Consider the following 115,343-nt stretch of genomic DNA (forward strand, 5'->3'; position numbering starts at 1 on the left):
AAGGTTTGCCTGTTAATGACCAAACTTTAGCTTTAGCAAAAGGTCAAGTTTTAGCAAGTCCTCAATTTAAACAACTTGCTGGCGCTCTTGCTGCGGCAAATAATTATTTAGGTAATGGCGGAACTAAAGTTAAAGTTGATACACAAAACTTATCTTTTGTATTTGGTTATCAACCAACTAAAAACTTTAACTTCTATGCAGGCCCTGTATTACAAACCGTTAAAGGTAATGTAAGTTTACGAGGTCAAGCTTATAGCCTTTATAATGGTTATGATGCAAGTATTAAAGAAACTACAGGTGCTGGATGGTTAGCAGGGGCAGCTTATCAGATTCCTGAAATCGCACTTAGAGCATCTGTAACTTATCGTTCTGAAATTGACCATAAAGTGGATATTAATGAAAATCTATCTTTATTGAATTTCCCTGGTCTTACTTCAGTATTGGCTGGTTTAGACGTTCCAGCATCTAAACTTCAAGCAATTAATTCATCTGGTAAAACTACAATCACAACACCACAGTCTGTTAACCTTGATTTTCAAACAGGTATCATGGCTGATACAGTTGCGTTTGCCAATGTACGCTGGGTGAACTGGAAAGATTTCTCAATTCAGCCATATAAATTTGGCAAAGTCTCAGAAGCTGTAGGTGGTCTTGTTGGACGTCCAAATGGCTTCAACCTAGTTGAATATTCTGATGACCAATGGTCTGTAAACGCTGGTGTAGGCCGTAAGCTTAATGATAAATGGGCTGGTAATGTCTCTGTAGGTTGGGACTCTGGTGCAGGTAATCCTGTAACAACATTAGGACCAACAGAAGGTTACTGGAACGTAGGTTTAGGTGTTCAATATAGCCCTACTCCTCAAACTTTCATTGCTGGTGGTGTAAAATACTTCTGGTTGGGTGATGCTAAAGCACAAACAGGTGCGCAAGCAGGTAGTGATCAATATGTTGCAGATTTCTCTGATAACGATGCTATCGCTTACGGTTTAAAACTTGGTTATAAATTCTAAGTTTCAAAAACCAATCTAAATAAAAAAGGCGCTATAAGCGCCTTTTTTATTGCCTATTTTTTCTTGCTTAAGCAGGAATATTGCGCTGTGAAACAGAACGGATTGCTTCTTTTAATGCATCATAACCATTGATTGCAGGAAACTGCGGAAACTCCGCAATAACATTTGCAGGCGCATCAAACAAGAAACCATGGTCGGCTTCACCAAGCATCGTTGTATCATTATATGAATCACCTGCTGCAATCACACGGAAATTCAAACCATGTAGTGCTTTAACCGACTCACGTTTTTGGTCAGGTTGGCGAAGTTTATAAGCTGTAATCATACCATTTTCATCTGTCTCTAATTTATGACAGAAAATTGTTGGCCAGCCTAATTGCTTCATTAAAGGATGAGCAAACTCATAGAAAGTATCCGACAAAATGACCAATTGGAAATGATTGCTTACCCATTCAACAAACTCTTTTGCACCTGGTAGTGGCCCCATCTCGGCAATAACTTCTTGGATGTCTTTTAAGCCTAAACCGTGTTGTTTTAGGATATTCAGACGCTGAGTCATTAAAACATCATAATCCGGAATATCACGAGTTGTTGCTTCTAGTTCTTTAATCCCTGTTTTTTTTGCGAAATTGATCCAAATTTCAGGAACTAAAACTCCCTCAAGATCTAGGCATACGATTTCCATGAATGCTTCCAACGTTGGTTAAAAATTGCTGTATCATACCATTAAGATTTTCAGTTTTGCGTTGTTATTGATCAAATCAATTTTATTCATAAGGATCGAAATTAAAGTGCTAAGCAATTTATTCACTATCCTTTAGAATATTTTTCATAACTCAATGCGCCCAAGCCTTTTGCCAGGAACACCCATGACCGTTATTCCGACTATTGATATCGTTGATGCTCTCGCGGCTGAATATGCAGCTAAAAGTCCGCGCGAGATTCTAGAACTTGCATTAAGCCAACAAGGTGAAATCGCAATTTCGTTCTCTGGAGCAGAAGATGTAGTCTTAATTGATATGGCTTCACGTTTAGGTAAACCTTTCCGTGTTTTTAGTCTTGATACAGGCCGTCTACACCCTGAAACTTATCAATTTATTGAAACTGTTCGTAAGCACTACAATATTAATATCGAGATTTGCTTCCCTGATGCGGAAGCTGTGCAAAGCATGGTGAATGAAAAAGGCTTATTTAGCTTCTTTAAAGATGGACATCAAGAATGCTGTGGCATACGAAAAGTTCAACCTTTACGTAAGAAACTGGCGACCTTAGATGGCTGGATTACAGGTCAGCGTAAAGATCAAAGCCCTGGTACACGTACGGAAATTCCAGTGGTACAAGCTGATGCAGGCTTCTCTGGTCCGGGTAAGCAACTCATTAAATATAATCCGCTCGCGAACTGGTCTAGCGCCGATGTGTGGAGTTATATCCGCATGATGGAAATTCCATATAACCCTCTACACGAGCGTGGTTTTGTTTCGATTGGTTGTGAGCCATGTACACGTCCAGTACTTCCAAATCAACATGAACGTGAAGGCCGTTGGTGGTGGGAAGAAGCAACACAAAAAGAATGTGGCTTACATGCAGGTAACTTGAAAAAATAGTTCGGTATAAAAAAACCACTGATGAATCAGTGGTTTTTTTTACAGTTATATCTCGTACACAAAGTCATATTTAATCTGTAATAAACGCTATATACTAAATTTACGGTTCTATAATTCTAATAAGAGCTCAGTTAAGGGCTTCTTAGAAAAAAGCATGAGGCACAACGAGTTATGCGTCCATTACACCCTATTGATTTTATTTTTCTATCACTAGAAAAAAGACAACAACCGATGCATGTTGGCGGATTGTTTTTATTTGAAATACCTGAAAATGCCCCTGAAACTTTCGTTCATGATTTAGTAGAAGAAATTCGCCAATCTAAAAGTATTCCTGTCCCACCCTTTAATAACCGTTTAAATGGTCTATTTTGGGATGAAGATGAAGAGTTCGATATCGACCACCATTTTCGCCATATTGCCTTGCCTCATCCTGGCCGAATTCGTGAATTACTGGTTTATATTTCCCAGCAGCACAGCTCTTTAATTGATCGTGCAAAACCACTTTGGACGTGTGACATTATTGAAGGGATCGAAGGTAATCGTTTCGCGATGTACTTTAAGATTCATCATGCCATGGTTGATGGTGTTGCAGGCATGCGCTTAATTGAGAAGTCGCTGTCAAAAACACCACAAGAAAAACATGTGGTTCCACTTTGGTGTGTAGAAAGTAAAAGAACAAAACGCTTAAAAGTACCAAAACCAAGTACAAGTAAGATCAAAAGTATTTTAGGTGGTATCAAATCACAGCTTGAAGTAACCCCTAAAGTCATGCAGGAATTATCGCAAACCATTTTTAAAGAAATGGGTAAAAATCCTGATTATGTCTCCACCTTTCAGGCTCCGGTTTCAATTTTAAATCAACGTGTAAGTGCTTCACGTCGCTTTGCAGCTCAATCTTTTGAATTAAGCCGTCTTAGAAAAATTTCTAAAGCACTTGGTGTAACGATCAATGACGTCGTACTTGCTGTGTGTTCTGGGGCATTACGTGAATATCTGATTAGTCACAACAGCCTGCCTAGAAAGCCTCTTATTGCCATGGTTCCTGCTTCCCTACGCACAGATGACTCTGACGTGAGCAATCGTATTACCATGATTTTGGCAAATTTAGGAACCCATAAAGATCAGCCACTAGAGCGGCTCGAGATCATTCGTCGTAGTATGCAAAATTCAAAGCAACGCTTTAGCCGCATGACCGCGAATGAGATTTTAAACTATAGCGCTGTTGTTTATGGTCCAGCTGGACTTAACATCATGTCGGGGATGCTTCCTAAGCGTCAGGCATTCAATTTAGTGATTTCCAATGTACCTGGCCCACGTGAGCCGCTTTATTGGAATGGTGCGAAATTAGATGCACTCTACCCTGCTTCTATTGTCATGGACGGGCAAGCGCTCAATATTACAATGACAAGCTATCTGGATAAGCTTGAAGTAGGTTTAACAGCATGTCGAAATGCTTTACCTAAAATGCAAAACCTTTTAACGCATCTTGAAGATGAGATTCAACGGTTCGAAGAAATTATTGAAGAGAAACAGCTGAAACATCATTCAGCGAGTTAGGAAAAATTAAGGGGCTTTAAAATGGCCCCTTATTTTTTAATTGCGCGGCACTGGTTAAGTAACTGATGACATACTGAACGAATCATTGCAGTTGTGATTGGTACTTCTTTACCTTGGTCATTCAACATATAGCAGCTATTGACTGGCGTGCTTTCTAAAACATGTTTAAGACCGTTGCTAATTAAGTTTTCACTTACATTCATGGGTTATACCTCTTATTGTTTGCTAAGACGTTTAATAGGGAGAACGTCTAGGGCTACTGTATGTAAGTAGTATTTAAAATTCATGAATGAAAGTAAAATTTCAGTTGTAACAAGGATTAAGCGATATCTTGTTACAACTTTAACTTAAAATGATATCGTATTGCTCTTGCGTATATAAATTTTCGACCTGAAATTTAATAACTCTGTTGATAAAATGCTCTAAATCCGCGACTGCAGGCGCTTCTGCTGTTAATAATCGGTCAATCACGGATGGATGAGCAACGACAGTAAAGCCACTCGTAGACTCAAATGCACGGGTGTAGCGTAATATCTCTCGAAATATTTCGTAACACACTGTCTCTGCAGTTTTGACAAAACCACGTCCCTGACATGTTGGACACGATTCACATAACAAGTGTTCTAATGATTCTCTTGTACGTTTACGTGTCATTTCTACCAGACCAAGTTCAGAAACCTGTGTGATTTTGGTCTTGGCATGATCACGTTCAAGCATTTTTTCAAATTGACGCATCACTTCTTCACGATGAATCGCTTCTTGCATATCAATAAAATCAATAATGATAATGCCGCCTAGATTTCGCAGTCTAAGCTGACGCGCAATCACCTGAGTCGCTTCCATGTTGGTCTTAAAGACAGTGTCTTCAAGGCTACGGCCACCAACATAAGAGCCTGTATTGACATCTATTGTGGTCATCGCCTCAGTCTGGTCAATCATTAAATAACCGCCAGACTTTAAAGCAACACGTGTTTGCAATGCTTTTTGGATATCTTCTTCAACGTTGTAAAGATCAAATAATGGACGCTCACCCGGGTAATGAATCAGGCGACTTTGCATATTCGGAACAAACTCATCTACAAACTCACGCAGTTTTCCATGAATCTCTCTCGAATCGACATAAATCTTTGCGGTTTCTTCACTTGCCAGATCACGGATAATTCGTTGCGGTAGCGGTAGTTCTTCAAAAATTAAGGAAGGTACTGCTACATCAACTTGCTTACGCTGAATATATTCCCATAACTTACTGAGGTAGCACATATCTTGTGCAATTTCGGCTTCATCTACCCCTTCAGCAGCAGTACGAACAATTACGCTACCGGGTAAATTATGCTCCGCCTGAATGCTCTCAATAATATTACGTAGCCGATCACGCTCTTCTTCAGACTCAATGCGCTGAGAAACACCAATATGGTTACCATATGGCATAAGAACTAAATAGCGAGAAGGAATTGAAAGATCTGTGCTCAGGCGAGCGCCTTTAGTACCGAGCATATCCTTCATCACCTGAACGGTAAGAATCTGCCCTGGATGAAGTAGTTCAAACACATTTGGAGTTGGCTGTGAACGTGGCCAAACCATATCATTAATATGCAAAAAGGCCGTTCTGGATAAACCGATATCAACAAAGGCCGCTTGCATACCCGGAAGCACACGTACAACTTTACCTTTGTAGATATTGCCGACAAGTCCACGTTTAACTGTACGTTCAACATACAGCTCATTAACAGTTCCATTTTCGATTAATGCCACCCGACACTCCATAGGTGTGACATTAATAAGTAGTTCTTCTGACATACATAAACTCAAAGCATTATAAAATTTTTATTAAAGAGTCAGAGGGACTGTTAATGTAGCTTTGTCCATTGTTCATCGACAATGCAATTCAATCAAGAATTATCAACAACCCCTTATGTCTTCACTCTTTTGAATAACTGTGAAAATTCGTACAAAGGAAGCCCTACCACATTACTATAACTTCCTTGAATTTTGGGAATATATTGTGAAGCAATTCCTTGAATTGCATATGCACCGGCCTTCCCTACAGGTTCTCCTGTGGCCCAGTAATCTTCCATATCTTGCGTAGTTAGAGATGCAAACTCAACTTGGGTCTGCACCACCTGACTTAAGATTTGTTGCTGTGTTGCAATACAAATTCCGGAAAATACATCATGCCAACGACCAGATAATTGTTTCCAGATGTCAAAGGCATGCTGCTTTGAGTCAGGTTTACTAATAATCTGACCATCCAGACCAAGGCTCGTATCTGCTGCAATAATCACTGAATCTGGAAAAATGTTTAATACAGCTTGCGCTTTTTCTCTCGCTAACCGCTCTACATATTGGTGAACCAGCTCACCTTCATGAACAGATTCATCAATATCAGGGCTATAGATTTCAAAATTTAAGCCCAGTTGTTGCAACAACTCTCTCCGACGCGGAGAACTAGAAGCTAAAACTAAATGCGCCATTTTGCTAAACAATAATAGACAACAGGCCACGTTAAGATACTTGTCATCAATGGTTGCCAATGTCGAGCAATCGAAAAATGAATGCCCCCCATCGTTTGAGTCACCCACATAAACGCTAAGTGAGCAATAATCACCAATGTAGCAATCGTCCATAAATTACCAAAAGTCAAAATACGGCGTTCGCGTATTAAAAATCGGGTAATAAACGTGACAATAACAAAACTCAGTGCATTTAATCCTAAAGGTGCGTCAAGCAATAGATCTGTAAAAATCCCCATTCCAAAAGCGAACCACACCCCACACCATGTTGGCTGGCACACAACCCAAAACAACATGATCATAAGCATGAACAATGGTCGCCAGCCCGAGATGTCGTAAGATAGTGGATAGATCATGAGGACAGACCCCACGATTATAGAGAGAATAATTCCCCATAATGGATCTTTACGCTTCTCACGTTTCAACTTAGCGATCGGCATATGGTTGCTCCTTCGCTAATGAGTCAGAGAAAAGTACAACAACATGATGACCAGTTGCTAATTGTGCTGCTGGTGTAACATCAATTTCAGCAAACTCACCTGAATTATGGCGACGGATTTTAGCCACCGTACCCACGGCATAACCTGCTGGAAAATGCTCACCTAAGCCTGAACTTAATACTTTATCGCCGACCTGAATATTTGCACTCGTTGGCACATATTCCATTTTTAAACGGCCTAAATCACCAGTACCCGAGACAATTGCACGCATACCTGTACGCTCTAAACGAACAGATAGAGAATGCTCTTTGTCAGAAAGCAGCATCACACGTGAACTATGAGGATATACATTGATAATTTGCCCCATAATCCCTTTATCATCCAGAACCGTTTGACCAACTTTAAGATGATCCATTGCACCACGGTTGATAATGATAATGTGACGAAGCGGATCGGCATCTGTCCCAATCACTTCCGCAATTTCCATACGACCATCAATAATTAATGGTGTATCGAGTAAACCACGTAAGCGGGTATTTTCAGCAGATAATTCAGACAGCTTCTGCAAGCGGACCTGAGCCTGTAATAGCTCAGCCTGCATTGCAGTGTTTTCACGGCGCAGTTGTGTTTCAGATTTAGTTTGTTGATTCAGCCATTCTCTCGACAGTACCGGATAACTTGCAAGTGCATAAATTGGATTATATGCAGCGTACAAGACATCCCTTGCTGGCTGAATTACATAAGGCATGCGCCAATCAAAGAACAGCACCACCAAGCATGTAATGACCGCAATAATGAACGAGCGGAAAGATGGCGGCTGTCTTGAAAAAATATTCGGTTGCACCGCCTAATCCTTAAACTTAACCGACGAAAAGCATGTCATGGTTCGGGTTGTCGAAGAATTCCAATACTTTACCACCACCACGGGTTACACAAGTAAGAGGGTCTTCAGCAACAACAACTGGCAAACCAGTTTCTTGAGCTAATAATTTATCAAGGTTACGAAGTAACGCCCCACCACCTGTCAATACAATACCGCGCTCAGCAATATCAGAAGAAAGTTCAGGAGGAGTTTGCTCAAGTGCAGATTTCACCGCGCTTACGATACTTTGTAATGGGTCAGAAATTGCTTGAGTAATTTCGTCAGAAGTTACAGTAATCGCACGAGGTACACCTTCTGCGAGGTTACGACCACGTACTTCAATTTCTAATGTCGTACCATCAGAAACAGCCATACCAACTTCTTTTTTAATAATTTCAGCTGTGGTTTCACCAATTACACAACCGTGAGCTTTACGAACATAGTTGATAATTTGCTCATCAAATACATCGCCACCAATACGTAAAGAATCAGCATAGACACAACCTTGCAATGAAATAATTGCAATTTCAGTTGTACCACCGCCAACATCCACAACCATAGAACCACATGCTTGTTCAACTGGCATGCCAGCACCAATTGCAGCAGCCATTGGCTCTTCAATTAGGCGTACATCACGAGCACCCGCATTAAATACGGCTTCGCGAATTGCACGGCGCTCGACCAAAGTTGATTTACATGGTACACATACAACTACACGAGGTGCAGGTGGGAACAAACGTTTTTCGTGAACTTTACCAATAAACTGATTCAACATGGTTTCAGTCACTTCAAAATCTGCAATTACACCGTCTTTCATTGGACGAATTGCAGAAATATTCGCAGGTGTACGGCCTAGCATTTGCTTAGCATCTAGACCTACAGCAGCAACAATTTTTTGTGAACCACTGTGACGAATTGCCACAACTGTTGGTTCATTTAATATAATGCCGCGGCCTGGTGCATAAATAAGTGTATTTGCTGTACCTAAATCAATGGCTAGATCCGGCGAAAACAAGCCAATTAGTCGTTTTAGAATCACGGTTCGTTCTCAGTTAAACTTTCATGTGGATGCAAGGTGGCAACTTTAAACTAAATGTGATGATTTGAACAAGTCAATCGCTTATTATAACGCACGATATTTTGAAAATTTTTAATACTGATTAGGTGATGTTATGTCTACATCGGATGCACAGCATTCAGCAGATTTAAATGCACAAACAGTTTCAGCAATCGCCAATCTTGCTCGATTGTCGCTCAATGATACGCAATCTGCTGAATATGCTCAAAGTCTAAATAAAATTTTAGGCATGATGGAAACCTTAAAAGGCATTGATACGGAAGGCGTAGAACCTTTAAAGAGTCCTTTTGACAATCCTCAACCTTTACGTGCTGATGTGGTAACTGAAAGCAATCATCGGGATGAATACCAAGCAGTTGCACCTGCAACTCAAGATGGTTTGTATCTTGTTCCTCGCGTGATTGAATAACTTTTAATCAATTAACCCATCTTCCCTATTTTGAATGTAAAGAAATTTTACTCATGACTGATTTACATCGCTTATCAATTCGCGAACTTGCTGAAGGCTTAAGCCAAGCGAAGTTTTCATCTCGCGAATTGACTGAACATTATTTAAAACGTATTGCTAAAATCGACCCGCAAGTTAAGAGCTATGTGACGGTTACTCCAGAACAGGCACTTCGCGAAGCCGATGCTGCCGATGCCGCATTAAAAGCTGGCAATGCAACTGCTTTAACGGGTATTCCTCTTGCCCACAAAGACATCTTTTGTACCAAAGGTATTAAAACCACTGCTGGTTCAAAAATGCTCGATAACTTCATTTCACCTTACGATGCAACCGTTGTTGAAAAAACTAAAGCAGCTGGTCTGGTTACTTTAGGTAAAGTGAACATGGATGAGTTTGCGATGGGCTCAACTTCTGAGAGTTCATATGTCGGTGCAACGAGCAACCCTTGGGCACTTGACCATGTTCCTGGCGGTTCATCTGGTGGTTCTGCTGCGGCTGTAGCAGCTGATTTAGCGCCATTTGCTACAGGTACCGATACAGGTGGCTCAATTCGCCAACCTGCTTCTTTCTGTGGTTTAACAGGCTTAAAACCAACTTATGGTCGTGTATCTCGTTTCGGGATCATTGCTTATGCATCATCATTAGACCAAGCAGGTCCAATGGCACGCTCTGCTGAAGACTGTGCTTACCTAATGAATGTAATTGCAGGTCACGATGCTAAAGACTCAACTTCGGTTAAAAAAGAAGTCGATGATTACGTTGCAAACCTAAATAACACATCTGTAAAAGGCTTACGCATTGGTATTCCTAAACAATACTTTAACGTTGCAGGTTTAGATGCTGACGTAAAAGCACGTGTTGAAGAGTCTTTGAAAAAGCTTGAAAAAATGGGCGCAACGCTTGTTGAGATCGACCTCAACATGACTGAAGCTTATGTACCAACGTATTACCTCATCGCGCCAGCGGAAGCATCTTCTAACTTGTCACGTTATGACGGTGTTCGCTACGGTTATCGCTGTGAAAACCCAGCTGACTTGATGGATCTTTACAAACGTTCGCGTTCAGAAGGCTTCGGTCCAGAAGTTCAACGCCGTATTTTAATTGGTACATACGCGCTTTCTGCGGGTTATTACGATGCTTACTATGTAAAAGCACAAAAAGTACGTCGTTTAATTCAACAAGACTTCTTAAAAGCTTTTGAAAATGTAGATGTAATTGCAGCACCTGCTGCACCAACAACTGCCTACAAAATCGGTGCATCTTTAGACCCTGTTGAAATGTACTTAGGCGATATCTATACCATCGCAGTGAACTTAGCGGGCTTGCCAGCGATTAATGCTCCTGTTGGTTTTGATAAAGACAACTTACCAGTAGGTTTACAGTTAATCGGTAATTACTGGTCAGAATCACAATTGTTGTCGATTGTTCACCAATACCAACAAAACACTGACTGGCACACCAAACGTGCGGCAATTGCTGAGGAGAATGCATAATGGCTGAAGCTCAAAAGTTGAAATTGATTGACGGTTGGGAAGTCGTTATTGGTATTGAGATTCATACTCAGCTTGCAACCAATTCTAAAATTTTCTCGGGTTCATCAACTGAATTTGGTCAAGACCCAAATACACAAGCGAGCCTTGTAGACTTGGCGATGCCGGGTGTATTGCCGGTTTTAAATGAAAAAGTGGTTGAACTCGCAATTCGCTTTGGTTTAGGGATTGACGCTTACATCGACCAAGCTTCAGTCTTTGCACGTAAAAACTACTTCTATCCTGACTCTCCAAAAGGCTATCAAATTAGCCAAATGGACAATCCGATTGTGGGCTTGGGCCATATCGACATTCAGCTTGAGGATGGTACGACTAAACGCATTGGCGTAACTCGTGCTCACCTTGAAGAAGATGCGGGTAAGTCGGTACACGACCAATTTGAAGGTATGTCTGGCATTGACTTAAACCGTGCTGGTACGCCTTTGCTTGAAATCGTTTCTGAACCAGACATGCGTTCGGTTGAAGAAGCTGTTGCCTACATCAAAGCAATTCACACACTAGTACGTTGGTTAGGTATTTCTGACGGTAACATGGCTGAAGGTTCATTCCGTGCGGACTGTAACGTGTCTTTACGTCGTCCGGGACAGCCATTCGGTACACGCTGTGAACTTAAAAACCTCAACTCATTCCGTTTCATTGAGCAAGCGATCAATGTTGAAATTGAACGCCAAATGGAAATTTTGGAATGGGGCGGCGAAATTGATCAAGAAACTCGTTTGTTCGATCCAAATAAAATGGAAACGCGTTCTATGCGTTCTAAAGAAGAAGCGAATGACTACCGCTACTTCCCTGATCCAGACTTGTTACCAGTAATTATTCCAGATGAGCAAATTGAGGCCATCAAAGCAACTATGCCTGAGTTGCCAGCAGCACGCCGTGCACGCTTTATTGCAGACTTTGGTGTAACTGAATACGACGCACACGTACTTACGCTCTCACGCGAAATGGCGGACTTCTATGAAGCTGTTGTCGCTGCGGCTGGTGGTGCGAAGCAAGGTAAAATTGCTGCAAACTGGGTAATGGGTGAATTCTCTGGTGCTTTAAACAAAGCGGGCTTAGAGTTAACAGACTCACCTGTTTCTGCTGAACAGCTTGGCGGCATGATTGCGCGTATTATCGACAACACCATTAGCGGTAAAATTGCCAAACAAGTCTTTGGCTTTATGTGGGAATCGGAAGGTAAATCTGCCGATGACATTATTGCGGAAAAAGGCTTAAAGCAAGAAACTGACACGGGTGCAATTGAAGCAATCATTAAAGAAGTACTTGCAGCCAATGAAAAAATGGTTGAAGAATACAAGTCTGGTAAAGAAAAAGCCTTTAACGGTCTTGTTGGTCAAGTCATGAAAGCCTCTAAGGGTAAAGCTAACCCTGCTCAAGTAAATGAATTAATGAAAAAATTGATTGGTTAATTTCATTAACTAACTCAACAAAACGCCTCGATTTATCGGGGCTTTTTTATATGACCTACAAGATACACTTCGACTAAAGAATATTCTTTTTTCTAAAAAATCACATAGCGACTGTGCTAATTTAAATTAAGAATTTAGATAAATTACATTTTAAAAAGAGGGATAAATCATGTCTAAAAAGATTTTAATGTTGGTCGGTGACTATGCTGAAGACTATGAAACCATGGTTCCTTTTCAGTTCTTAACTGGTTTAGGTTATACCGTGCATGCTGTTTGCCCAAATAAAAAGAACGGCGACCATATTGCGACGGCTATTCATGATTTTGAAGGTGAACAAACTTATAGCGAAAAACGTGGCCACAACTTCGCGATTAACTATGATTTCGATGCCGTTAATACCGAAGACTATGTAGGTCTAGTTATTCCGGGTGGTCGTGCACCAGAGTATTTGCGTATGAATGATCGTGTTATCGAAATTGTACATGAGTTCGATAGAGTGAAAAAACCAATTGCAGCTGTATGCCACGGTGCTCAGTTACTCGCTGCGGCAGATGTGTTAAAAGACCGCCTCTGCTCGGCTTATCCAGCATGTGCGGCCGAAGTAAAATTGGCAGGTGGACAATACGCAGATATTGCTGTAACTGATGCCGTTACCGATGGGCATTTGGTGACTGCTCCGGCTTGGCCTGCACATCCAGCTTGGTTAGCACAATTTGTGAAAGTTTTAGGCGCTAAGATTAGTATCTAAATAAGATTCTTCACCCCAAATACAATAAAGCCTGCATTTAGATAGCAGGCTTTATTACTAAAATAGAAAACTAGATTTTTATCTTGTAATTCCCAACTTATTCCAAATTTCTGGTGTTAAAAACGTTGTCACCAATTTATTTAAATCGATGTAGCGTAATGTGCCCTGCAACTGCTGTTTAACGGCTGGGTCTTTAACAATATCTTCACCCGCACTTTGGCCTAACTGCTGGAAAGCCTCCCCAACAGCCTTCACACCTTCAGCCTGAATTACAGCTTTGGTCTGAGCAGAACATTGCTCTACAATTATCCGCTGTAAAACCTGAGCCAGTTTCTGATCTAACTGATCTTTTTGCTCAGGCGTTACATTACTAAATGCTTTTAAATCGGGATGAGCCGCTAAAGCTGTAAATGTCCATTGGAGCACCGTGGTTTTATCTGAAGCTGTTGTTGCTTTAACTAAACAATCACTGAGCTGATCAACTGTTGGACCAGCCATCGCAATTTGTGTTGCGCCCAGTACAGTCGCCGCCACACATATTGAACGGCTCAGATGTGAAAACTTACGGCGAGCAATAGCATAAAGATGACGTGACATAGGTCTAGCTCCAATAAACAATCTGTTCTTTTTATCACACAGTCACTAAAGTTACCTGTTATGACTCTGTAACCGCAAAATACTTACTTTACAACTGATTCAATGCGATCAAGCTCCCACACTCCACCTGCTGCCAAGCCTTTACACATACCCGTCCACATATCCTTAATATGCACAAAACTCTTGCCGTCCCATACCCATTCTTCACTTGCCCAGCAATCTCCAATGCCTCGTCCCTTTTGAGCACTGCTAATAATACCGCTATCAAAATCTGAGGCGGACTCAGTCACAAACGCGGCCTTACCGTTTAAAGACTCATCGAGTACCCATGCCCCATACCCTTCGTTATAAGCCCCTCTCCAGCACAATGTAGTCGCCAGAACTTTCTTATTGGTTAATTTATATAGCTCAATTTTCTGTGGTTCGGCTCCATCACTGTTACCACCATAAATACCTTTACAAAAGCCGTCTTCTTTCGGATTCGGTTTAGCAGCCATCAAACTACGGTGTATTGCTTGGTAATGTTTATTTTTAGGCTGTAAAGTTAAATAAGGTTTGGTTGAAGTCTTAATACGCTTCACAACTAGTTTTGGTTCAGGCATAAGCACTTGATTTTCATTGGCACTGCCCTTTTTAACCAAAGCACCAATAGTCCCTATACGCTTCTGAAAATCATCCATCTTTAATAATACGGCAGTCATCCCAGCATCGGAAACTTTCCATTTATGCTGCGCATTTTTAAATACAATTTCAGTCTTCTGTTTGGACTGCTGTAGTAGAGCATTGACTTGCGAGCTGTTTAGCTTACCCATAATTGGCAGCTCAGTACCGTCCACACCCACTGCACCTAAATCTTTGCCATTTATATAAAAATGGATATTTTTAAGCTGGTTTGCAGGTATGCTTTGTTCATAGTCAGACAAAGCAAATTCAATCTGTACAGGTTGTTTTGGGCCTGCTTTACGTGTTAATAAAATTGAAGCGGGATTATCACCATTTTCTTCGTTTTGATAGCCTGCAGCCTTACAGGTACCCGTATTACTGCAAGAGATTTCCCACTCTTGGTGAGAAAATGAAATACCTTTTATATCTTGAGCAAAACTATAAGAACTTATTACTGCCAAACAACAAATTGAAAGTATATTTTTCATTTTTTCATGTCTCTACACGTCTGTTTTATTATGAAGTTAACAACAGTGTTAAATTTTGAGTTACCGCCTAGTTTAAAAGAATATGTTAGATTTATATAAAATTTAAATTGATTACTTTCTAAAAATGAAAAAACTAAATTTTTTATTATGGGCAACATTAGTCAGCCTAAATTCAACTGCTTATGCAGAAGTAAAAAGCTTTACTCCTCATTTCCCCAAATTTTATAGCTCTGCTACAACCCGCAAAGCAGACAATCAATTCTATGCTCTTGGAGAGGCAAAATTTTTAAACGGCGTTGCAGTCCCTTTTTATGGCATTACGGCACAAAACCCAATAGAAGATGGTTTACTTAAAAGTTTTGAAAAATGCACGCCTAAAAGCTGTAGTTTTAATTTTAAACTTGATGCTCAACATGCCAAGCAATTAAAGCTTCTTGCATTACCTGAAGTAGGTGTAGTACTTGTTCCACGTAACTGGCAAGATATTCAAGCAAATGCAGGCGCAAATGGAACTGGTTTTGCTCTAATCATGAGTCCAGATCAAAAGCAAGTGATAAAGCTTTATGACTCTTCATTTTGCGTTGGATGTGGATTACCCAATGCAACGCTTTATTTTCCTGAACTATTAAAAGAAAGTCTTGAAAATGAATATGGTGGTTTTAAAGACCCTAAAAACCTTATCAATATTGTTCATCCCTCTAAAAAAGTCGCTTTTTTTAGCTACCAAATTCCTCAAGTGAACAATAAAACCCATGGTATTGCCAAGTATGATGATGAAGACACTTTTAACTATAAAGAGATTCAAGTCACCTTAGATAAGTCGCAGCAGTTTCTAGTTGGCCCTATCCTTAATTTTTATAACGCAACCCATTAAATCAATAACCATAAAAAACCCGCTTTCGCGGGCTTTCTTAATTACCAAATAGTTACCCGTTTCTCTGGTGGTAAATACATCTGATCATCTTCGTTTATTTTAAAAGCCTCATAAAATGGTTTTTGATTCATTAAAGCTCCATTACCACGTACTTTATCAGGAGAGTGAGGATCAGTTTTTAAATAGATAATCGCTTGAGCTTCGCGGGTTTTCGCACGCCAAACTTGAGCCCACCCCATATAAAAACGTTGCTCCCCAGTTTGTCCATCAATTACAGGGGCGGGCTTACCGCCTAATGCAATTTGATAGGCCTTATAGGCAATTGCTAACCCAGAGTTATCTGCAATATTTTCACCTAATGTCAATTCACCATTAACATGATAACCAGCAATCGGTTCATAACGGTTATATTGTTCAATCAACGCTTGTGTTTTAGCTTTAAAATGCTGGTGATCTTCAGCATTCCACCAGTTTCTCATATTACCCAATTCATCAAACTGGCTACCCTGATCATCAAAGCCATGACTAATTTCATGGCCAATCACAGCACCTATACCACCATAATTTACTGCATCGTCTGCGTTTATATTAAAAAAAGGTGGTTGTAATATCGCTGCTGGAAATACAATTTCATTCAATGATGGATTGTAATAGGCATTCACCGTTTGTGGTTTCATATACCATTCATCACGATCAACCGGCTTACCCAATTTATTAAGTTCATATTGGTATCTAAATTCACTTGCGCGAATTATATTCCCAACTAAATCATTTTTAGCGATGTGCAGGTCAGAATAATCACGCCATTTTTTTGGATACCCGATTTTTATTGACATGTGAGAAAGCTTTTTACGAGCTTGTATTTTCGTTGCAGGACTCATCCAGTCCAATTCTGTAATGCTTTGGTCATAAGCACGAATTAGATTTTGAACCAATAATTCCATCTGTTGTTTTTTCTCAGCGGGAAAGTATTTTTCAACATAAAGTTTGCCGATACCATCTCCCAGCACCTTATCAACAAGCTGTACACCACGCTTCCAACGCGCTTCTTGTTCAGTAATATCTCGAAGTGTCTTGTTATAAAAATCAAATTTATTATCTACAAAAGCGCTATTTAGTAATGGAGAAAAATTATTGATCAAATGCAATTTAAAATAAGCTTTCCATATATCTAAGGGTGTATTTTGAATAATTGTATTTAAGCCCTGAAAGTAATCTGGCTGATTTACCTGAATAGTATCAATTTTTCCTTTTAATTCAGTTGCAGTTAGATAACCTTGCCAATCAAATGCGGGGGTCAATTTATACAAATCTGCGAGTTTGTATTTATTGTAGCGTTTTGCAAGATCACGGTTTTGTACATTGCTCCACTGTATTCGTGCTAACTGAGTTTCAAGTTTTAAGATTTCCTGAGCATGTTGCGCAGCTTGTGAATCTCCTGCAAGTGATAAAGTTTTTTCAATATACTTTAAATACTGTGCACGAGTTTCGATAAATTTTTTATCATCTTTTAAATAATAATCACGGTCAGGTAGACCCAAACCACTTTGCTCCAAACCAGCCACCATTTCAGTAGATTGTTTCATATCCTGTTCAATGCCTAAGCCAATCGGGCTATTAACATTAATACGAGCAAAATGGGCCATTAAAACTGCTATTTGCTTCTTATTTTTCAAGCTATCAATTTGATGTAGCTCAGTTTGTAGGGGGATAATACCTTGCTTTTCAATGCCTTTTTCATCCATAAAGCTCGCATATAAAGTAGCTATTTTCTGTTCTAAACTACCATCCGCCCATTTTTTTCTAGATAGCTCTTCTACAATCCCATGTACTTGACTGATTGATAACTCACGGAGCTGATTAAAAGCTCCCCAATTTGCTTTATCAGCTGGGATTTCAGTATTTTTTAACCAAATACCATTTACATGAGCATAAAAATCGTTCTTTTCACTAATAGAAGAATCAATATATTGTTGATCTATACCTGATATTTTTTTGATTTGAGAAGTTGTCACTAATTCCGCATGTACCAAATTAGCAGAAGACATAAGTGCAATCGTAAGAGCACTTTTAAGTAAAATAGATTTCAAAGACTTAACCTCGTATTTAAATATTTAATAATCTAAAACAATGATTTAAATTGATTATTTTTTTATTAATTAAGCGAATAGCAAAATTAAAATCAATATAGAAGCAAATTCTATACCGCGAAAATATAATATTTCAAAAAATATATTTTATTATATAAATCAAAATTATAAATAAAGAGCCATACATAACAGGTTATTTTACTAAATACTCAATATTTTAAAGATGCCCTGGCTTGAATCAAGGCACCTTAAAGAATGATGATTACTTTTAATTTAAAGTATCTTCAAATGTTCTCAAACGCTTATAAATTGAAAGTAGTTCAATGATTGTTTTCCATGAAGTAATTAAATACTGGAATGATTCACGGACCTTATCAAAGACATTACTAATTTGCGTAATTAAGCCTAATGTCATTTTACCTGCTGCAATAGACGGAAATAAAACAACCAAGCTATATAAAATATCTAATTGTAGATACCAGATACTAACCAGATTAAAATAAGAATAATGAAGGTATAATCGAAAATAATTAAATCTGACTTTTGAGAATAATTCTTTTAATGTCTTTGGCTGTGCCCGTTCTTCATAGTCTTCGCCATAAACCAACTCTTTACGATAAGCAGCTTCTACCTTCTGGTTATTAAATTGTAGACCGGGTAATTTAATACCAACCACCATGAGTAGAACTGTACCAAAAATAGCCCATACAATTGCTGCCCATACTAATGAATGATCAATTTCTCCTACAATAGGTAATACTTTAACCTGCTTAGAAAGTTCAAATAGAATAGGTAAAAATGCAATCAATACCATAATTGCCTTTATGAAGTTTACGCCTAAATCTTCTAAAACAGATGCAAAACGCATGGTGTCTTCTTGCACACGCTGTGAAGCACCTTCAATATGGCGAAGTTTCGCCCAATGCTCTGTATAATATTCATTCATAGCCGTACGCCAACGAAATACATAATGGCTAGCAAAAAATGCATTAATCACGGCTAAAGTCACGCCAACCATGGCAATTAAAAGAAAAGTAACTGTTCCGCTATATAGCTTATTAATATCACCGCCACCATGATCTAGCATTGCTTGAATAAGATTATAAAAAGGTGCATACCATGCATTAACGGCAACACTGACTTGCACGCCAAACCAGATGTTAAATAAAATAAAAGCAGAGCCCCAAACTGACCAACGTTGCCATGGATGATTAGAAATAATTCTCCAAAACCCTGCAAAAATTGCTGTAGAAACTAGGAACCAAATATAAAACCATATAAAAGTCGGAGACCAGAAGCGGCTAACACCAATTGGTAATTGTTCACTATGGTAACCCTGATGGAATCCAATGAAACTCCCCCATGTACTACCACCAGAATACCAAAGCACCATATTAAGCGCGATCCAAATAACCGCAGATATAAAGAAATACCGTGGTGATGGAAAAAATGATTTGAACATTGAGTGTTGATATCCCTATATTTCTTCAAATTTACAATGAAAGGAATACTAAAACCTAAACCTTAAAATTGTGAAGGCTAAAGTTTAGAGAATTGTCAATTTTTCCCATTTCATTGAAGGATTTGATCGTTTTTTTGTAAATTCATCCCTTTATGCAATTTAATCCGTTTAAATTGCTTTGTATATGGCTCCCCTAAGAGCCATATACAGTTTTTATATCACAGCCATATGTACGTTTAAATCTCTTCTTTACGAACAATATAGCCTTCAAGTTGCATAGCCTGAATTAATGGTTCCAGATCTGGAGCGCTTTTTAGTTCAATATCGACACTCACCGCACTTTCTTTAGCACGGCTTGTTGCGGCAAAGCGTTCATGTCGAAGTTCGTAAATATTACCGCCCTGCTCCGCAATAATTGCTGTTAGACGCGCCAAGGCACCCGGATTATCTGGTAATTCAACGCGAATACGAACCATACGGCCAGTACGCGTTAAGTGACGCTGTAATACTGAAACCATTACGCGTGTATCAATATTGCCACCAGATAACACCACACCAACTTTATGGCCTAAAAATAGATCGGGACGAGACATAATTGCAGCAATTCCAGTCGCGCCAGCCCCTTCACATACTGTTTTTTCAATGTTGAGTAATAGCGCAATCGCTTCTTCAATCATATCTTCAGTGACTACCACAATATCATCTACAAAATGCTTAGCAATTTGTGTGGTCAGCTCGCCCGGAGTTTTAACCGCAATACCTTCAGCTACCGTTGAACCCATTGAAACCGCGAGTTGATAGTTACAAAGCAGTTTCGCCATACTTGGATAAACAACCGACTGAACTCCGATAATCTTGATTTTAGGATTTATCGTTTTTGCAGCAATCGCAATACCAGAAATGAGACCACCACCTCCAATAGGTACGACCAATATATCTAAATCAGGAACAGCTTCCAGCATTTCGAGCGCAATGGTTCCTTGACCCGCAATAATTTCAGCATCATCAAATGGATGAATAATGGTTAAAGATTCTTCTTGTGCCACACGGTGCATTTCAGCAGCAGCTTCCGAAAAGTCTTGGCCATGCAAAATAACACGTGCACCGTATTCACGTACTCGTTGCACCTTCACATTGGGCGTCGATTTTGGCATAACAATAGTTGCCGTGACTCCTGTGTGCTGTGCATGATAAGCGACCCCTTGCGCATGATTACCAGCTGAAGCTGCAATTACACCATGTTGTTTTTCTTGTTCAGATAAGCTCAAAAGTTTATTTAGTGCGCCCCTTTCTTTAAACGAAGCCGTAAACTGTAGATTCTCAAATTTCAGCCACATTTCAGCCCCTAAGGTTTTAGAAATGGTTTCTGAAAAAACAAAAGGTGTTTTAACAACTAAACCATCTAAACGCTCTGCAGCGGCATGTATATCTTCTAATGTTGGAAACTCATTTTTTACCTGTTGCTGAATCATCTAAGTAGCTGGCCTCAATATGTTACAAATCAATTATTTTTTTGAAAAATAGCATGAATATCTCATATGTGTCATGAGTAGTTTTCAGCATAGCTCCACTATACAAAAATTTTTGTCAGCACATACAAATCTTTTATTTTTCAACAAAAAAGCCCTTAGCGGGCTTTTACTTAATTTTTCATATACTTGCTTTCAATTTATTGCGTTTGCGCACTTAAACCGTCAGTAGATAGATTTTGTTCAGCTATTTTTTCATCAATCGCAAACTGAATATCAGACAGTTTTGCATTTGCTGCATCTATGCCTGCCTTCATGGTTGCTTCACGGCCTTTTACATCAAAAATATGTGCTTTTTCTCTTAAATCTGGTTGAATTACTACATCTGCATATTGAAGTTCTTCGGCAGCCAAACGTCCTTGCATAATATTAATATTCTGGTTAAAGAGACCCCATACATTTGAGGTTTCCGTATAAATGGGTTGAGCCAGAATATCGACAGCAATAATGACATCGGCTCCTAAATCACGGGCTACTTCAACAGGTACCGGACTGACTAAACCGCCATCTACATATTCAGATTTACCAATTTTAGTCGGTACAAACATGCTTGGTATTGAGGCTGATGCTCTCACGGCCTGTCCCGTATTGCCATAATTAAATACGGTTTTGGTGCCATGCTTGAGCTCTGTTGCCACTACATACATCGGAATTTTCATTTTTTCGAGCGGCAAGTTATTTACTTGCTGATTTACGTAGTCTTCAACTTTTTTGCCATCAAAAAAACCTTTTAAACCAATACTGATGTCACGAACATCTGCAGCTTTCATTTTCAATGCAGTATCGCGAAGTTCATCAGGCGTTTTTCCACTCGCATAAATTGCCCCAACAATACTTCCTGCACTGGTTCCAACAATGAAATCAGGACGAATACCATGCTGTTCTAAAACTTCAATAACACCAATATGTGCATATCCTCGTGCACCACCACTACCCAGTACTAATGCGACTACTGGTTTCTTATGCTGCTTCTTAAGCTGTGCAAAAGGCTGATCGACGAAACGTGAGTATGCCTCTGCCGTTTGCGGTTTTAAGGCAGATAAGTGTGAGGTGGTTTGGCACCCGGCCAACACCATAGAAAGTCCGAGAACCCACAATTTAAGCTGTTTCATGGCCCATCTTTGCACTATGACGTTAATTTTCGAATTGCAATTTTAGTTGCTCGTTTTGTGAAATGCTGTAGTGAATTTATTTAATTTGTCATGTTTAATTTTTATACTCAAGTATTTTTATTATGCCGAAAAAAAGCCCCTTATTTCTAAGAGGCTTTTCTTACAAAATTACCAAATATCTGAATCGACTTTTTTCTTCAACTCTGGATATTTATTAATTTTAAATACAGGTTCTTTAATACCTTGCTTCAATTGCGCTCGGTAATCTTTCAACAAAGTACGAGCCATTGGTGTTAAGAGTAAAATTGCGACCAAGTTAATGGTAGCCATAATACCCATAAACAAGTCTGCCATTGACCATACTAATGGCACACTACCAATTGCACCGAAATACACCATCACCAATACAAAAATACGGAAGATGAACATGACTTTCGGGTTGTTATTAATAAACTGTACGTTACTTTCTGCATAAGCATAGTTACCTAATACAGCTGAGTAACAGAACAAGAATAATAGAACAGCTAAGAAATCAGCTCCCCAGTGCCCCACTTGAGTCTCTAGTGCACGTTGGGTTAATTCAACACCGACGAAACCAGCATCTTGGTAAACACCAGAAACTAAAATGATGATTGCTGTACTAGTACATACAATGAATGTATCTACGAATACACCAAGCATTTGTACCAAACCTTGGTTTACAGGATGTTTTACATCAGACGCAGCCGCCGCATTTGGTGCAGAACCCATACCCGCTTCGTTTGAGAACAAACCGCGCTTAATCCCTTGCATCATTGCCATTGACACGGCAGCACCGAAGAAACCACCTGCCGCAGCATTAAAGTGGAAAGCTTCAGTCACAATCAGTTTTAAAACATCAGGCAAAATCGCATAGTTGCTTAATGCAATATATAACGCTACAGAGAGATAAAGACCTGCTTTTAAAGGAACAAACATCTCTGCGAATTTAGCGATACGTTTAATACCACCAAAGATTGCTAATGCAACCATCACAACAAGAGCAAGACCAACCCATGAAATTTCTAAATCAACACCACCTAAATGCGCAATAAGATTAGCTTTATCCCAACCCCAAGCATGTGAAGATGCATTAGCAATTGCATTGATTTGAACTGAGTTAAATACAAAACCATAAGTAAAGATCAATGCTAACGCGAAGATCACACCAAAAGTTTTACTACGTAAACCTTGAGTAATATAGTAGGCTGGACCACCGCGGAATTGCTTGCTATTACTGTCTCTCACCTTAAAAAGTTGAGCAAGAGTAGATTCGATAAAAGCAGAGCTCATACCAAGTACAGCGGTTACCCACATCCAGAACACGGCGCCTGGGCCACCAATTGCGATCGCAATTGCCACACCAGCAATGTTACCCACCCCAACACGGCTCGCAAGACCTGTTACAAATGCTTGGAAAGGTGTAAGGCCATGCTCATCTTCGCCTTCTGTACGGCTGCTTTTCATAACACGAATACTTTGCAAGAACATGCGAATTTGCACTGCTCCTGTTAAGACCGTATAAAAAATACCGACGGCCAGCAAGAAAATAACCAGAAAATCCCATAAAGGTTCATTAAAAAATTGTACCCACGACATCAGTGTGGCATTGAGTTGTTCATTCATACTCGGTCCGCTTACGTTCTTGCTAATGTGCTATTAGCACAAGCCAAAATACTGCAATAAACAAAAAAGCCCCTAAAAATAGGGACTTCTTCAGTACATTTAAGGAAAAACTTTTAATGTCACTTGAATAGCAATTACCGTCACAAGTTTAAGCAACATCATGCCCAGCACTAAGCCTTTGAAGGTTACATGAGAGAAAGCACCCTTCAGATAAAATAAATTCATCGCACCACTGAACATATTCCCATTTGGGTGAACAGAATGCATCGACTCGGCTACAAACTTGGAAACTAACAAATGACCACCGCTAAATCAGCTCGTTTAATGATTCCCATCAATTAATCGAGTTATAAAAACTGGATTTAAGCCAATAAGCATATTTACATATACTTTTGGGCGAATGTCTAAACTGGATTTAAATTTCAAAGACTGTAACAAGCCATCGTCATAACACGACTATCTGTGCCCTTTTCTTTTTCATTAAAGAAGAGTGCATTGAGATCTGTACCAAGCTGTTGTATTTCTTGTGGCTCAGTAGTCGCGTGAGTTACGTTCATTTTCATGGTTGCAATGGTAATCGCCAATCCTTGTTTCATGAACTGCTTGTTGATGAGCGGTAAACTCATGTAAAGCTCCTTATACCTCGTGTATTTCTCCATTTCTGCACAAAATCCTTTCTGTAAAAGTATTTTATTTGCAGCCACTACTTTTTTCCTAACGTGAGTATGGAGAAATCATACCTGCGTAAAAAAGTCGGTATTATGCAGAAATTTAAAATTTTGTGTATGTTTTTCATTAAAAGTTTATGCTACTTAAGATTATTTTTTATGCAAAAACATCTGTTTTGTACTGTTTTTAAACATATTATACCTTTTTTCTAATTGAGTAATTTTCACTCAACCCTTATTTTGGCTTTAATCGAATGACTATCAAAGTCACACCACTTTACCATTTTAAGCCTAAAGTGGCATATTCGAATTATCATTGAGCAGACATCATGTCTGACCCAAGTCATTAATCATATATATAAGGATATCTGTTTTCTAATATTTTTGCTTATAAATACAGCAATTTCAGCATATAAAATTGCATCTCAAAAAGTATTAAATATTGAGGAAAAAGATCAGGAGTACTCATGAATTTGGAACAAGTCCGCCTTGTTGACGAAGCAATTACCTCTCGACATTCTGTCCGTGCTTTTTTAAGCACTCCCATTGAGCCAGAAGTCATTAAAGATATATTAAGAGTCGCAAGTCGAGCACCTTCCGGTACCAACACTCAACCATGGAAAGTTTATGTAGTCACAGGTCATAAACGTGATGAAATGGTAGAGCGTGTTTGTGCAGCACAGATTGAGGTTTCCAAAAATCCCGAACTTGCAGAGCAATATAAAGAAACTTTTGCATATTACCCTGAAAAATGGGTCTCTCCTTTTATTGACCGCCGCCGTGAAAATGGTTGGGGACTCTATGGTTTGTTAGATATCAAAAAAGGTGAAAAAGAAAAAATGGCTGCTCAGCAGTTACGTAACTTCAAACTGTTTGATGCTCCAGTCGGAATTTTCTTTACAGTCAATAAAGCAATGGGAATTGGTTCCAAAATGGATATCGCCATGATGATTCAAAATGTCATGGTCGCTGCCAAGGCCCGGGGATTAGACACCTGCCCTCAAGCAGCTTGGAACCATTTCCATCCGCTAGTGTTAGATATTTTAGGCGCAGCAGATGATGAAGAGTTGGTATGTGCAATTGCACTAGGTCATGCCGACCCTGAACATATTGTGAATACCTTTATTACACCTAGAGAGCCTGTTGAGAATTTTGCAGTTTTTCTTGATTAAAGATGCAAGACAATCACTCTCTTAAAATCAAGAGAGTGATTGGCTTTTTGCATGTCGAATCGCTTTTAAAACAACAATAAAACCACTTAATGTAAATAACACCATCATCACTCCCATATTGAGTGATGCAGACCAAATAAGGAAGTTAAGCAGTACTCCACCCAATAGACCGCAAGCAAATTGCATACTTCCCATAATTGCACTGGCTGTTCCTGCACGAGCACCTTGCTTTGACATGGCTAGAGCCATAGCATTTGGTCCAGTTAAACCAATTCCTGAAATTGCTAAGAACAGTCCTAACATTACTAGCCATAAAGGTGCTGCAGAAATTAAGCCAGCAATCAACACAATGCTTGCACCTGTCACTTGTACCATTGAACCTGCTTTTAAGCGCTTAGTGATTTCAACACGTGTGGTTAAGTGCTTATTTAAAGATGACATTAACATAATGCCAAAAGCATTGAGCCCGAATACATAAGCAAACTCTTGCTGATTTAAGCCATATTGATCCATAAAAACGGCTGGAGCTGAACTGATATAACAGAATAATGCTGCACCTGTTAAACATCCTGCAAACATAGGTAAACGGAAGCTTGCATCTTTGAAAATAGCACCATATAAGGTAGCCACTTGATATAGAGATAACTTGAGCCTCTTATCCATTGCCAAAGTTTCTTTAAAAAAGAAATGTACACATAGCCAACAGATTGCTCCTACAATTGAAAGCGCAATAAAAATCGCTTGCCATGGAAACCAGATTAATATCCAGGCCCCAATCATCGGTGCCAAAATAGGTGCCAAGCCCATTACGATCATCATGCTTGAAAAAGCTTGTGCCGAGCCTTGCACATCTAATCTATCGCGTATAGCAGCACGAGCCATAACCACCCCCACACAACCACCTAAGGCTTGTAAAATACGGGCAGCAATTAGGCTCCATTCATTTGTAGCGAGCACACAGAACAAGCTTGCAACTGCATAAAGCGCAAGCCCAAAATAAAGAGGCTTTTTTCGACCAATACGGTCGCTTAAAGGTCCATATACCAGTTGACCAATGGCTAAACCAAAAAAATAAGCTGGCAATGTGTTTGCTACCATTTGCGTACTCACCCCAAAATCATGGGCCATTTGAGGCAACGCAGGTAAGTACATATCAATGGATAATGGCCCTAAAGCCGTGAGTAAAGCGAGCAACATAATCCAGCCAATAGAATATTGACGCTGGGCTGTTTGTTCAGACATAACGATATTTCATTTTTCAATCATTTGCATACAGACAAGCTTACACTGTCTATCGTATGATTTGTGCAACATTGGTGTAGAAATACGCAAATCCTTTATCACTCAGGTTGATCAGCAAGGACTTCATTTGAAATCTTGGTTTAAACGCCTAAAAAGAGCGACTTATAACACATCATTTATGTATAACGTGCGGATGCTGATTGCCTTTTCAGGAACTGCGTTCGTGCCTTATTTTCTAGGACATCAATTAGCAACAATTCCCCTCACTTTAGGTGTGGTCGCAGCTGGTTTAAGTGATATTGATGATCGCTTTTCAGTGCGAATCATGAATTTAATTTACACCTATATTGGTTTCTTCATTACCGCAGCTTCCGTACAATTACTTTTCCCTTATCCAATGCTTTTTGCGCTAGGGCTGATTGCCTCTTGTATTGGCTGGATTTTACTAGGGTCATTAGGCCGCCGTTACGCAACAATTTCTTATGGATGTCTGGTTGTTTCAGTTTATACCATGTTGGGAGTTCATTTATTTGACCAGTGGTATATTCAGCCAGCTCTTTTGGTTGCGGGAGCAGCATGGTACGGACTTATTGCAACCATTAGCTTTTTATTATTTCCGGTTCGCCAGCTCCAAGATAAACTTGCAGCCTCTTATGCTTCATTAGGCGACTTTCTATTTGCTAAATCCAATTTGTTTGATGTCGATATGACGCCTGCGAGTTATCAGCAAAGTATGATTGATCTTTCATTAGAAAATGGCAAATTAATAACGATTTTTAATGATCTTAAAACCGCCCTTTTAACCCGTTTAAAGGGTGACCGTGGACAAAAAGGTACTCGCCGTAGCCTACATTATTACTTTGTCGCACAAGACATTCATGAACGTGCAGACTCTGCCCATATCGACTATCAAAAGTTAGCTAAAATTTTCCAGCACAGTGATATTTTATTTAGATTTCAGCGCATTCTGGCGATTCAGGGTAAAGCTTGCCAAGAGCTAAATGAATGTATTTTACAGCGTAAACCCTATATCCATAACAAACGCTTTAAGCAGAGTTTCGAGAATTTACGCTTATCTTTAGTAAAGTTAAGAGATGATCAGCAGTATGACTTATTGTGGGTAAATGCTCTTTTTGCCTTATACCGAAACTTAAAGTCTATTGACTCACAATTACTCAACTTAGAAACGGAACAGCATATTCAGTCTGACAAAGTAAAGCAGGCTGAAAACCAACTTAAAGATGATGATCTAAAAGGTTGGAATGATATTGTTGTTCGAATAAAACAAAATCTAACACCTGAATCTGTACTGTTCCGTCATGCCATTCGTGTTTCGATTGTTCTTTTTATTGGATATGTATTTATTCAAATGACTCATATCGAATATGGCTACTGGATTATGTTGACAGCTTTATTTGTTAGCCAACCTAACTTTAACGCAACAAAACGTCGCTTACGTTTACGTATTGTGGGTACATTAGTCGGGATTATTGTCGGCCTTAGCATAGTATTTTTAGTACCTTCTGTGGAAGGGCAATTAGTCATGCTAATTTTGAGTGGCGTACTGTTTTTCGAGTTACGTAGTAAGCAATATGCTCAAGCAACCGCTTTTATTACTATTTTGGCATTAATTAACTTTAATCTGGACGGTTCGGCAGTCGCTGCAGCTATTCCTAGGTTTGTTGATACCCTAATTGGTTGTGCTTTAGCATGGTTTGGTGTGACCTTTATTTGGCCTGACTGGAAATTCCGTCGCCTACCGCGCAGCATTCGACGCTCCTTACAAGCACAATGTAATTATTTAGCTGAAGTGGTAAAACAATATCATGAAGGCCATAATCATGCCCTCAACTACCGTATTGTCCGCCGAGCAGCACATAATACTGATGCAGAAGTTGCTTCGCTTATTTCTACTTTAGCAACAGAGCCGGACTTCGACCCTACTCGTAAATCCGATATATTTGAATTTTTATGCCTCAATCATACATTTTTAAGTTATATCGCTGCACTTGGAGCACATCGAGAAAAGATTCAGGATCAAGCAGTTCTTAACGTATTAGATCAAGCATTAGATGATATACAAGGTGCTTTGTTAAGAGATGAAATGCCTGATCTTACGGCACAAAATATGCTACAGACGATACGTCAGCGCTTAAGCCAAAATGATGAAGATGACCAAAAATCGCTCATTATTTTACAGCAGTTATCGTTGATGCTCAGTGTATTAAATCGATTTAGTATGTTAAAACAACGGCTAAGTCATGATCTGGATAATGATGCTAGCGAACTTGCATCATTATAAATTTGAGTCAGAATTTAGTATGAAATTGGCATAATATCCTTTCCTGACTTATGCCAATTAATGCTAAACTTAAAACAGTTTACAATTTATTATTTGCACTATGACCGCGAAAACTTTATATGCTTATACGCTTCAGCCTGTTCCTTACGAGGTATCAGAAGCTGAGCAACGTAATGCACAACTTCTTATCTGGCGCAGCACCAATAAAATCAGCACAAAAATCTGGGCGATTATGGGCGTAATTTTAGCCCTTGCGATTTTAGGTCTTATCTTTATCAAGAACTACTCTACAGTGATTTGCTGGGTTGCTATTGTCTGTGTAGTACTTTATTACCTAGGCCGCAAATATGGTTTGGAATGGTACGTTAAGCGTAAGATGAATGAGTTTCCTGTGCAGGAAATCAAAGGTATTCGCTTAGGTGTACAACCTCACGGTATCGTAATGCGCCAGCAAATGGGCTTACAAGAAGGCGTTGGAACTATCGGATGGAAAAATATCTATGAATGGTACAACACCCCTGACTTTATTTTAGTTAACTTTAAAGTAAAAGATCCTAAAGGTCAGGAACAACAAGGTGCATATATATTGCCTAAACGTATGGACTCTAAAAACTTTTCTTTCAATACAATTCGTAAGCATTTGAAAGAAAGTGTAGGTGAACCGAAAACTTTATAATTTCACCTCTTTAAAAAGCCTCCTTTACAGGAGGTTTTTTATTATGCTAAAAATAAATGATAATGAAAATTAATATTATCTCCAAAATCCATATTATCTACTCAATCTTCGGCTATACTTCGTTACAAGATCTCCATCATATTTACATTATTCGACCATGTTTAAAAAGTTTTTATTTCAAATTCATTGGTTTCTGGGTATTAGTGCTGGCCTCATCTTATCCATTATGGGTGTTACAGGCGCAATTTATTCTTATGATCAGCAAATTTTAAAATGGGTAAATACAGATAGTTATGTTGTGCAAGTACAAAGCTCGCCTAAGCTTACCCCTGCTCAGCTTTACCAGCATTTCACAACAATCCAGCCTGAAATTAAAATTAATAGCATTACAATTGCCAAAGATCCTACCGCCTCATCTGTAGTAAACATTGAAAAAGAAGGCGAACGACGCGGCTACAATATGATGGTCAACCCTTATACAGCTCAGGTATTACCAGAGGTACAAGGTCGTAAGCTACTTTTATTAATACAACAAATTCACCGAAACTTAACTGCTGGTGAGTTCGGTAAACAAATTACCGGTGCTTGTGCCCTAATGCTCATATATTTTGTCTTGAGCGGATTATATTTACGCTGGCCGAAAAAGCACTCTGCACGTCAATGGCTTGCTGTCAAACCCAAACTTAAAGGTCGAAATTTTATTTGGGATTTACACGCTGTTGTAGGTACATGGGTTATTGTTTTTTATCTTCTTTTTGCATGTACAGGTCTATATTGGTCATATGACTGGTGGCGTAGTGGTATGTTCAAAGTATTAGGTGTAGAACAACCTAAAATGCAAGGCCATAGTGGATCTGGGCGAAATAAAGATCAATTGCCTAAAATTCAACTAGATAATGCTCAACTGATTACCGCACTTAACCAAACTTGGAGTGGTTTTAATAATCAGATTGGACGTGATTATTCGACTTTAACAGTTAACTTACCTAAAAAAGATGATGGAAAAATTGAATTAAGTTTTGTAGATGCAACGCCACAACACGAACGTGCACGTAACCAAGCTGTCTATAACTATAAAACTGCCAATATTGAAAAAATGGAGCTTTATGAAGATAAAAAGCTTAATCAAAAAATTATGAGCAGTATGTTACCTGTGCACCGAGGTAGTTTCTTCGGACCAGTTTATCAATTTGTGGCGATGCTTGCTTCTTTAGCTATGCCATTATTCTTTATTACGGGATGGATGCTTTACCTTAAACGCCGTAAGCAGAAAAAACTTACTCAAGCGGCTCGCCAGTCTTTAGCAGGCCATTATATCGATCAAAATGCTAAGCCTTGGTTAATCACTTATGCCACCCAAACTGGAGTTGCAGAACAACTCGCGTGGAGTACTGCAACGAGCTTACAAGAGGCGCATCAACCAGTTCAGGTTAAATCTGTACAACAACTAACCGAAGCTGATTTACAGCAACATGAACAAATATTATTTGTGATTAGTACCTATGGTACTGGAGAAGCACCTGACTTAGCTTCTAATTTTGCTAAAAAGTTATTAAAAACTAATTTAAGACTTCAACATATCAAATATGCAGTATTAGCTTTAGGCTCTAAGGAATATCCGGATACTTATTGTAGTTTTGGCCACACAGTAGATGAATGGCTTAAAAACAATGGAGCCAAAGCCCTCTTCGATACTATAGAAGTAGATAATGCAAATCCGGCAGATATTCAAAACTGGAATCAGGCGCTTGTAAAAGCAACTAAACTAGATTTGCATGCTGTTAATATCGAAAAAGTGTTTGATAATTGGACATTACAACAACGTGATTTACTCAATCCAAATAGTCTAGGTCAGCCTGCCTACAATATTGAACTTACTGCCAATCATGAAGCTATATGGCAAGCTGGAGACATTGCTGAAATACAACCAGGTAACAGCCCTGAACGTATTAATAAGTTTTTACAGCATCATCACATTCTTAAAAATGCGGTGGTAGACTCGCTACAGGTTTCTATTGAAAAGGCACTTTGGAATAAAGATTTAACTGGTGAAATTGAACCGTTTGCTAATCTGGACCATTTACTAGAACAACTTCCTACCCTACCAACGCGAGAATATTCCATTGCTAGCATCCCTTCTCAGCAAGTATTACGTCTAGTTGTTCGTCAACAATATGATGAGTCTGGTGATTTAGGTTTAGGATCAGGTTGGCTGACTCAACATACAGAAATTAATCAAAATGTTGCACTGCGTATCCGTACCAATGAGTCTTTTCATTTGATTGATGATAATCGTCCGATTATTTGTATTGGTAATGGAACGGGAATCGCGGGTTTAATGAGTTTACTTCATACACGAACTCGCCATAACTATACTGAAAACTGGCTAATTTTCGGTGAACGCCAACGTGCTCATGATTTCTTCTATGCATCAACCATTGAAGCTTGGCAAACGATGGGAATGTTAAAACGACTTGATCTTGCATTCTCACGTGATCAAGAACAACGTGTTTATGTTCAAGATATCATCCGACAAAATGCAGCGGAGTTAATCAACTGGATTGAACGCGGTGCAGTACTCTATGTATGCGGCAGTATTGATGGAATGGCAAGTGGAGTCGATCAAGCACTTATTCATATTTTAGGCGAAGAACAAGTCGATGAGTTAAGACAACAAGGCCGTTATCGCCGTGATGTTTATTAAATATCAATAAATAACAAAGCCGAGTAATAGCCAAAATGCTTTACTCGGCTTTTTATTACAATCAGCATTGAATTTGGAATGATTTTGCATACACTGTCTGCAATTTAAATTGCAGCTTTAAACACAATGCAAGTCAGTAAGTGGATTCGGATTTTCTTAGCAGTCATTGGTTCAATTTTATTTTTGGACGGCTTATTTCTAGCTTTTCTAAATAAAATTCATGTAGGCACACTTGTTCCTTTAGTTTTAGGAGCATTCTTCTGTCTTTATGCATTATTTTATTATCATTTAGAACGGTTTTTCTTCTATCACTATCGGCTTCATACTCTTTGGCGTTTTGGGTGGTTGTGTTTCTGGATTTGGTTAATTGGCTTAGGCTATTTTTTTAATTTTATTAAAGAAAATAAAGACGCAAGTCAAAATCTTCCCGCAGTTAAAGCAATTATTGTTTTAGGTAGTGGCGTCGAAAATGGACAGCCTTCAGCTATTCTTGCAAAGCGTCTTGACACAGCAGCTCCAGTTGCCCTTTCACAACCGCAAGCAAAGGTTATTTTAACAGGCGGTTTGGACTTTTCAGAAAAAGAACCTGAAGCATTAGTCATGTCACGCTACTTGAAACAACATTTTCATATAACAAAAGATCGAATGATCCTTGAAGACAAAAGCACAAGTACAGAACTTAATCTTAAAAATAGTAAACCTTTACTTGAACAAGCTCATATTAATGTTAATCAACCTATTGCAATTGTTACAAGTGACTTCCATACACCACGAGCTGGAGCTATTGCAAAGAAACAAGGCTATACACAGGTTTATATGGTCGCTGCAGAAACACCTTTAATTACTCGCTACAACGCTTGGCTACGTGAATATTTTGCGTACGCTAGTGGTTGGCTTCTAAACGAGTATTAATCTTGGTTCAGAAAGCTGCTATTGCTTTCCAGCATGGCAGCTTTAGTTAAACCCGCTAGTAATAATAATTTAAAGTAATAAAATCTGAACTCAAAAATTAAGTATGAAAAATAAAGGATTAACTAAAAAAAGATAAAATAGATAGATAAAAAATAGGAAGAGCAGAAACGCAAAAACACCAAATAAATTAGTGTATTTAATTTTTTAAATTTTAAAAAATTATGGTGGGCGCTGACGGGATCGAACCGCCGACATTCTGCTTGTAAGGCAGACGCTCTACCAACTGAGCTAAGCGCCCTGATTGAAAAAGACAACAATCGCAGTCTTTATACATTACATCCTCTAGATCAGGGAATCAAGAGAATGGCGCAGCGGACGGGGCTCGAACCCGCGACCCCCGGCGTGACAGGCCGGTATTCTAACCAACTGAACTACCGCTGCACTTGCAATACTTTAAAAATAAAGTATGGTCACAAATTATGGTGGGCGCTGACGGGATCGAACCGCCGACATTCTGCTTGTAAGGCAGACGCTCTACCAACTGAGCTAAGCGCCCTGCAAAAGCGTTTTATAAAAGTGGCGCAGCGGACGGGGCTCGAACCCGCGACCCCCGGCGTGACAGGCCGGTATTCTAACCAACTGAACTACCGCTGCACTTACACAATATCGCAATTGTGGGGTAAACGATGTTAAGTCTTAAGTGGCGCAGCGGACGGGGCTCGAACCCGCGACCCCCGGCGTGACAGGCCGGTATTCTAACCAACTGAACTACCGCTGCACTTGAGATCTTAACGTAAAGGCTTGGTGGGCGCTGACGGGATCGAACCGCCGACATTCTGCTTGTAAGGCAGACGCTCTACCAACTGAGCTAAGCGCCCTTAACGTCTTCATCGTTTGTGAGGTGCATTATAGAGAATCTTTAACAGGTGTCAAACGCTTTTCGACAACTTTTCAAAAAAATGCGAATGAATGATTAAAAATAAGTCATTATTAAGTAAAAAACAATTTTTTGTATTTTATTTAAGCACTTATTTTAATATTTTGATCATTCGGCTAATTAAACAATAATCTTTAAAATCCTATTTTAGGTTAAAGATTGTTCAGACAAATAAACTAATGCGTCTTCAGAGACTAAATCAAACAATTCAATGATTTCTTCATTACGCATTCGAATACACCCATGTGACATTGGAACCCCCATCGGTTCTTTATCAGGCGTACCATGAATATAGATATAACGTTGCATCGTGTCATGGCCTTCGCCTTTGTTAAAGCCCTCTTCTAAGCCATCTAACCAAAGAATGCGTGACAATATCCAATCTCGCTCAGGAAATTGTGCGGCTAATTCACTGCTATAGACTTCACCTGTGGGCTGCCGTGCAATAAAAACTGCATTTTTGGGAGATTGCATACCAAATTTCTTAGCAACCCGATGCCATCCACGTGGGGTTTTACCCGTATTATCTTGTTCCCCAATTCCATTTTTGCCAGTAGAGACCACGTAAAACTTATTATGTTTAGGTAGACTTAAAGTTTGATTTGCTAAATCGATAAGAATATCTGCATCTTCAAGTTTAAATTGGGACATCGAATTTCTTCTCTTATATCAACTCAACTATTTTGAGCTTTAATGAAAAATTATGGGAAAGCTTGTCTTGCGCCAAAGTTAAAATATTATCAATCTTCTTTGCTCTACGCGCAGTTTTACTGCTTGTCTTGCGCCAAAATTAAAAGATTATCAATCTTTTAATTTTGGCTCAGGACGTAGCCATAACCAAATTGCAACAACAAGCATGGTAGTATCGGTAAAGACCTTGACCCAAAACGGCGCCGAAGTAAACAGCATCAGAATACCACTTGCGGTCATCATAATGGTTGCAATCCACTTTGCCTTACGCGGTACTGTCCCATTTGCTCGCCAGTCCCGCAGGGTTGGTCCATACTTGGGGTGGTTTAACAACCACGCATCCATCTGAGGCCATCCCTTTGAGGCCGCCCAAGCAGCCAGAATAAGAAACACTGTTGTCGGCATGCCTGGTAAAATTGCTCCAATAATACCAAGCGTGATAAAAATCACGACCAGAGTTCGCCAAAACAATGTTCGCATATATAAACCTTAAGCTATTGTTACTCGTAGTATAAAGTGTTTTTCTGGTATTGTTTTGTTGATTGACCATGAAATTTGGATGAATTATTTCGAGTACTCAACGTATGAATATTGCCTCAATTAAAACATCCTATTTTGAGCCATGGTTACAGTTCAGTCACCCAATGGTAAGACAATTGGCCTTTACAATTGCCAGCCCGAACCTACTTAGCCAACTTCCCTGCAGCCTTACTATTCGACATAGTTTTCAATTACATACAGATAAAAATTGGGAACAACATTTTCAAAATTACTTCCCCCGCTTAAAGCAGCTTGATGAAGCACCAGAACCTTTACTTCAATTTATGTCTCGGCTTAAGAGCACACGCTTAGGTTTACGTTTTGAAAATTTACTTTGGTTTTGGCTACGAGAAGATCAATATCATCCTTATCAGTTATTAGGCCATAGCATTCAAAAAATTGATGGAGCAAAAACTTTAGGTGAACTCGATTTTTTAGTTTTAAATCAAAATACTCAAGAAATTGAACATTGGGAAGTTGCTCTAAAATATTACCTAGGTGAAGGTCAATTAAATTTAGAACAATGGATTGGTTTAAATAGACAAGATACTTTAAGTAAAAAGCTTTACCACTTTACTGACAAACAATTTCAATTTTCAGAAGCTTTGGGCTTTAAAGTTCAACAACGTTTCGCTGTCTTAAAAGGACAACTTTATCTTCCTCTAAATTTACCTCAAGAACAGCCTATTCCTGAATGGGTAAATTTAAAACGTCGCTTAGGTACTTGGGGTACAGAAATCCCTAAATCTGACTTTTACCGCTTAGAAAGACATGAATGGCTTTGCCCTCATCAAAAAGCGAGTTCAAACACTGCTTATTGGTGGACTGATGGCCTATATTGTCAAAATATTAATGAAACCCGATTTTATATGTTCAGGCACCCTGCTTTACTAAGCTTAAAACCTTCTCTCATCAAAAATAATGGAGTTTTACAAGAGACCATGTCCTTATAGAAACAATTTATAACGTTTTTACTATTAAACAATCATGTTTCTTTTTCCGTTTGTTTTTTAATCTAAATTTACTTCATTATTAAATTTATACGGAGAAAATGATGAAAAAAGTTTTAGTCGCATCTGTAATGGTGGCATTTGTTTTAACAGGTTGTAATACGTTCAAGGGTTTTGGTCAAGATGTCTCTAAAGCTGGTGATGCTGTAACTAACACCGCACAAAAAACTGAAAATAAAATGTAAGTTATGCTTAACATTTAAAAACCTTATCGTTTCGATAAGGTTTTTTTATTTTTAAATACCCATCCCTTAGAGATTCGCCTATTATATCGGACTATATTTCACCTCATCAGTACGCAATTTCCGGTATGAACCACTCAGACACTCTCTCGCTTAGCTTAGAACTTCTACAACAGCCTTCTGTTACTCCTATTGATCATACTTGCCAAACTATTATGGCTGAGCGCTTAGCTAAGGTTGGCTTCCATATTGAACCTATGCGCTTTGGAGATGTCGATAATTTATGGGCTCGACGTGGAACCGAAGGCCCTGTATTTTGTTTTGCTGGTCATACCGACGTAGTACCAACAGGACGTTTAGACGCTTGGAATTCAGATCCATTTGCACCAGAAATTCGCGACGGCAAATTATATGGTCGTGGTTCAGCAGATATGAAAACTGCATTAGCTGCAATGGTAGTTGCATCTGAACGTTTTGTAGCAAAACACCCAAACCATAAAGGTTCAATTGCTTTTTTAATTACTTCAGATGAAGAAGGTCCTGCTGTTAACGGTACAGTTAAAGTCATCGAAACACTGGAAAAGCGTAATGAAAAAATTACTTGGTGTTTGGTTGGTGAACCATCAAGTACTCATAAATTAGGTGATATTGTTAAGAATGGCCGTCGTGGTTCTCTTAATGCTGTATTGAAGGTTCAAGGCAAACAAGGTCATGTAGCTTACCCACACTTGGCACGTAATCCAATTCATGAAGCATCGCCAGCTTTAGCTGAGTTATGCCAAACAGTCTGGGACAATGGCAATGAGTATTTCCCTGCAACTTCATTCCAGATTTCAAATATCCATGCAGGTACTGGCGCAACCAATGTGATCCCTGGTGCTTTAGAAGTTACTTTTAATTTCCGTTATTCAACCGAGGTTACAGCAGAACAGCTTAAACAACGTGTTCATGAAATTTTAGACAAGCATGGCTTGCAGTATGAAATTGTCTGGAATTTGTCTGGCTTACCATTCTTAACTCCAGTAGGTGAATTAGTTAACGCAGCTCAAACTGCTATTTTAAATGTGACTGGTACTGAGACTGAGCTTTCAACAAGTGGTGGTACATCTGATGGGCGCTTCATTGCTCCAACAGGTGCACAAGTTTTAGAACTCGGTGTTCTAAACGCTACTATCCATCAAATTAATGAACATGTTGATGTACATGATCTTGATCCATTAACTGATATTTATGAGCAAATTTTAGAAAATTTATTAGCTCAATAAAATAAAGAAGGAACTCAAAAGAGTTCCTTTTTCTTTTATAAACCAAGTAATTTTTCAATATATTCTAAGTTAGGTATATAGTAGCGTTGATCTTGCATACGCACATATTTAAATACTGCTGGATGTTGTTCAGCCTCATGCTCATCCATTTCATCGACAATTTCAGAAATACGCAGACGAGTAGAAACTGGCATTGTTTTACAGATTAATGCAAAACGTTGGCTAATATCTTCCCCTTCAATCACTAATGCTACTGCATGTTGATCAATTGTGTTATGTACTGAGTAGACCGGTAGCTTCACATCATGCCATTCAATATGTTTTATGCCATTTTTTACATCCATGGCAGACAACACGATGTTTTGTGGCAATAGCATAGGTACCTGATCGTTACATTCAATGATATAGGCATCAATAAAACCAGTTGAAACCGTAATAAGATGCTGTAGCTCTTGTTGGTCCATATTAGCGATCAATGATGTATTTACACTACCTTTCATGATTTGACCTCACTTTCAGACGCTACAAGTAAAGCATCGATATTCTCTAGTAACTCTTCTTCTTGGAAAGGTTTACCCATATATTGACTTACACCTAACGAGAATGCTCGTTCACGATGTTTTTCGCCTGTTCTAGATGTAATCATAATAATTGGCATGTATTGATGCATATCATGATGTCGTACAAGATTGAGAACCTCAAAACCATCCATACGTGGCATTTCAATATCAAGTAGCATCAAATCTGGCTTAATATTTTCTAACTGCTCTATGGCGTCAACACCATCTTTAGCCGTAACCACATCATAGCCTTGACGTTCAAGCAATCGGGACGTGACCTTACGTACAGTTACTGAGTCATCTACAATCATGATGAGGCGGCGTTCATCAGACTCTCGTTGTCTATACACTGCTTCACTAAGTTGTTTATGACGCTGAGTTGACTGAATTTGTCGCGCAATATTTTGTCCATCTAAAATTAAGCAGACCTGTCCATCACCTAAAATTGTGGCGCCTGCAATTGCTCCAATGCTAGAGAACTGTTGACCAATTGGTTTCACTACAATTTGTGCTCGAGAGCCAATTAACTGGTCAACAAGTAGTGCCACAGTTTGGCCATTATTGGCTTTAATCATTAACACAGGTAATGAATACATCACACCATTTAAACGTGGTATGGGTTGGTTACCAACAAATTCAGAAAGATAACGTAATGGATAACGTTTATTTTCATACTCAAATAGTTCTTGAGGACTTTCAAAATACTGCTCTAAAGAGGCTGGTGACACTCGAATAATTCGATCGATTTGAGCGAGTGGAATCGCAAATTGTTGATCTGCCACTTTAACCATTAAGGCATCACTTACCGCTACTGTAGTCGGTACGCGAATCGTAAATGTTGTTCCCTGCCCATAGACGGATTCAACGCTGACATGTCCACCCAAAGACTTAATATCACTCTGCACGACATCAAGACCTACACCACGTCCGGAAATCTGAGTGACTTGCTCTGCTGTACTTAAACCCGGATGGAAAATAAGTTGCAGTATGTCTTGCTGTTCTAAGTCTTGTTCTGGCTTGATCAATCCGGCAAGGAGTGCTTTCTGACGTACTTTTTCAACATCAATGCCTTGACCATCATCACTAAAGACAACCACAACATCCGTACCTTGACGCTGAATATTAAGTTCAATACGCCCTGTTTCCGGTTTATTTGCTTGTTGCCGCTGCGCTCGGTCTTCTAAACCATGGTCAATTGCGTTTCTGAGCATATGCTCAAGCGGAGTCACTAACCGTTCTAAAATGTTGCGGTCCAACTCACCTTCCGTATTATTTACGAAAAGCTCAGCAGGTCTATTCAATGCTGTAGACGTCTGACGAACAATTCGTTGTAAACGCGGCAATAAACGCGAAAATGGGACCAAACGTGTCCGCATTAAACCTTCTTGAATTTCCGCTTGAATTCTTGATTGTTGTAAAAGCAAACTTTCGGTATCTCTGATCTTGTCAGATAACGTATTTTTAAAGTCGACCAAGTCCGATGCAGATTCAGCAAGCGATTTCGACAATTGATTTAAAGATGAATATTGGTCCATCTCTAATGGGTCAAAGTCAGTATAACGAGAATGTTCAATTCCATGTTTAGCAATAATCTGTGTTTCTAACTCACCTTCCATTCGTCGCAACTGATCGGCAAGTCGTTGAATCGCCAGCTCCATTTCAACCAGTGTATGGCTAAATTGGCTTAAGTCCATTTCAATTCGTGAACGGTTAATGGAGTTTTCACCAGACAAATCAATCATTTTCTCGATTAAGTCGGCTGAGACACGGATCATTTCATTATTCTGATCCAGACGCTCTGTTTGCTCCCACGCTCCCATCATTGGTGGAGGCTCTGTACCATCACCTTGTATAAAGGTCATCACAGGTTCTGAGCTAAACAAGTCCGCTCTAGTTAACTTAGTCGGAATCTGGATTGTAGTTTCAAAGAATTGAATATTTTCTAAACTTTGCTGTAATCCATCGAAATGCTGATAGTTGTGGTTGAAAATTGCATCTTTTAACCATGCAATCGCACTTTCTAATAAATGATCATAAATATTCGAATTGAAGTGATGTAGCGCAAATTGTTCAAAAGCATTTTCTAGTTGGTAGGCAATTGCTTGTACGGCTTCTAAACCCACCATCCGTGCACCACCTTTTAAACTGTGCACGGCTCTTTGAAGCTGAAGCAAAATACTACGGTTTGTACGCTGTTCAAACCATTGTTTTAATAGCGACTCAGCCATTTCTAACAATTCAGTAGCTTCTTCTAGGAACGTCTGTTCAACAACAGCCTCAATGTCCTGTTCATCAGCTGCAATTTCACTCTCTTGCGATGTAACCGAGGTAATTACTTCAACTGGAGTAGCTAACTCGGTAACCGCTGTATCGAATACCTGATCGTGATGAGTTTCTAGCTTTGCAAGAGCAGGTTCAAGTTCTACTGGTATCTCATCTATTATTATTTCAGATATCACCTCTTGCTCAGAGAATACCTCACTTTCAGCATCAAATGCCTCAACCACTGATACAGGTTGGAAGTTAGGATTTTGACCCGCTCGTTTTAATGCGTTAATTGTGTAAGGAGCTGCATAATCTAGTTGTTGTTCACGCATGATTTGTAAACGATCAGCCAAGTCATCTTGAACCAAACGAATAAAATCAATTAAATCTGAAGTTGCTACTAATTGCTTTTGAATTAAACGCTCATAAATGCTTTCTAATTCATGGGCAATCAAACCAAGATACGTTGCCTGAACCATATTTGCTCCCCCTTTCAAGGTATGCAAATAACGCATTAGGTTGTTCAGAGCTGCAAAGTTTTCTTGCTCACCTACCCAAATATTAAGATCGGTATCAATTCCCTCAAGTAATTCTTCAGCTTCCTCAAGAAAGATATCTAAAAGATCAGCATCAAAATTTCGATTCACTTGTGTAGATGAAATATATTGTCGATCTTGCTGCACACTTTGACCTAATATCGCCCAGTCTGCAGAGTCTGAGAAATTCTCTACAGTAGCTACTACTTCTGGCTCTGGTTCAATATTGGATATTGGTTCAAAAGATGTCGAATCCTGCTGAGGCAGGTCATTTGATAGGTCTGGAATGTATTGCGTATAAAGTTTTAATTCTTCTAAAATACTTTGATGTTGCTTAACAACACCGACTCGTTGACCAGCAGCTAAAGCATCAAATAATTGAATGAGCTGTTGATGTGCTTTTTGATAAATTTCAAATATATAGTCTGATTGTAATAACGCAGGTTTATCAAGCAGTACTTCATAACTTTCTTTAAGTTGGCTGGTATATTCATGTAAACCCAGCATTGCTTGAGAATGTGTATGTTGCAGTAATAAATCAGCCTGTTCACTTAGGCGTTCAAGATAATCAGGAAACTCATTACGAATTCCCTTCTCAAAATCTAATTCTGCATCCAATAATTCAGAAACATCTAATTGTAATAATTGCGATACCAAGCCATGAGAAGGCATTAACGGATCTGTTCGGTCACCATGTTGCTCAACATATGCATCCCAAAATTGATTAAATTGCTGCAATCTCGCTTCGAGCTGTTCACTTGAACTATATCTAGATAGTAGTTCCAAGCTATCTCGAACAAACTCACGATATTCTTGTAATAATAAAATTTCTTCAGAGTGAGAAGATAACTCTTCTTGTAGCAGTATTTTAAATAAATGCTCAACTTTGGTACTGGCCTCGAAAATTGTTTCGACCTGTGCCATTGCAGAGCTACCACGCAAAGTATGTAAAGCACGTATTAAAGCATTGTAACTGTCGTACTGATGTAACTCTTGATCTAAGAATTGATGAATCGTGGCTAAATGTTCTTCCGCCTCTTCCATAAATAAGGTCAAAGTTTCATCTAGATTTATTTCAATTTCAGTATGTGTAGCTTGAATGATTGGCTCAGCTAACGAATCTTGTTCAATATAATCTAGCTCAAGACCAGTCACTGTTTCGGCCATAAGCGTATTTGAAAGTTGTAAAAGCTCTTCTAAAGCTGGCTCTAAACTTTGCTGTTGTTGTAGTTGTTGGCCTAATAAAATAAGAGGTCTGAAATCTAAGGTATGTGCTCGTTTTTGCTTAAAATTATCTACTAATTTAAGGAAATAGAACTTAAATACTAACTGCACATAGCTCTGAATAGTTGGCGTTAATTGTAAGCTTTGGTTGATTACCCGGTTGAGTGTATCTTCGACTGTCCACGCAAGCTCAGCTGAAGATTTAGCGCCAATCATTCTTCCGGAACCTTTTAAGGTATGGAAATGACGACGAATTTCAGTGAGCGTAGCAATATTCTCAGACTGCATCCATTTATTTATCAAAGGTTGCAAATCAACAAAAATCTCTTCAATTTCTTCAATGAAGATCTCAAGAAACTCAGCATCTTGTTCAGAATAGCTATCTTCAGGTAGCGTCATTGCTTCAGTTAAAGTTTTTAATATTTCTTTCATAGCAAAGGCTTCTTTTGCTTACCCCCTGAGTGGGGAAAACTACAGAGTCAACACCAGAAAAATAACTATCTCCCCAATATTTGTCTGGCGCTGCTCATACTTTTAAAAGAATAGCGATATGAGAATAGCTATTCTTATCCCCCAATTTAGTCAGGTAATTTAAAGTCCGTTACTGACTCACGTAATGACTCTGCCATATTCGCCAACTCTGATACGGAGCGAGCAGTGTCAAACGTTGCCGTTGTTGTTTGCGAAGTAATTTCTTGTACAACCGTCATGGTGGTTGCAATGTGACTCGCAGATGCTGACTGAAGTTTTGCTGCGTCGGAAATGCTCGCAATCAATTTTGCCAAGTCACCCGATACTTTTTGGATTTCATCCAGTGCAATACCCGCATCTTTTGCCAAATTCGCACCACGTACAACTTCTGTTGTTGTTTGTTCCATTGAAATAACAGCTTCGTTGGTATCGGTCTGAATTGTTTTAACCAGTGTTTCGATCTGTTTGGTTGCAGATGCTGAGCGCTCAGCAAGGCGTTGAACTTCGTCGGCAACCACGGCGAAACCACGACCAGCCTCACCTGCCATAGATGCTTGAATTGCTGCATTTAATGCAAGGATGTTCGTTTGGTCTGCAATATCGTTAATGAGCGATACGATGTTACCAATTTCTTGAGAAGACTCACCTAAGCGCTTAATACGTTTAGAAGTTTCCTGAATCTGCTCACGAATAGTATCCATACCTTCAATTGAACGATTTACCACTTGTGCACCATTTGATGCAATTTGTACTGAACGCTGTGCTACTTCCGCAGATTCAGAAGCGTTGGCAGATACTTGGTCAATTGACTGTGCCATTTCATTCATGGCAGTAGAAGCACCTGCAATTTCTTGCGCCTGATGTTCTGATGCCTCTGCTAACTGGTTAGTAATACTTTGCGTATCTTGTGTGTAGCGTGCAACTTCCTGAGAGGTTTCATGAATTCGTGAAACCAAATCTCGAAGTTGGTCAATTGCGAAGTTAATCGAGTCGGCAATGGCACCCGTAAAGTCTTCAGATACAGTTGCATATGAACGTAAGTCACCATCCGCCAAATCGGCAATTTCATCAAGTAAACGTAAAATCGCATTCTGGTTACGGTCATATTCTTCCTGTAATCGAGCAACACGTTGCTTATCCATCACACTACGTAGTGTAATTAACTTGAATACAGAGAAAATTAGTCCGCCTAATGAAAGAATAAGAACAGCACCTAAAAATAAGGTGAGCCAGTTCTTTCTTGCAACATCAGATAAATGTCCTAGACTTTCCAACATTACATCCGATTTAGAGAAAATCTGAGAAGAAGCCTGACGAACATTGACAATCTGGCTACCATTTTTTAATACCGTTGCAGCAGCAGATTTTAAGACTTTGTCATATTCAGACTTAATACTTTCTAAAGATTCACGTAAAGCCGGATCAGCAATACGATCAACACCTAACTCGGCATTACCATTCAGTTCAGCATTTAAATAGGTACCAAAAGTCTCAATATCGACACTAAAGTCACTAGTTGATACATTTCCGTCCGTACCACTTAACACCGAGTTAATCGAACGTAAAATACGCTCTGCAATAAATACCTGGTTTTTAGCAATAATTACCTGACTACTTGGCAAACCTTGGCGAGCCATTTGATCGACCATCAAGTTATATTCTGCCTGAATCTCTGGAACCGTTTCACTAATCGAGATGTTGGTATCATATAACTGGTTAAGAACTCGTTGATGTGATGAAATCAAATCAATATTTTTTGAAACCTCACCCCATATTTTCTCAACTTTTTGATATTCATCGGTCGACTTACCGTGAATATTTTCAATTTCAAGTAAGTTCTCATCAAAGTCTTTTTTAGATTGCTGTAGCTTTGTGATCGCCTCTTGAGAACCCGACTCTGTTGCTTCAGTTGCTTGTTTAGAAATGGTTTGAGATAACAGACGTAACTCACCAAGACTTCGAATTAACTGGTTATGACGAGGCACATTATAAAATAGATAAGCTAATGAAATTAACGCACATACTAAACATAACAGCGCTGCATAAAGGATAGGCTTGGACTTTTCACTTTCCCCAAATAAACTGGCAAACTGCTCAATTTTTGACTGGATTTTTGCAATAAAATTGACACTCGATTTTCCGGTAGCACCGCGATTGCCACTTTTCTTTTTAAGTTTAAAGCCCATACAGCTTCTCCCCAGAAAAATACGCTGTTCATTCACAGCATAAAAATTAGTTTATAAATTTTGTCGATGCGTTCATGTAGTGTGGGTTTTGCAATAACCGACTAAATAAAAAGACATGCCAATGTTGATTGTGTTGGTGAAAATACCCTTGGCAATATTCTTTTAGGTTTTCCTCTAAGTCTGAACTCTGAGAAAAAAAACTTTTTTTATTAAAGTGCTGAATCCCCAAAACCTGATCCACAACCAACCCCACATACTGGTCATGATGGCTAATACACAGCACTTTTTGGGTAGACGAAAATGAACTCCGCTGCCCTGAAATAAAATGAGCCAAATCAGATACCGAAAGTAATCTTCCACGAATGTTTGCCAATCCCTTGACCCAACTTTGAGTATTTGGAACTGGTGTATATTTCGGTGGATAGATAACTTCTGACACTTCCCCAAGTGGTGCGACGAAGTATTGCCCTCTCATTTCAAAAGCAATTCCTGACCATCGCTGTGCTTCATTTTGAACTGAAGCGTAATTCTTATTACCCCGTTTAGACAAACGAAGTAACTCGATAAATCCATTCGCTGCCATACTCGATCCTATAAAACGGGCGTATTTATCCCGTTATTTATGTTTTTATGGATGGATGAGTTAATTTAGAAATTGTTTAATTACATCAATTAATTGCTTTTCTTCGATTGGCTTGATTAAGTAATCGATTGCGCCTTGACGTTTACCCCATACTCGGTCAGTTGCCTGATCTTTAGTACTCACAATCACCACTGGAATATGCTTCGTGTCTTCATCACGGGTAATCTGGCGCGTTGCCTGAAAACCATTTACACCTGGCATGACCACATCCATTAATACCAAGTCAGGCTGCTCAGCTTTTGCCAAAGTCACACCATCTGCACCGTTAGATGCTTCAAGTACGTCATAGCCATGCTTAGTTAGGATTTCTTTAAAACGAAAAGTTTCTGTTGGTGAGTCATCAACAATGAGAATACGTGCCATTTCTTTTGCCCTCAAATTACTTATTATGAACTTACATGATTACGAATCGCATTTAGCAATTCATCTTTGCTAAAAGGTTTCGTCAAGTATTCATCTGAACCTACCACACGCCCTTTTGCCTGATCAAATAAACCATCTTTACTAGAGAGCATGATAACGGGAATGTTCTGATAATTTTGAGAATTCTTAATCAGAGCACAAGTTTGATAACCGTCTAAACGAGGCATCATGATATCTACAAAAACAATATCCGGATTCGCTTCAGCAATTTTAGATAAAGCTTCAAATCCATCGACAGCAGTAATCACTTCGCAACCTTCGCGTTGCAATAGAGTTTCTGCGGTACGGCGAATAGTTTTTGAGTCATCAATAACCATTACTTTCAGATTTTGGAATGCATCTTCCATTTAATCTTCCATCCCCATAACATAAAATATAAATGCAATTTAACTTAAATTTGTTTTTACAGATTTATACGCATTTTTAACATATCTATACTTCTATTTTCAATGAAAGCTTTTTGTCTACTTTCTCATTTATAAACAATAACTTTTAACCTCATCACACTTTCAAAAAAATTATCATTTTTTTTATAATGTCGATATTTTTATTCAGTTAAATAATAACTAATATATTTAAGATTAATTATTTAAAAATAAGTGACTTACCTTTCTTTTTTGGGGAATTTTATGAATAAGCGGATGAAATATGCCTTTTATAGGAACTGCTTGTCTGTATCTATAGGCATTGCCTCTTGCGGAGCACTGTTTTTCTCTTCCCCAACGTTGGCTGCCAATGCAGCTCCTAAAGCTGTCTGGTATCGTTATTATGATCAGCATGGTATTGCAAATATTAGTACATCCGTAACGCCGGCTCATATTCGCTATGGATATGAAGCACTCGACCAGAATATGCAGGTCATTAAAAGAAATCATCCTTATAATTCTGAAGCCGATTTAAATCAGTCCTCACAGCGTGCATTATCAGCTCGATATAGAGAAGAAGATAACAAATTAAAAAGAGCATATAGCAATAGTAAAACTGCGACGATTAAAAGAGACCAAGCATTATTGGCAATTAAAAAACAAATAAATTATCAGCAGGACCAACTGAGCCAATTACAACAAGACAAAATTTTATTTAAGCGGCAAGAAATGGAATATTTTCGTAAGGGTGAACAAGTTCCCGAAAGACATAAAACCTTGATTGAAAACAATCTTATGAATATTAATAAGGTTAAACAAACACTTGAAATACTTTCGAAAACCTATAATCGCACCAATAAAGATTATGAAAATATTATCGAACGTTTAAAAAAGCTTGAATAAGGTTACAGCTTTATCAAGAATAGGGGCAAAATAAAATTTGAATTACAGGATGATGCTGTATGCGCACAACGCATCTTACCCCTTCTACTTTTTTTAAATTAAGCTTGATCAGTCTGAGTTTAATCTTAGCTGCATGTAACCAGCAAGAAGTACCAAAAACAACAGCATCTGAACCTAAAAAAATTGAACTCATTCCTCAAGATTTAATTCCTGTAAAAGAAGGCTCACTCGCCGCTCAAACCGCTTTTACAGGAACTATTCGTGCAGTACAACAAAGTTCTATTCAAGCCCAAGTTAGTGCAACAGCGACTGCCGTTACAGCCAATGTAGGTCAAAAGGTACAAAAAGGCCAAGTTTTAGTTAGATTAAATAATCAAGACAACGCTGCACGCTTAGCTCAGGCACAGGCTAATCTTGCTTCTGCTCAGGCACAAGCAGAACTTGCACGTAATTTGATGAACCGAAAACAAAGATTGCTCAATCAAGGCTTTATTGCCCGTGTAGAGTTTGAACAAAGTCAGGTGGATTATAAAGGTCAACTTGAAAGTGTTAGAGCTCAACAAGCCAATGTGGATATTGCTAAAAAAGCTGATCGAGACGGTATTATTACCAGCCCCATTTCAGGTGTGATTACGAAACGACAAGTTGAACCGGGACAAACCGTTTCGGTTGGACAAACATTATTTGAAATCGTTAATCCGGATCAATTAGAAATACAAGCGAAACTACCTATTGAGCAACAATCTGCCTTAAAAGTAGGTAGCTCTATCCAGTATCAGATTCAGGGTAACTCGAAACAATTACATGCCATACTGACCCGTATTTCACCTGTAGCAGATCAAGATAGCCGACAAATTGAATTCTTTGCGAGCCCTAAAGAAGCGATTGATTCATTAAGTATTGGTGCGTTCATTAACGGTATTATTTTGCATAATGATAGCAATCAGGGACAAACCATTCCTTTAGATAGCATTCAAAATCTGCAACATGATCCTTTTGTATGGGTAATACGCAATCAAACGATTCAGAAAGTCAAAATTCGAGTGGTTGAGCAACGATACAACGAAAATATCGCTTTAGTTCAGGGTTTACAAAGTACAGATCAGGTAAGTCGTATCCAGTTTGAAGATTCTGATATCAATAAAAAAGTGACGCTTACAACCGAAAAAAATAAATAAGGTAGCAAATAGCTTATGTGGTTTACCCGAATTAGTGTGAAGTACCCCGTTTTTACCATCATGATGATGCTCAGTCTAATGGTACTCGGGTTAGCATCTTGGAAACGTATGACCGTTGAAGAGTTTCCAAATATTGATTTCCCATTCGTAGTTGTCACTACGCAATATGCGGGTGCTTCACCTGAAGCAGTTGAATCGGACATTACCAAAAAACTCGAAGATCAAATCAATACCATTTCGGGTATTAAACAAATTACTTCACGCTCAAGTGAAGGGCTTTCGATGGTGATTGCAGAGTTTAATCTTGATACGTCTTCGGCAATTGCAGCACAAGATGTTCGCGACAAAATTGCTCCAGTTATTGCCCAATTCCGCGATGAAATTGATACACCGATTGTACAACGCTACGATCCATCATCTAGCCCAATTATGTCAGTCGTGTTTGAATCGAATAGCATGAGCTTGGCTCAATTAAGCTCCTATGTAGACAAAAAAATTGTACCTCAGCTTAAAACTGTTTCTGGTGTGGGTAATGTCAATTTACTAGGTGATGCTAAACGTCAAATTCGGATTAAGGTTCATCCTGAACAATTACAAAGCTATGGTATTGGTATTGATCAGGTCATTAATACCCTAAAAAATGAAAATATAGAAGTACCTGCAGGAACCTTACAACAAAAGAATTCTGAACTGGTTGTTCAGATTCAATCAAAAGTCATCCATCCTCTTGGATTTGGTGATTTAGTTATTGCTAATAAAAATGGTTCCCCTATTTTTCTAAAACAAGTAGCAACCGTTGAAGATACTCAAGCAGAACTGCAATCAAGTGCTTTTTATAATGGAAGAACAGCGGTTTCTGTCGATATTTTAAAAAGTTCCGATGCTAATGTAATTCAGGTTGTTGACAAGACTTATCAAACCTTAGAGAAGCTAAAAGCTCAAATGCCTGCGGGTTTGAATTATAAAGTTGTCGCTGACAGCTCTAAAGGTATTCGTGCTTCAATTAAAGACGTTGTTCGTACCATTATTGAAGGAGCGGTCTTAGCAGTTTTAATTGTTTTACTCTTTTTGGGTTCTTTCCGGTCCACTGTCATTACAGGTTTAACCTTACCGATTACCCTACTTGGCACATTAACATTCATCTGGGCGTTTGGGTTTAGCATTAACATGATGACACTGTTGGCCCTGTCACTGAGTATTGGTCTATTAATTGATGATGCGATTGTGGTTCGGGAAAACATTGTCAGGCATACAGAGCTCGGCAAAGACCATGTCACTGCGGCTTTAGATGGTACTAAAGAAATTGGGTTAGCAGTACTTGCAACCACACTCACCATTGTAGCGGTATTTTTACCAGTTGCCTTTATGGGAGGCTTAATTGGGCGTTTCTTCTATCAATTCGGGGTAACTGTAAGTACGGCTGTTCTTATTTCCATGTTCATCAGCTTTACACTCGACCCAATGCTTTCCGCACACTGGAAAGATCCTGTAAAGAAAAAAGAGAGTCGACTGCAACGTTTCTTTAACTATATTTCTAATTTATTAGATGGTCTGACGCACATCTATGAAAAGCTTTTAAAGCTTGCCTTACGCTTTCGTTTCATCACGGTCATTATTGCAATTGTTTCATTGGTTGTGGCATTAGGCTTATCAAAAATGATCGGAACCGAATTTGTACCTACACCAGATAAAGGTGAAATTCGTATTCAGTTCGAAACCCCTGTTGATTCTTCTTTAGAATATACCCAAGCAAAATTACATCAAGTTGATCAGATTATTAGGCAATTCCCTGATGTCGTTTCTACTTATGGAGTGGTTAACAGTGAAGTCGACTCCGGTAAAAACCATGCAGGTTTAGGAGTCACCCTAAAACCAAAACAAGAACGTAGCGCAGACCTGACAACACTCAACAATGAGTTCCGTGATCGTTTACAAAGTGTAGCTGGCATCCGAGTGACTTCAGTCGCTGCTGCTCAAGACTCAGTGTCTGGTGGTCAAAAGCCAATCATGATTTCTATTAAAGGATCTGATCTAAATGAACTACAAAAAATCTCGGATCGTTTCATGGCTGAAATGGAAAAAATTGATGGTGTGGTCGATTTAGAAAGCTCTTTAAAAGAACCTAAACCGACTTTAGGTGTACATATTAACCGTGTACTGGCCAGTGATTTAGGTTTATCTGTTTCTCAAATTGCGAATGCGATTCGACCACTCATTGCAGGTGACAATGTCACAACATGGGAAGATCGTGACGGCGAAACTTATGATGTGAATATCCGTTTAAATGAAAATAAACGTGTGCTTCCCCAAGATGTACAGAACCTATATCTCAACTCGAATAAAACCAATGCAAATGGGCAAAATATTTTAGTTCCATTAAGCGCCGTAGCCACAACCCAAGAAAAACTTGGAGCTTCGCAAATTAACCGACGTGACCTTGAACGTGAAGTTTTAATTGAAGCAAACACTTCAGGACGTCCAAGTGGGGATATCGGTCAAGATATCGATAAAATGCAAAAAGCATTCAAATTGCCAGCTGGTTATACCTTTGATACTCAAGGGGCAAATGCCGATATGGCTGAATCTGCGGGTTATGCGTTAACGGCAATTACCCTTTCGATTGTATTTATTTATATTGTGTTGGGTTCTCAGTTTAATAGTTTTATTCACCCTGCTGCGATTATGGCATCTTTACCATTGTCCCTGATTGGTGTCTTCCTGGCCTTATTCTTATTTAGGAGTACCCTAAATCTATTTTCAATTATTGGCATTATTATGCTGATGGGGCTGGTAACCAAAAACGCGATTTTGCTTATCGACTTTATTAAAAAAGCGATGGAAGATGGGATAAGTCGTTATGATGCTATTTTACAAGCAGGCAAAACCCGTTTACGCCCAATCTTGATGACAACAAGTGCGATGGTAATGGGTATGGTTCCATTAGCTCTAGGTCTAGGTGAAGGTGGTGAACAAAGTGCACCAATGGCTCATGCTGTAATTGGTGGCGTTATTACCTCTACCTTATTAACTCTTGTGGTTGTCCCCGTCATTTTCACTTATCTGGATGACTTGAAAAACTTTATGCTGCGTCAAACCCGACGATTCATGTCATAATGCAGCGACTATCGTATAATCCGCGTTTTTATAACGCTTAACTTTTAGGACTTTTTCCATGCGCGCAAGCCGCTTTTTATTTGCAACGTTGAGAGAAACCCCAAACGATGCTGAAGTGATTTCACATCAGCTCATGTTACGTGCGGGGATGATTCGTAAATTGGCATCTGGTTTATATACATGGCTGCCGATGGGAACACGTGTGCTTAAAAAAGTTGATGCCATTGTTCGTGAAGAAATGAACCGTTCAGGTGCTATGGAAGTGTTCATGCCCGTAACTCAACCCGCGAGCTTGTGGGAAGAATCAGGTCGTTATGAACAATATGGTCCTGAATTATTACGTTTCAAAGATCGTCACGACAATCCGTTTGTGCTTGGTCCTACACATGAAGAAGTGATTACCGATTTAGCACGTAATGAGCTAAAAAGTTATAAACAGCTTCCTGTAAATTTCTATCAAATTCAAACTAAATTCCGTGATGAGATCCGCCCTCGTTTTGGTGTAATGCGTTCACGCGAGTTCATCATGAAAGATGCTTATTCTTTCCATGCAACTCAAGAATCATTACAAGAAACTTATGATGTGATGTATGACACCTATAGCCGTATTTTCACTCGTTTAGGTTTAGATTTCCGCCCAGTACAAGCAGATACAGGTTCAATTGGTGGTTCAGCTTCACATGAATTCCACGTATTAGCTGCAAGCGGTGAAGATGACATTGCATTTTCAACTGAGTCTGATTATGCAGCAAACGTTGAAATGGCTGAAGCTGTTTTAGTGGGTGAGCGTGCAGCGCCTACACAAGAATTTAAATTGGTTGAAACACCAAATCAAAAAACAATTGCTGATGTTTGCCAGTTCTTAAATGCTGCCCCTAAACAATCTGTAAAAGCCTTATTGGTTCAAGGCGTTGCTGATGAGAAAGGCAATGTACCTGTCGTTGCCCTATTCTTACGTGGTGACCACGAACTTAATGAAATTAAAGCCGAGAAGCATCCTTTAGTGGCCGCTCCTCTTGCGTTTGCCACAGAAGAACAACTTCAAACATTTGGCTTAACTGCTGGCTTCACTGGTCCACAAGGTTTAGTTGAAAAAGGCATCACTGTAATTGTTGACCGTGCTGCATCTGTTCTTTCTGACTTCGTTGCTGGTGCAAATGAGGCAGACAAACATGCTGTAGGCGTAAACTGGGAACGTGATGCACAAATTACTGAAGTTTTCGATTTGCGTAATGTGGTTGAAGGTGACCCATCTCCAGATGGTAAAGGTACCCTACAAATTAAACGCGGTATTGAAGTGGGCCATATTTTCCAACTTGGTACTAAATACTCTGAAGCTTTAGGATGTAAAGTTCTCGGTGAAGATGGTAAACCATTTACAGTAACAATGGGCTGTTATGGTATTGGTGTGACACGCGTAGTTGCAGCTGCAATTGAACAAAACTACGATGACAAAGGGATTATTTGGCCACAAGCGATTGCTCCTTTTGAAATCGCAATTGTTCCAATGAATGCACACAAATCACCACGTACTCTTGAAGCAGCAGAAGCGCTTTATGCAGAACTTCAAGCCCAAGGCTTTGACGTATTACTTGATGACCGTAACGAACGTCCGGGCGTTAAATTCTCTGACCTTGAATTAATGGGTATTCCACACCGTATTGTGATTGGTGAAAAAGGTCTTGATGCGGGTACTTTTGAATATAAAGGTCGCCGTGATGCTGAAGCGAGCAATTTAACTAAAGAAGAACTCTTAGCTAAATTAGCGCGTTAATAAATACATAAATAAAAAAAGCAGCTTTTAGAAGCTGCTTTTTTTAATTTAATTTTACGCCTGAACTGTTAAGTCTTTAATGGTTGTGGAAGATCCATTGTTTTTAACCGATTCAATGCCTTTATCTCGTGAAGCTTCACTGGCATAAAACTGGCTCGAACCAATAATTTGATGATTTGCAGCTTTTAAATTGAAGTAAGGTTTCCCATTTTTTGCAGTTAAACGATCATATCGCGCATCGTCACTACTATTTTTTTGAACTGACTCAATACCATTGACTGCTGATGCTTTTGCTTTATATAGCTCACTATTTAAAATAATTTCGCCATTACCAGCCTTAAGTACAAAGCGATATTGTCCATCATTCGCTTGTGTAATTTCGTACCATCCTGCCATATGAACCTCGTTTTTTTGTTGGTGTGGGTATGACTTTCGTTATTATTCTGGACGAAAGTTAATTCTTCTTAATGACAATATAAATGAGCTATTAAGCTTTGGATAGTCTACTTTTTATACATTATCGTAATAAAATTATAAGGATGTTGAAATGTAAAAAGGTAGAGATCACGCCTGCGATCTCTACCAAAATGTAATTAAAATTAACAAATTAAGCTTTTTTTACAAATTCAGATTTTAACTTCATCTGACCAATACCATCAATTTTACAGTCAATATTGTGACCATCACTTGCGTCTGGAACTAAACGAATACTTTTTACTTTTGTTCCGACTTTAACAACTGAAGAAGAACCTTTAATTTTTAAATCTTTAATTACAGTAACGCTATCGCCATCCGCCAAAACGTTTCCATTAGCATCTTTAATAACTTCTTGCTCTTCAGTTACTAAAGCTTCCCCTTCTTTCCACTCGTGTGAGCATTCTGGACAAATTAATAAATCGCCGTCTTGATATGTATATTCTGATTGGCATTTTGGACAGTTTGGCAAAGACATAAAAAAATCTCAAAAAGTATATTATGCGAGATATGACTCATTTTTTAAAGTTTTAAATAAAAGACTTTTACCAAAAAAAAATTTATATATTTAACTTTTGCTCTTTTCTAATAAGTATTCTTTTAAAATAATCGCATGGTTATGTTCCACATCTTTAGCCGAATACAAAAGTGTAACTTTATGATGTGAAACGATTTCTAATAACTCTTTAACCGCAGAGTTGGTTTCTAGTTCTTTTAAATAACGTTGTTTGAACTCATCCCAATGTTCTACAGACTCTGCATGAAACCACTTACGAAGTTCGGTTGAAGGAGCTATTTCTTTTAACCATAAATCTAAATGAGCATTTTCTTTGCTAATCCCTCGACTCCATAGTCGATCAACTAAAATTCGCTTTCCATCATCACCGCTTACATCGTCATAAATTCTTTTAATTTGTATGTTCATATCTTTATCTTACAAGAAGGTTTAACTGATTGAGCTTCATATGATCATTCAATATTTTGTTCATTTTTGATAGTGTTTAAAAAATAAAAAATGAGTAGTTTTTCTACTCACTTTTTATTTAAATCTCAATTAAAAAAAGACAATTATTGATCTGGAATGTCGGCTTCTACTAACAACTTCAATAAAGATAAAGACTCTTGCCAGCCTAAATAGCATGCTTCCACAGGAATAACTTCAGGTATTCCTTCTTGGGTAATGTGTATTTCTGTGCCGACCAATACTGTTTTTAATGTAATGGTGACCTGCATCGTGCCTGGTAAATTTGCGTCGTCAAATTGGTCGTTATAACGAATTAATTCATTGGGAACGAGCTCAACATAAGTACCTCCAAATGAATGTGTTGACCCGGTTGAGAAATTGGTAAAGCTCATTTTGTATGAGCCCCCTACTTTTGCATCAAAACTATGAACCTTCGCGGTAAAACCGTGAGGTGCCATCCATTTAACTAAAGCATCTGGGTCAAGAAAAGCACGATAAACTCGTTCAGCTGGTGCCTTAAACACTCGATGTAATTTTACTGTACCTGTTGCCATTGTCTTCTCCTTATTTTAAGTCCATTTAAGTTATAAAAATTATGTTGAATAGCTTAAACCGTAGAATTTCTTTTAACGTATATTTTTGGTGTTTTTTTGACCTAAACCTATTGTTTTATACAAAAGTAAATTACGAAAACTATGGCTGATTTTTTAGTAAAAATGGAGCAAAATAGTCAGCAATCATAAAGAAACATATTGAATTTGAGATTAATCATGAGTCTGCTCGCTTTCTCCTCATATGCATTAAACGGTGTAGATGCACAAAAGTTTTTACAAGGCCAAGTGACTGTAGATACTGAACGTTTAGCTGAAAATGAAACACGCTATACAGCCATTTGTGATCTTAAAGGCCGCATCCATTTTGGCTTGTGGCTAAAAAAGAATAATGCAGAAAGTTTTGACATTATTGTCACTCAAGATCAAGCTGAAGAATTCGCGAAGCACATTAAAAAATATGGTGCTTTTTCAAAAATGACCTTAAGTGAACAAGGTGCTGTATTCCCAAAAGTTGTGAATGGCCATACTGAGTTCAGCTCTACAGAAACTGATATTTCCGAATGGCAAAAACAAGCCATCATGACAGGTCAAGCATGGATTGCTCAAGCGACTGAACATGAGTTTCAGCCACAAGAATTACGTTTACATCAACGCGAAGGCGTCAATTACGATAAAGGCTGTTACTTAGGTCAAGAAATTGTGGCGCGCCTTTGGTTTAAAGCAAAACCAAAACACTGGTTACATTTAGTTCAAGGTACGGGTGATGCACCTGCTCCAGCAACTCAACTGCACAATGATGTAGAAGTGGTTAATAGTACCCAAACTACTGACGGTTATATTGCCTTAGTTGTTGCGAAACCCGCCGCCCTTCAAGAATTAGGTCTTCAAGTTTTAGATTTACCAGAAGCTTTAAGTGGTGATGTTGCTAGACCACAATAATTATATTTAATAAATTAAAAGCCCGTGGATAAATCTACGGGCTTTTCTATAGATACAAAATTCTAATGAATTCATTAAATTAGGGCATCAATTTTTTAAGTTTTCTATGCCATCATAATCCATGTTGTAATCTAAGAGAAAAAATATGAAAACTAAACTTGCTACACTCATATTGAGTTTGGCTTTTTTCGGTTCTGCTCATGCTGATGTTAAAACACTTGAACAAAATCTGAAGACAAATTATCCAGACCTCCCTGTAAAAGGTGTCTATCAGTCACCTGTCGCTGGAATTTATGAAGTCTATACAAGTGGTCGTATTGTTTATACCAATCAAGATGCAAAATACTTTTTTGTAGGCAATTTAGTTGATATCAAACAACAAAAAAATATGACAGAAGAGCGAATTGCCGAATTGGGTAAAATTGATGTTAAAAGTCTCCCATTAAATCAAGCAATTAAATACGTCAAAGGTAAAGGAGAACGTACTCTTTATATTTTCAGTGACCCTGATTGCCCTTACTGTCAACGTCTAGAACAAAATATGGTTGGGGTAGATAACGTAACGGTATATGTATTCTTATATCCGCTGACCAGCTTACATCCAAATGCTGAAAAGGTTTCTAATCAAATCTGGTGCTCTAAAAACCCTTCAGAAGCTTGGACAAATTATATGCTTAACCGTAAATTGCCAGCGGCTGGCAAAAGCTGTACAAGTCCAATTCAGAAAAATATTGCTTTAGGCCAGAAATTAAATATAGATGGCACACCAACTCTGTTCTTACAAGATGGTCAAAGAATCTCTGGCGTACCAAGTGATGCAAAACAGATTGAAGCATTATTACAGTCAGTAAAATAATCCAATACGCCACTCTCTTAAGTAGAGTGGCGTATTACTTTTCTCCATAGTTTGCTTTATAGACATCGTTTTATATACAAATCGGCTGTTTACTTTCGGCCATCAATATTTATGATGAGAAATTGAATTGAGCTAATACATCGATGGAATGATGTAGCTACAAAGTAAAAGGTTAAAAAGAAATGAAGAAATTACTTATCGCCAGTCTAATTGCCATTTCAAGTTCATCAATATTTGCAGCAGACACTACGACATCTGCAGCTAAAAACGATGTATTTAAACAGGCTGAGCAGCTATACGCAGCAAAAAATTATCCTGCTGCCTTTCAAGAAGTCCAACGTCTTGCACAAACAGGAAATGCTCAAGCCATCTATAACTTAGGCTATATGACACAAATGGGCCAAGGTACTGCCAAAGATAATGCCAAAGCTCTGAAATATTATGAAGATGCCTCAAATAAAGGTTATGCTCAAGCAAGTTACACGCTTGCACAAATTTATGAGACTGGTGAATTAGGTGTTGCCAAAGATAGCAACAAATTCAGTCAATATATTCAAAAAGCAGCAGCTCAAGGTTCTGATGATGCAACTGTCAAAATAGCGACCATTTTATTTGCACAGAAAAAACCTCAATCTCACCAAATTGCTTTACAAAAGCTAGCGCCTTTGATTAGAAAAGGAAACTACCCTGCTATTCAGGTCAAAGCGCTTTATGATATTAGTCAAGGAGTTGAAAATAAAAATCCTTTAATGAAACGCCAAGGCATTGAGGCTTTGCAAACAATTGCTCAAAAGGGTTATGCACCTGCATCTATGGCTTTAGCAACCATGATGGCGAATGGCAATATCATTCCTCAGAACCTGCCTCAAGCAAAACAGATCTTTACTGAGCTTGCTAAGCAAAATGTTCCTAATGCTAGAGAATCTTTAGCTTCGGTCGAAAAAATTATTGCTGAGAAGAATAAACAAGCTGCCGCCGCTCCTACGCAGCCAGCTCCTAAAAAATAGTAAAGAGACAATAGCCCCACATGGGGCTTTTCTTTTACCACCACAAGGCAATAAGCCCACTCACACCCATAAAGCCAATAATGGTACTAATCATTAAGGGGGTTAATGCTCTTTCATTTAAACCGTAGGCTTGCCCAAAAATACCAAAAGCGATTGGCATTGGCAACGCAGCAAGTAAAGTGCCAGCATATAACATCTCTTGGCTCACGTTTGGCAGTAAAAGGAACAGCCCAAAAATCACAACTGGCATAAGGATGACATTAAATCCAGCCAACAATATACTTTGGAAATTCACGGCGGTAATACCAATACCAACCAAGCTGCCACCAATAGCAAATAATGCTAAAGGCGAAGCTGTTCTTCCTAAAAGTTCTAAGGCTTGCCCAAGTTTTGAAGGCAGATGAATATCTAGCAAAATGCAGCTCATCCCAACTAAAATTGCAATAATTACAGGATTTTTAAGTAAATTAATGAATGTTTTTTTCAGTAAAGGCAAAAGCCGTTGCTGTTGATGCAAACCCGCTTCTGCCAAAATGAGCATTAAAGCAACTATTAATAAATTTTCGATAATTAAGGTTAAAGATATATAGATTGCAGCATGGCTCCCCATTAGCATGGTTAGAATCGCTGTACCCATAAAACCTGTATTTGACATAGAAGCGCCCATCGATATGACTGCACTATGTGTTAGGCTATTTTTAAAATACTTGCGGTAAAGGATAAAAGCCAAAAAAAACAAGATTAAAGAGCCGCCACCATAAGCTATAAAATAAGCTGGGTGCCAAATATCTTGTAAGTTTTTATTGGCTAAAGATTGGATTAAAAAAGCAGGTAAAGAAATTTTAATAACAAATGCACTCAGAGCCTTAATTTGTTCAGGTGTTACCAGTTTAATGAGGACACTACAGTACCCCATCAATAATAAAATCAAAATTGGTAAAATTACCTGAAAAACCACAGACTACTTCCTCACTCATTTCAAAAGAAAAACGGGCAAATCTTAATTTGCCCGAATATTAAAAACTAAAAAGAATCAAAAAGCTGTTTTAAGCCATGTGGTTGGCAACGCAAATATTGAGGAGCAATTTTGACTTTTGCCCCTAATGTAGCTGCAGCATGCCATGGCCAACGTGGGTCATATAACATTGCACGAGCAAGACCAATAGCATCAGCTTGCTGGTTTTCCAGAATTTGTTCAGCATGTTCTGGCTCAGTAATTAGCCCTACAGCAATGACTGGAATAGACACATGCTTTTTAACTTGTTCAGCAAATGGAACTTGGTAACCAGCCCCAATCGTAATAGATTGATGCTCATGCAAACCGCCACTAGACACATGCACATAGGCTGCGCCCAATTGCTCTAAAGCTTTTGATAAACCAACCGTAGATTCAACATCCCAGTGCTCGATACTCTCTAACCAATCGGTTGCAGACAGTCTAACACCAACAGGATAACCTTCTGGTACAGCGAGTTTAATTGCCTGAAGAACCTCAAGAGTCATACGCATACGGTTTTCTAAAGAACCGCCATATTCATCAGTACGCTGATTGGCAATTGGCGATAAGAATTGATGTAGTAAATAACCATGCGCAGCATGAACTTCAATCAACTCAAACCCAGCTTCTACAGCACGTTTTGCAGCCGCTGCAAAGTCTTGTTGAACTTGTTTAATCTCAGCAATGGTCAAAGCATGTGGTGCAGCATCATGCACTGAAAAGGTACTTTCACTTGGAGCAACCGTTTGCCAACCATGAGGCTGATCTTTTGCAATCTGACCTTTACCTAACCACGGCTTTTCAGTAGATGCTTTACGTCCTGCATGTGCTAACTGAATTCCAAATGGCATCGGCGAAAGTGTATGAACCTTAGCTAACAACGTTTTAATTTTGTCACGTTGCTGATCATTCCACAGGCCAAGGTCAGCATAGCTAATCCGACCTTCAGGTTGTACAGCAGTTGCTTCTACAATACAAAGGCCTGCACCAGACAATGCATAATTTGCCCATTGCTGTTCATGCCAATAGGTAATTTCACCATCATCTGTTGCCGAATATTGGCACATCGGAGCAATTACAATTCTATTGACCAGTTGTAGTGAACCAAAGTTAACCGTTTCAAATAATTTTGCCATTTTTAATTCCTAGAATTGCTTAATTACACGTAAACCTGCACTCCAGTTACGTCCATCTGCTGGTTCAAAGTAACGTCCATTACCATCATTTACGATCACTGAACCTGCATAGTTTTTATCAAATAGGTTATCTACATGGGCAAAGCTATTCACTTTCCAGTCGCCCATTACCCATGCATAACCCACATTAGCTGAGGTTACACTGTAGCTTGGCGCTGCGTCACTGTTGGTATCATTCACGTATACTTTATCCATATACTGTACATCTACACCGCCATATAGTCCGTGCGGTGGCTGCCAAGCCAAAGAGGCATAAGCTTGGTTTTTAGCAATTCCAGGGATAGCATTACCCGCAGGAATTGCTGAAGCGAGAACTTTTTCGTCTTGATCAAGTTTTTCAGGAACGTTCGCATCAAAAGTCGCATCTAAATATGTATAGCTTGCAGTCGCAGTTAAATCTCGCCACAACTTTTTATTCCAGGCAAACTCTAAGCCTTCACGTAAGGTTTTATCTGCATTACGGAATGTTGAACGCCCATCTAAGCTTCCAGCTGAAACAATATCATTCTTAGTTTTTGTTTGGAAAACTGCTAACGTAAAATCACCTAAATGGTTTTGTGACTTTAAGCCTGTTTCATAGGTATTGCTTGTGGATGGTTTTAAATCAAAGTTAAAACCTGACTTTGAAGTATCAGTCTGATAAGCCATTTCAGTAAAAGTTGGCGTTTCAAAGCCTTTGGCATAACTCACATAGGCCAGGAGTTTAGGTAAAATTTGCCAGCTTAAAGCAGCAGAAGGTAAAACTTTATCGTAATCTGTTTTGCCACTATCATCACCGTTAACAGTGCCATACTCATCAGGCCCTGAAGTAAAATGATCTTTTGAGTTGTAATGGACATTGCTATAGCGTACACCCGTGTCTAAACGCCATGTTGGTAAAAACTGCCATGACGCTTGTAAATACGGGTCAATATTCCATAAAGTATTATCTTCATCTCGGCGTAAATTACCTTTCACCCCATAAACATCATTTGTATTAAAATTTTCAAAACCTTTACGTTCTTCATCCATTGCATCAAGTGCAACACCGACACTTAGAGTGGTATTTGGAAGTAACTCTTTGCCCGTCCAACGGAAGTCAGCACCATAATAATTACGTTCAAAATCAATGACTCCACCAGCATGCTTAGGACTCTTTTGACCTGTATAAACTGGCTTATCATTTTTTAACGTTACTTCACCTTTTGGAATAGATTGATATTGAGTAACTTGGCGATTACCTAAATATGCCATGGCATAGAGTTCATTTTTATCATTAATCGGTTTAGACCAAGTTATACCTGTTTGAGTTTGCTCAATATCTTTGCGCGCGTTAAACCCCATTTTTTTTACATAAGGAGCAATCTGTTTTGGGTTTGCTTGCCAATCCTTACGCTCCAACCCCATTGGATCGTCTGCATGAATTTTTACATAGTTGGTTACCCAGTTGATTTTACTACCATCATCAAGATTCCAACTGAGTTTTGCATTATTTAGTACTTTTTCTGCACCGCTATGTTCTCGGTAACCATCAGTATCGAAATACGATGAACTAATAACATAGCTTGGTTCATTCGCACCCTTTGCTCCACCTTGTAGCACGAGCCCTGCTCGGCTTTTATCGTGGCTGCCTCCCGAATAACTTAGCTCAATTGAATCTTTGCCTTGTCCTTCTTTAGTAGAAGTTAAAATTGTCCCACCCGATGAGTTTCCATAAAGTGAAGAAAAAGGTCCTGTTAGAACTTCAACATGGTCCAGACTACTTAAATCGATATTAGACGTTTGGCCTTGTCCATCCGGCATTGTTGCAGGAATACCGTCGACATATAAACGAATACCACGGACACCAAACGTAGAACGTGCACCAAAACCACGCATAGATAGCTGTAGATCTTGCGCATAATTTTCACGGTTACGAATCTGTAAACTCGGTATGCCCTTCACAACTTCAGTTAAATTTACTTGTGAAGAACTATCCACTTGAGGTGCCTCGATTCGGAAAACCGAAGCTGGTGTTTGTAAATAACCGGTGTCAGTACGTGTCGCTTCCACATGTAAAGTTGGTAATTTGGCAACGTCTGAATTTAAGTCTTCTGCCCAAACAAGTGGGCTAGAAATACAGCCCATACTCATCAAAATACAGTAATGAAGTCGGTCTAAGCGTAATAAGGACATGCTTATTTCCTTTATTTATATTGTAGTTATGATAACAAAAAGCAGTGTCTTGTCTGGATATAGAATTCGGTCTACATTGTTGTAAATCTGGAACGCTCGTTTTGCCATATAAATTTGTTCGCCATGAGAATTATCGACTTAATGATGGATGATCTTTCCAGCAATACCGTTCAGGCCAGTCTTTTGCCTCCTCGGCATAATCAATTCCAATACGTGGCGTTAAAACCACTTCTGGCTGTGTAGTGGCTGCTTCAATCCATAGTCCAGATTCTTCACCCAAAGTCTGGCCTTTTAAAGTCCGATCAATGCCTAAATAACGCGTCAGTTTGCCGGGTCCAGCCAAAAGCTTATATTCTTTTTTAGTTGAAGCACTATTTAAAAATGCTGATCGAATCATCACTCCTTCAGGTACACCTTCTGTTTGAGTAATAATGTTGAGCATTTCATACATGCCATAAATTAAATAGACATAAATGGTACCACCATGGCGATACATCACCTCTGTTCGTGCGGTACGTTTATCATTGTAGCTATGGCAGGCTTTATCGCGAACGCCCAAATAAGCTTCTGTTTCACTAATTGTACAGCGGATAACTTGTCCATCAGGCTGTCGCTTACATAATACGCACCCGATTAAATCGTATGCTACTTCCGAAGTTTCTCGTTGAAACCAGCTTAATGGTAAAATATCTGACATAGTATTCTCTGAAATATTACATACCACACGTTATACTTGATTAATCCAGTATATCTGTTAATTCTGCGAGTTGGCATGCCTGAGTTACCCGAAGTCGAAACCACCAAAACCAGTTTATTTCCCTTATTGAATCAAAAAGTTCTAAGTGTTGAAGTACGCAATCCTAGCTTACGCTGGCCTATACCAGATAATGTTCAGAAACTTGTTGGACAACGTCTCATCGGGTTAAATCGACGTTCAAAATATATTTTGGCAGAGTTTGAACAAGATCAAATGCTCTGGCATTTAGGAATGTCGGGTAGCTTTCGCCTGTGTCAACCAAATGATGAACTGAGAAAACACGATCATCTCATTATTCAATTTGAAGATCAGCAGTTACGTTACCATGACCCACGTCGTTTTGGCTGTATTCTTTGGCTTAACCCTGAAACTCAAGGCAAACTCATCGATACTTTAGGGCCAGAGCCTTTAAGTACTGACTTTCATGCAGAATATTTAGCTTCTAAACTCAAGAATAAATCTGTCGGCATAAAAATTGCACTCATGGATAATCATGTAGTGGTTGGTGTTGGCAATATCTATGCAACTGAAAGCTTGTTTAATGTTGGCATTCATCCAGCACAGCCCGCTGGTGATTTAACCATGCAACAGATTGAGAAACTGGTTGTTGAGATTAAGCGAATTTTGAAGTCAGCAATTGATTTAGGCGGCTCGACTTTACGAGACTACAGCAATGCCATGGGTGAAAATGGTTATTTTCAACAGACTTTACTCGCTTATGGTCGTGCCGGTGAAATGTGTGTTAACTGTGAAACCACATTAGAAAACTTAAAACTTGGTCAGCGTGCCAGCGTATTTTGTCCACAGTGCCAACCACTTAAAAAGCTGAGAAAGCTTTAATTTTTTGGAGGAAGACAACATGCAAACAGCAATTGTCCGACATATTTTAGTCAAAGATAAAGACTTAGCCGAACAACTGAAAAAGAAGCTACAAAGTGGTGCTGACTTTGCCAAACTTGCCAAACAATACTCCACCTGTAATTCGGCAAAACGTGGTGGTGAACTTGGTGAAGTCAAAAAAGGGCAATTGGTGCCTGTCATTGACAAAGTAGTTTTTACGGCTGCTGAACGTGTATTACAAGGTCCAATCAAAAGCCAGTTTGGCTATCATCTCTTAGAAGTTAAATTCAGAATGACTGGCTTACGTTGATTTCAGCATTTTACTTGTAATTGTGAGAAGCTTTAGCCTGCATATTGATTTGATATGTCCAGGCTTTAACATACTCACCAGATTCTAATTTTATATCTGCTGTCACACGTTGGTATTGAAAGCCTTCAAAATCATCTAACATTTGCCAGTTTTCTGCTAACTTTTCTGTGCTAAACAAATAGCCTTCTACCCAATCTGCTTCTGGATCTAACTCTAAAGCCTTTAAACCTTTGTCTGGTCCCCAATCTAAAATATGAATCACTCCTCGTACACTCGCTTTTGTCCAGTTACCACCAATCTGCTCTAAAATATGAGCATTTGCTTTATTAGGGCATAAAGTTCCATATACAAAAAGCTGATTCATTAATTTATGTTCCTTGTTCTATCTGCTTAGCTAAACTTAACTGTGATTTAGCAAGTTTATCAATATCTCTAGTCCAGTATAAAATGCTATGTAATAAAAAACGGTACTCTAGGTACCGTTTTTTATACTCAAATTCTTTTTATTAAGCTTGTTTTTTCAACTCATCACGAATTTCACGTAATAATTGGATATCTTCTGGAGTTGCAGCTGGAGCTTCTGGCTCATTCTTATCACGGCGAAGTTTGTTTAATAATTTCACCATTAAGAACACAACCCAAGCCAAAATCAGGAAGTTAATTAAAATGGTCAGGAAGTTACCATAAGTTAATACATTAATACCTGCTTTTTGTAGGGCATCTAGAGATTGTAAGTTATTAGGGTTTGCACCTAACACGATAAATTTCTGCGAGAAATCAACGCCACCACCAGTAATTACAGTGATAAGCGGCATGATGATATCTTTTACTAACGAGTCTACGATTTTGCCAAAAGCACCACCAATAATTACACCAATGGCTAAATCCATCATATTGCCTTTAATGGCAAATTCTTTAAATTCTTGAATAATACTCATCTAAACATCTCCAGATGTAGGGGGGAGGAACACATCATATTTTTCTTTTTTCACTGGCCTCTTATCCGTCTAGATAGTACTCGCCATGATATTGATAATTTAATATTTTTTTCAAAAAAAGAAAGCTATTTCACACTTTAACAACATATTTGCTTACAAGAAAAATATGAATTTAAGTTTACTTTCAGCTTTACCAGTAAGCAATAAAAAACCGCTAAACGAATTTAGCGGTTTTTCTTTTCATTTAAGAAAAATTATTTATCACGGTTACGTTTACGTTCGTTTTCAGTCAAGTAACGCTTACGGATACGAATTGATTTTGGAGTAACTTCTACTAACTCGTCATCTTCAATAAATTCAAGAGCTTGTTCAAGCGTGAATTCAATTGCAGGTGTTAAAGTTAAAGCATCATCAGTACCAGACGCACGAACGTTAGTTAACTGTTTCGCTTTAGTTGGGTTTACAACCATATCGTCTGAACGAGAGTTAATACCTACGATCATACCTTCGTAAACTTCTAACTGTGGCTTAGCGAATAAACGACCGCGGTCTTGTAAGCTGAATAATGCATAGCCCAAGCATGTACCTTGAACCATAGAAATCAACACACCGTTTTGACGCTTCGCAACAGTACCTTGTTTAAGAGGACCATAGTGAGAGAAGCTTGAAGTCATAATACCAGTACCAGAGGTCATGGTTAAGAATTCAGAACGGAAACCAATTAAACCACGTGAAGGAACAGTTGCTTCAATACGGATACGGCCCTTACCGTCAACTTCCATATTGGTCATTTCGCCTTTACGGTGACCCATTTGTTCCATTACAGCGCCTTGGTGCTGCTCTTCAACGTCAAACGTTACGTTTTCGTAAGGTTCTTGTTTTTCACCATCAATTTCTTTAATGATTACTTGCGGACGTGATACACCTAATTCGAAGCCTTCACGACGCATGTTTTCAATTAAAACTGAAAGGTGAAGTTCACCACGACCAGATACTTTGAAACGGTCTGGACTGTCAGTATCTTCAACACGTAAAGCTACGTTGTGAATTAATTCGCGATCAAGACGCTCACGAATATTACGTGAAGTTACGAATTTACCTTCTTTACCAGCAAACGGAGAGTTGTTTACTTGGAAAGTCATAGACACTGTAGGTTCATCTACAGATAAAGGTGGTAATGCTTCAACATTTTTCGGATCACAAATCGTGTCAGAAATGTTAAGTGCATCAATACCAGTAATACATACGATATCGCCCGCAGATGCAGAATCAACATCAATACGCTCTAAACCATGGTAACCCATGATTTTTAAGATACGACCGTTACGTGTATTGCCTTCTTTGTCAATTACAGTAACAGGAGTATTTAATTTTACAGAACCACGTTGAATACGACCAACACCGATAACACCTACGAAGCTGTTATAGTCAAGTGATGAAATCTGCATTTGGAATGGACCATCAACATCAACAGCTGGTGGCTCAACAATGTCTACAATCGTTTCGAACAACGGAGTCATGTCTTCTGCAAGCTCTTCAGGAGCAGGACCCGCTACACCACGTAAACCTGATGCATAAACGATTGGGAAATCAAGTTGCTCATCAGTTGCGCCAAGGTTATCAAACAAATCAAATACTTGATCGATTACCCAGTCTGGACGCGCACTTGGCTTGTCAACTTTGTTGATAATCACGATTGGTTTTAAACCACGGGCAAAGGCTTTTTGAGTCACAAAGCGAGTTTGTGGCATTGGGCCTTCTTGTGAGTCAACAAGAAGTAGTACGCAGTCAACCATCGACATTACACGTTCTACTTCACCACCGAAGTCGGCGTGTCCCGGGGTATCCACGATGTTGATACGGTAAGTTGTATCTGTACGTTTGTCTAACCAAGTAATAGCGGTGTTTTTCGCTAAGATGGTAATACCACGTTCACTTTCAAGCGCATTCGAGTCCATGACACGCTCAATCTCGCCTGCTCGGTCACCGAGAGCACCTGATTGCTGAAGTAGTTTATCGACAAGTGTGGTTTTCCCGTGGTCGACGTGCGCAATAATTGCGATATTACGGAGATTTTTGATATCTGACATGAAAATTCGAAACGCCTAAAATTTGAGGGCAAATTATACAGAAAAACACTACTCTTGAGTAGTGACAGTTTATTGACATTGACAAAAAAATTTTCCAATAGTCTGTATTTCGTTTTGTAAAGATAGGTATCTCGATTAGAATAGCGCCAATTTGCGAAATTGCGGCGTATTTACTCCCATGTCCAATCAACCATCACAAGACAGTCTTGACCTCGTTTATGGGCTAGATGACCGACCAAAACCGTTCGTGGCTTTTTTGGCAGCCTTTCAACATTTGCTTGCAATTATTGTCCCGATTGTTACTCCCGGACTTCTAATTTGCTTAGCATTAGGCGTTCCACGAAATGAAACCAATATGATTTTATCAATGTCTTTGGTCATTTCAGGAATCGCGACTTTCTTACAATGTAAAAAAGTTGGTCCGTTTGGTGCAGGCTTACTTATTGTTCAAGGTACAAGTTTTAACTTTATTGGCCCGATTATCGGTATTGGCAGTGCAATGGTTGCTGCAGGTACACCAGTCAATCAAGTTATGGCTGCTATTTTTGGTGTTGTGATTGCAGGTTCATTTATTGAAATGGGCGTATCACAAATTCTCCCATGGGTAAAAAAGCTAATTACTCCCCTTGTGACAGGTATTGTGGTACTCCTGATTGGTCTAACGCTCATTAAAGAAGGTTTGATTAGTATGGGCGGTGGTTATCAAGCCATGCAGGACCATACTTTTGCCAGTGCTGATAACCTTGTAATGTCGTGTACTGTTCTTGCTATTATTATTGTCCTAAACCGTATTCGTATTGTCTGGATTAAAAGTTCAGCTATTTTAATTGCTTTAGTGATTGGCTACATTCTTGCCGGCTTTATGGGGTATCTAGACTTCTCTGGTCTAAAAGATGCGCCCGTGATTCAAATTCCGACACCGATGCATTTTGGCTTAAGCTTCTCATGGGGCTTATTTATTCCAATGGCATTTATTTATTTGGTTACGTCTTTAGAAGCAATTGGTGACGTAACGGCAACCAGTAAACTATCAAACCAACCTGTAGATGGTCCTCAGTGGATGCAACGTATTAAGGGTGGTGTGTTAGTAAATGGTGCAAATTCACTACTTGCTGGCCTATTCAATACTTTCCCAAGCTCCGTGTTTGCCCAAAATAATGGTGTTATCCAATTAACTGGCGTAGCAAGTCGTTATGTAGGAATCTGGATTGCTGCTTTACTCATTTTATTAGGTCTATTCCCTGCTGTAGCTGGTGTAATACAAGCTGTTCCACAAGCCGTATTAGGTGGAGCAGTTATGGTAATGTTCGGCGCTGTTGCTGCCTCAGGTATTAATATACTTTCATCAATTCATTTAGATCGCCGTGCCCTTTTAATTATTGCGATTTCACTTGCATTAGGTTTGGGTGTTGCTCAAGTGCCACAAATTTTGGAGCATCTGCCAGAATTATTTAAAAATATTTTTAGTTCCGGCGTAGCAACAGGCGGTATTGCAGCATTAATTTTAAATGTTGTACTCCCAGAAACACATAAATAACCAATTTTAATTTTGATTACTGCCCAGTTTTCACTGGGCATTCTTCTTCATGAGAGATGTACATGGACCCTAGAAGTGAAGTGATATTAAGACAACAAGACTATTTAAAAGGTAGGGTCTTGTTAATTAATGCACCGAATGACGCCCTAGTCAGTCAATTACCCACTGAGATTGATGCATCAGTCTGGACATGGAATTATGCTGACTATCAGGGTTTTGTGAATACAGGCACACCAGCTCATTTCTCGGTTGAGTTTCCATCACAAGAGTTTGATCAGGCTATAATTTTTGTTCCAAAATCAAAAGAGCTTTTAAACTATATATTGCATGTAGTGATGAGCCATCTGAAAACTGACCAATCAGCTTTTTTAGTAGGTGAAAAAAAAGGTGGTGTTGAGAGAGCTGCCAAACAACTACAAAACTTTGGCACAATACTTAAACTTGATAGTGCCCGACATTGTCAGTTATGGCATTTAAAAATTGAGAAAATTGAAAAGATCAAACCTCTTGAAAGCTGGTTAAAAACCTATACTGTTCAAGTAAATGAGCAAGAACTTATCATTTGTGCCCTACCCGGCGTTTTCAGCCAAACTCATTTAGATGTCGGAACTGCTGTTTTACTCCCTTATCTAAATCAGGTGAAATCAGGTAGAATTGCCGACTTCGGGTGTGGAGCTGGAATTATCAGTTGCTATTTGGCAAAAGCAAATTCAAGTAATATTATCCATGCCCTAGATATTGATGCCTTCGCTTTACAGTCAACGGAAATGACTTTTAGTCGAAATGGAATAGGTTCAGACCAGTTGAGATTGCAGCCTGTTACAGGAATTGCAGACGCCCCAACAGAACTTGATGCCATTGTCAGTAATCCTCCCTTCCATCAGGGTATTCATACCAACTATGATGCAAGTGAAGGACTCTGCCAGAACGCTAAAAAACATTTAAAGGCATCAGGTGAGCTATGGATTGTAGCGAACCGTTTTTTAAACTATCCGATCTTAATTGAGAAGCACTTTGGTCAGTGTGAGATTAAAACTGATCTTCAAGGCTTTAAGGTGTTATATGCCTGTGCATAACAAACTATGTAAGGAATCTCCATGAGCGAAACACATGCTCCTGAAAAACTCCAGCGTAAGCTTGGGGCTCGTCATCTGAATATGATCGCCATTGGTGGTTCCATTGGTACAGGTCTTTTCCTTGCTTCTGGGTCAACCATTGCAAATGCAGGTCCAGGTGGGGCGTTACTCGCCTACTCCCTCATTGGTATTATGATTTACTTCTTAATGACCAGTTTAGGTGAACTTGCGACACACACACCAACATCCGGTGCTTTCTTTACCTATGGAAGTCGCTATGTCGAAGAGGGTTTTGGTTTCGCTCTAGGCTGGAACTACTGGTACAACTGGGCAATTACGGTTGCGTTTGAACTCGTTGCCGTACAGTTTATTATGAAATTCTGGTTCCCAGATGTTCCCGGATTCTATTGGAGCGCCCTCTTTCTCGTCATTATCTTTATGATTAATGCGATGACCGTAAAAGGATTTGGTGAAAGTGAATTCTGGTTCTCCATGGTTAAAGTAATTGCCATTGTTGCCTTTATTATTATTGGTATCGCCATGATTATTAAGATTATGTTGACACCAGGAGTAGCAACTTTTGGCAACTGGACTTATAAAGAGGCACCATTCGTAGGTGGTTTACAAGCCATGATTGGGGTAGCCATGATTGCCGGGTTCTCATTTCAGGGAACCGAGATGGTGGGTGTTGCAGCGGGTGAATCAAAAGATCCGAAGAAGACGATTCCGCTTGCAATTAAACAGATTTTCTGGCGAATTTTATTATTCTATATCTTGTGTATTTTCATTATCGGCACCCTTATTGCCTATGATGATCCAAACTTATTACAAGCAGCAGCAACAGAAAATATTGCTCTTTCTCCTTTCACCTTACTTTATGAAAAAGTAGGTTTTTCTTTTGCTGCAAGTTTAATGAATGCAGTTATTTTGACTGCTATTTTGTCGGCAGGTAACTCGGGCATGTACTCTTCTACCCGTATGTTATTTGATATGGCGCAACAAGGCCGTGCACCAAAATGGTTTGCAAAACTCGATAATCGTGGTGTTCCAATGAATGCGTTATATGCAACTACATTCATTGCTGCATTCTGCTTCTTAACGACTTTTATCGGTGAAAAGCAAGTCTTTAACTGGCTCCTCAATATGTCAGGAATGTGTGGTTTCATTGTCTGGTTAGGTATTGCAATTTCGCATTATCGTTTCCGTAAAGGTTATATTGCTCAAGGTTATAAATTAGAAGATCTTGCATACCGCGCTAAGTTTTTCCCATTCGCACCTTGGTTTGCCTTTATCCTCTGTTCTGTCATTATTTTAGGACAAAACTACCAAGCGGTTTTAGGCGGTAAAATTGACTGGATTGGCTTACTTTCTACTTATATCAGCTTGCCTTTATTCTTAGTAATCTGGCTTGGATATAAATGGAAAAATAAAACTAAATTAATTCCTTACGATCAAATGGATGTAAAACCAGAGCAAGATTAATACTGAGTTCAAGTAATTAATCAGCGCTTATCAAAGGTCAAAAACTTGATCTTTAGTTAAAAACAGGTAAAATGCCGTTCAGATTTTCAACGGCACTTTTTAAAAAAGGAGGACATCATGCCAACACTACAAGGTAAAACACAGTAACGATTTGGCACGATGTCAGCTCACGGACAAGTGTACAAATTTAATTCACTTGTCCGAATGCTCGAATTTAAGACCTAGCATTCGCTAGGTTTTTTTATGCCTATTCGGACAATAAATAAGAGAATAGTTATGGGCATACAAAAGATATTAAACAAAGAGGCACAATATGGTGTCCCCGTTAAAATTTTCACTCAAGACATAGATAGTGAAAGTATTGAACAACTCAAGAAGATGGCACAACTGCAATTTATATATTCTCATATTGCTGTTATGCCTGATGTGCATGTTGGAAAAGGTGCAACTGTAGGCAGCGTCATTCCTACTAAACATGCCATTATTCCAGCTGCAGTGGGAGTAGATATTGGCTGCGGAATGAATGCTATTCGTTTGAGCCTGAAAGCTTCACAACTTCCAGATAACTTAAGCCGCTTGCGGGACGCCATTGAACGGAAAGTGCCGGTTGGATTTGCTTTGCACAAACAAGTCAAAGCGAAAGCTTCTAGCATTATTCCACTTGAAAAACGCTTAGAACCTATTATTAAAAAGCATCCGGGTCTTGTCCGAATGCTTCGTCAGTTTGAGGCAACATGGCAAAAACAGTTGGGCACTTTAGGCGGCGGTAATCACTTTATAGAGTTATGTATTGATGAAAATCAAGATATATGGGTGATGCTCCATTCGGGCAGCCGAGGTCTTGGTAACGTCATAGGTACTTATTTTATTGAGTTAGCCAAGAAAGAGGCACAACATCGCTTTGGGCACGTGCCTGATAAAGATTTAAGTTATTTTGCTGAAGGCTCACAAAGCTTTAATGATTATGTAGAAGCAGTAGAGTGGGCTCAAGAATATGCTTTTGAAAATCGTAAAGAAATGATGCGATTAATATTAGAAGCAATTCGCCCTCTTCTACCTTCTTTTCAAATGACGAAAGAAGCAATCAATTGTCACCATAACTATGTGAGTCAAGAAACACACTTTGGTGAAAACCTTTTTGTTACAAGAAAAGGGGCAATTCGAGCAGGTTTAGATGAGTTAGGAATTATTCCAGGTTCTATGGGAGCACGCTCGTATATTGTTAAAGGTAAAGCAAACCCTGAATCTTTTTGTTCCTGTTCTCATGGAGCTGGCCGCAAAATGAGCCGAAGCAAAGCAAAAGTTCTTTTTAATCAGCAGGACTTGATTGAACAAACACAAGGGATTGAATGCCGTAAAGACAGTGGTGTAGTCGATGAAATTCCAAGTGCCTATAAAGATATTGATGAGGTTATAGCCAATCAAGCAGATCTCATTGAAGTCGTTCATACTCTTAAACAAGTTTTATGTATTAAAGGTTAAGACATGAAAATTAAAGAAATGCCGAAAATTAAGGTCCGTAATCAAGTAGCTCTATCCCCTCTACTTCACAAAGGTGGTATGCACGAAACAGAAAAACCTCGTGCTCAACATCGTAGAAATAGACAAGATACTAAACAGCAATTGAAGAAAGGTGTTTGGTAACTATTTTAAGTAATGATTGGAAGAGATTATGAATCAGGAGATTTACAAATGACCAAATATTTTAAAAATCGCCATAAAAAAAGCGACTCTAACGAGTCGCTTTTTTACTGTTCAAGAACTCAAATTATTGAGCTGCTGCAGGAGCTGCCGCTTCTTGACCAGGTTGAACTACTACAGTACGGCTACCAGTGATTGTCGCGAATACACGACGGTTCATAGCACGACCTTCTTTAGTTTTGTTGTCAGCAATCGGTTGATCCCAAGCGAAACCTTGAGTAGACAAACGAGAAGCGTCAACGTTGTATTCGTTTACAAGAGCTGATTTAACAGAGTTAGCACGAGCTAAAGATAAACGTTCGTTCAACTTACGTGGACCAGTGTTATCTGTGTGACCTTCGATACGTGCAGTAGCGTTAGGGTATTCAGATAATTTTTCAGCAACTTTAGCGATTTCTGGCTTGTATTGGTCTTTGATGTTTGATTTGTTAGTATCAAAGAACACACGAAGTTCCATGTTAAGGTCTTCAGTTAACTCTTGTGGTTGTGGAGCAACTGGAGTTGGTTCAACTGGAGCAACTTCTACTACAGGAGCAGCAGGCTTCAAGTGACCACCAAGAACTACGTTTAAGCCAGCAAGAGCTGTATAGTTCCAGAATTTTTCGTCAAAGTTATAAGTACCACGAGCTTCTGTACGAAGAGATAGAGCATCGTTTAAGCGCCAGAAAGCACCAACACCAGCATTACCTAAAGTACCTTCTTCATCGTTGTGATAAGAAAGGTCAGGAATCTCGTATTTGTAGTGACCAGCACCTAACAATACGTATGGCTTGATTTTGCTGTCATAGTTTTTAGTGATTAAATCAGAAGTAACATAGAAGTTACCGTTGATTTGTTTTTGCTTGTATTCAGCGCCAGCTGCAAGACCGTCTACATCACCTTTAACTTGGTTATATTCAGCTTCGAAACCTAACCATGGTGTTAACTCGATACCAAGAGCTGCACCAACGAATAAATCGTCTTGTAATTCAGGTCCGTTAGTTAACTCGCCATCTTTACCGCCATTGTTGTGTTGAGTGTCTTGGAAAGTGTAACCAAGCAATAATGGAGTAACTGTTACGCCAGCATTAGCAGCAGCTAATGGAGCAGCAACAAGCATAGTAGCAAGTGCAATACGACTCAATTTCATGGATATCCTCCAGAGATAACAATTGTTGTTCAAGCTCAGCCTAAATTTATTGGCCCCTGAGATATTTTTTTACCCCAGTATTATTTTTAAGCTATTCACATTTGAATCATACAAACACTTGATAGACTTTCCAAGTGCTTGATAATTTTAATCAAGTAAATTATTGACAAAATTACTTACAATTTCCGTTGTAATTCGGTAATTTTTTACCCAACTAGCAAATATGAATAACTTCTTTGTTTCGCTTCCCGTGATTTTACCAGTATTCTAGCCGACTGATAACCCTTATTTAATTTTGTGTTTCCTCATTATAAAAAATAATATAAATCATTGTCAGAAAACATAAAATTGCTCTATTTATACATATATTAAGGTTTTTTAATGTTTAAATCTCCTGGTTTTACTATAGTTGAGCTCACTATAACACTCGTAATTCTTGTGATTATGTCAGTTATAGCCATTCCCTTATACCATCAATTTATGGCATCTGTAGAACTAAAAAATACGCCGCGTATACTCACAATTCATATACAAAAAGCCAAATATGACGCAATTATTAGGCATAAGAATGTTGTTCTTTGCCCAAGTTCTGATCAATTAGTCTGCAATACGAATTGGGATAACCGCGTAATCAGCTTTGTAGATAATAACCGTAATCTACAGCATGATTTAAATGAAGAATTATTGACCTCTCTAGATCTTAACCATCACTACGGTTCTATGAAATTACAACGTTTTGGAAAAAAACAAAATAGTATTATTTTTCAAGGTAGTTCTGGACTACCCATCGAGTCGAATGGCAGTTTTATCTATTGTTCTTATGACCAGCTTAAAAACTTTAAATTAATTCTTAGCAAAATGGGACATGTGCGCTTAGAAGAGCTTAAAAATTGTTAGAACTCTACAGTCTAATGCAGAAGCTAACCCGTTCTTCATTTTGCAATATACTGCTTAGGTTTTAAACATTTCTTATTTTGAGATTAAGAACAATCGGAGATTACAACAATGACTGACATCGTAATTGTTAATGGTGCTCGTACTGCTATGGGTGGTTTTCAAGGATCACTATCAGGACTAACTGCTCCTGAATTAGGAGCGGTAACAATTAAAGAAGCAATCGCACGAGCAGGTTTACAGCCTACAGATGTCGAAGAAGTCATTATGGGTTGCGTACTACCAGCGGGTTTAAAGCAAGGCCCTGCTCGTCAAGCCATGCGTAAAGCAGGTTTACCTGATTCAACAGGAGCTGTGACAATTAATAAGCTTTGTGGTTCAGGTATGAAGGCGGTAATGCAAGCGGCTGATATGATTAAAGCAGGAAGTGCTGAAATTGTAGTTGCCGGTGGTATGGAGTCGATGACCAATGCGCCTTATGTCTTACCCAAAGCACGTGCGGGATACCGTATGGGCCACGGTGAAATTAAAGACCATATGTTCTTTGATGGCTTAGAAGATGCTGAAACTGGACGTTTAATGGGTTCATTTGCTCAAGATATGGCAAATACACGTGGTTATACTCGTGAGCAAATGGATGACTTTGCAATTCGTTCTTTAAAACGTGCTCAAACTGCGATTACTGAAGGCTATTTCAAAGATGAAATTGTACCTGTTACTGTTTCTACCCGTAAAGGTGATGTCATTGTCGATCAGGATGAACAACCCTTAAATGCCAAGATTGATAAAATCCCATCCCTTAAACCAGCTTTTGCAAAAGACGGTACAATTACTGCTGCAAACGCGAGTTCAATTTCTGATGGTGCTTCTGCATTAGTTTTAACATCGAGTGAAGTTGCAGCACAGCGCGGCTTACAACCACTTGCAAAAATCATAGCCACTGCGTCAAATTCTCAACATCCTTCAGAATTTACAATTGCTCCTGTTGGCGCTATTGAAAAAGTACTTAAAAAAGCAGGTTGGAATGCTCAGGACGTTGACCTTTGGGAAATTAATGAAGCTTTTGCTATGGTAACGATGTGTCCAATTGATGATTTCAAACTTGATCCAGAAAAAGTCAATATTCATGGTGGAGCATGTGCACTTGGTCATCCTGTAGGATCGACAGGCTCTCGTATTATTCTTACGCTTATTCATGCGCTTAAACGTACTGGTGGTAAAAAGGGTGTCGCTGCTCTTTGTATCGGCGGTGGGGAAGCAACAGCTGTTGCCATCGAAATTCTTTAATTAAAACCTTTTTTAAAATCCCACTTCGGTGGGATTTTTTATGAAAAAACTACAAAAAATGACCCACAAAATCTCTTTTCCGTTTTAACTTATTCTTCTAAATGAAAACAACAATGGACAATAACAATGCAACTCAATCACTATCTCAATTTTCAAGGCCAGGCAGAGCAAGCTTTTAATTTTTATAAATCAGTATTCGGCGGTGAATTTGCCATGCTGAGCCGCTATAGCGATATGCCGCCTCATGACGGTGTCACGTTATCGGAAGCTCAAAAAAATTTAGTGCTTCATGTTTCCCTGCCGATTAACGAATACACTGTACTCATGGCATCAGATGTCATTGATCAATTCTGTACACCAAATAGTGTATTTACTCAGGGCAATAATCATTACATTGCAATTAACCTTGAAAAAGATGAGCAAGAAAAGGCAAAGCAACTTTTTGATGCCTTATCTGTAAATGGCAAAATTGAAATGCCACTAGAAAAAACGTTCTGGGGCGCTTTATATGGTGCTTTTACTGATCAATTTGGTGTCAAATGGATGGTTAACTGCCAGTTAGATACTTAAGTCTTTAGCCCTTATAGAGATCTCAGTGTTTCTATAAGGGCTTTAAACATCGATATTAGAGTATTGCGCAATAATCATTAAGCCGACTGTAATAAAACCAATCCCAAACCATCCTGCGACATCAATGTTCTGCCCAAGAAAAATCTTTGCGAGAAAAGCGGTCGCCAATACCCCCACCCCAGACCACAACACATATAAAATTCCAGCTTGCATATATTTCAAAGCAATAGCAGCGCACGCAAAAGAGATAATATACAAAACTAGAGCAATTCCCTGAGCAGTTTTATTAACTAATCCATTGCCTTTAGCTGAATAAAAGGTTGAAAGTACATCCGTTGCAATAGCGAATATTAACCACCAAGCGCCAGGATTTATTTTTGAAATTAAAGCGAACATTCTTATTCTTCAATTCAGTTATTAAAAAATTATTTATAAAAAAAGCTGAACCTGAGTTCAGCCTTTTCACTTAGAAGCTATTTAAGCACCAGTTTGATAACTTGCTTTTGGCACAGCTGTTGAAGCTTGATAAGGATGAGTAAAGTCTTGCAAACCAGCAGCAGCTTCTTGCACATCTTTACCTTCTTTGATGACAAAACTATCAAAACCTGAACGTTTTAAATAATTTAAGACATCCTTAAATACATCACCTGTTGCACGTAGTTCACCTTGGAAACCTTGGCGACGTAATAATGCAGCGAATGAATAACCTCGCCCATCTCCGAAACCTGCAAACTCAATGAAGATTGCATCAAGTTCACTAAGTGGGAATGTATGATCTTCTGGTGAATCGTTCACAGTCACATACAAAGCTTTTTTACCTTGAACGTTAGCCAGTTGATCGAGCTGTGCTGTTGTTAAAACAACGTCACCTTGAGGAATCACACCATCTTCAGCAATGATTTGATAAGTATTATCTGCAATCGTGCCATCTTTATAAAGCACAGGTAGAGCTGTATTAAGCATATGCACGCTCCTTAAATGGTTGAATTCCTACACGGCGATATGTATCAACGAAACGCTCACCTTCAGTACGTAAATCAAGATACGTATTTAATACTTCTTCAATGACATCAGGCACGGCTTCTGCTGCAAATGATGGTCCTAAGATGTCACCAATTGAAGCATCATGGTCTGAATTACCACCTAATGTAATTTGATAGAACTCAGCACCTTTTTTATCTACACCTAAAATACCGATGTTACCCACGTGGTGGTGACCACAAGCATTCATACAGCCAGAAATATTTAAGTCTAAATGACCAAGATCATAAACTTTATCTAAATCTTCAAAACGGCGTGTAATCGCTTCAGCAATAGGAATTGATTTCGCATTTGCAAGTGAACAGAAATCACCACCCGGGCAGCTAATAATATCGGTAATAAAGCCGATATGCGCACGAGCCATGTTGTGTTGTTCAAGCGCTTGCCATACATCGAACAAATCTTTTTGAGGTACATCTGCTAAAGCAATGTTTTGTTCGTGAGTCGTACGAAGTTCACCAAACGTATATTTATCAGCGAGATCTGCAATGAAGTTCATTTCTTCAGTGGTCATATCGCCCGGTGCGATGCCTGCACGTTTTAAAGAAATCGTAACAATACGATAGCCCTTTACTTTATGTGCATGCGTATTGATATTGAACCATTGTTTGAATTTTGGATGCTCAGCAAATAAAGCTGTAAAGTCTTCATCTTCTAAATCTTGATAATCAAACGGCGTGAACTCTTCGTCTAATTTTTTCAAGATTTCTGGCTGAATTTTTAATGTTTCACGTGTGTGTTCAAATTCAGCTTCAACTTTCTGTGCAAATACTTCAGGCGTTAATGCTTTAACCAAGATTTTGATACGCGCCTTATACTTGTTATCACGACGGCCATGTAAGTTATAAACACGTAAAACTGCTTCTAAATAAGCAATTAAATCTTCACGTGGTAAAAACTCACGAATGACACTACCAATAATCGGAGTACGGCCTAAACCACCACCCACCATGATTTTGTAGCCCATCTCGCCTGCTTCATTACGCACGATATACACACCAATATCGTGGAATGCTGTTGCTGCACGGTCTTTTTCTTCAAGTGCAGAAACGGCAATTTTAAATTTACGTGGTAAGAATGCAAATTCCGGGTGGAATGTACTCCACTGACGAATCAATTCACATGTTGGGCGTGGATCAGCAATTTCACCAGCAACTACACCTGCATACTGGTCAGTAGTCGTGTTACGAATACAGTTACCACTGGTTTGAATGGCATGCATTTGTACAGTTGCGAGTTCAGCTAAAATTTCTGGCACATCTTCAAGAGCAGGCCAGTTTAGCTGAATATTTTGACGCGTAGATACGTGTGCATAGCCACGGTCATATTGAGTTGATACTTCAGCAATTTTACGTAATTGTTTTGAGTTCATTAAGCCATACGGCACAGCAATACGTAGCATTGGTGCATAACGTTGCACATATAAACCATTTTGCAAACGTAATGGGCGGTATTCATCTTCAGAAAGTTTGCCCGCTAAATAGCGCTCTGTCTGATCGCGGAACTGAGCAACTCGTTGATTAATCAGCTGCTGATCGAAATCGGTATATAAATACATGGCGTATGGCTAGTAGATTCATTATTAAGGCGGATAGCATAGCGAGCTTTTATTCATCAATAAAATGCTTTTTTTGCATATTTAATAACGGTTTTATTGATAAGCTTTAATCTAAATTGACATAAAAAAAGCCCAGATAAATCCGGGCTTTTTTGATAGCAAACTTTTATTTGTTATCTGGTAATGCATAAGCCACTAAATAGTCGCCCATTTTTGTACCAAATGAACCATGACCACCGGCCATAATTACAACATATTGTTTACCATTAATTTCATAAGTCATTGGTGTTGCTTGTCCACCTGCTGGTAAACGCGCTTCCCAAAGTTTCTCACCATTCGTTACGTTAAACGCACGGATGTAGTTATCTTGAGTTGCACCAACAAACATGACATTACCTGCGGTAGAAATAGAACCACCTAAACCAGGAACACCAATTTTTACAGCTGGTAACTGGAACAAGTTCGGTAAACTGTCACGAATTGTACCAATACGTTTTTTCCAAACGACTTCATGAGTTTTCAAATCTACGCCAGCAACATATCCCCAAGCAGGTTGTTTACAAGGTAAACCAAGTGGAGATAAGAATGCGCTGATTTCAACACCATAAGGTACGCCATACATTGGCTGTACACCCTGCTCAGTTCCCGCACCTTTTGCAGTTTGCGCACGGTTTGGATCAGCAGGAATTAAACGACTCACGAATGGCAAGCCAATCGGGTTCATTACAGCAACTTGACGGTCAGGGTTAACTGACATACCCCCCCATTCAAACACACCTAAGTTACCAGGGAAAACTAAAGTACCGTTTTCAGATGGTGGCGTATAAATGCCATCGTAATTGAGGCGTTTGAATGACACACGACACATAAGCTGATCAAGCATAGTGGCACCCCACATATCTTTATCAGTTAATTTATCTTGTGGTGCCAAGTTCAAATCAGAGAATGGCTGAGTTTTTGAATAATGCTCACCTTTAGTCTGTGGTCCGCGTTTAACTGTTTGTGGAACTGGTTTCTCAGTTACAGGAACAATTGGCTGACCATTACGACGATCAAGAACAAAGGCATTACCTGTTTTGGTCAAGACATAAATTGCTGGAACAGTTTTACCAGATTTATCTTTAATATCTGCCAAAGATGGTTGTGACGGTACGTCCATATCCCATAAATCGTGATGGGTTGTCTGGAAGTTCCAAATCAATTTACCTGTTGAAGCGTTAATCGCTAACATAGAGTTCGCATAACGTTCTTTCAACTCGGTACGGTCACCACCCCAGATATCTGGAGTACCTACACCTGTTGGAACATAAACGATATCAAGTTTGGCATCGTATGCTAAAGGTGCCCAAGCATTTGGTGAGTTATGAACAAAGGTTGTACCTTCACCTGGCATTGCATTTGGATCTGCTGCACCAGTATCAAATACCCAAAGAAGCTTACCAGTGTTTACGTCATATCCACGGATAACACCTGATGGCTCTTTATTTGAATAGTTGTCGGTAACCGAACCGGCAATAACCACTGTTGAACCAGTAACAACACCTGGAGATGTTGGGTTATAACCACCTGGATAAGCATATGGCATGAATTCTTGTAAATTCACTTCACCATTTTGACCAAAGTCAGTACATGCTTTACCTGTGTCAGCATTTACAGCAACTAAACGTCCATCATTGACTGGAACAAAGACTTTACGTGGACATTGAGTTGAAGTCGACTTTTTAGTTTGTAAGCTTGTCGCAAATTCAGTTGTGTTGTTTGCATCGTAATACATTACACCACGACAAGTTAAATGCTGGAACGATTTATCCGTTTTAAGCTTCGGATCAAAACGCCATTTTTCCTTACCTGTAGCTGGGTCAATCGCAATTAATTGCTGGTGAGCCGTACAGATAAACATGTTATTACCAATTTTAATTGGTGTAACCTGATTGGTTGTTTCGCCAGAGTCATTATCTGTTTTGAAATCACCAGTACGGAATGTCCAGGCAACTTTCAGATCTTTTACGTTCTGGTCATTAATCTGTTTCAATGGAGAATAACGTTCACCAGCTTGAGTACGACCATAAGCAGGCCAGTCGCTCTCTGCAACGCCCGGAACGGCTTGAGCAGTTTCTGGTTGAGGTGTCTTGATTTCACCATTAATTTCTTGCGGATCATTGAAGATAGAATAAACCATCAACACGATTGCAATTGCTAAAGTTGAAGATAAGGCAACTTTACTTGATCCAAGGTTGTTGATTCCACGAGTTACAGCCGGAACCAATAACCATAAACCAAGAATACCTAAAATATCTAAACGTGGTGCAAGCGCCCAAAAGTCTGTTCCAACTTCCCAGACACTCCAGATAATAGTACCTAGCATTAATGCGGCATAAACCCACAAAGCAGCAGAAGCGCGCTTGTAGAGTTGCCATGCAACAATGAGAAGTAAAACTCCAGCTACAATATAGTAAATTGAACCGCCTAGTGTAGCGAGCCAAATACCTCCAATTAGCAGGAATAACGCCAATAACCCAATAATAATTACGGTAAAAGTCGTTAAACCTGATCTTGAAGAAGGTTGATTCATAAACCACCTCTTATCAATCATCATTTTTATCGGAAAGATGTGCCAAAAAACTTATAGAAAAATGACATCACCAATACGTCTAAAACAAAATTCAGGCATAAAGAAAAAAACGGAAGGTCAGGATACTTCAATCAATGATTTAGCCCTCGACAATCCGTTTTCGGAATAATTACTTAGAATGCAGTTGAGAACTTAATACCGCCTACCCAAGTGTTATCACCATTTTTTAATGCACCAACATGACGAACATATTGCACATTTGGACGAATAGTTAGCCAGTTAGTGGCATGAATACCATAGTAAAGCTCGGTATTATATTCGGTGTCGTATTCTTTGGCTTGAACATCGTTCCAATCATCATTGATATGGATACGAGCAACACCAAGTGCCAACTCATCTTGAGGACGTTGATTGAGCAAACCTTTATAGACTAAGCCTATATTTTGCATGTTATCAACTTTGTTGGTATCTGAGTCGTGGAAAGTCAGGTTCACAAACCCTGTTAAACCACGGTCAGTTTGATCAGCTGGCTGGAATAATTTCTGTTTTGCAGTTACCCAAACACCTTGCTTATGAGATGTTTTAGTTGAATCTGCAATTTCTTTGGCATCGGCAGTACTATAGTAATAACCTAAACGGTATTCACCAGGCATGCTTTGCACACCTAGTTTAGGTGACCAAACTACTTCTGCTGGAATAATTGCACCGTGAGAACCATCTGTACTTAGGTTGAAGCCTTTGCCACGTTCCAAGTTTTCAGGGTTATATTCATATACACCCACTTGTGTATATAAATCAGGTTGCAAGTTATATTTGACACGCATTGCCCATTGGCTAACTGGCCAGTTATACCACTGATCGCCTACCCAGTTACCCACTTGTGAACCACAAAGTGCCAAGTTCTGGAAATCACAGTCAAAACTATTAAAGTCTTCACCCTCACCAAAACGGCCCACTTTAACATCTAACTTCTGATCAAGGAATTTTTTCTTGATCCATAAATCTGTTAAACGCCAAGTTTGTTCACGGCCCCACACTTCTTGAACAGAACTTTGGTGCCCAGCCAATGCTGGAGAATGTTCAGAAAGCGATTGCCCATCACGATAAGTTAATGTGATTTGAGCTTCTGTATCTTGCCACCCTAAAATTTTACCTAGGTCCAAATGAGAACCTAAAGCAAGTTGCCCTGTATAAGCACTACCGTGTGTAGATGTTTGTTTGGAATCTAAAATACCGGCATATTCACCGGTATATCCAAAAGAAAAATCATAACCTTGTGCTTGCAACGCTGTACGTTGCCCGTTCCAATCACCCAACATCCAAGAACCATTTGGGTCAAATGCAGCAGCAGCTTGTGCATGCTGAACAAAAAGAGTAATTGATAAAACGGATAAACAGGAAACCATCAAAGATTTATGCGTTTTCATGTTTACGAACCTTTTATGTCTTTGTTTATAAAGGTTACGCTAATTTTATGTAAAGAAATTATTCAAAATGTTAATCAATTGATTATTCAGATAATAATTTCAATACATACTGTATAAGAAATAGCCCCTTAACCTCACCACTGCCCTTCGCCAAGTTTTTGACCTACAAAGGAATATCGCATTTGCGAACGTGAAAACTTAATTGGGCATGCAATTTGTGGTTCTGTATCTGGCGTATTATTTTGCAAAGGAACATTCACAATCCATCCACGTTGTTGTGCTAACGGTGAATTTAAAGCCTCACTTAAACTCAATACGGGTTCCACACAAACATCGAGATTTGCAAAAATTTCATGCCATTCTTTAAATGTTTTGGCTTTAATTTTTTCTTGAATGGCTTGCTTAACTTCCTGTCGATCTTGCACATCTAATGATGCACCTTTTTGTAATAATACAGGTAAATCTAGTGCTGCAGACAAACCTGCCATAAATTGTGGTTCAAGGCTACCGATAGAAAGATAACGGCCATCTTGCGTCATATAATAGTCATAGAAAATCCCCCCATTGAGCATTCCCTGCTCGGGAGCCTGTTCAACTTGTGCGGCAAGCGTGGCTGAAGCTGCCATACTATTTAGACTTGCAACACAATCCGTCATGGAAATATCAATATATTGACCTATACCGCTACGGCTGCGTTCAACTACAGCAGCCAAAATCGCAATGACTGCATGTAATGAACCACCAGCAATATCGGCAACCTGAATACCAAGCGGTGGCGGACCGCTATCTTGTCGGCCACTATACCCAGCAATACCAGCTAAAGCTAAATAATTAATGTCGTGCCCAGCCCGATCTTTATAACTTCCAGTTTGGCCATAACCTGTAATTGAACAATAAATTAAACGCGGGTTAATTTCTGCAAGGGTGGCATAGTCCAGCCCTAAACGGCGCATGACATCTGGCCGAAACTGCTCAATCACAATATCAAACTCAGAAATCTTGGCTTTAATCAGATCAATACTTGCAGCATCTTTTAAGTCGAGAACAATCGACTGCTTATTTCGATTTAGATAACTATGTGCAGTCGCCTGTCCATTTGCATAGGGCGGCATAATCCGAATGAGGTCTGGACGTGATGGAGATTCAATATGGATGACTTCTGCCCCCATATCGGCTAAATACATTGTGGCGAAAGGTCCAGGTAAGAGCGTCGAGAAATCGAGAACTTTAAGTCCATTTAATGCTGTCGTCATCGTTTTTTTAACCACTATTATTCGAATTTTCTTTTATATTAGTTAAGCAAATATTCCAAAACAATGTCATGTTCAGCCATTTACCTTGATCATTTCGGCAATTTAACATGTAAAAAGTGCTTTTACACTGTTGTAAATCGCCAATTTATTTTTTTAGACGGTCATTTAGGTCAATTTAAAGTGAACATCAAAGAGACTGAAGGATTCAATATGAGTCGCGATACGATTAGCATCCACTTCGTGAATGCGGCTTTGACAGGCGTAAAGCGCCTTGGCATGGATGTCGAGACGTTACTTTCACATGTGGGTATCGAAGCGGAACTATTACGTCAACCTAAAGCTCGAATCTCACCAGAACAATATACCCGTTTTATAAAAATGTTATGGATGGTCACACAAGACGAACACGTTGGTTTCGATGTACAACCGCGTCGTTTGGGCACTTTTGCCATTATGTGTCAGTTGATTATTCATGCAAAAACCTTGGGCCAAGCCCTTGAACTTTCATCTCAATTTTACAAATTATTTGGTGATGAATGGTCAGTAACGCTGGAGCGTGACAAACACGAAGCACGTTTAGTACCTCTCATTCCAAAAACATTAGATCCGGATCATTTCATTACTGAAAGTATGCTCATGATCTGGCATGGATTGGCATCATGGCTGATTGAACGTCGCTTACCATTAGAACGTGTTCATTTTAGCTATCCACGTCCTGCACATGCAGATGAATATGACGCGTTATTCTTTGCGCCGGTTATGCAATTTGACGCACCGCGTACCGAAATAACCTTTGCGGCTGATTATCTTGATTTGCCAATTCGCCAAGATGAAAAAACATTAGAAGAATTCTTAAAAGCAGCCCCTGCTCAGCTTTTAGTAAAATTCAAAAATACCAATTCGTTGACTTCACGTATTCGTGAAGTACTCAAAAGCCAGATTGGTGAAGAAATGCCAACGCTCAATGACGTTGCATCAATGTTGTATTTATCTCCGCAAACTTTACGCCGCCGCCTAGCTGCCGAAGGTAAAAGCTATCAGGGCGTGAAAGACGCTTTACGCCGAGATGCTGCGATTCATTTATTACTCAATCCTGAGTTAACACTTGAAGATGTTGCTCAGCAAGTTGGTTTTAGTGAAACCAGTACATTCCACCGTGCATTTAAAAAGTGGACTGGTGTTACTCCCGGTCTATATCGCCAGCTCCATGGTTACCATTAATTCTTAAATCTCTTTAGTTTCACATTTAGCCCAAGTTCAACTTGGGCTTTTTTGTATCGCCATTGGCAAAAATCATCACCTGACTGGTGCGCTTATCGTCATTGCACTCCCTCTTAAAAACAGTACACTCAAAACACGACAAAGTTTAAGTAATAAAAAAAGGAACTGTTATGAGCGAGGCTTATATTATTGACGCCATTCGCACACCACGCGGAAAAGGAAAAAAAGACGGCTCTCTTTACGAAGTAAAACCAATCACATTACTCACCACTCTATTAAACGAATTACAGCAACGCCATCAACTCGATACATCTAAAGTAGATGATATTGTTCTGGGCTGCGTCACACCAATTGGTGATCAGGGCGGTGATATTGCCAAAACAGCAGCGATTGCAGCGGGCTGGAATGATGATGTTGCAGGTGTGCAAATTAACCGCTTTTGTGCTTCAGGTTTAGAAGCGGTCAACATGGCAGCCATGAAAGTTCGTTCTGGTTGGGAAGATTTAGTGGTTGCTGGTGGCGTTGAATCAATGTCACGTATCCCAATGGGTTCTGATGGCGGACCGTGGGCGTTAGATCCGGAAACCAACCTTAAATCATCTTTTGTTCCACAAGGTGTTGGCGCTGACCTCATTGCAACCTTAGATGGCTATAGCCGAGAAGATGTTGATAATTTTGCCGTAAAGTCACAACAAAAAGCAGCGGCAGCTCAAGCAAATGGTTATTTTGATCAATCAGTTGTACCAGTCAAAGATCACGCAGGTGTTGTGATTTTAGAAAAAGATGAATTTATTAAAGACAATACCACACTTGAAGGGTTAGCAAAGCTCAACCCAAGTTTTGAAATGATGGGGCAAATGGGCTTTGATGCTGTTGCCCTGCAAAAATATCCAGAAGCACAAAAAGTAAATCATGTTCATCATGCTGGTAACTCATCAGGTATTGTCGATGGAGCAGCTCTTGTTTTACTGGCTTCAGAAAAAGCAGTGAAAGAACAAAACTTAAAACCACGCGCTAAAGTTTTGGCGACTGCATTAGTCGGTACTGATCCAACCATTATGCTGACTGGCCCTGCCCCTGCCGCACGCAAAGCTTTGGAAAAAGCTGGTTTAACAATTGATGATATTGACCTATTTGAAGTCAACGAAGCATTTGCAGCTGTCGTGATGCGTTTTATTAATGAGCTCAATGTGCCTGCTGAAAAAGTCAACGTAAATGGTGGTGCGATTGCTTTAGGCCATCCCTTAGGAGCAACCGGTGCCATGATTTTGGGTACATTACTTGATGAGCTTGAACGTCAAAATAAAAAACGCGGTTTAGCAACGCTCTGTGTCGGCGGTGGTATGGGTATTGCCACCATTATTGAACGTGTATAAAAATTTAGGGATATATAAAGATGAGTGCAATTCAATACGAAAAAAATGCCGACAATATTGTCATCTTGACACTTGATTCAACTGGTCAGTCTGCAAATACCATGAATGCAGAATTTCGTGACTCGCTTGATGAGGTCACCCAGAAACTTAAAGCAGAAACAGAACTTTCAGGTGTTATTTTTCGCTCAGCAAAAAAAACTTTCTTTGCTGGCGGTGATTTAGATGAACTGATTCAAGTTCAACCTGAGCATGCAACTGACTTTTTCAATATGGTTGAGAAATTAAAAGGTCATCTAAGAACGATTGAAACACTAGGAGTTCCAGTTGTTGCAGCATTGAATGGTACGGCACTGGGCGGAGGATGGGAAATCGCATTAAGTTGCCATCACCGTATTGCAATCAATGACCCGAAAAGCAAATTTGGCCTACCAGAAGTTACCTTAGGTTTACTACCGGGCGGCGGTGGTATTGTACGTATGGTCCGTCTGCTTGGTCTTCAAAATGCGTTCCCATTTTTAATGGAAGGCAAACAGTTCGGCGTCGATAAAGCAAAATCTTTAGGCTTAATTCATGACACAGTTGAAAATGAACAAGAACTTTTAGATAAAGCGATTGCTTGGATCAAAGCCAATCCAAAATCTCAACAGCCTTTTGATGTGAAGGGTTATAAAATTCCGGGTGGCGATCCAAAAACTCCGGCAGTTGCACAAGTTCTTGCCATTGCACCAGCCATGTTAAAAGACAAAACCAAGGGTTGCTACCCTGCTCCTGAAGCGATTATGGCTGCCGCAGTTGAAGGTGCTCAAGTTGATGTCGATACCGCCTTGCGCATCGAGTCTCGCTACTTTACTCAACTAGCAACAGGCCAAATTTCTAAAAATATGATTGGCACTTTCTGGCACGGCCTAAATGCAATTAAGTCTGGTGCTAGTCGTCCTGCTGATATTGCAAAATGGCAAGCCACTAAAGTGGGCGTGTTGGGTGCGGGCATGATGGGTGCCGGTATTGCCTACGCCACTGCAATTAAAGGCATTCCTGTTATCCTTAAAGATGTATCTGTTGAAAATGCTGAAAAAGGCAAAGCTTATTCTCAGAAATTGCTAGATAAACGTGTTTCACAAGGCCGCATGACGGCAGAAAAACGTGATCAGATTTTATCGCTCATTACGGCCACAGCTTCTGCTGAAGATTTACAAGGTTGTGACCTGATTATTGAAGCCGTATTTGAAAACCAAGAGCTCAAAGCGAAAGTCACTCAAGAAGCTGAACAATACTTAGCGCCTAATGGTGTAATGGCATCAAATACATCCACCCTACCGATTACAGGTTTAGCGCAAGCAAGTAAGGATGATAAAGCATTTATTGGCCTGCATTTCTTTAGCCCTGTCGACAAAATGCAGTTGGTTGAGATTATTAAAGGTAAAAGTACCTCCGCAGAGACACTTGCTAAAGCCTACGACTTTGTACAGCAAATTGGAAAAACGCCAATTGTTGTCAATGATAGCCGTGGCTTCTTTACCAGTCGTGTGTTTGGTACTTTTATTCAAGAAGGTATGCGCTTACTTGCAGAAGGCGTTCATCCAGCGCGTATTGAAATGGCAGCACTGAAAGCTGGCATGCCGGTAGGACCACTTGCGATTCAAGATGAAGTGTCTTTAACTTTAACGGAGCATGTTGCAAGTGAAACGCGTAAGGCACTACAAGCTGAAGGCAAAGAGTTACCGAAAACACCGGTAGATGAAGTGATTCATACCATGATTCATGAATTAAACCGTAAAGGTAAAGCTGCTGGCGCAGGTTTTTATGATTATCCTGAAAATGGTAAAAAGCACCTATGGGAAGGCTTAAACCGTTGGCAAAAAGATCATGATATCTCCGAGCAAGATATGATTGACCGTATTTTGTTTGTACAAGCCTTAGATACCTTACGTTGTTATGAAGAAGGGGTATTAGAGTCAGTGATTGATGCCAATGTCGGTTCTATTTTTGGAATTGGTTATGCCCCGTGGACGGGAGGAGCGATTCAATTCTTAAATCAATATGGTATTGATAAAGCAAAAAAACGTGCCGAAGAGTTGGCTGCCAAATATGGTGAGCGCTTCACGCCCCCAACATTGCTAAAAACTAAAGCCGAGCAGAAGCAAAATATTCAATAAGTTAGAGCTCTTGAATATTTAAGAATTGCATAAACCTTACCCATATAAATTATTTTATTTATATGGGTTTTTCTTTATGTCCTTTAAGATTTCAGCCTTATACCTAAATATGCTATAAATAGACTTCATTTCTGTGCTTCTACAGCACATTCGAGATATCCTTATGTCCGATAAAAATTCTTCCGAATCAGCAATTTTAGGCTGGAAATTTGTTCTAATCGTCGGTGTTTTAAGTGCGATCTTCCTTGGCTTTTTCTATTTAGCAATGAGTAATGAGCCTGACTATATGCCAGGAGCACAGCGCAAAGCTCAACAGCATGAAATGCAGCAAAAAGCTGAGAAATCAACAGATCAGCAAACTCAGCATGACAATATGCCTGAAATGGACATGCAAGAACATCAGCATTCACATCAGTAATCAGATATTTTTCAAATGACAGATTTTTCTCGCAATGCACTGGTTGTAGAAGGTGGAGGCATGCGTGGTGCCTTTACCAGTGGTGTACTTGATGCTTTTCTACAACAACGGTTCAACCCTTTTGATTTATATGTAGGCGTATCTTCTGGTTCGACCAATGTAGCTAACTACCTGGCAGGCCAACAGGGTCGCACCTTAACCTTCTATATTGATCATTCACTACGTCCTGAATTTATCGATTACAAACGCTTCTTTAAAGGTGGTGATTTACTCGATTTAAAATGGATGTGGGAAATTGGCGAGCAAGAACATCCTCTCGATCAACAGAGCCTTTTTGCCAAAAATCCAGATTTTTATATGGTATTGACGCATGCTAAAACTGGTCATGCTGAGTATCTTCGTGCTGGTAAAGATAATTTGCTAAATGCACTGCGTGCTTCTAGCTCAATTCCGGTTTTAACTCGTCATCCCGTCGATATTATGGGTGAACCCTACTTTGATGGCGGCGTTGCAGATGCTCTACCCGTTCGCTGGGCGGCTCAGCAAAGTGGTGTCAAAAAGCTATTAGTTTTACGTACTCGTCCGAAGAACTATTTTAAAGCCAGTAGCCGAGGCGACCAATTCCTTGCGAAATATGCTTTTAAACACCATTATGGTTTTGCAAATAGTTTGCGTAACCGCTGTGCCCGTTATAATGCTTCAGTTGAATTTGTTCGTAGCAGTAACCCAGAACAGCAAATTTTAGAGGTATGTCCACCGCCTCTTAAAAATATGGCAGGGCGTTTAACGACAAATCCGAAAAAGCTTCGTTACAGTTATGAAGTTGGTTTGGAAACAGGCTTACAAGCCATCGAAAACTGGAATGCGATGAAGTAGTTCAAAGTTGAGATTTCTAAAAAGGAATCTCAACTTAACGCTAAAGTCATATCAATATGTGGAATACCACAGTCTTGGTACACTTCACCCTGCACTTTGAAACCTAAAGCTTCGTAAAAAGCCGTCACATAGGTTTGCGCGGAAAGCTTTAAATAAGGCAATTTATGTTGGCGCGCATATTCAATAATATGCTGCATTAGAATTTTACCTATACCCTGCTTTCGATAAAGCATTAAAACAGCAACACGCCCTACGCTATGCTGTGGCAACAAACGTGCTGTAGCGATAGGCTGCTCTTTGTCATACACCATAAAGTGCATAGCGGTGCTGTCAAAATCATCCCATTCATCTTCGGGTGCAATGCCTTGCTCTTGAATAAAGACTTGTTCACGGATGTATTTTGCATCTTCCTCAAACTGCGTCCAACTACCCGCTATAACTTTATACATCCACTCACCTTCCTAGCATTTGCAGCCAATATTTTCGATCGGCAACTGGTCTTGTAATAACAATTCCAAAGTCTGTTTTTTAATTCCATACATTTCTTTCAATGCTTGAATTTGAGCCATAATCTTGGCATCAGGTTGTGTCACGTTTTTGCGTTTAGTCGCCAAAATCATTTTATTTTTGCTGGTGTGTTCAAGCGATACAAACTCAAAAACTTTAGTTTCATAACCATATGCTTTTAAAAGTAAAGCACGTAAGGTATCGGTCAACATCTCGGCTTGTTGTCCCGCATGAATACCAAACTGTAGCATTGGTTATAAAACTTCAGGGCTACGTAGTTGTGGACGCAACTCTTTGTGACAGCACGGCGCACACATAATCATCGAAGCATTTAAGCGAATTCCAGTATGGATAGCAAAGTCAGTCGCAATATCACATGCATGTAAAGCAATCATAACGTCCAGCTTTTCCGGCTGATAACTACGAACGTCACCTTCAAAAAAGTCTAAATGATTAAAATGTACTTTTTCTGCAACGTTCTGGCAAAACTCCACTAAGTTACGGCGCAGCTCTACACCCGTAATGAGCGGAATCTTTTGTTGTTCTTGTAAATAATCATACAAAGCAAAAGTTAAATAACCTTTTCCTGAACCAAAATCGACAATATTTAACTCTTTTTGCTCAGCATCAATCTGCTCATATGCGCTCGCAAAAATTTCGATAAATTTATTAATCTGCTTCCATTTACGAGCCATGCTTGGAATGATTTGAGCTTTCTCATCAGTAATACCCAGCTCTTTTAAAAATGCACTACTCTGCTGTACATAACGCTGTTTCTCACGATCATGCGCTTGTACAGTTGGAGCGGTAGTCATGCTTTGCTTTTTACCCATATTAAGCATGGCTTTTTTCTTATTTTTTTTAAGCTGGATTTCTTGATGCGTTGAAAATAAATTCGCTTGTTTGCATTGCGTAATCAGTGCTGCAATCTGTTCTAAGCCATCTTCGAATGAATAATTTTTAGTCACATCTTGGGTGCTATAATGATATAGCGCGGAAAGTTGTTTTTTTCCATGTAGCTCCACAACACGGAAAGTAATTTTTTCCAGCTGTGTCAACTCTCCTTTATATTGGCTCAAAATCAAACGCTCAAAAGTCTGCTGATCAAGCATTTGTTTGATTTCATGAAAGAATTGCTGTTCTTGCTCAAAGGAGAAAACCGACACTGATATACCTAAAAAATGGTGGCTCATATAAAGTGAAAGTTTAAAGGGTATAGGATTAAAAATAAAATAACTTTACGACTGTTTTGTATTTCTATACATTTGTATTTTTAATCAAAAAATAAACTTATGAGTAAATCGGTGTTAGAAACCTACGACCCAAAAGAAGAACTTTTTAATGCCTACAGCCATGGCGCTGGTGTGGTTATGGCAGTAATTGCCTCTGTCTTTTTAATTATAAAAGGATCTTATCTTTCCACTGCCCAGTGGATAGGTTTATGGGTATATGCTTTTAGCTTAATTCTCGTGTTTACTAGTTCGACTCTCTATCATTTTGCACAAACACAAAATTTACGTTACTGGTATAAAAAACTCGATCACACGGCTATTTATTATTTAATTGCTGGAACATATACCCCGTTCTTAAGTATTGCTATACCTACACAAAAAGCTCATATTTTACTTATTGCGCTCTGGAGCATTGCTGCAATTGGTACACTTTTCAAGTTAGTTTTTATTCACCGTTTTCAGAAAATTTCGCTACTTGCTTATGTTCTTATGGGTTGGCTTGCCGTTTTTGTAATGGATGATATGCGAACCTATTTAAGCAAAGATACTTTGATGTTATTGATTACTGGAGGTTTAGCTTACACCGTTGGAGCATTGTTTTACGCGTTAAAAAAGGTAAGATATACCCATGCGATATGGCATATTTTTGTGCTTTTAGGTGCAGGTGCACACTTTCTTGCTATCTATTGGTACGTTGTTTAGTCCATTTTTCACTCATATTCAGTGATCCTGAAAGAGTCATGGATGATGTTCTTTCACGCTATTCTTTTAAGAAAAATATGCCTTTAAAGAGAATAGTAAATTAAAAATAAATTTTAACTGATATAAGGACTTATATGGAGTCAACCTCTGCGACTGCTGCTCCTGTAGTAGCCACCAATTCGAAAACACGGGTTTTGTTTGCAAGTTTAGTCGGTACAACCATTGAGTTCTTCGACTTTTATATCTATGCAACTGCTGCCGTTATCATTTTTCCACACCTATTTTTCCCTGCCAGTAGTGGTAGTGCCGCAGTCTTACAATCACTTGCAACTTTTGCGATCGCCTTTATTGCCCGTCCTATCGGTGCAGCACTATTTGGGCATTTAGGAGATCGTATAGGTCGTAAAGCAACATTGGTGGCAGCATTGCTCACTATGGGTATCTCAACCGTATGTATTGGCTTATTACCAACCTATGCTCAGATTGGAATTGTCGCGCCTTTATTGCTCGCCTTATGTCGTTTAGGACAAGGCTTAGGCTTAGGTGGTGAATGGAGTGGTGCTGTTTTACTTGCTACAGAAAATGCGCCTGAAGGCAAACGTGCATGGTATGGCATGTTCCCTCAACTTGGCGCACCTATCGGTTTTATTTTAGCAACTGGTTCTTTTTTACTTCTAAGTGCTGCTATTCCTGAGCAAGCATTCATGCAATGGGGCTGGCGTATTCCTTTTATTGCAAGTGCTGTCTTGGTTATTGTTGGCTTATACATTCGTTTAAAACTTCATGAGACCCCTGCTTTCCAGAAGGTTTTAGATAAGCAAAAAGAAGTTAATATTCCATTTAAAGAAGTGGTGACAAAACACACGGGCAAACTTATTCTCGGTACAATTGCAGCAATCTGTACCTTCGTTGTGTTTTATTTAACTACAGTATTCGCACTTAACTGGGGAACAACCAAACTAGGCTATGCGCGTGGTGAGTTCTTAGAACTTCAACTGTTTGCAACCCTTTGCTTTGCAGCCTTTATCCCTCTTTCTGCCATTTTTGCAGAAAAATTTGGCCGTAAAGCTACTTCTATTGGTGTATGTATTGCTGCTGCAATTTTCGGACTGTTTTTCTCTAGTATGTTAGAGTCTGGAAACACACTCATTGTATTTTTGTTCTTGTGTACTGGCTTATCAATTATGGGCTTGACCTATGGTCCAATTGGTACTGTCCTTTCAGAAATTTTCCCAACCTCAGTACGTTATACGGGTTCAGCTTTAACGTTTAACTTGGCTGGTATTTTTGGTGCTTCTTTTGCACCGCTTATTGCAACTAAACTTGCTGAAACATATGGTTTATATGCAGTTGGTTATTATCTTACAGCAGCATCACTTTTATCATTAATCGCGTTTTTATTAATACGCGAAACAAAAAATGTAGATGTAAATAATCAGATTTAAATATTTTCAAACACCCTGATATAAAAAAGCCGGTTCAAAATTGACCGGCTTTTTTATATATAGAACTTAGTTCAATGATGCAGGATTTGCAGGTGTAACACTGTTTGGTACAGCTGGGGCAGTTACATTATTCGCTGCAACTGCTGCCGCACCAGCAACAGCAGCTTCACCAATTAATGCAACTTTTGCTTTTTCTTGGCTCTTTGGAGATAGAGCTGGGTTACTTGCAACAATACGGTTAATATTTGCAGAGTTTGCTGGAGCGATCGCAGCAGTTTGTAAAATGATTGGGCGATTACCCGTATTACCCAATGTGTAACGAATACCTGTACGAGGGCTAATCACCGTCGTATTTTCTTGTTTCACTACAGCCTGAGCCGAAGTTGGGCCTTTTGCCGCAAGTACTTTATCAACCGTTGTGGTTTGAGGGGCTGAAGCTGTTTCTGCTGCGAAAACAAAACTTGGCACAGCAAGAACAGTTAAAAATAAAGGTTGTAATACTTTTTTCATTGTCTTTCCAACATACACTCTGGATGAGAAGTAAATAGCATTTAATGCTTAAAACTGCAAACATTATTCACAGGCTTACTACAAACGAAAAAAAAGCAGAACAATCGTTCTGCTTTTTTTATAACACAAATTAAATTTTGCCGTGACACTGTTTATATTTCAAACCAGAACCACATGGACATGGAGCATTACGACTTTCAGGTACAGGGAACGTTTGTTGTTCAGTAGCCGAATCATTAAGTGCTTCTTGAGAAGCGGTCACTTCACCTGTTAATCCATCCACATCATCATGTTCAAAAGAAAGCTTCATTGCTTCTGCTTGTTGCTGCTGTTGAGCTTCCATTTCTGCAAGCTCTTCTGGTGTTGGGATATGTACGCGAGACAGATCAGTTACAACATCAGTTTTAATTACACCCAGCATGTTCACGAACAAGTTAAATGCTTCTTTCTTATATTCCTGCTCAGGATTTTTTTGCGCATAGCCACGTAAGTGGATACCTTGACGTAAATAATCCATTGCAGCCAAATGATCTTTCCAATGGCGATCAAGAGAATTTAAAACGAAATGACGCTCAAGCATTGCTGCCGATTCATCACCCATTTGTGCACGGCGCTGACGATAACGCGTAATTACTTCATCACTGATGCGTTCAACCAAGCCTTCTTCATCAAGACGTCGATCTTGTTCTAGCCATTCTTGAACTGGTAGCTCAATACCCAAATCAATACGTAAAGCATTTTCTAAACCTTCCACATCCCATTGGTCATGGATTGACTCTGGTGGAATAAAGTTAGCAATCATCGCCTGCATTACTTCACGATGCATTTCTTCAACGTATTCTTGTAAAGTATTTTCAGCTAAGATTTCGTCGCGTTGTGAATAAATGATCTTACGTTGTTCATTATTCACATCATCATATTTAAGTAAGTTTTTACGAATATCGAAGTTACGTGCTTCAACTTTACGCTGCGCATTTTCGATAGAACGGCTTACCATTTTGTGTTCAATCGCTTCATCTTCTTTAAGCCCCATTGCACGCATCATGGCAACAACACGGTCGCCTGCGAAAATACGCATGAGGTCATCTTCAAGAGATAAATAGAAACGAGAAACGCCAGGGTCACCCTGACGGCCCGCACGACCACGTAACTGGTTGTCAATACGGCGTGATTCATGGCGTTCAGAACCAATAATGTGCAAGCCACCTGCTTGCAATACATCTTCATGGTCCTGTTCCCATTGCGCTTTTAGACGCGCTTCATCTTCAGGGGTAGGATTTTCAAGTTTGGCAAGTTTCGCTTTCCAGTTACCCCCTAGGATAATATCTGTACCACGACCGGCCATGTTTGTTGCGATTGTTACTGCATTCGGGCTACCTGCCTGAGCAATAATGTCTGCTTCACGCTCATGTTGTTTTGCGTTCAAAACTTCATGATGAATACCAGCTTGCTTCAATTTAGATGATAGAATTTCACTGGCTTCAATCGTTGCCGTACCAATAAGAATCGGGGCAACACCCTGCTGACGAATATTCATAATTTCTTGAATAATCGCGTTATATTTACCATTACGGTTTAAGTAGATTAAATCGTTCTGGTCATTACGAATCATAGGTCGGTGTGTCGGAATAATAACGACGTCCAGACCATAAATTTCTTTCATTTCCGCAGCTTCAGTATCGGCAGTACCTGTCATACCTGAAAGCTTTTTATAAAGACGGAAATAGTTCTGGAAAGTAGTTGTTGCTAAAGTCTGGTTTTCAGGTTGAATAGCCAAACCTTCTTTCGCTTCAACTGCTTGGTGTAAGCCTTCTGACCAACGACGGCCCGGCATGGTACGGCCAGTATGCTCATCAACAATAATGACTTCACCGTCATGAATAATATAGTGAACGTCGCGTTGGAATAGGAAGTGCGCACGAATAGCCGCAGAAACATGGTGAACGAGGTTTAGATTTGTAGCTGAATATAAGCTTTCGCCTTCCGCTAACAAACCCATTTGAATAAGTTCTTGTTCTACAGTTTCATAACCAATTTCAGTCATTTCAACTGAACGCTGCTTTTCATCAATCCAGAAATGTCCGCCATCGGCAACTTTTTCTTCTTTTTGCGGGCGTAATTTTGGTGGAATCGTATTGATTGCAGTATAAAGGTGTGAAGAATCTTCACTTTGACCAGAAATAATTAATGGTGTACGCGCCTCATCAATCAAGATTGAGTCGACTTCATCGATAATGGCATAGTGCAAACCACGTTGTTTCTTTTCTGCTAAAGAAAACACCATGTTGTCACGCAAGTAGTCAAAACCAAATTCGTTATTGGTACCATAGGTAATATCAGCAAGATAGGCAGCTGCTTTTTCTGCTGGTTCTTGCATTGAGTAAATTGTACCAATGCTTAGACCTAAAAATTCAAATAAAGGACGGTTTAACTCAGCATCACGTTGTGCCAAGTAATCGTTTACAGTAATGACATGAACGCCTTCACCACTTAATGCATTTAAGTAACACGCTAAAGTACCCATAAGGGTTTTACCTTCACCGGTACGCATTTCGGCAATTTTGCCTTCATGTAAGGTAATACCACCAATTAACTGGACATCGTAGTGGCGCATGCCCATTACACGTTTTGCTGCCTCACGACAAACTGCAAACGCCTCAGGGAGTAACTTATCTAAACTTTCGCCATTGTTATAACGTTGTTTGAATTCTGGAGTTTTTGCAGATAAGTCTGCATCGCTTAAAGCTGATATCGTCGGCTCGAGCGCATTGATTTGCTCAACAATTTTGCGCATGCGTTTGAGTTCACGCTCATTTTTTGTACCGAAGATACCTCCGATCAGACTTGCCAACATGGATAAACTCTCTAAATCTTGCTTGGTCAAATGAATAAATTTTTTCTCAGTCGTTTATTATGGTGTCAGAAATTTGAAGTACAAGGGGTTTGCACAAAACCCATAAAAAAAAACTGATCATTAGACAAATGGTTTTACCCATTTTCTAAGCCCCTTTAAAGCATCTGACACCTAAAAACTCGACATTAATGCTCATCTATTGAGCACAACTTCCGAGAAATCTAATTTAGCAAATTTATCTTAAAGTTACATTGATTCAGCCCATAAATTCATATGTTTTGGTCATATATATTTACACTTATATAAAAAGTTCATAATAAAATATAAAAACAATAATTTTAATAATAAATAAATTGCGGCATAGTCATTTCAACATATAACAAATTTTAAGCAATCGAGGATTTATCATGACATTACGATTAGGCGACACAGCCCCTGATTTTCAACAAGAATCAAGCGAAGGCACTATTAATTTTTATGATTTTCTAGGTGATAGTTGGGGTATTTTATTTTCACACCCGGCCGACTATACGCCAGTATGTACAACTGAATTGGGTTATACAGCAAAACTAAAAGATGAATTTGAAAAACGTAATGTTAAAGCAATTGCCTTATCTGTAGATGATGTTGAGTCCCACAAAGGCTGGATTAATGACATTAATGAAACTCAAAATACAACAGTCAATTTTCCAATTATTGCTGACAAAGACCGCAAAGTATCTGAGCTATACGGTTTTATTCATCCGAATGCCAGTGAAACCCTTACTGTTCGTTCTTTAGTGATTATTGACCCAAATAAAAAAGTTCGTCTAATCATCACCTACCCTGCTTCGACTGGTCGTAATTTTAATGAAATCTTACGTGTTGTTGACTCATTACAATTAACCGATAAGCATAAAGTGGCTACACCAGCGAACTGGCAACAAGGTGAAGATGTGGTCATTGTCCCTTCTTTAAAAGATGAAGAGGAAATTAAACAACGCTTCCCTAAAGGCTACACTGCGGTGAAACCTTATTTGCGCCTTACACCACAGCCTGAGCAAGATTAAAGCCTTTAACAAGGCTTTAATCGAAGCGCAAGACAAACGCAGTGCGTAGGCAAGCATCTGAAAAGTTGACTACAAGACAAGCAAAGCGCGTAGGCAAATATTTCCATCTCAAAAGCCATCTCACCCGATGGCTTTTTTTTACATTAATGAATACACATGGTTTTTACTGTTGAGATCAGTTATAACTTCCCAAGAGTTTGTGCAAAAAACAAAAATCATGATCCATAAAATTCATCATTTAAAATGCGGCAGTATGTGCCCTGTATGTGCACCTTTATTTGGGCAGAAAGGCTGGAAAGCTGAAATTGTTTGTCATTGTCTTTTGGTAGAAACTGATCGAGGCCTTGTACTGATTGATACCGGATTTGGCCTACAAGATTATCTACACATGCAACAGCGCCTTGGTTCTTTAGTCAAACGGTTGGGGAAAATTGAACCGAATCTTGAGTTCAGTGCTATCCAACAAATTCAGAAACTGGGTTTCCATCCTAAAGATGTACAGCACATTTTTGTGTCTCACCTCGACTTTGACCATGCAGGCGGAATTTCAGACTTCCCCCACGCCACTGTCCATGTGCTAGCCACTGAATACAATGCTGCACAACTGCCTAATTTTAAAGGCAAGCTTCGTTATAGAACTAATCAATATAAACAACATCGGTACTGGAACTTTGTTGAGTATCAACAAGGTGAAAAATGGTTTAACCTTGAAAAAGTAAAAGGTTTCCCCCTATTTCAAGATGAAATTTTAATGGTGCCATTATTGGGCCATTCTGCTGGACATTGTGGTATTGCGATAAAACAACAAAATCAATGGTTATTATTTTGTGGAGATGCTTACTACTCACACCTAGAGCTAAATCCAGCAAATAAATTAAGATCTCTTAGCCTTCTAGAAAAGACATTTGCAGAAGACAATGAAAAGCGTCTTATTAACCTAAAAAAATTACAGCATCTGGCTCAACATGAGCCAACGATTGAGATCATTTGTGCACATGACCCCCATGAGCTTCGGCGGTACCAAACATGAAAAAATTTTCGCTCATTGCATTTGCGGTCTGTTTAAGCCTTCAAGGGTGTATGCAACACGAAAGTATTGCCCATGAGCACAGACCTCACGATTGGGGAACCTTAGTTTCTCAAACTCATAATTTTTATCAAATTAGCAATGATGTTTTCCGGAGTGAACAGCCCGATGCAGCAATGATTCCCGAATTAAAACACCATCAAATTGGGACTATTATTAACTTAAGAGCCAAAGCATCAGATGATTTAGTCTTTAAAAATGAAAACTTTAATCTTGTCCATATTCCGATTAATACATGGGCAATTGATCGACAAGATTTATTACAAGTTATGCAGCAAATCCAGCTTGCCAAGCAAAATAATCAACGTGTTTTACTACATTGCTATCATGGTTCAGACCGTACAGGGGCGAGCGTCGCCATGTATCGAATTATTTTTGAAAACTGGGCAATTGATGATGCAGTGAAAGAAATGAAACAAGGGGGTTATGGTTATCATATTATTTGGAAGAATATTGACCGTTTATTTACCCCTGAAAATGTAAAATGGATTCAACAGCAACTGTCGAATCCATCTTAATTAGATTTCAGAATAAAATTTAATCTGACTTACGCTGATCTAAAGGCACCCAGTCAATCACCCAAGCTGACTTCATATTTAAACTGGCGTCAGAAGTAATTTTCTTACGTGTAGTATCTGCCGTATCTCTATCTTTTGCAGGACCAACCATAATACGGATACCTTTACTGGTTGGGCTCGTCGTAACCTTATAGCCTTTTGCACGTAATTTAGAGACTACAGCATCTGCATTTGCTTGGTTAGCAGCCAATGCAACCTGTACCATCCATTTTTTATCACCATTTTCAAGCAACTCACGTGCTTTCTCTGCTTCAGCTTTTTTCTCGGCCTCTGCCTTACGTTTCGCTTCAGCTGCTTTCTTGTCTGCTTCTGCTTGACGTTTCGCTTCAGCAGCCTTTTTGTCCGCTTCTGCTTGGCGCTTCGCCTCTGCTGCTTTCTTATCCGCTTCTGCCTGACGTTTTGCCTCAGCTGCTTTCTTATCTGCTTCTGCTTGGCGTTTAGCCTCTGCTGCTTTCTTGTCTGCTTCTGCCTGACGTTTTGCCTCAGCCGCTTTCTTATCCGCCTCAGCTAAGCGTTTCGCTTCAGCAGCTTTTTTATCTGCATCCGCTTTAGCCGGATCTACTGACTTTTTTGTATCAGTTTGCTGTCCTTTTGCCTTATTCTCACTACCCGCGACTTCAGGAGGAATATTATCGGAACTTTCTTGTGCAGCAGCTCGGCGAGCATTAATCGCGGCATATTCAGCAGCAGCTTTACGAGCTGCATCCGCTTCTGCCTGTTGTTGCATAGCCAAGAATTCGGCAGCACGAGCCTCTTGTTCTGCTACAGCTTTTTCACGAGAACGGCGCTGTTCTTCAAGAAGACGTTTTTCTGTTTCAACATCAACTGCAAGTGGCTGTAGCTGTACCATCTGTCCTTCTTGTGCTGATTGCTTTGGTTTAGCTTGTAATTTCGGTGATGTTGAAGTTTGGGGTTGAACATCTACCTGTTTTATTTCTTCATTTCCTTTTAGAAGTAATGCTGCCAATAAAACACCACCACCTAATAAAACAACGCCACCCATCCAGCGTTGTTTGTTATTCATTGACATTCTTCCAAATACTCCCAAATCGCTTCTAAAGTATGAAACGAACCACAGGCTAAAATCAGCTGATTGTTATTTGTTTGCTCAAGCGCTGATTTAAAAGCCTCTTTGATATTGCCAAATTGTTGTATTGTCTGGCCTTGCAGGGCGTCATTCAATTGCTGAATCGGTGCAGCACGCGGCACATTCAACTCAGCAATTTTCCAATGTAAAACAGTAGGTTTCAACAAATCGACTACTGATTTTATATCTTTATCTGCCAGCATTGAAAATACTGCGACAACTTCTGTGTACTGTTTATTGTATTCTAAGAAATTTCGCAATTGCTTTAACAAAAATTCAACACCATGAGGATTGTGTCCGGCATCAAAAATAATGGTTTTTCCATTAACTTCGCGCACTTCGAAGCGTCCAGCCAAGCGGGCATTTGTAATGCCCTCCTCTAGCGCTAGTTGCGAGATTTCAAGTCCGCTATTTAATACGGCCGCAACTGCTCCTGCAATATTCTCGATTGCAAGTGTACCAAGCGGCAACCTTAAAGTGGTTCCTTCACTTGCAAAATACCAATGTTTTCCATCATCGGCGAGTTTATAAAAATAATCTCTATTAATCGCGTATAGCGTGGCTTGTGAGCTATTTGCCTTATCTTGAATCGCTTGAGGCAAAGATTGCTCACCTGCAAAAATAACAGGAATATGAGGTCGGATAATACCTGCTTTTTCAAAAGCAATTTTTTCGATGGTATCGCCTAACCAATCTGTATGGTCGAGGCCAATATTGGTAATCACGGCGATATTAGGGTCAATTACGTTGACAACATCAAGACGCCCACCTAAACCGACTTCAAGAACCCATACATCGCATTGTTGCTGTTTAAAAATAACAAAAGCAGCCAAAGTGGTTGCTTCAAAAAAAGATAGGCTTAAATCACACTCACGACGAGCCTGATCAACTTGTACAAAAGCATCAATCAGGCTTTGGTCATCAACTTCAACTCCACCTAATTTGACTCGCTCGTTAAAACGATAGATATGCGGTGATTGATACAACCCAACTTTGTACCCTTGTGCTTTTAATATAGACGCAAGCGTTGTTGTGGTTGAACCTTTCCCGTTTGTTCCAGCAACAGTAAAAACTTTGGCATTGGGTTTAGTCACGCCTAATTTTTCTGCTACGGGAATAACACGTTCCAGACCAAGATCGATCCCTGTAACGTGAACATGGCTCCAATAATTGAGCCATGTATCTAAAGAGTCTGTTGAAAGTGGAGCTTGTTGTTTCAAGGTAAGTTCATCAATTTTGATACAAGACGAGATACAGTATCACGTAAAGCATGACGATGAACAATCTGATCGACCACACCATGATCAAGCAGATATTCTGCACGTTGGAACGGCTCTTCTAGTGTTTCACGTACAGTTTGTTCAATCACACGCTTACCGGCAAAGCCAATCATTGCTTTAGGTTCTGCAATATGGATATCACCCAACATTGCTAAAGAAGCTGTTACACCGCCATATACCGGATGTGTTAACACCACGATATAAGGTAAGCCTGCATCTTTTAATTTTTGAATTGCAGCAGAAGTACGTGCCATTTGCATAAGTGACAACATACCTTCTTGCATACGTGCACCACCAGAAGCTGCAAAGCAGATTAATGGCTGACGTTTTTCAATTGCAAGTTCAGCTGCCTTAACAAAACGGTCACCTACTACAGTACCCATTGAGCCGCCCATAAAGTCAAACTCAAAAGCACATGCAATCATATCTACGCCATTTAAGTTACCTTGCATGGCAATTAAAGCTTCCGTTTCACCAGTTTTAGTTTGCGCTTCACGCATACGATCTGGATACGGTTTGCTATCAACAAACTTTAATGGGTCTTTCGCGCTAAACTCTTGACCTAATTCAGCCACAACATTGTCGAAGAACCAGTTTAAGCGATCGCGAGCTTTCATTCGTAAGTGTTCGTCACACTGTGGACATACATACGCATTAAAAGATATTGCTGTACGTGTCACTAAAGCATGACATTCAGGGCACTCAATAGTTGGCTCAGTAAATGTTGCTTTGAGAGTCTGTTGCTCATCTGCAACTTCAATACCTGGAACTGGACGCTGTGTCCATGGCGTCGAAGGGCTAAGAACTTTCCCTGATTTCACTTCTTGATTCATACTAACTCATCGAGCGCTGCTCGAAGCTCCTTGACTTTATTCACCGTCTGTTCAACAGCTTCATCAGCTGCCAACGTTGCAAAAGATTTAACGAAAGCACTACCTACAATCACGGCATCTGCAACACTACCCATCGCTTTCGCTGAAGCAGCATCACTAATTCCGAAACCAACGCCAACTGGAACGTTAGTCATACCTTTGATTTTTTCAATACGTGCAGCCGCTTCAGAAGTATCCAAAGTCGCTGCACCTGTTACACCTTTGAGTGAAACATAGTAGATAAACCCGCTTGCCTGATTCGCTACGTGTTGAATACGTTGATCAGTTGAAGTTGGTGCAAGTAAGAAAATCTGGTCCATATCATGTTGTTTCAAGATTGCACCAAATTCTTTTGACTCTTCCGGTGGTAAGTCCACAAGTAATAAGCCATCTACACCACATTGTTTCGCATAAGAAACAAACTTCTCGTAACCAATCACTTCAACAGGATTAAGATAACCCATTAAAACTACAGGTGTTTCCTGATCCTGCTCACGAAACTCTTTTACCATGTTCAGCGCATCTAAGGTGTTCGTCCCAGCCGCAAGTGCGCGTTCAGCAGCAAGTGCAATTACCGGACCATCAGCCATCGGGTCTGAAAATGGTAAACCAAGCTCAATGACGTCTACTCCTGCTGCAACCATTTTATGAAGTAACGGCACCGTTACTTGTGGCTGTGGATCACCCGCCATGACATAAGATACAAGCGCTTTACGTTGTTGGGACTGCAGCTTTTCAAAACGGGTGGCAAGACGTGACATAGGGTTGTGCTTTCCTTGAATTATTTAAAATTGAGGAGTTGTTTGTAGAAATACAAGAACACCGCATTTTAACGCTATTTTTTGTTCATTGAACAGGTCTAACGTTATGGCGATATTCGATTGTATGATTCATACAACCCATGGCGTACATTTATCAATATTTTGAAACTTTTCTCAATGATCAAAGCTTCCTATTTTTGGGCCATTATTGATTTACAAATTGAGCAAAAAAGCATCCAAAATTCTATTTCGTTGCATTTTTCTGGATGAGCTGTAATTGCTTTTTTCGAGTTAATAATGTTTGCCCTGTTAAATTTTTATATGCTCTTGCTAGTGCAGACTGATCCGAATAACCCAACTGGTCGGCAATTGCAGTCAGACTTTCATTTTGACTTAACAATATCTCGCAACGTTTCATACGCTCAGCATCTAAAATTAATTTAAATGAAGTGTTTAATGCCTGTAATTGGCGCTGCAAGCTTCTAACAGAAACATTCAGCTCGATGGCAATATCTTCTATTTTGGGCGCTTGCTGCTTATGCTTAAAGTATTCCTGTACGATCCAATGTATTTGCTGAACTAAATCGGCATGTATTTTCCGCTGAACCAAAGCTTCTTCAGCTTGTTTCACCAAAAGTTGCACTAAAGTTGGGTCTGCATGTTGAGGGCGAACATTTAAACTTTCACTTGCAAAAGTTAATGCATAGTAAGGCCGCTCAAATGACAATTTGCACTGAAAGAAACGTTGATAGTGAACTACTGCCCCACGTGCTCGGTGTACGAACTCTACATGCTGTAAAAGAAACTCATGTACAGGGGCAATCTGTTTAGCAAGCTGTACCATTGCAGCCAAGGTCAGCTCACTTAGTAGAATATTACTGTCGTCGACCAAAGGCCAATATAGGCGAATTTTGGAGGCATCCTGTTCAATTTGTATAGGGACAACCTGTGCACCATCAATGACCAAACGATGAAACTTTGCAATATACTCCACCACTTGACCTAAGGTATCACTTCTGGACGCCATATAACCCAAGACCCCAAAGTTGGCAGGGGTAATACAGGCTGCCATCTCTAAAGCCAAATTAGTCACATGTAATCGCGTTTCAGTTATCTCTAAAAGTTCAATAAAAAGGTCTAAAGAAGATTGAGCATCTATAGAAGCAGATAAAATATTTTGGACTTGGCGTGTTTGAATTTCACTTAAATTAAGTGTCTGCCAATCTATTCCTTTTTCTTTTAAATACGTATTCCAAAGGTAGAAGTAACCATTTGAGATAGTAAATTCTTGCATGGCGCGTCCTTTTTACTGCCATTTTGTCGCAAACTGTATAAAAATTGGCGATAACTGTCAAAACAAAGCCGATCAATCGCGACATACTAATGAAAAGGTTATAGTTGCGAGAAATAAAAGATGAACGCACATGTTTCTTATCAGGTCGAACCAGTAGTTCGTAAAGATCTCGATTTTCATTTAAACGAAGCACCTCGCTTTTGGTTTAACAATGACCCTTTTTTAACTCGTATGTTTGATGCACTCAGCTTAACCTTTCCAGATGGAGAGCGTTACTTCATTGAATGTGTGCGTATGTTCCGCGATAAAATTGATGACCCTGAACTACAAAAACGAGTTGCGGATTTTATTAAACAAGAAGCTCAACACGGTATTGCACATGACAAAATGAATCAGCTCATGAAAGAGCAAGGCATGCCTGTTGACCAGTTCACAACCACCCTTAAAAAGATTTTCCGCTTTGAACTAACAAAACGTTCACCACAATATAATATTGCCATGACCGCTGCCGCTGAACATTTAACAGCGTTAATGGCAGAAACCTTTTATAGCCATAAAAAAACTTTAGAAAACGCTCATCCTTATGTTCGAGCTTTGTTTGCATGGCATGCGATTGAAGAGATGGAACACCGCGATGTAGCTTTTGATGTCATGAAACAGGTGGGTGAAGTTCCTGAGTCGACTCGTCGTTTTGTCTTGGTTCTTACGACCGTACTGATGTTTGGCTTTACACTCTATCGCACCAACATCATGTTGAAATGTGATGGCTTCAGTCCAAGAGAAAGACTTTTGATGAACCTTAAAGGTTTACCTTGGTTCTTTGGCAAAAATGGCACATTAACAGCTATGAAAAAACAATATATGGATTGGTTTAAAAAAGATTTTCATCCAAGCCAGCATCCTGTTATTCGTCAGTATCCTGTTTGGATTGAAACACTCGAAAAGACAAATGACCCTATTGCAGCGGGTGAAGCATTTTGGCAAGCAGGTTTATAACCTGCTTGTTACCATTTTGCATAATGTTGTTCTAGTAAACCGTATTGTTCTTTGCAATTGATTATATCGGTTGTCTCATGCTCAATCGTGCCGCTAATTTTAGCTTGCCATTGATTGAACTGACTGCCAATCATTCTTAAGTTTATATTTTCATATCGGCACCACCCAATATGCACTTGTAGATTAAGTTTTTGATCTAGAGAACTAATTTGCCAAAGTTCATCATTTACTTTTTCAAATAAAACGTCTGTGAGCGGAAATAAAACTCCGTTAATCCATAGGCAGTTTTCATTACCAAAGCTTTCATTAACACCAGAGGCCAAATTTAACCCAATACGACGCCCCTGTTCATCCCAGAAGTTACATGAGAGCCAGAACCAAGCTGTTTCAGGACGTAAAAATCCGCAAGTATCATCAAGTGAAGCAAATGTCTTTTCATCAAATTGTACAACTTGATTTTGCTTATTAATGAACATTCCCTCTACAGCCAAAGTGGTCTGCTTTTGGGTATAGGTCCAACCATTGATACCTGTTGGTGTACACAAGCTTAAAATATCTGTTCCGGCGCAGAAAATACGGGCGCTCAGACAAATTTCCCCATATTTAGTTACCCGAATGTATCGCACACCATTGGCATGCTGAATATCAAACTGATAAGGCGATTTAGAAAAATAACTTTGATTAAACAAAGGCTGTTCATCAAGATACGTCTTGTGACCTAACGGCTGAATAGCATTCCACTCAATGACTTGCCCTGTTTCATGGTCATAGATATAGAAAAAACCGTGTCCGACCCAGCCAATATCTGCAATTGCCAAACCAATACTATAATGTTTATGTTGAATGCCACAAAATTTAAATTTCTTATATTTTAATTGTTTGCGCCAGCCTTTTAGGACTTTGCCATAAGGAGTTTTATAAATATAACGTTGGACATGAATGGTGGACGGTACAGATTCAAAACGCCCATAACGAGGCTGTCCATTTTCTTGAATTAAATCCATTTACCCACTTCCATATGAATATTAGATTTCAAATGACCTATCCCACAGTCAAATATGTATTTTCCCAAATTGTTGCAGCAAAATCGCCTTTTATTAAATGAATATAACGGCCTGCCACGCAATCTATCGCTAAACAGTCATCAATATCAATGACCCGGTCTGTATGTGCTTTTTGCCACTGCCGATCTATAAATTGTTTACCTAATTGTTTGGCAACTACCACATTCGGTGCCACCACAAACTCATAACGATGAAGTTCACCGAATTCACGTGCATTATATCCACCTAGATTAATTAAATATAACTTTAAATCATCTGGTTGTGGAGCAGCATCTGTAAAATGAATTTGATAGTTCTGTCCTTGAGAACTAACTCCTGAGAGCTTAGCCCAAGCATCAATATGTAATCCTTGAGCCTCACCAAACCAAGCTTGTTTAAGTTGAGGATAAACTTCTTCCAAAGTATCTCCTACAGCCATGACCACATCATGAACTTCTGTATTAGCACGTGCATGACGCCCGCCCAACATCACCATAAACAAGCTTGGCATTGTATCCTCTTACATCTCGACCATTTCTACGCCATCAATGCGTGCAACTGTCATTAAGTCTTTATCGCCACGGCCTGAAACAGTCGCAATAATAATCTGATCTTTAGACATCGTCGGTGCAAGCTTAGAGACATACGCCATCGCGTGCGAGCTTTCAAGCGCAGGAATAATCCCTACGATTTTGGTTAAGTCACGGAAACCTTGAAGAGCCTCTGTATCGTTAATTGGAACGTACTCTACACGCTTCATATCTTTCAAGAAGCTATGTTCAGGGCCAACACCCGGATAATCAAGGCCCGCCGAGATACTGTGTGTCTCAATAATCTGGCCCTGTTCATCACTCATTAAATAAGTACGGTTACCATGTAATACACCCACATGGCCCGCATTTAACGGCGCAGAGTGTTTACCAGTTTCAATACCAAAACCAGCGGCTTCAACACCATACATTTTTACACTGGCATCATTTAAGAACGGATAGAACAAGCCCATTGCATTTGAACCGCCACCAACACAGGCAACTAATGCATCTGGTAAGCGACCCGCTTGCTCCAAAATCTGTTTACGCGCTTCACGACCAATAATTGACTGGAAGTCACGAACAAGTTGAGGATAAGGATGCGGGCCTGCAACTGTACCAATCACATAATATGTTGTATCAACGTTGGTTACCCAGTCACGCATCGCTTCGTTCATGGCATCTTTTAATGTTTTAGAGCCACTTTGCACAGGTACAACTGTTGCACCCAACAAACGCATACGGTAAACGTTCATCGCTTGACGCTTAACGTCTTCAGCACCCATATAAACAACACATTCAAGACCTAAACGTGCTGCAATTGTTGCTGTTGCTACACCATGCTGCCCTGCACCAGTTTCGGCAATAATACGTTTTTTACCAGAAAGCTTTGCCAATAACGCCTGACCAATCGTGTTGTTTACCTTGTGTGAGCCTGTATGGTTCAAGTCTTCACGTTTAAGGTAAATTTGCGCACCACCTAACTCTTTTGACCATCGCTCAGCATAATAAAGTGGACTAGGACGACCTACATAGTAGGCGAGGTCACGGTCGAATTCTGCCAAAAACTGTTCATCATTTTTCATGCGGGAATAGAGATTTTCCAAATCTTCTAATGCCGCCATTAAAGTTTCTGACACAAAACGTCCGCCATGGATACCGAAATGCCCATTTGCATCTGGGAATTGGGTATAGTCAATCACATTATTTTGCTGATCCACGTTGGACTCCTTGCATAAATCGTTCAATGAGTTGTTGGTCTTTTATACCTTTTGCGGACTCTACGCCTCCGCTCACATCTACTGCAAAAGCACCGGTAGTATGAATAGCGTCAATGACATTGTCAGGGGTTAAACCACCTGCCAAGATTAATGGAATATCAAGTTTCGGGAATTTAGACCAGTCAAACTGATGTCCTGTGCCCCCTTTAAGCTCAGGATGCCACGCATCGAGCAATACAGCACTGGCACCAGCTGCCTGATATTTTTGAATTTCAGCAATTACATCCAGATCAGGTTTAACCTGAATCGCTTTATACCAGCGACGTTTACAATGACGCGCTATTTCCTGACATTGTTCTGGAGTTTCATCGCCATGTAGTTGTAATACATCTAGGGGAACACAATCAAGTATATCCTGAATTTCAGTAACACTCGCGTTTACAAACAAACCCACCATTTGTACATAAGGCGGAACGAGTTTTGCTAATTCTTCTGCCTGTTCAACTGTTACATTTCTTGGACTCGGCGGAAAAAAAACAAAGCCTATCGCATCTGCTCCCGCTGCAACTACTGCCTGAACATCTTGCTTGCGAGTAATTCCACAGATTTTTGCTCGTGTACGTTTTTGGTTTGATTGGCTCATGAGCTGCTTAAACTACAACCATTTCTTAAAATAAGCGCCATTGTAATGCAATTTTTGCCCCTTGCGTAAAAGTTCTCAGGGAATTGCTTTAAATGACATTGTACGAAGTAATTCGGCACTTTATACTGCGTTCAAATGGAAGCAAGTGTAAGCAATTCATGCTTTAGGGAAGCTGGTGAAAGTCCGGCACTGCCCCCGCAACGGTAACAATGTAAAGCATATTTTTTAAGTCGAAATCGACTTACACCACTGCAGTAGTGTGGGAAGGTGAATATGTCCATAAATGAATTATGGCGCTGAAGTCCGGAGACCTACTTGTTTCATCTATCTACCCGATCATTCACGTGGGGTGAATGTATGGAGCATGTTATGTCTAAATCTTTTCAACCTACTCGTCTGGTAGGGGCTATCGCTATTGCGATGGGGTGTTCACCTGTTATTTTTGCTGAAGATGCAACAGATGCAACTCAGCTTGACCCAATTGTTATCACTGCTTCAAAAAGTGCTGAAAAAGCAAGTGAAGTTCCAGCGCGTATTTCTGTAATTTCTAAAGAAGAAATTGAAAAAAATCCTGTTTTAAATTTATCTGATGTATTACAAAAAGATGCATCTATTTATATAAAACAATCTGGTGGCGTTGGTCAGCTCACAGACCTATCTTTACGCGGTGGACAAACGGGCTCAACATTATTATTAAAAAATGGCGCTCGCTTAAATACTCAAAATGGCTTAGGCCCTGTTTCACCTGAATTTATTAACCTATCAGATGTAGACCAAATCGAAATTTTAAAAGGCCCAGCATCTGTTCAATATGGTTCAGATGCTATTAGTGGCGTAGTACAATTAATTTCCAATAATCCAACAAAATCTGGAGCAAGTTTAACAGGTGTGTATGGTGAAAACCGTACTTATAAAACACTTGTAAATGCCGATTATGTAGATGACAGTGGTTTTTATGCAAGTATCGGTGGTCAACGGATGGAAACTGATGGTACTAGTATTATCAATATACAAGATAGAAGTGAAAAAGCAGCATTTGACCAAAAAGGATATAATGCAAAAATTGGTTATAGTAATGATGTAATTAACACAAGCTTAGCAATTGACCAAAATCAAGGTACGAATAACTATACTACGAACTATTCAACGAACAATGCAAAACGTAATTTTGAAAATCGTCTAGTAAATTGGCTGGCTAGTTATAAGGCTTCTTCTGATTTAGTCTTAAATGCACGTTATTCTCACTATCTTGATAAAATCGAACAAATAATTTATCAAAGCCACTTTAATACAACCTCTGATGAAGGGGACATAAATGCCAAATGGAATTTTGTACCAAATCAGAATATTTTAGCGGGTGTTACATACAATCGATCAAAATATGATGCTAGCTCATCTCCTGAAGCTGTAAGAGATATCAGCTCTACAGGTTATTATTTACAACATCAATATAACGATAATGGTATTCATACTCAGGTTGGTGTCCGAGTTGAAGATAATGATTGGTTTGGTACACATACAGTTGGACAAGCTGCAATTCGTTATCAAATCTCTCCTCTAACAAGTATCTACACTAACATTGGTACTGCATTCAAAGCACCAACCCTTGAACATCTATATGGCTCTTATGGCTATGATTTTTATAGTAACCCTGATCTAAAACCTGAAGAAAGCAAGTCATATGAAATTGGTATAGATCAGAAATTTAATTATGGTATTTCTGCCTATCTTTCTGGCTACTATACAGATGTTAAAAATTTAATTAGTTATGGTGCTATAAATGGTAGAACAACATATATCAACTTAAATAAAGCTGATATGAAAGGTGGTGAAATAGGTCTAAAGTGGTCTAAGGATAATATCTTTGTTAATGCTGAATACGCTTATGTAGAAGCTAGAGATAAAGATAAAGACATAGATGTCCCTTATCGTCCCCGTCAAACATATACTTTAACTGCAGGCTATGATGATGGTATTTATGGGGTGAATGCTTCTCTAGTCTCTCGCTCTAAAGCAAACGCACAAAATATTGAAAACTCAGTTAAAGTTCCAGGCTATGCAACTGTTGATTTAAATGCTTTTTGGAATATGAATCCAAATATAAAGTTATTTACGAACATCCAGAATATTGGTGATGTACGTTATAACACTGCATATAATGCTCAATCTTCATTCTCTCCGGAATACTGGTATATCAACGGTGGCCGCCAAGCTTCTGTTGGTGTAACTTTCCGTTATTAATTTCTCAATCTGATTATAAAAATATTTTCTTAACTCCAGTTTCGGGGTAATGTTCTGACCGACATTATCCCCTTTTTTATGTTCAGGATATCTATCATGGGACACCGTTTAAGCAAAATCTATACACGCACAGGCGATTCAGGTACCACAGGTTTAGGCGATGGCTCTCGTGTTGCTAAAGATGATCTAAGAATTGCGGCACTTGGTGATGTTGATGAACTAAACGCCATTATTGGGGTACTTCGTGCTCAAATCACAGATAGCCAAGTGGCTAATAAAGCTGATTGGGACAAAAGCTTGAGTCTGATTCAACACTGGCTTTTTGACTTAGGCGGCGAAGTTTGTATTCCAAATTACAATTTGCTTCAGCCCGTTTGTATTGAATTTCTTGAAAAAGAAATTGACCGTATGAATGAAGATTTGCCTATGCTAAAAGAATTTATTCTGCCATCTGGTTCTTTATCTTGCAGTTATGCCCATCAAGCCCGTGCCGTTTGTCGTCGTGCAGAGCGATCACTCATGTCAGTACAAACTCGCGATCAAAATATTCAAGCCACTGCCCTTCAACTTTTAAATCGTCTATCTGACTGGTTATTTGTCGCATCGCGTGCTTTACAGCGTGCTGAAGGTGGACAAGAAGTCCTTTGGCAAAAAAATATTAATGAGATGATTTAAAAATAGATTAAGTTAAGAATGATCTCTACTTTTAAAGAGATCATTATCAAAAAGAACGGACAATAGAAATCTATGCGCATTATTGGTCATCGTGGTGCACGCCAAGAAGCTCCTGAAAATACATTAGGCGGTTTTCAGCACATTAAAAATTTAGGTATTCGTGGTGTCGAATTTGATATTCGTCAGCTGCAAGATCAAGAGTTGGTCGTTATTCATGATGATAATTTTTTGCGCACGGCAGGTGCCGACCAAATTGTAGAGCAATCAACATTGGCTCAAGCATTATCATTTGATCATCGTCAAAATTGGCCTAACTGGCCAACCTCTGAACCAACCCCTACTCTTACAGGCGTTTTAAATTTACTTGATAACTTTGATCATATTGAAGTTGAAGTTAAAGCTGTAAGAGATATGGCATTAGCAGAAAAGTTAATTCAAAAGCTTGAGACTGAGTTACAAGGTTTCGAGAAAGTCGTGACCATCACAAGTTTTGATCTTCAAATTCTAACCGCTTTACGTGATATCAACTCTCAATTTAAACGCGGATTATTAGTTGAACTTCCGGTTGGAGCAACGGCGATTGAACTTGCTCATCAATATGGGTGCTGTCATATTGGCTGGCATGATCAACTTGCAACAGATGAAATGATTCAATTGTCGCATCAAGCTGGTCTGAACATTAGTGTCTGGACAGTGAACGATGTAGAAAGAGCAAAAAGACTACGGGATTTAGATATTCAGGGCTTAATTACAGATATTCCAACCACAATGCTTGAAACTCTTCAAATATAAAAAAGGTGGTACTGACCACCTTTTATTTTTTCTCGGCCTGAATCAAACGCTGACCGCTTTGATCAAGTAGATATAAGGTATTACCTACTAACTGGAAGCGTTTAATACGTTGTAAAGAATCGACCAATTCTGCTTCTTGAGCCAACGCGCCATCACAACTCGAATGACCTGCGTTAACTTCCATATCAAGTTTCTTTTGGCTGAAATCAAAAGTGTATCGCCCAAAAACACGATTACATCCTGTATGACCAGTTACTGTTTTGACTGTAGAGTTCAATGAAAGAGTCGGCCACTGGTTAAAGAATTTTGCCTTATGACCATTTATCTGGGTAATTTGCCAATCTATATCTTGAACACCATCTGGACTCACTTTCTTTTTCACAACTGGCGTTTGTACACGATGTGTTGGTTTTACTTGGCCTTTGTGATTATTTGGTTGCGGCGTGCTTTGACATGCTGCCAATACAAGGCTGATTGCGATGAAAAGACATTTCAATGGCAATTTCCTTGCAATATCAATGCTATTCTTTTTTCTCAATCGCTGTATTTTCATTACACAACTTCTCCTATCTGAAATGTTGTCAGGCATGGTTTAATTCTGTTACGGTTCTTTCAATACATCTGTACAATAATGCTAGTGATTCTCACTAAGCACGTGCTAATATGATGTGCAAA

The 115,343-nt window shown here is 39.3% G+C and carries 103 protein-coding genes, 6 tRNA genes, 1 pseudogene and 1 riboswitch (1 of these 111 only partly in view); of the genes and pseudogenes, 47 read left to right on the top strand and 63 right to left on the bottom strand.

Features of this window, described 5'->3' with window-relative positions; genetic code table 11:
• On the top strand, positions 1 to 1,010 hold the 3' portion of the coding sequence (locus tag EGS71_RS09150) for an OmpP1/FadL family transporter (protein ID WP_000768267.1). Its footprint begins 421 nt before the window's first position; 1,010 of the gene's 1,431 nt are visible here — the last part of the coding sequence; its start codon lies beyond the left edge, outside the window; it ends in the stop codon at positions 1,008 to 1,010.
• 67 nt (positions 1,011 to 1,077) lie between these two features.
• Here the strand turns inward: EGS71_RS09150 and thrH are convergent, their stop codons facing one another.
• Positions 1,078 to 1,695 carry a bifunctional phosphoserine phosphatase/homoserine phosphotransferase ThrH gene (gene thrH / locus EGS71_RS09155; protein WP_000406996.1) on the bottom strand — a complete coding sequence of 206 codons (618 nt, stop codon included), beginning with the start codon at positions 1,693 to 1,695 and terminating at the stop codon, positions 1,078 to 1,080.
• Between the two features lie 184 nt (positions 1,696 to 1,879).
• Here thrH and EGS71_RS09160 point away from each other — a divergent pair, with 184 nt between their 5' ends.
• Both EGS71_RS09160 and EGS71_RS09165 read left to right on the top strand, forming a co-directional pair.
• The gene (locus EGS71_RS09160; RefSeq protein WP_000216076.1) at positions 1,880 to 2,614 is read left to right on the top strand and encodes a phosphoadenylyl-sulfate reductase; all 735 of its coding nucleotides are present in this window, start codon (positions 1,880 to 1,882) and stop codon (positions 2,612 to 2,614) included.
• 171 nt (positions 2,615 to 2,785) lie between these two features.
• Entirely contained in the window at positions 2,786 to 4,171 is a 1,386-nt protein-coding gene (locus EGS71_RS09165) for a WS/DGAT/MGAT family O-acyltransferase (protein WP_001247589.1), read from the top strand.
• A 29-nt stretch (positions 4,172 to 4,200) separates the two neighbouring features.
• Here EGS71_RS09165 and EGS71_RS09170 read toward each other — a convergent pair whose 3' ends face one another.
• From EGS71_RS09170 to EGS71_RS09195, 6 genes are all read right to left on the bottom strand, one after another.
• Complete coding sequence (locus EGS71_RS09170) at positions 4,201 to 4,374, bottom strand: PA1571 family protein (protein ID WP_001103036.1); 174 nt, start codon at positions 4,372 to 4,374, stop codon at positions 4,201 to 4,203.
• 139 nt (positions 4,375 to 4,513) lie between these two features.
• Positions 4,514 to 5,968 (bottom strand): ribonuclease G, encoded by a 1,455-nt coding sequence (gene rng / locus EGS71_RS09175; RefSeq protein ID WP_001288187.1) that lies wholly within the window; start codon positions 5,966 to 5,968, stop codon positions 4,514 to 4,516.
• A 113-nt stretch (positions 5,969 to 6,081) separates the two neighbouring features.
• On the bottom strand, positions 6,082 to 6,642 hold the full coding sequence (locus tag EGS71_RS09180) for a Maf-like protein (RefSeq protein ID WP_000940846.1): 561 nt from the start codon (positions 6,640 to 6,642) through the stop codon (positions 6,082 to 6,084).
• Positions 6,630 to 7,121, bottom strand: coding sequence for a rod shape-determining protein MreD (mreD, locus tag EGS71_RS09185; protein ID WP_001121008.1), 492 nt, complete (start codon positions 7,119 to 7,121; stop codon positions 6,630 to 6,632). The genes EGS71_RS09180 and mreD overlap by 13 nt, the downstream gene beginning before the upstream one ends.
• The gene (gene mreC / locus EGS71_RS09190) at positions 7,108 to 7,965 is read right to left on the bottom strand and encodes a rod shape-determining protein MreC (RefSeq protein ID WP_001182997.1); all 858 of its coding nucleotides are present in this window, start codon (positions 7,963 to 7,965) and stop codon (positions 7,108 to 7,110) included. The genes mreD and mreC overlap by 14 nt, the downstream gene beginning before the upstream one ends.
• Positions 7,966 to 7,981: 16 nt before the next feature.
• Complete coding sequence (locus EGS71_RS09195; protein ID WP_000601379.1) at positions 7,982 to 9,022, bottom strand: rod shape-determining protein; 1,041 nt, start codon at positions 9,020 to 9,022, stop codon at positions 7,982 to 7,984.
• A gap of 133 nt (positions 9,023 to 9,155) precedes the next feature.
• On the opposite strand from EGS71_RS09195, the gene gatC reads away from it, so the two are divergent.
• From gatC to EGS71_RS09215, 4 genes are all read left to right on the top strand, one after another.
• The gene (gene gatC / locus EGS71_RS09200) at positions 9,156 to 9,470 is read left to right on the top strand and encodes an Asp-tRNA(Asn)/Glu-tRNA(Gln) amidotransferase subunit GatC (RefSeq protein ID WP_000107699.1); all 315 of its coding nucleotides are present in this window, start codon (positions 9,156 to 9,158) and stop codon (positions 9,468 to 9,470) included.
• Positions 9,471 to 9,523: 53 nt separating this feature from the next.
• Entirely contained in the window at positions 9,524 to 11,002 is a 1,479-nt protein-coding gene (gene gatA / locus EGS71_RS09205; protein WP_000130662.1) for an Asp-tRNA(Asn)/Glu-tRNA(Gln) amidotransferase subunit GatA, read from the top strand.
• Complete coding sequence (gene gatB / locus EGS71_RS09210; RefSeq protein WP_000796648.1) at positions 11,002 to 12,471, top strand: Asp-tRNA(Asn)/Glu-tRNA(Gln) amidotransferase subunit GatB; 1,470 nt, start codon at positions 11,002 to 11,004, stop codon at positions 12,469 to 12,471. The genes gatA and gatB overlap by 1 nt, the downstream gene beginning before the upstream one ends.
• A gap of 169 nt (positions 12,472 to 12,640) precedes the next feature.
• Entirely contained in the window at positions 12,641 to 13,219 is a 579-nt protein-coding gene (locus EGS71_RS09215; RefSeq protein ID WP_000037728.1) for a DJ-1/PfpI family protein, read from the top strand.
• 78 nt (positions 13,220 to 13,297) lie between these two features.
• On the opposite strand, the gene EGS71_RS09220 is transcribed toward EGS71_RS09215, so the two are convergent.
• Both EGS71_RS09220 and EGS71_RS09225 read right to left on the bottom strand, forming a co-directional pair.
• The gene (locus EGS71_RS09220) at positions 13,298 to 13,816 is read right to left on the bottom strand and encodes a hypothetical protein (protein ID WP_000086443.1); all 519 of its coding nucleotides are present in this window, start codon (positions 13,814 to 13,816) and stop codon (positions 13,298 to 13,300) included.
• 83 nt (positions 13,817 to 13,899) lie between these two features.
• On the bottom strand, positions 13,900 to 14,967 hold the full coding sequence (locus EGS71_RS09225) for a DUF1176 domain-containing protein (protein WP_000789877.1): 1,068 nt from the start codon (positions 14,965 to 14,967) through the stop codon (positions 13,900 to 13,902).
• Positions 14,968 to 15,091: 124 nt separating this feature from the next.
• Between EGS71_RS09225 and EGS71_RS09230 the strand changes: the two genes are divergently transcribed.
• A complete protein-coding gene (locus tag EGS71_RS09230) occupies positions 15,092 to 15,841 on the top strand; it encodes a DUF4850 domain-containing protein (RefSeq protein WP_000735831.1) in 750 nt (249 codons plus the stop codon).
• 41 nt (positions 15,842 to 15,882) lie between these two features.
• Here the strand turns inward: EGS71_RS09230 and EGS71_RS09235 are convergent, their stop codons facing one another.
• From EGS71_RS09235 to EGS71_RS09265, 7 genes are all read right to left on the bottom strand, one after another.
• On the bottom strand, positions 15,883 to 17,931 hold the full coding sequence (locus tag EGS71_RS09235; protein WP_000836155.1) for a M13 family metallopeptidase: 2,049 nt from the start codon (positions 17,929 to 17,931) through the stop codon (positions 15,883 to 15,885).
• 268 nt (positions 17,932 to 18,199) lie between these two features.
• Complete coding sequence (gene sbmA, locus EGS71_RS09240; protein ID WP_002041898.1) at positions 18,200 to 19,393, bottom strand: peptide antibiotic transporter SbmA; 1,194 nt, start codon at positions 19,391 to 19,393, stop codon at positions 18,200 to 18,202.
• Between the two features lie 236 nt (positions 19,394 to 19,629).
• On the bottom strand, positions 19,630 to 20,865 hold the full coding sequence (locus EGS71_RS09245; RefSeq protein WP_000615946.1) for a threonine ammonia-lyase: 1,236 nt from the start codon (positions 20,863 to 20,865) through the stop codon (positions 19,630 to 19,632).
• A gap of 197 nt (positions 20,866 to 21,062) precedes the next feature.
• The gene (locus EGS71_RS09250) at positions 21,063 to 22,034 is read right to left on the bottom strand and encodes a patatin-like phospholipase family protein (RefSeq protein ID WP_000811534.1); all 972 of its coding nucleotides are present in this window, start codon (positions 22,032 to 22,034) and stop codon (positions 21,063 to 21,065) included.
• A 168-nt stretch (positions 22,035 to 22,202) separates the two neighbouring features.
• Positions 22,203 to 23,678: an alanine/glycine:cation symporter family protein gene (locus tag EGS71_RS09255; protein ID WP_001005337.1), complete on the bottom strand. Its 1,476-nt coding sequence runs from the start codon at positions 23,676 to 23,678 to the stop codon at positions 22,203 to 22,205.
• A 99-nt stretch (positions 23,679 to 23,777) separates the two neighbouring features.
• Positions 23,778 to 23,918: a hypothetical protein gene (locus tag EGS71_RS09260; RefSeq protein WP_000490937.1), complete on the bottom strand. Its 141-nt coding sequence runs from the start codon at positions 23,916 to 23,918 to the stop codon at positions 23,778 to 23,780.
• A 182-nt stretch (positions 23,919 to 24,100) separates the two neighbouring features.
• A complete protein-coding gene (locus EGS71_RS09265) occupies positions 24,101 to 24,304 on the bottom strand; it encodes a hypothetical protein (RefSeq protein WP_002010643.1) in 204 nt (67 codons plus the stop codon).
• Positions 24,305 to 24,813: 509 nt separating this feature from the next.
• On the opposite strand from EGS71_RS09265, the gene EGS71_RS09270 reads away from it, so the two are divergent.
• Positions 24,814 to 25,518: a nitroreductase gene (locus tag EGS71_RS09270; RefSeq protein ID WP_001047593.1), complete on the top strand. Its 705-nt coding sequence runs from the start codon at positions 24,814 to 24,816 to the stop codon at positions 25,516 to 25,518.
• A 27-nt stretch (positions 25,519 to 25,545) separates the two neighbouring features.
• Here the strand turns inward: EGS71_RS09270 and EGS71_RS09275 are convergent, their stop codons facing one another.
• Positions 25,546 to 26,760, bottom strand: coding sequence for a multidrug effflux MFS transporter (locus tag EGS71_RS09275; RefSeq protein ID WP_002010671.1), 1,215 nt, complete (start codon positions 26,758 to 26,760; stop codon positions 25,546 to 25,548).
• A gap of 127 nt (positions 26,761 to 26,887) precedes the next feature.
• Between EGS71_RS09275 and yccS the strand changes: the two genes are divergently transcribed.
• From yccS to EGS71_RS09295, 4 genes are all read left to right on the top strand, one after another.
• Entirely contained in the window at positions 26,888 to 29,062 is a 2,175-nt protein-coding gene (yccS, locus tag EGS71_RS09280) for a YccS family putative transporter (protein WP_001984830.1), read from the top strand.
• A 100-nt stretch (positions 29,063 to 29,162) separates the two neighbouring features.
• A complete protein-coding gene (locus tag EGS71_RS09285) occupies positions 29,163 to 29,738 on the top strand; it encodes an SdpI family protein (RefSeq protein ID WP_000125649.1) in 576 nt (191 codons plus the stop codon).
• 157 nt (positions 29,739 to 29,895) lie between these two features.
• Positions 29,896 to 32,442, top strand: a complete 2,547-nt coding sequence (locus EGS71_RS09290) for a PepSY domain-containing protein (protein WP_000473058.1) — start codon at positions 29,896 to 29,898, stop codon at positions 32,440 to 32,442.
• Between the two features lie 126 nt (positions 32,443 to 32,568).
• The gene (locus tag EGS71_RS09295; protein ID WP_001198166.1) at positions 32,569 to 33,354 is read left to right on the top strand and encodes a YdcF family protein; all 786 of its coding nucleotides are present in this window, start codon (positions 32,569 to 32,571) and stop codon (positions 33,352 to 33,354) included.
• A 222-nt stretch (positions 33,355 to 33,576) separates the two neighbouring features.
• Here the strand turns inward: EGS71_RS09295 and EGS71_RS09300 are convergent.
• From EGS71_RS09300 to EGS71_RS09335, 8 genes are all read right to left on the bottom strand, one after another.
• Positions 33,577 to 33,652: transfer RNA gene (locus tag EGS71_RS09300), tRNA-Val, on the bottom strand.
• A 66-nt stretch (positions 33,653 to 33,718) separates the two neighbouring features.
• Positions 33,719 to 33,795, bottom strand: a tRNA-Asp gene (locus EGS71_RS09305).
• Positions 33,796 to 33,834: 39 nt separating this feature from the next.
• Positions 33,835 to 33,910 (bottom strand) — tRNA-Val (locus EGS71_RS09310).
• Between the two features lie 21 nt (positions 33,911 to 33,931).
• A tRNA-Asp gene (locus EGS71_RS09315) sits at positions 33,932 to 34,008 on the bottom strand.
• A 47-nt stretch (positions 34,009 to 34,055) separates the two neighbouring features.
• Positions 34,056 to 34,132, bottom strand: a tRNA-Asp gene (locus EGS71_RS09320).
• Positions 34,133 to 34,156: 24 nt separating this feature from the next.
• Positions 34,157 to 34,232: transfer RNA gene (locus EGS71_RS09325), tRNA-Val, on the bottom strand.
• A 206-nt stretch (positions 34,233 to 34,438) separates the two neighbouring features.
• Entirely contained in the window at positions 34,439 to 34,942 is a 504-nt protein-coding gene (elsL, locus tag EGS71_RS09330; protein WP_000077299.1) for a cell wall-recycling L,D-carboxypeptidase ElsL, read from the bottom strand.
• Positions 34,943 to 35,092: 150 nt separating this feature from the next.
• On the bottom strand, positions 35,093 to 35,461 hold the full coding sequence (locus tag EGS71_RS09335; RefSeq protein WP_001259501.1) for a YbaN family protein: 369 nt from the start codon (positions 35,459 to 35,461) through the stop codon (positions 35,093 to 35,095).
• A 104-nt stretch (positions 35,462 to 35,565) separates the two neighbouring features.
• On the opposite strand from EGS71_RS09335, the gene EGS71_RS09340 reads away from it, so the two are divergent.
• The 3 genes from EGS71_RS09340 to dapE all read left to right on the top strand — a co-directional run bounded on the left by EGS71_RS09340 (position 35,566) and on the right by dapE (position 37,978).
• Positions 35,566 to 36,474 carry a DUF1853 family protein gene (locus EGS71_RS09340; protein ID WP_001017525.1) on the top strand — a complete coding sequence of 303 codons (909 nt, stop codon included), beginning with the start codon at positions 35,566 to 35,568 and terminating at the stop codon, positions 36,472 to 36,474.
• Positions 36,475 to 36,572: 98 nt separating this feature from the next.
• Positions 36,573 to 36,716 (top strand): entericidin A/B family lipoprotein, encoded by a 144-nt coding sequence (locus tag EGS71_RS09345; protein WP_001984826.1) that lies wholly within the window; start codon positions 36,573 to 36,575, stop codon positions 36,714 to 36,716.
• Between the two features lie 125 nt (positions 36,717 to 36,841).
• Positions 36,842 to 37,978: a succinyl-diaminopimelate desuccinylase gene (gene dapE, locus EGS71_RS09350; RefSeq protein ID WP_001016581.1), complete on the top strand. Its 1,137-nt coding sequence runs from the start codon at positions 36,842 to 36,844 to the stop codon at positions 37,976 to 37,978.
• A 35-nt stretch (positions 37,979 to 38,013) separates the two neighbouring features.
• Here dapE and EGS71_RS09355 read toward each other — a convergent pair whose 3' ends face one another.
• From EGS71_RS09355 to pilG, 6 genes are all read right to left on the bottom strand, one after another.
• Positions 38,014 to 38,478 carry a hypothetical protein gene (locus EGS71_RS09355; protein WP_000678920.1) on the bottom strand — a complete coding sequence of 155 codons (465 nt, stop codon included), beginning with the start codon at positions 38,476 to 38,478 and terminating at the stop codon, positions 38,014 to 38,016.
• Positions 38,475 to 42,995 (bottom strand): Hpt domain-containing protein, encoded by a 4,521-nt coding sequence (locus EGS71_RS09360; protein WP_000658895.1) that lies wholly within the window; start codon positions 42,993 to 42,995, stop codon positions 38,475 to 38,477. The genes EGS71_RS09355 and EGS71_RS09360 overlap by 4 nt, the downstream gene beginning before the upstream one ends.
• A gap of 146 nt (positions 42,996 to 43,141) precedes the next feature.
• Positions 43,142 to 45,220, bottom strand: a complete 2,079-nt coding sequence (locus EGS71_RS09365) for a methyl-accepting chemotaxis protein (protein ID WP_000505931.1) — start codon at positions 45,218 to 45,220, stop codon at positions 43,142 to 43,144.
• Positions 45,221 to 45,266: 46 nt separating this feature from the next.
• Positions 45,267 to 45,803, bottom strand: a complete 537-nt coding sequence (locus EGS71_RS09370) for a chemotaxis protein CheW (protein WP_000729762.1) — start codon at positions 45,801 to 45,803, stop codon at positions 45,267 to 45,269.
• A 60-nt stretch (positions 45,804 to 45,863) separates the two neighbouring features.
• On the bottom strand, positions 45,864 to 46,226 hold the full coding sequence (locus EGS71_RS09375) for a response regulator (RefSeq protein ID WP_000101096.1): 363 nt from the start codon (positions 46,224 to 46,226) through the stop codon (positions 45,864 to 45,866).
• A 23-nt stretch (positions 46,227 to 46,249) separates the two neighbouring features.
• Positions 46,250 to 46,633, bottom strand: a complete 384-nt coding sequence (gene pilG, locus EGS71_RS09380; RefSeq protein ID WP_000389061.1) for a twitching motility response regulator PilG — start codon at positions 46,631 to 46,633, stop codon at positions 46,250 to 46,252.
• Between the two features lie 282 nt (positions 46,634 to 46,915).
• On the opposite strand from pilG, the gene EGS71_RS09385 reads away from it, so the two are divergent.
• The 4 genes from EGS71_RS09385 to EGS71_RS09400 are packed head-to-tail and all read left to right on the top strand — an operon-like array spanning position 46,916 to position 53,620.
• A complete protein-coding gene (locus EGS71_RS09385) occupies positions 46,916 to 47,554 on the top strand; it encodes a hypothetical protein (RefSeq protein WP_002027721.1) in 639 nt (212 codons plus the stop codon).
• Positions 47,555 to 47,613: 59 nt separating this feature from the next.
• The gene (locus EGS71_RS09390) at positions 47,614 to 48,732 is read left to right on the top strand and encodes an efflux RND transporter periplasmic adaptor subunit (protein WP_001260821.1); all 1,119 of its coding nucleotides are present in this window, start codon (positions 47,614 to 47,616) and stop codon (positions 48,730 to 48,732) included.
• 15 nt (positions 48,733 to 48,747) lie between these two features.
• Positions 48,748 to 51,846, top strand: coding sequence for an efflux RND transporter permease subunit (locus tag EGS71_RS09395; RefSeq protein ID WP_000264365.1), 3,099 nt, complete (start codon positions 48,748 to 48,750; stop codon positions 51,844 to 51,846).
• A 58-nt stretch (positions 51,847 to 51,904) separates the two neighbouring features.
• A complete protein-coding gene (locus EGS71_RS09400) occupies positions 51,905 to 53,620 on the top strand; it encodes a proline--tRNA ligase (RefSeq protein ID WP_001202756.1) in 1,716 nt (571 codons plus the stop codon).
• A 54-nt stretch (positions 53,621 to 53,674) separates the two neighbouring features.
• On the opposite strand, the gene EGS71_RS09405 is transcribed toward EGS71_RS09400, so the two are convergent.
• The 4 genes from EGS71_RS09405 to EGS71_RS09420 all read right to left on the bottom strand — a co-directional run bounded on the left by EGS71_RS09405 (position 53,675) and on the right by EGS71_RS09420 (position 55,612).
• A complete protein-coding gene (locus EGS71_RS09405; RefSeq protein ID WP_000929502.1) occupies positions 53,675 to 54,016 on the bottom strand; it encodes a YegP family protein in 342 nt (113 codons plus the stop codon).
• Positions 54,017 to 54,227: 211 nt separating this feature from the next.
• Positions 54,228 to 54,572, bottom strand: coding sequence for a zinc ribbon domain-containing protein YjdM (locus EGS71_RS09410; protein ID WP_000056785.1), 345 nt, complete (start codon positions 54,570 to 54,572; stop codon positions 54,228 to 54,230).
• A 90-nt stretch (positions 54,573 to 54,662) separates the two neighbouring features.
• On the bottom strand, positions 54,663 to 55,019 hold the full coding sequence (locus EGS71_RS09415; RefSeq protein ID WP_001025487.1) for a DUF488 domain-containing protein: 357 nt from the start codon (positions 55,017 to 55,019) through the stop codon (positions 54,663 to 54,665).
• A 143-nt stretch (positions 55,020 to 55,162) separates the two neighbouring features.
• Positions 55,163 to 55,612, bottom strand: coding sequence for an SRPBCC family protein (locus tag EGS71_RS09420; protein WP_000190594.1), 450 nt, complete (start codon positions 55,610 to 55,612; stop codon positions 55,163 to 55,165).
• A 216-nt stretch (positions 55,613 to 55,828) separates the two neighbouring features.
• On the opposite strand from EGS71_RS09420, the gene EGS71_RS09425 reads away from it, so the two are divergent.
• The 3 genes from EGS71_RS09425 to EGS71_RS09435 all read left to right on the top strand — a co-directional run bounded on the left by EGS71_RS09425 (position 55,829) and on the right by EGS71_RS09435 (position 58,414).
• The gene (locus EGS71_RS09425; protein ID WP_000054208.1) at positions 55,829 to 56,551 is read left to right on the top strand and encodes a YgfZ/GcvT domain-containing protein; all 723 of its coding nucleotides are present in this window, start codon (positions 55,829 to 55,831) and stop codon (positions 56,549 to 56,551) included.
• A 145-nt stretch (positions 56,552 to 56,696) separates the two neighbouring features.
• Positions 56,697 to 57,407 carry a DsbC family protein gene (locus EGS71_RS09430; protein ID WP_000850465.1) on the top strand — a complete coding sequence of 237 codons (711 nt, stop codon included), beginning with the start codon at positions 56,697 to 56,699 and terminating at the stop codon, positions 57,405 to 57,407.
• A 182-nt stretch (positions 57,408 to 57,589) separates the two neighbouring features.
• Entirely contained in the window at positions 57,590 to 58,414 is an 825-nt protein-coding gene (locus EGS71_RS09435; RefSeq protein WP_000734697.1) for a tetratricopeptide repeat protein, read from the top strand.
• A gap of 34 nt (positions 58,415 to 58,448) precedes the next feature.
• Here EGS71_RS09435 and EGS71_RS09440 read toward each other — a convergent pair whose 3' ends face one another.
• From EGS71_RS09440 to EGS71_RS09455, 4 genes are all read right to left on the bottom strand, one after another.
• Positions 58,449 to 59,372 carry an AEC family transporter gene (locus tag EGS71_RS09440; RefSeq protein ID WP_000231860.1) on the bottom strand — a complete coding sequence of 308 codons (924 nt, stop codon included), beginning with the start codon at positions 59,370 to 59,372 and terminating at the stop codon, positions 58,449 to 58,451.
• Between the two features lie 65 nt (positions 59,373 to 59,437).
• Entirely contained in the window at positions 59,438 to 60,547 is a 1,110-nt protein-coding gene (locus EGS71_RS09445) for an NADH:flavin oxidoreductase/NADH oxidase (RefSeq protein ID WP_001096162.1), read from the bottom strand.
• A gap of 9 nt (positions 60,548 to 60,556) precedes the next feature.
• Entirely contained in the window at positions 60,557 to 62,761 is a 2,205-nt protein-coding gene (locus EGS71_RS09450) for a TonB-dependent receptor family protein (protein WP_000055229.1), read from the bottom strand.
• A 130-nt stretch (positions 62,762 to 62,891) separates the two neighbouring features.
• Positions 62,892 to 63,458, bottom strand: a complete 567-nt coding sequence (locus EGS71_RS09455; RefSeq protein ID WP_001280163.1) for a DNA-3-methyladenine glycosylase — start codon at positions 63,456 to 63,458, stop codon at positions 62,892 to 62,894.
• Positions 63,459 to 63,533: 75 nt separating this feature from the next.
• On the opposite strand from EGS71_RS09455, the gene mutM reads away from it, so the two are divergent.
• Both mutM and EGS71_RS09465 read left to right on the top strand, forming a co-directional pair.
• Positions 63,534 to 64,358: a bifunctional DNA-formamidopyrimidine glycosylase/DNA-(apurinic or apyrimidinic site) lyase gene (mutM, locus tag EGS71_RS09460; RefSeq protein ID WP_001114565.1), complete on the top strand. Its 825-nt coding sequence runs from the start codon at positions 63,534 to 63,536 to the stop codon at positions 64,356 to 64,358.
• Positions 64,359 to 64,377: 19 nt separating this feature from the next.
• On the top strand, positions 64,378 to 64,668 hold the full coding sequence (locus EGS71_RS09465) for a peptidylprolyl isomerase (RefSeq protein WP_001192454.1): 291 nt from the start codon (positions 64,378 to 64,380) through the stop codon (positions 64,666 to 64,668).
• Between the two features lie 10 nt (positions 64,669 to 64,678).
• On the opposite strand, the gene EGS71_RS09470 is transcribed toward EGS71_RS09465, so the two are convergent.
• The 3 genes from EGS71_RS09470 to typA form a co-directional block, all read right to left on the bottom strand.
• Entirely contained in the window at positions 64,679 to 65,032 is a 354-nt protein-coding gene (locus EGS71_RS09470) for a gamma-glutamylcyclotransferase family protein (RefSeq protein WP_001072494.1), read from the bottom strand.
• A 142-nt stretch (positions 65,033 to 65,174) separates the two neighbouring features.
• A complete protein-coding gene (mscL, locus tag EGS71_RS09475) occupies positions 65,175 to 65,606 on the bottom strand; it encodes a large conductance mechanosensitive channel protein MscL (protein ID WP_000022555.1) in 432 nt (143 codons plus the stop codon).
• Positions 65,607 to 65,860: 254 nt separating this feature from the next.
• Positions 65,861 to 67,696: a translational GTPase TypA gene (typA, locus tag EGS71_RS09480; RefSeq protein WP_001280092.1), complete on the bottom strand. Its 1,836-nt coding sequence runs from the start codon at positions 67,694 to 67,696 to the stop codon at positions 65,861 to 65,863.
• Between the two features lie 178 nt (positions 67,697 to 67,874).
• Here typA and EGS71_RS09485 point away from each other — a divergent pair, with 178 nt between their 5' ends.
• From EGS71_RS09485 to EGS71_RS22455, 5 genes are all read left to right on the top strand, one after another.
• The gene (locus EGS71_RS09485; protein ID WP_000070861.1) at positions 67,875 to 69,233 is read left to right on the top strand and encodes a uracil-xanthine permease family protein; all 1,359 of its coding nucleotides are present in this window, start codon (positions 67,875 to 67,877) and stop codon (positions 69,231 to 69,233) included.
• Positions 69,234 to 69,295: 62 nt separating this feature from the next.
• A complete protein-coding gene (locus tag EGS71_RS09490) occupies positions 69,296 to 70,309 on the top strand; it encodes a methyltransferase (RefSeq protein ID WP_000371529.1) in 1,014 nt (337 codons plus the stop codon).
• 21 nt (positions 70,310 to 70,330) lie between these two features.
• Positions 70,331 to 71,791: an amino acid permease gene (locus EGS71_RS09495; protein WP_000004976.1), complete on the top strand. Its 1,461-nt coding sequence runs from the start codon at positions 70,331 to 70,333 to the stop codon at positions 71,789 to 71,791.
• A gap of 276 nt (positions 71,792 to 72,067) precedes the next feature.
• On the top strand, positions 72,068 to 73,273 hold the full coding sequence (locus EGS71_RS09500; RefSeq protein ID WP_000512711.1) for an RtcB family protein: 1,206 nt from the start codon (positions 72,068 to 72,070) through the stop codon (positions 73,271 to 73,273).
• 18 nt (positions 73,274 to 73,291) lie between these two features.
• Positions 73,292 to 73,435 carry a hypothetical protein gene (locus tag EGS71_RS22455; protein WP_162138624.1) on the top strand — a complete coding sequence of 48 codons (144 nt, stop codon included), beginning with the start codon at positions 73,292 to 73,294 and terminating at the stop codon, positions 73,433 to 73,435.
• 124 nt (positions 73,436 to 73,559) lie between these two features.
• Here the strand turns inward: EGS71_RS22455 and omp38 are convergent, their stop codons facing one another.
• Positions 73,560 to 74,621 (bottom strand): outer membrane protein Omp38, encoded by a 1,062-nt coding sequence (omp38, locus tag EGS71_RS09505; protein WP_000777885.1) that lies wholly within the window; start codon positions 74,619 to 74,621, stop codon positions 73,560 to 73,562.
• 381 nt (positions 74,622 to 75,002) lie between these two features.
• On the opposite strand from omp38, the gene EGS71_RS09510 reads away from it, so the two are divergent.
• From EGS71_RS09510 to EGS71_RS09520, 3 genes are all read left to right on the top strand, one after another.
• Positions 75,003 to 75,518 (top strand): GspH/FimT family pseudopilin, encoded by a 516-nt coding sequence (locus tag EGS71_RS09510; protein WP_000477152.1) that lies wholly within the window; start codon positions 75,003 to 75,005, stop codon positions 75,516 to 75,518.
• A gap of 108 nt (positions 75,519 to 75,626) precedes the next feature.
• Positions 75,627 to 76,802: a thiolase family protein gene (locus tag EGS71_RS09515; RefSeq protein ID WP_000129968.1), complete on the top strand. Its 1,176-nt coding sequence runs from the start codon at positions 75,627 to 75,629 to the stop codon at positions 76,800 to 76,802.
• A gap of 126 nt (positions 76,803 to 76,928) precedes the next feature.
• On the top strand, positions 76,929 to 77,372 hold the full coding sequence (locus tag EGS71_RS09520; protein WP_001176580.1) for a VOC family protein: 444 nt from the start codon (positions 76,929 to 76,931) through the stop codon (positions 77,370 to 77,372).
• 42 nt (positions 77,373 to 77,414) lie between these two features.
• On the opposite strand, the gene EGS71_RS09525 is transcribed toward EGS71_RS09520, so the two are convergent.
• From EGS71_RS09525 to EGS71_RS09550, 6 genes are all read right to left on the bottom strand, one after another.
• Positions 77,415 to 77,768, bottom strand: coding sequence for a DMT family transporter (locus tag EGS71_RS09525; protein WP_000457781.1), 354 nt, complete (start codon positions 77,766 to 77,768; stop codon positions 77,415 to 77,417).
• 81 nt (positions 77,769 to 77,849) lie between these two features.
• Positions 77,850 to 78,335 carry a DUF934 domain-containing protein gene (locus EGS71_RS09530; RefSeq protein ID WP_000935250.1) on the bottom strand — a complete coding sequence of 162 codons (486 nt, stop codon included), beginning with the start codon at positions 78,333 to 78,335 and terminating at the stop codon, positions 77,850 to 77,852.
• Positions 78,328 to 79,971 carry a nitrite/sulfite reductase gene (locus EGS71_RS09535; protein WP_000281766.1) on the bottom strand — a complete coding sequence of 548 codons (1,644 nt, stop codon included), beginning with the start codon at positions 79,969 to 79,971 and terminating at the stop codon, positions 78,328 to 78,330. The genes EGS71_RS09530 and EGS71_RS09535 overlap by 8 nt, the downstream gene beginning before the upstream one ends.
• Before the next feature lie 166 nt (positions 79,972 to 80,137).
• A complete protein-coding gene (locus EGS71_RS09540; RefSeq protein ID WP_001075596.1) occupies positions 80,138 to 82,543 on the bottom strand; it encodes a glucose/quinate/shikimate family membrane-bound PQQ-dependent dehydrogenase in 2,406 nt (801 codons plus the stop codon).
• Positions 82,544 to 82,716: 173 nt separating this feature from the next.
• Complete coding sequence (locus EGS71_RS09545) at positions 82,717 to 83,949, bottom strand: carbohydrate porin (RefSeq protein WP_002001352.1); 1,233 nt, start codon at positions 83,947 to 83,949, stop codon at positions 82,717 to 82,719.
• Between the two features lie 155 nt (positions 83,950 to 84,104).
• The gene (locus EGS71_RS09550; protein WP_000205326.1) at positions 84,105 to 85,223 is read right to left on the bottom strand and encodes a CaiB/BaiF CoA transferase family protein; all 1,119 of its coding nucleotides are present in this window, start codon (positions 85,221 to 85,223) and stop codon (positions 84,105 to 84,107) included.
• 210 nt (positions 85,224 to 85,433) lie between these two features.
• Here EGS71_RS09550 and EGS71_RS09555 point away from each other — a divergent pair, with 210 nt between their 5' ends.
• The 5 genes from EGS71_RS09555 (at position 85,434) to EGS71_RS09575 (ending at position 91,270) form a co-directional block, all read left to right on the top strand.
• On the top strand, positions 85,434 to 86,444 hold the full coding sequence (locus tag EGS71_RS09555; RefSeq protein ID WP_000085721.1) for an AraC family transcriptional regulator: 1,011 nt from the start codon (positions 85,434 to 85,436) through the stop codon (positions 86,442 to 86,444).
• A 170-nt stretch (positions 86,445 to 86,614) separates the two neighbouring features.
• Positions 86,615 to 87,820 (top strand): acetyl-CoA C-acetyltransferase, encoded by a 1,206-nt coding sequence (locus EGS71_RS09560; RefSeq protein WP_001287641.1) that lies wholly within the window; start codon positions 86,615 to 86,617, stop codon positions 87,818 to 87,820.
• 20 nt (positions 87,821 to 87,840) lie between these two features.
• On the top strand, positions 87,841 to 89,976 hold the full coding sequence (locus EGS71_RS09565; RefSeq protein ID WP_002010633.1) for a 3-hydroxyacyl-CoA dehydrogenase NAD-binding domain-containing protein: 2,136 nt from the start codon (positions 87,841 to 87,843) through the stop codon (positions 89,974 to 89,976).
• Positions 89,977 to 90,139: 163 nt separating this feature from the next.
• Positions 90,140 to 90,394, top strand: a complete 255-nt coding sequence (locus tag EGS71_RS09570; RefSeq protein ID WP_001280986.1) for a hypothetical protein — start codon at positions 90,140 to 90,142, stop codon at positions 90,392 to 90,394.
• 15 nt (positions 90,395 to 90,409) lie between these two features.
• Positions 90,410 to 91,270 (top strand): patatin-like phospholipase family protein, encoded by an 861-nt coding sequence (locus tag EGS71_RS09575; protein ID WP_000129263.1) that lies wholly within the window; start codon positions 90,410 to 90,412, stop codon positions 91,268 to 91,270.
• Positions 91,271 to 91,299: 29 nt separating this feature from the next.
• Here EGS71_RS09575 and EGS71_RS09580 read toward each other — a convergent pair whose 3' ends face one another.
• Together EGS71_RS09580 and EGS71_RS09585 are read right to left on the bottom strand one after the other, a co-directional pair.
• Positions 91,300 to 91,719, bottom strand: coding sequence for a GNAT family N-acetyltransferase (locus EGS71_RS09580; protein ID WP_000278746.1), 420 nt, complete (start codon positions 91,717 to 91,719; stop codon positions 91,300 to 91,302).
• Positions 91,720 to 91,731: 12 nt separating this feature from the next.
• Positions 91,732 to 92,943, bottom strand: a pseudogene (locus EGS71_RS09585) (class I SAM-dependent methyltransferase).
• 126 nt (positions 92,944 to 93,069) lie between these two features.
• Between EGS71_RS09585 and trhA the strand changes: the two are divergent.
• A complete protein-coding gene (gene trhA, locus EGS71_RS09590; RefSeq protein ID WP_001984806.1) occupies positions 93,070 to 93,711 on the top strand; it encodes a PAQR family membrane homeostasis protein TrhA in 642 nt (213 codons plus the stop codon).
• A 134-nt stretch (positions 93,712 to 93,845) separates the two neighbouring features.
• Positions 93,846 to 95,156 carry an MFS transporter gene (locus EGS71_RS09595; protein WP_000446412.1) on the top strand — a complete coding sequence of 437 codons (1,311 nt, stop codon included), beginning with the start codon at positions 93,846 to 93,848 and terminating at the stop codon, positions 95,154 to 95,156.
• Between the two features lie 66 nt (positions 95,157 to 95,222).
• On the opposite strand, the gene EGS71_RS09600 is transcribed toward EGS71_RS09595, so the two are convergent.
• Together EGS71_RS09600 and secA are read right to left on the bottom strand one after the other, a co-directional pair.
• A complete protein-coding gene (locus EGS71_RS09600; protein WP_000757175.1) occupies positions 95,223 to 95,666 on the bottom strand; it encodes a hypothetical protein in 444 nt (147 codons plus the stop codon).
• Between the two features lie 130 nt (positions 95,667 to 95,796).
• Positions 95,797 to 98,520: a preprotein translocase subunit SecA gene (gene secA / locus EGS71_RS09605; RefSeq protein WP_000881345.1), complete on the bottom strand. Its 2,724-nt coding sequence runs from the start codon at positions 98,518 to 98,520 to the stop codon at positions 95,797 to 95,799.
• A 407-nt stretch (positions 98,521 to 98,927) separates the two neighbouring features.
• On the opposite strand from secA, the gene EGS71_RS09610 reads away from it, so the two are divergent.
• The 3 genes from EGS71_RS09610 to EGS71_RS09620 all read left to right on the top strand — a co-directional run bounded on the left by EGS71_RS09610 (position 98,928) and on the right by EGS71_RS09620 (position 101,174).
• The gene (locus EGS71_RS09610) at positions 98,928 to 99,569 is read left to right on the top strand and encodes a peroxiredoxin (protein WP_000175333.1); all 642 of its coding nucleotides are present in this window, start codon (positions 98,928 to 98,930) and stop codon (positions 99,567 to 99,569) included.
• 217 nt (positions 99,570 to 99,786) lie between these two features.
• Positions 99,787 to 100,599, top strand: coding sequence for an MBL fold metallo-hydrolase (locus EGS71_RS09615; protein WP_023060604.1), 813 nt, complete (start codon positions 99,787 to 99,789; stop codon positions 100,597 to 100,599).
• Positions 100,596 to 101,174: a dual specificity protein phosphatase family protein gene (locus EGS71_RS09620; RefSeq protein ID WP_000714607.1), complete on the top strand. Its 579-nt coding sequence runs from the start codon at positions 100,596 to 100,598 to the stop codon at positions 101,172 to 101,174. The genes EGS71_RS09615 and EGS71_RS09620 overlap by 4 nt, the downstream gene beginning before the upstream one ends.
• A 19-nt stretch (positions 101,175 to 101,193) precedes the next feature.
• On the opposite strand, the gene EGS71_RS09625 is transcribed toward EGS71_RS09620, so the two are convergent.
• The 5 genes from EGS71_RS09625 to EGS71_RS09645 form a co-directional block, all read right to left on the bottom strand.
• Positions 101,194 to 102,264 (bottom strand): SPOR domain-containing protein, encoded by a 1,071-nt coding sequence (locus EGS71_RS09625; RefSeq protein WP_002010595.1) that lies wholly within the window; start codon positions 102,262 to 102,264, stop codon positions 101,194 to 101,196.
• Positions 102,255 to 103,541, bottom strand: coding sequence for a bifunctional tetrahydrofolate synthase/dihydrofolate synthase (folC, locus tag EGS71_RS09630; RefSeq protein ID WP_000813097.1), 1,287 nt, complete (start codon positions 103,539 to 103,541; stop codon positions 102,255 to 102,257). The genes EGS71_RS09625 and folC overlap by 10 nt, the downstream gene beginning before the upstream one ends.
• The gene (gene accD / locus EGS71_RS09635; RefSeq protein ID WP_001071168.1) at positions 103,538 to 104,434 is read right to left on the bottom strand and encodes an acetyl-CoA carboxylase, carboxyltransferase subunit beta; all 897 of its coding nucleotides are present in this window, start codon (positions 104,432 to 104,434) and stop codon (positions 103,538 to 103,540) included. The genes folC and accD overlap by 4 nt, the downstream gene beginning before the upstream one ends.
• Positions 104,431 to 105,234 (bottom strand): tryptophan synthase subunit alpha, encoded by an 804-nt coding sequence (gene trpA / locus EGS71_RS09640; RefSeq protein WP_000088559.1) that lies wholly within the window; start codon positions 105,232 to 105,234, stop codon positions 104,431 to 104,433. Before trpA ends, accD begins: the two co-directional genes overlap by 4 nt.
• Before the next feature lie 244 nt (positions 105,235 to 105,478).
• Positions 105,479 to 106,528 (bottom strand): AraC family transcriptional regulator, encoded by a 1,050-nt coding sequence (locus EGS71_RS09645; protein ID WP_001155165.1) that lies wholly within the window; start codon positions 106,526 to 106,528, stop codon positions 105,479 to 105,481.
• Between the two features lie 120 nt (positions 106,529 to 106,648).
• Here EGS71_RS09645 and EGS71_RS09650 point away from each other — a divergent pair, with 120 nt between their 5' ends.
• The gene (locus EGS71_RS09650) at positions 106,649 to 107,524 is read left to right on the top strand and encodes a metal-dependent hydrolase (RefSeq protein WP_000991228.1); all 876 of its coding nucleotides are present in this window, start codon (positions 106,649 to 106,651) and stop codon (positions 107,522 to 107,524) included.
• Between the two features lie 8 nt (positions 107,525 to 107,532).
• Here the strand turns inward: EGS71_RS09650 and EGS71_RS09655 are convergent, their stop codons facing one another.
• The 4 genes from EGS71_RS09655 to EGS71_RS09670 are packed head-to-tail and all read right to left on the bottom strand — an operon-like array spanning position 107,533 to position 110,960.
• Positions 107,533 to 108,528 (bottom strand): DUF2804 domain-containing protein, encoded by a 996-nt coding sequence (locus tag EGS71_RS09655; RefSeq protein WP_000364279.1) that lies wholly within the window; start codon positions 108,526 to 108,528, stop codon positions 107,533 to 107,535.
• A 37-nt stretch (positions 108,529 to 108,565) separates the two neighbouring features.
• A complete protein-coding gene (locus EGS71_RS09660) occupies positions 108,566 to 109,078 on the bottom strand; it encodes a DUF1543 domain-containing protein (RefSeq protein WP_001139541.1) in 513 nt (170 codons plus the stop codon).
• Positions 109,079 to 109,087: 9 nt separating this feature from the next.
• Positions 109,088 to 110,317 (bottom strand): tryptophan synthase subunit beta, encoded by a 1,230-nt coding sequence (trpB, locus tag EGS71_RS09665; protein ID WP_000372738.1) that lies wholly within the window; start codon positions 110,315 to 110,317, stop codon positions 109,088 to 109,090.
• Positions 110,301 to 110,960: a phosphoribosylanthranilate isomerase gene (locus EGS71_RS09670; RefSeq protein WP_000083551.1), complete on the bottom strand. Its 660-nt coding sequence runs from the start codon at positions 110,958 to 110,960 to the stop codon at positions 110,301 to 110,303. The genes trpB and EGS71_RS09670 overlap by 17 nt, the downstream gene beginning before the upstream one ends.
• Before the next feature lie 126 nt (positions 110,961 to 111,086).
• Positions 111,087 to 111,294, top strand: a riboswitch (cobalamin riboswitch).
• A 35-nt stretch (positions 111,295 to 111,329) separates the two neighbouring features.
• Here EGS71_RS09670 and EGS71_RS09675 point away from each other — a divergent pair.
• The 3 genes from EGS71_RS09675 (at position 111,330) to EGS71_RS09685 (ending at position 114,668) form a co-directional block, all read left to right on the top strand.
• Positions 111,330 to 113,201, top strand: coding sequence for a TonB-dependent receptor plug domain-containing protein (locus tag EGS71_RS09675; protein ID WP_000045373.1), 1,872 nt, complete (start codon positions 111,330 to 111,332; stop codon positions 113,199 to 113,201).
• A 96-nt stretch (positions 113,202 to 113,297) separates the two neighbouring features.
• Complete coding sequence (locus tag EGS71_RS09680; RefSeq protein WP_000509981.1) at positions 113,298 to 113,876, top strand: cob(I)yrinic acid a,c-diamide adenosyltransferase; 579 nt, start codon at positions 113,298 to 113,300, stop codon at positions 113,874 to 113,876.
• Between the two features lie 72 nt (positions 113,877 to 113,948).
• Entirely contained in the window at positions 113,949 to 114,668 is a 720-nt protein-coding gene (locus EGS71_RS09685) for a glycerophosphodiester phosphodiesterase (protein ID WP_001220098.1), read from the top strand.
• 22 nt (positions 114,669 to 114,690) lie between these two features.
• On the opposite strand, the gene EGS71_RS09690 is transcribed toward EGS71_RS09685, so the two are convergent.
• A complete protein-coding gene (locus tag EGS71_RS09690; RefSeq protein ID WP_000701693.1) occupies positions 114,691 to 115,221 on the bottom strand; it encodes an META domain-containing protein in 531 nt (176 codons plus the stop codon).
• Positions 115,222 to 115,343 lie beyond the last annotated feature (122 nt).

This window comes from Acinetobacter sp. FDAARGOS_559 (assembly GCF_003940475.1).
Taxonomy (GTDB): domain Bacteria; phylum Pseudomonadota; class Gammaproteobacteria; order Pseudomonadales; family Moraxellaceae; genus Acinetobacter; species Acinetobacter baumannii.

Excerpts from the sequence above, each read along its gene's own strand:
- thrH (WP_000406996.1), bottom strand. The coding sequence starts at position 1,695 with ATGGAAATCGTATGCCTAGATCTTGAGGGAGTTTTAGTTCCTGAAATT.
- EGS71_RS09160 (WP_000216076.1), top strand. The coding sequence starts at position 1,880 with ATGACCGTTATTCCGACTATTGATATCGTTGATGCTCTCGCGGCTGAA.
- EGS71_RS09165 (WP_001247589.1), top strand. The coding sequence starts at position 2,786 with ATGCGTCCATTACACCCTATTGATTTTATTTTTCTATCACTAGAAAAA.
- EGS71_RS09170 (WP_001103036.1), bottom strand. The coding sequence starts at position 4,374 with ATGAATGTAAGTGAAAACTTAATTAGCAACGGTCTTAAACATGTTTTA.
- rng (WP_001288187.1), bottom strand. The coding sequence starts at position 5,968 with ATGTCAGAAGAACTACTTATTAATGTCACACCTATGGAGTGTCGGGTG.
- EGS71_RS09180 (WP_000940846.1), bottom strand. The coding sequence starts at position 6,642 with ATGGCGCATTTAGTTTTAGCTTCTAGTTCTCCGCGTCGGAGAGAGTTG.
- mreD (WP_001121008.1), bottom strand. The coding sequence starts at position 7,121 with ATGCCGATCGCTAAGTTGAAACGTGAGAAGCGTAAAGATCCATTATGG.
- gatC (WP_000107699.1), top strand. The coding sequence starts at position 9,156 with ATGTCTACATCGGATGCACAGCATTCAGCAGATTTAAATGCACAAACA.
- gatA (WP_000130662.1), top strand. The coding sequence starts at position 9,524 with ATGACTGATTTACATCGCTTATCAATTCGCGAACTTGCTGAAGGCTTA.
- gatB (WP_000796648.1), top strand. The coding sequence starts at position 11,002 with ATGGCTGAAGCTCAAAAGTTGAAATTGATTGACGGTTGGGAAGTCGTT.
- EGS71_RS09215 (WP_000037728.1), top strand. The coding sequence starts at position 12,641 with ATGTCTAAAAAGATTTTAATGTTGGTCGGTGACTATGCTGAAGACTAT.
- EGS71_RS09220 (WP_000086443.1), bottom strand. The coding sequence starts at position 13,816 with ATGTCACGTCATCTTTATGCTATTGCTCGCCGTAAGTTTTCACATCTG.
- EGS71_RS09225 (WP_000789877.1), bottom strand. The coding sequence starts at position 14,967 with ATGAAAAATATACTTTCAATTTGTTGTTTGGCAGTAATAAGTTCTTAT.
- EGS71_RS09230 (WP_000735831.1), top strand. The coding sequence starts at position 15,092 with ATGAAAAAACTAAATTTTTTATTATGGGCAACATTAGTCAGCCTAAAT.
- sbmA (WP_002041898.1), bottom strand. The coding sequence starts at position 19,393 with ATGTTCAAATCATTTTTTCCATCACCACGGTATTTCTTTATATCTGCG.
- EGS71_RS09245 (WP_000615946.1), bottom strand. The coding sequence starts at position 20,865 with ATGATTCAGCAACAGGTAAAAAATGAGTTTCCAACATTAGAAGATATA.
- EGS71_RS09250 (WP_000811534.1), bottom strand. The coding sequence starts at position 22,034 with ATGAAACAGCTTAAATTGTGGGTTCTCGGACTTTCTATGGTGTTGGCC.
- EGS71_RS09255 (WP_001005337.1), bottom strand. The coding sequence starts at position 23,678 with ATGAATGAACAACTCAATGCCACACTGATGTCGTGGGTACAATTTTTT.
- EGS71_RS09260 (WP_000490937.1), bottom strand. The coding sequence starts at position 23,918 with ATGTTCAGTGGTGCGATGAATTTATTTTATCTGAAGGGTGCTTTCTCT.
- EGS71_RS09265 (WP_002010643.1), bottom strand. The coding sequence starts at position 24,304 with ATGAGTTTACCGCTCATCAACAAGCAGTTCATGAAACAAGGATTGGCG.
- EGS71_RS09270 (WP_001047593.1), top strand. The coding sequence starts at position 24,814 with ATGAATTTGGAACAAGTCCGCCTTGTTGACGAAGCAATTACCTCTCGA.
- EGS71_RS09275 (WP_002010671.1), bottom strand. The coding sequence starts at position 26,760 with ATGTCTGAACAAACAGCCCAGCGTCAATATTCTATTGGCTGGATTATG.
- EGS71_RS09285 (WP_000125649.1), top strand. The coding sequence starts at position 29,163 with ATGACCGCGAAAACTTTATATGCTTATACGCTTCAGCCTGTTCCTTAC.
- EGS71_RS09290 (WP_000473058.1), top strand. The coding sequence starts at position 29,896 with ATGTTTAAAAAGTTTTTATTTCAAATTCATTGGTTTCTGGGTATTAGT.
- EGS71_RS09295 (WP_001198166.1), top strand. The coding sequence starts at position 32,569 with ATGCAAGTCAGTAAGTGGATTCGGATTTTCTTAGCAGTCATTGGTTCA.
- elsL (WP_000077299.1), bottom strand. The coding sequence starts at position 34,942 with ATGTCCCAATTTAAACTTGAAGATGCAGATATTCTTATCGATTTAGCA.
- EGS71_RS09335 (WP_001259501.1), bottom strand. The coding sequence starts at position 35,461 with ATGCGAACATTGTTTTGGCGAACTCTGGTCGTGATTTTTATCACGCTT.
- EGS71_RS09340 (WP_001017525.1), top strand. The coding sequence starts at position 35,566 with ATGAATATTGCCTCAATTAAAACATCCTATTTTGAGCCATGGTTACAG.
- EGS71_RS09345 (WP_001984826.1), top strand. The coding sequence starts at position 36,573 with ATGATGAAAAAAGTTTTAGTCGCATCTGTAATGGTGGCATTTGTTTTA.
- dapE (WP_001016581.1), top strand. The coding sequence starts at position 36,842 with ATGAACCACTCAGACACTCTCTCGCTTAGCTTAGAACTTCTACAACAG.
- EGS71_RS09355 (WP_000678920.1), bottom strand. The coding sequence starts at position 38,478 with ATGAAAGGTAGTGTAAATACATCATTGATCGCTAATATGGACCAACAA.
- EGS71_RS09360 (WP_000658895.1), bottom strand. The coding sequence starts at position 42,995 with ATGAAAGAAATATTAAAAACTTTAACTGAAGCAATGACGCTACCTGAA.
- EGS71_RS09365 (WP_000505931.1), bottom strand. The coding sequence starts at position 45,220 with ATGGGCTTTAAACTTAAAAAGAAAAGTGGCAATCGCGGTGCTACCGGA.
- EGS71_RS09370 (WP_000729762.1), bottom strand. The coding sequence starts at position 45,803 with ATGGCAGCGAATGGATTTATCGAGTTACTTCGTTTGTCTAAACGGGGT.
- EGS71_RS09375 (WP_000101096.1), bottom strand. The coding sequence starts at position 46,226 with ATGGCACGTATTCTCATTGTTGATGACTCACCAACAGAAACTTTTCGT.
- pilG (WP_000389061.1), bottom strand. The coding sequence starts at position 46,633 with ATGGAAGATGCATTCCAAAATCTGAAAGTAATGGTTATTGATGACTCA.
- EGS71_RS09385 (WP_002027721.1), top strand. The coding sequence starts at position 46,916 with ATGAATAAGCGGATGAAATATGCCTTTTATAGGAACTGCTTGTCTGTA.
- EGS71_RS09390 (WP_001260821.1), top strand. The coding sequence starts at position 47,614 with ATGCGCACAACGCATCTTACCCCTTCTACTTTTTTTAAATTAAGCTTG.
- EGS71_RS09395 (WP_000264365.1), top strand. The coding sequence starts at position 48,748 with ATGTGGTTTACCCGAATTAGTGTGAAGTACCCCGTTTTTACCATCATG.
- EGS71_RS09400 (WP_001202756.1), top strand. The coding sequence starts at position 51,905 with ATGCGCGCAAGCCGCTTTTTATTTGCAACGTTGAGAGAAACCCCAAAC.
- EGS71_RS09405 (WP_000929502.1), bottom strand. The coding sequence starts at position 54,016 with ATGGCAGGATGGTACGAAATTACACAAGCGAATGATGGACAATATCGC.
- EGS71_RS09410 (WP_000056785.1), bottom strand. The coding sequence starts at position 54,572 with ATGTCTTTGCCAAACTGTCCAAAATGCCAATCAGAATATACATATCAA.
- EGS71_RS09415 (WP_001025487.1), bottom strand. The coding sequence starts at position 55,019 with ATGAACATACAAATTAAAAGAATTTATGACGATGTAAGCGGTGATGAT.
- EGS71_RS09420 (WP_000190594.1), bottom strand. The coding sequence starts at position 55,612 with ATGGCAACAGGTACAGTAAAATTACATCGAGTGTTTAAGGCACCAGCT.
- EGS71_RS09425 (WP_000054208.1), top strand. The coding sequence starts at position 55,829 with ATGAGTCTGCTCGCTTTCTCCTCATATGCATTAAACGGTGTAGATGCA.
- EGS71_RS09430 (WP_000850465.1), top strand. The coding sequence starts at position 56,697 with ATGAAAACTAAACTTGCTACACTCATATTGAGTTTGGCTTTTTTCGGT.
- EGS71_RS09435 (WP_000734697.1), top strand. The coding sequence starts at position 57,590 with ATGAAGAAATTACTTATCGCCAGTCTAATTGCCATTTCAAGTTCATCA.
- EGS71_RS09445 (WP_001096162.1), bottom strand. The coding sequence starts at position 60,547 with ATGGCAAAATTATTTGAAACGGTTAACTTTGGTTCACTACAACTGGTC.
- EGS71_RS09450 (WP_000055229.1), bottom strand. The coding sequence starts at position 62,761 with ATGTCCTTATTACGCTTAGACCGACTTCATTACTGTATTTTGATGAGT.
- EGS71_RS09455 (WP_001280163.1), bottom strand. The coding sequence starts at position 63,458 with ATGTCAGATATTTTACCATTAAGCTGGTTTCAACGAGAAACTTCGGAA.
- mutM (WP_001114565.1), top strand. The coding sequence starts at position 63,534 with ATGCCTGAGTTACCCGAAGTCGAAACCACCAAAACCAGTTTATTTCCC.
- EGS71_RS09465 (WP_001192454.1), top strand. The coding sequence starts at position 64,378 with ATGCAAACAGCAATTGTCCGACATATTTTAGTCAAAGATAAAGACTTA.
- EGS71_RS09470 (WP_001072494.1), bottom strand. The coding sequence starts at position 65,032 with ATGAATCAGCTTTTTGTATATGGAACTTTATGCCCTAATAAAGCAAAT.
- mscL (WP_000022555.1), bottom strand. The coding sequence starts at position 65,606 with ATGAGTATTATTCAAGAATTTAAAGAATTTGCCATTAAAGGCAATATG.
- typA (WP_001280092.1), bottom strand. The coding sequence starts at position 67,696 with ATGTCAGATATCAAAAATCTCCGTAATATCGCAATTATTGCGCACGTC.
- EGS71_RS09485 (WP_000070861.1), top strand. The coding sequence starts at position 67,875 with ATGTCCAATCAACCATCACAAGACAGTCTTGACCTCGTTTATGGGCTA.
- EGS71_RS09490 (WP_000371529.1), top strand. The coding sequence starts at position 69,296 with ATGGACCCTAGAAGTGAAGTGATATTAAGACAACAAGACTATTTAAAA.
- EGS71_RS09495 (WP_000004976.1), top strand. The coding sequence starts at position 70,331 with ATGAGCGAAACACATGCTCCTGAAAAACTCCAGCGTAAGCTTGGGGCT.
- EGS71_RS09500 (WP_000512711.1), top strand. The coding sequence starts at position 72,068 with ATGGGCATACAAAAGATATTAAACAAAGAGGCACAATATGGTGTCCCC.
- EGS71_RS22455 (WP_162138624.1), top strand. The coding sequence starts at position 73,292 with ATGCCGAAAATTAAGGTCCGTAATCAAGTAGCTCTATCCCCTCTACTT.
- omp38 (WP_000777885.1), bottom strand. The coding sequence starts at position 74,621 with ATGAAATTGAGTCGTATTGCACTTGCTACTATGCTTGTTGCTGCTCCA.
- EGS71_RS09510 (WP_000477152.1), top strand. The coding sequence starts at position 75,003 with ATGTTTAAATCTCCTGGTTTTACTATAGTTGAGCTCACTATAACACTC.
- EGS71_RS09515 (WP_000129968.1), top strand. The coding sequence starts at position 75,627 with ATGACTGACATCGTAATTGTTAATGGTGCTCGTACTGCTATGGGTGGT.
- EGS71_RS09520 (WP_001176580.1), top strand. The coding sequence starts at position 76,929 with ATGCAACTCAATCACTATCTCAATTTTCAAGGCCAGGCAGAGCAAGCT.
- EGS71_RS09525 (WP_000457781.1), bottom strand. The coding sequence starts at position 77,768 with ATGTTCGCTTTAATTTCAAAAATAAATCCTGGCGCTTGGTGGTTAATA.
- EGS71_RS09530 (WP_000935250.1), bottom strand. The coding sequence starts at position 78,335 with ATGCTTAATACAGCTCTACCTGTGCTTTATAAAGATGGCACGATTGCA.
- EGS71_RS09535 (WP_000281766.1), bottom strand. The coding sequence starts at position 79,971 with ATGTATTTATATACCGATTTCGATCAGCAGCTGATTAATCAACGAGTT.
- EGS71_RS09540 (WP_001075596.1), bottom strand. The coding sequence starts at position 82,543 with ATGAATCAACCTTCTTCAAGATCAGGTTTAACGACTTTTACCGTAATT.
- EGS71_RS09545 (WP_002001352.1), bottom strand. The coding sequence starts at position 83,949 with ATGGTTTCCTGTTTATCCGTTTTATCAATTACTCTTTTTGTTCAGCAT.
- EGS71_RS09550 (WP_000205326.1), bottom strand. The coding sequence starts at position 85,223 with ATGACGACAGCATTAAATGGACTTAAAGTTCTCGATTTCTCGACGCTC.
- EGS71_RS09555 (WP_000085721.1), top strand. The coding sequence starts at position 85,434 with ATGAGTCGCGATACGATTAGCATCCACTTCGTGAATGCGGCTTTGACA.
- EGS71_RS09560 (WP_001287641.1), top strand. The coding sequence starts at position 86,615 with ATGAGCGAGGCTTATATTATTGACGCCATTCGCACACCACGCGGAAAA.
- EGS71_RS09565 (WP_002010633.1), top strand. The coding sequence starts at position 87,841 with ATGAGTGCAATTCAATACGAAAAAAATGCCGACAATATTGTCATCTTG.
- EGS71_RS09570 (WP_001280986.1), top strand. The coding sequence starts at position 90,140 with ATGTCCGATAAAAATTCTTCCGAATCAGCAATTTTAGGCTGGAAATTT.
- EGS71_RS09575 (WP_000129263.1), top strand. The coding sequence starts at position 90,410 with ATGACAGATTTTTCTCGCAATGCACTGGTTGTAGAAGGTGGAGGCATG.
- EGS71_RS09580 (WP_000278746.1), bottom strand. The coding sequence starts at position 91,719 with ATGTATAAAGTTATAGCGGGTAGTTGGACGCAGTTTGAGGAAGATGCA.
- trhA (WP_001984806.1), top strand. The coding sequence starts at position 93,070 with ATGAGTAAATCGGTGTTAGAAACCTACGACCCAAAAGAAGAACTTTTT.
- EGS71_RS09595 (WP_000446412.1), top strand. The coding sequence starts at position 93,846 with ATGGAGTCAACCTCTGCGACTGCTGCTCCTGTAGTAGCCACCAATTCG.
- EGS71_RS09600 (WP_000757175.1), bottom strand. The coding sequence starts at position 95,666 with ATGAAAAAAGTATTACAACCTTTATTTTTAACTGTTCTTGCTGTGCCA.
- secA (WP_000881345.1), bottom strand. The coding sequence starts at position 98,520 with ATGTTGGCAAGTCTGATCGGAGGTATCTTCGGTACAAAAAATGAGCGT.
- EGS71_RS09610 (WP_000175333.1), top strand. The coding sequence starts at position 98,928 with ATGACATTACGATTAGGCGACACAGCCCCTGATTTTCAACAAGAATCA.
- EGS71_RS09615 (WP_023060604.1), top strand. The coding sequence starts at position 99,787 with ATGATCCATAAAATTCATCATTTAAAATGCGGCAGTATGTGCCCTGTA.
- EGS71_RS09620 (WP_000714607.1), top strand. The coding sequence starts at position 100,596 with ATGAAAAAATTTTCGCTCATTGCATTTGCGGTCTGTTTAAGCCTTCAA.
- EGS71_RS09625 (WP_002010595.1), bottom strand. The coding sequence starts at position 102,264 with ATGTCAATGAATAACAAACAACGCTGGATGGGTGGCGTTGTTTTATTA.
- accD (WP_001071168.1), bottom strand. The coding sequence starts at position 104,434 with ATGAATCAAGAAGTGAAATCAGGGAAAGTTCTTAGCCCTTCGACGCCA.
- trpA (WP_000088559.1), bottom strand. The coding sequence starts at position 105,234 with ATGTCACGTCTTGCCACCCGTTTTGAAAAGCTGCAGTCCCAACAACGT.
- EGS71_RS09645 (WP_001155165.1), bottom strand. The coding sequence starts at position 106,528 with ATGCAAGAATTTACTATCTCAAATGGTTACTTCTACCTTTGGAATACG.
- EGS71_RS09650 (WP_000991228.1), top strand. The coding sequence starts at position 106,649 with ATGAACGCACATGTTTCTTATCAGGTCGAACCAGTAGTTCGTAAAGAT.
- EGS71_RS09655 (WP_000364279.1), bottom strand. The coding sequence starts at position 108,528 with ATGGATTTAATTCAAGAAAATGGACAGCCTCGTTATGGGCGTTTTGAA.
- EGS71_RS09660 (WP_001139541.1), bottom strand. The coding sequence starts at position 109,078 with ATGCCAAGCTTGTTTATGGTGATGTTGGGCGGGCGTCATGCACGTGCT.
- EGS71_RS09670 (WP_000083551.1), bottom strand. The coding sequence starts at position 110,960 with ATGAGCCAATCAAACCAAAAACGTACACGAGCAAAAATCTGTGGAATT.
- EGS71_RS09675 (WP_000045373.1), top strand. The coding sequence starts at position 111,330 with ATGTCTAAATCTTTTCAACCTACTCGTCTGGTAGGGGCTATCGCTATT.
- EGS71_RS09680 (WP_000509981.1), top strand. The coding sequence starts at position 113,298 with ATGGGACACCGTTTAAGCAAAATCTATACACGCACAGGCGATTCAGGT.
- EGS71_RS09685 (WP_001220098.1), top strand. The coding sequence starts at position 113,949 with ATGCGCATTATTGGTCATCGTGGTGCACGCCAAGAAGCTCCTGAAAAT.
- EGS71_RS09690 (WP_000701693.1), bottom strand. The coding sequence starts at position 115,221 with ATGAAAATACAGCGATTGAGAAAAAAGAATAGCATTGATATTGCAAGG.